This window comes from Pseudoalteromonas sp. PSi26, from assembly GCF_054960575.1.
On sequence record NZ_JBHNYT010000001.1, the window covers coordinates 230,685 to 346,027 of the forward strand.

General features: G+C 39.4%; 102 protein-coding genes and 1 pseudogene (2 of these 103 cut by a window edge). 37 read left to right on the top strand and 66 right to left on the bottom strand.

Features of this window, described 5'->3' with window-relative positions:
* A protein-coding gene (locus ACFI34_RS01075; protein WP_462672077.1) for a sugar porter family MFS transporter crosses the window boundary here: on the top strand, positions 1–300 show its end. 1,137 nt of this gene lie to the left of the window's left edge; 300 of the gene's 1,437 nt are visible here — the last part of the coding sequence; its start codon lies beyond the left edge, outside the window; it ends in the stop codon at positions 298–300.
* 166 nt (positions 301–466) lie between these two features.
* Here ACFI34_RS01075 and ACFI34_RS01080 read toward each other — a convergent pair whose 3' ends face one another.
* Positions 467–1,507, bottom strand: coding sequence for a LacI family DNA-binding transcriptional regulator (locus ACFI34_RS01080; protein WP_462672078.1), 1,041 nt, complete (start codon positions 1,505–1,507; stop codon positions 467–469).
* A 467-nt stretch (positions 1,508–1,974) separates the two neighbouring features.
* Here ACFI34_RS01080 and xylB point away from each other — a divergent pair, with 467 nt between their 5' ends.
* The gene (gene xylB / locus ACFI34_RS01085) at positions 1,975–3,432 is read left to right on the top strand and encodes a xylulokinase (RefSeq protein ID WP_462672079.1); all 1,458 of its coding nucleotides are present in this window, start codon (positions 1,975–1,977) and stop codon (positions 3,430–3,432) included.
* Between the two features lie 30 nt (positions 3,433–3,462).
* Positions 3,463–4,782: a xylose isomerase gene (gene xylA, locus ACFI34_RS01090; protein ID WP_462672080.1), complete on the top strand. Its 1,320-nt coding sequence runs from the start codon at positions 3,463–3,465 to the stop codon at positions 4,780–4,782.
* 425 nt (positions 4,783–5,207) lie between these two features.
* Here xylA and ACFI34_RS01095 read toward each other — a convergent pair whose 3' ends face one another.
* Together ACFI34_RS01095 and ACFI34_RS01100 are read right to left on the bottom strand one after the other, a co-directional pair.
* Positions 5,208–6,020, bottom strand: coding sequence for a ThuA domain-containing protein (locus ACFI34_RS01095; RefSeq protein WP_462672081.1), 813 nt, complete (start codon positions 6,018–6,020; stop codon positions 5,208–5,210).
* A 152-nt stretch (positions 6,021–6,172) separates the two neighbouring features.
* Positions 6,173–6,877 (bottom strand): response regulator, encoded by a 705-nt coding sequence (locus ACFI34_RS01100; protein ID WP_462672082.1) that lies wholly within the window; start codon positions 6,875–6,877, stop codon positions 6,173–6,175.
* Between ACFI34_RS01100 and ACFI34_RS01105 the strand changes: the two genes are divergently transcribed.
* Positions 6,872–7,426 carry a hypothetical protein gene (locus tag ACFI34_RS01105; RefSeq protein ID WP_462672083.1) on the top strand — a complete coding sequence of 185 codons (555 nt, stop codon included), beginning with the start codon at positions 6,872–6,874 and terminating at the stop codon, positions 7,424–7,426. The two genes, ACFI34_RS01100 and ACFI34_RS01105, sit on opposite strands and share 6 nt — an antisense overlap.
* Before the next feature lie 57 nt (positions 7,427–7,483).
* Here the strand turns inward: ACFI34_RS01105 and ACFI34_RS01110 are convergent, their stop codons facing one another.
* The 3 genes and pseudogenes from ACFI34_RS01110 to ACFI34_RS01120 all read right to left on the bottom strand — a co-directional run bounded on the left by ACFI34_RS01110 (position 7,484) and on the right by ACFI34_RS01120 (position 9,405).
* Positions 7,484–8,359 carry an endonuclease/exonuclease/phosphatase family protein gene (locus ACFI34_RS01110; protein WP_462672084.1) on the bottom strand — a complete coding sequence of 292 codons (876 nt, stop codon included), beginning with the start codon at positions 8,357–8,359 and terminating at the stop codon, positions 7,484–7,486.
* A 92-nt stretch (positions 8,360–8,451) separates the two neighbouring features.
* A complete protein-coding gene (locus ACFI34_RS01115) occupies positions 8,452–8,907 on the bottom strand; it encodes a hypothetical protein (protein WP_462672085.1) in 456 nt (151 codons plus the stop codon).
* A pseudogene (locus ACFI34_RS01120) lies at positions 8,907–9,405 on the bottom strand (DUF4842 domain-containing protein). Before ACFI34_RS01120 ends, ACFI34_RS01115 begins: the two are co-directional and overlap by 1 nt.
* 425 nt (positions 9,406–9,830) lie before the next feature.
* On the opposite strand from ACFI34_RS01120, the gene ACFI34_RS01125 reads away from it, so the two are divergent.
* Both ACFI34_RS01125 and ACFI34_RS01130 read left to right on the top strand, forming a co-directional pair.
* On the top strand, positions 9,831–10,067 hold the full coding sequence (locus ACFI34_RS01125; RefSeq protein WP_462672086.1) for a hypothetical protein: 237 nt from the start codon (positions 9,831–9,833) through the stop codon (positions 10,065–10,067).
* Between the two features lie 434 nt (positions 10,068–10,501).
* Positions 10,502–11,761: a nitrate- and nitrite sensing domain-containing protein gene (locus ACFI34_RS01130; RefSeq protein WP_462672087.1), complete on the top strand. Its 1,260-nt coding sequence runs from the start codon at positions 10,502–10,504 to the stop codon at positions 11,759–11,761.
* A gap of 74 nt (positions 11,762–11,835) precedes the next feature.
* Here the strand turns inward: ACFI34_RS01130 and ACFI34_RS01135 are convergent, their stop codons facing one another.
* From ACFI34_RS01135 to moaB, 5 genes are read right to left on the bottom strand one after another with little or no spacing between them, the layout of a single operon-like run.
* Positions 11,836–12,480 carry an MOSC domain-containing protein gene (locus ACFI34_RS01135; RefSeq protein ID WP_462672088.1) on the bottom strand — a complete coding sequence of 215 codons (645 nt, stop codon included), beginning with the start codon at positions 12,478–12,480 and terminating at the stop codon, positions 11,836–11,838.
* Entirely contained in the window at positions 12,481–12,960 is a 480-nt protein-coding gene (gene moaE / locus ACFI34_RS01140) for a molybdopterin synthase catalytic subunit MoaE (RefSeq protein ID WP_462672089.1), read from the bottom strand.
* Positions 12,960–13,259, bottom strand: coding sequence for a MoaD/ThiS family protein (locus ACFI34_RS01145; protein ID WP_462672090.1), 300 nt, complete (start codon positions 13,257–13,259; stop codon positions 12,960–12,962). The genes moaE and ACFI34_RS01145 overlap by 1 nt, the downstream gene beginning before the upstream one ends.
* A complete protein-coding gene (gene moaC, locus ACFI34_RS01150) occupies positions 13,237–13,707 on the bottom strand; it encodes a cyclic pyranopterin monophosphate synthase MoaC (RefSeq protein ID WP_462672091.1) in 471 nt (156 codons plus the stop codon). Before moaC ends, ACFI34_RS01145 begins: the two co-directional genes overlap by 23 nt.
* Before the next feature lies 1 nt (position 13,708).
* The gene (moaB, locus tag ACFI34_RS01155) at positions 13,709–14,248 is read right to left on the bottom strand and encodes a molybdenum cofactor biosynthesis protein B (RefSeq protein WP_004587753.1); all 540 of its coding nucleotides are present in this window, start codon (positions 14,246–14,248) and stop codon (positions 13,709–13,711) included.
* A 399-nt stretch (positions 14,249–14,647) separates the two neighbouring features.
* Between moaB and ACFI34_RS01160 the strand changes: the two genes are divergently transcribed.
* A complete protein-coding gene (locus ACFI34_RS01160; protein ID WP_462672092.1) occupies positions 14,648–15,403 on the top strand; it encodes a HesA/MoeB/ThiF family protein in 756 nt (251 codons plus the stop codon).
* A gap of 13 nt (positions 15,404–15,416) precedes the next feature.
* Here the strand turns inward: ACFI34_RS01160 and ACFI34_RS01165 are convergent, their stop codons facing one another.
* The 3 genes from ACFI34_RS01165 to modA are packed head-to-tail and all read right to left on the bottom strand — an operon-like array spanning position 15,417 to position 17,863.
* On the bottom strand, positions 15,417–16,445 hold the full coding sequence (locus ACFI34_RS01165) for an ATP-binding cassette domain-containing protein (protein WP_462672093.1): 1,029 nt from the start codon (positions 16,443–16,445) through the stop codon (positions 15,417–15,419).
* A gap of 1 nt (position 16,446) precedes the next feature.
* On the bottom strand, positions 16,447–17,124 hold the full coding sequence (gene modB, locus ACFI34_RS01170) for a molybdate ABC transporter permease subunit (protein WP_462672094.1): 678 nt from the start codon (positions 17,122–17,124) through the stop codon (positions 16,447–16,449).
* On the bottom strand, positions 17,111–17,863 hold the full coding sequence (gene modA, locus ACFI34_RS01175; protein ID WP_462672095.1) for a molybdate ABC transporter substrate-binding protein: 753 nt from the start codon (positions 17,861–17,863) through the stop codon (positions 17,111–17,113). The genes modB and modA overlap by 14 nt, the downstream gene beginning before the upstream one ends.
* A gap of 42 nt (positions 17,864–17,905) precedes the next feature.
* Between modA and moeA the strand changes: the two genes are divergently transcribed.
* Positions 17,906–19,120, top strand: a complete 1,215-nt coding sequence (moeA, locus tag ACFI34_RS01180) for a molybdopterin molybdotransferase MoeA (RefSeq protein WP_462672096.1) — start codon at positions 17,906–17,908, stop codon at positions 19,118–19,120.
* A gap of 85 nt (positions 19,121–19,205) precedes the next feature.
* Here moeA and ACFI34_RS01185 read toward each other — a convergent pair whose 3' ends face one another.
* From ACFI34_RS01185 to ACFI34_RS01220, 8 genes are all read right to left on the bottom strand, one after another.
* On the bottom strand, positions 19,206–21,089 hold the full coding sequence (locus ACFI34_RS01185; RefSeq protein ID WP_462672097.1) for a hypothetical protein: 1,884 nt from the start codon (positions 21,087–21,089) through the stop codon (positions 19,206–19,208).
* Between the two features lie 9 nt (positions 21,090–21,098).
* A complete protein-coding gene (locus tag ACFI34_RS01190; RefSeq protein ID WP_462672098.1) occupies positions 21,099–22,190 on the bottom strand; it encodes a hypothetical protein in 1,092 nt (363 codons plus the stop codon).
* A 64-nt stretch (positions 22,191–22,254) separates the two neighbouring features.
* On the bottom strand, positions 22,255–25,296 hold the full coding sequence (locus ACFI34_RS01195; RefSeq protein WP_462672099.1) for a hypothetical protein: 3,042 nt from the start codon (positions 25,294–25,296) through the stop codon (positions 22,255–22,257).
* A 567-nt stretch (positions 25,297–25,863) separates the two neighbouring features.
* Complete coding sequence (gene prpF, locus ACFI34_RS01200) at positions 25,864–27,030, bottom strand: 2-methylaconitate cis-trans isomerase PrpF (protein ID WP_462672100.1); 1,167 nt, start codon at positions 27,028–27,030, stop codon at positions 25,864–25,866.
* Positions 27,031–27,045: 15 nt separating this feature from the next.
* Entirely contained in the window at positions 27,046–29,652 is a 2,607-nt protein-coding gene (acnD, locus tag ACFI34_RS01205) for a Fe/S-dependent 2-methylisocitrate dehydratase AcnD (RefSeq protein WP_462672101.1), read from the bottom strand.
* Between the two features lie 76 nt (positions 29,653–29,728).
* Positions 29,729–30,856: a bifunctional 2-methylcitrate synthase/citrate synthase gene (gene prpC / locus ACFI34_RS01210; RefSeq protein WP_462672102.1), complete on the bottom strand. Its 1,128-nt coding sequence runs from the start codon at positions 30,854–30,856 to the stop codon at positions 29,729–29,731.
* Positions 30,857–30,904: 48 nt separating this feature from the next.
* Positions 30,905–31,783, bottom strand: a complete 879-nt coding sequence (gene prpB, locus ACFI34_RS01215; protein WP_058552061.1) for a methylisocitrate lyase — start codon at positions 31,781–31,783, stop codon at positions 30,905–30,907.
* 129 nt (positions 31,784–31,912) lie between these two features.
* Positions 31,913–32,599 carry a GntR family transcriptional regulator gene (locus ACFI34_RS01220; RefSeq protein WP_462672103.1) on the bottom strand — a complete coding sequence of 229 codons (687 nt, stop codon included), beginning with the start codon at positions 32,597–32,599 and terminating at the stop codon, positions 31,913–31,915.
* 265 nt (positions 32,600–32,864) lie between these two features.
* Here ACFI34_RS01220 and rsmF point away from each other — a divergent pair, with 265 nt between their 5' ends.
* Positions 32,865–34,304, top strand: a complete 1,440-nt coding sequence (rsmF, locus tag ACFI34_RS01225) for a 16S rRNA (cytosine(1407)-C(5))-methyltransferase RsmF (RefSeq protein WP_462672104.1) — start codon at positions 32,865–32,867, stop codon at positions 34,302–34,304.
* Positions 34,305–36,452: 2,148 nt separating this feature from the next.
* Here the strand turns inward: rsmF and ACFI34_RS01230 are convergent.
* The 20 genes from ACFI34_RS01230 to galU form a co-directional block, all read right to left on the bottom strand.
* Positions 36,453–37,160 carry a VpsP family polysaccharide biosynthesis protein gene (locus ACFI34_RS01230; protein WP_462672105.1) on the bottom strand — a complete coding sequence of 236 codons (708 nt, stop codon included), beginning with the start codon at positions 37,158–37,160 and terminating at the stop codon, positions 36,453–36,455.
* Entirely contained in the window at positions 37,153–37,881 is a 729-nt protein-coding gene (locus tag ACFI34_RS01235) for a tyrosine-protein phosphatase (protein ID WP_462672106.1), read from the bottom strand. Before ACFI34_RS01235 ends, ACFI34_RS01230 begins: the two co-directional genes overlap by 8 nt.
* A 12-nt stretch (positions 37,882–37,893) precedes the next feature.
* A complete protein-coding gene (locus ACFI34_RS01240; RefSeq protein WP_462672107.1) occupies positions 37,894–40,092 on the bottom strand; it encodes a GumC family protein in 2,199 nt (732 codons plus the stop codon).
* A 22-nt stretch (positions 40,093–40,114) separates the two neighbouring features.
* Positions 40,115–40,639: a polysaccharide biosynthesis/export family protein gene (locus ACFI34_RS01245; protein WP_462672108.1), complete on the bottom strand. Its 525-nt coding sequence runs from the start codon at positions 40,637–40,639 to the stop codon at positions 40,115–40,117.
* Positions 40,639–41,853 carry an outer membrane beta-barrel protein gene (locus ACFI34_RS01250; protein WP_462672109.1) on the bottom strand — a complete coding sequence of 405 codons (1,215 nt, stop codon included), beginning with the start codon at positions 41,851–41,853 and terminating at the stop codon, positions 40,639–40,641. Before ACFI34_RS01250 ends, ACFI34_RS01245 begins: the two co-directional genes overlap by 1 nt.
* Positions 41,837–43,240, bottom strand: a complete 1,404-nt coding sequence (locus ACFI34_RS01255) for an undecaprenyl-phosphate glucose phosphotransferase (protein ID WP_462672110.1) — start codon at positions 43,238–43,240, stop codon at positions 41,837–41,839. Before ACFI34_RS01255 ends, ACFI34_RS01250 begins: the two co-directional genes overlap by 17 nt.
* Before the next feature lie 317 nt (positions 43,241–43,557).
* Positions 43,558–44,514 (bottom strand): DHH family phosphoesterase, encoded by a 957-nt coding sequence (locus ACFI34_RS01260; protein WP_462672111.1) that lies wholly within the window; start codon positions 44,512–44,514, stop codon positions 43,558–43,560.
* Between the two features lie 21 nt (positions 44,515–44,535).
* On the bottom strand, positions 44,536–45,174 hold the full coding sequence (cysC, locus tag ACFI34_RS01265) for an adenylyl-sulfate kinase (RefSeq protein WP_462672112.1): 639 nt from the start codon (positions 45,172–45,174) through the stop codon (positions 44,536–44,538).
* Positions 45,175–45,212: 38 nt separating this feature from the next.
* Complete coding sequence (locus tag ACFI34_RS01270; protein ID WP_462672113.1) at positions 45,213–46,946, bottom strand: SLC13 family permease; 1,734 nt, start codon at positions 46,944–46,946, stop codon at positions 45,213–45,215.
* Between the two features lie 36 nt (positions 46,947–46,982).
* Positions 46,983–48,260 (bottom strand): MATE family efflux transporter, encoded by a 1,278-nt coding sequence (locus ACFI34_RS01275; protein ID WP_462672114.1) that lies wholly within the window; start codon positions 48,258–48,260, stop codon positions 46,983–46,985.
* On the bottom strand, positions 48,253–48,678 hold the full coding sequence (locus ACFI34_RS01280; RefSeq protein ID WP_462672115.1) for a hypothetical protein: 426 nt from the start codon (positions 48,676–48,678) through the stop codon (positions 48,253–48,255). The genes ACFI34_RS01275 and ACFI34_RS01280 overlap by 8 nt, the downstream gene beginning before the upstream one ends.
* Before the next feature lie 4 nt (positions 48,679–48,682).
* Positions 48,683–50,167: a hypothetical protein gene (locus tag ACFI34_RS01285; RefSeq protein ID WP_462672116.1), complete on the bottom strand. Its 1,485-nt coding sequence runs from the start codon at positions 50,165–50,167 to the stop codon at positions 48,683–48,685.
* Positions 50,167–51,363: a hypothetical protein gene (locus ACFI34_RS01290; protein ID WP_462672117.1), complete on the bottom strand. Its 1,197-nt coding sequence runs from the start codon at positions 51,361–51,363 to the stop codon at positions 50,167–50,169. The genes ACFI34_RS01285 and ACFI34_RS01290 overlap by 1 nt, the downstream gene beginning before the upstream one ends.
* On the bottom strand, positions 51,347–52,252 hold the full coding sequence (locus ACFI34_RS01295) for a sulfotransferase family protein (RefSeq protein WP_462672118.1): 906 nt from the start codon (positions 52,250–52,252) through the stop codon (positions 51,347–51,349). The genes ACFI34_RS01290 and ACFI34_RS01295 overlap by 17 nt, the downstream gene beginning before the upstream one ends.
* An 84-nt stretch (positions 52,253–52,336) precedes the next feature.
* The gene (locus ACFI34_RS01300) at positions 52,337–53,368 is read right to left on the bottom strand and encodes a glycosyltransferase family 4 protein (RefSeq protein WP_462672119.1); all 1,032 of its coding nucleotides are present in this window, start codon (positions 53,366–53,368) and stop codon (positions 52,337–52,339) included.
* 9 nt (positions 53,369–53,377) lie between these two features.
* Complete coding sequence (locus tag ACFI34_RS01305; RefSeq protein WP_462672120.1) at positions 53,378–53,857, bottom strand: glycosyltransferase; 480 nt, start codon at positions 53,855–53,857, stop codon at positions 53,378–53,380.
* 7 nt (positions 53,858–53,864) lie between these two features.
* Positions 53,865–54,314 (bottom strand): hypothetical protein, encoded by a 450-nt coding sequence (locus ACFI34_RS01310; RefSeq protein ID WP_462672121.1) that lies wholly within the window; start codon positions 54,312–54,314, stop codon positions 53,865–53,867.
* Positions 54,315–54,322: 8 nt separating this feature from the next.
* Positions 54,323–55,729 (bottom strand): sulfate adenylyltransferase subunit CysN, encoded by a 1,407-nt coding sequence (gene cysN / locus ACFI34_RS01315; RefSeq protein ID WP_462672122.1) that lies wholly within the window; start codon positions 55,727–55,729, stop codon positions 54,323–54,325.
* A 50-nt stretch (positions 55,730–55,779) separates the two neighbouring features.
* Complete coding sequence (gene cysD / locus ACFI34_RS01320; protein ID WP_462672123.1) at positions 55,780–56,694, bottom strand: sulfate adenylyltransferase subunit CysD; 915 nt, start codon at positions 56,692–56,694, stop codon at positions 55,780–55,782.
* 110 nt (positions 56,695–56,804) lie between these two features.
* Entirely contained in the window at positions 56,805–57,692 is an 888-nt protein-coding gene (galU, locus tag ACFI34_RS01325) for a UTP--glucose-1-phosphate uridylyltransferase GalU (RefSeq protein WP_462672124.1), read from the bottom strand.
* 305 nt (positions 57,693–57,997) lie between these two features.
* Between galU and ACFI34_RS01330 the strand changes: the two genes are divergently transcribed.
* The 4 genes from ACFI34_RS01330 to ACFI34_RS01345 all read left to right on the top strand — a co-directional run bounded on the left by ACFI34_RS01330 (position 57,998) and on the right by ACFI34_RS01345 (position 62,789).
* On the top strand, positions 57,998–58,696 hold the full coding sequence (locus ACFI34_RS01330) for a transglutaminase-like cysteine peptidase (protein WP_305399739.1): 699 nt from the start codon (positions 57,998–58,000) through the stop codon (positions 58,694–58,696).
* Positions 58,680–60,686 (top strand): bifunctional diguanylate cyclase/phosphodiesterase, encoded by a 2,007-nt coding sequence (locus ACFI34_RS01335; protein ID WP_462672125.1) that lies wholly within the window; start codon positions 58,680–58,682, stop codon positions 60,684–60,686. Before ACFI34_RS01330 ends, ACFI34_RS01335 begins: the two co-directional genes overlap by 17 nt.
* A 22-nt stretch (positions 60,687–60,708) precedes the next feature.
* Positions 60,709–61,257: a hypothetical protein gene (locus tag ACFI34_RS01340; RefSeq protein ID WP_039037195.1), complete on the top strand. Its 549-nt coding sequence runs from the start codon at positions 60,709–60,711 to the stop codon at positions 61,255–61,257.
* A 224-nt stretch (positions 61,258–61,481) separates the two neighbouring features.
* A complete protein-coding gene (locus ACFI34_RS01345; RefSeq protein WP_462672126.1) occupies positions 61,482–62,789 on the top strand; it encodes an O-antigen ligase family protein in 1,308 nt (435 codons plus the stop codon).
* 1,139 nt (positions 62,790–63,928) lie between these two features.
* Here the strand turns inward: ACFI34_RS01345 and ACFI34_RS01350 are convergent.
* The 14 genes from ACFI34_RS01350 to yceD all read right to left on the bottom strand — a co-directional run bounded on the left by ACFI34_RS01350 (position 63,929) and on the right by yceD (position 75,837).
* Positions 63,929–65,788, bottom strand: a complete 1,860-nt coding sequence (locus ACFI34_RS01350) for an alkaline phosphatase D family protein (RefSeq protein WP_462672127.1) — start codon at positions 65,786–65,788, stop codon at positions 63,929–63,931.
* A 4-nt stretch (positions 65,789–65,792) separates the two neighbouring features.
* The gene (locus ACFI34_RS01355) at positions 65,793–66,572 is read right to left on the bottom strand and encodes a TatD family hydrolase (RefSeq protein WP_410898721.1); all 780 of its coding nucleotides are present in this window, start codon (positions 66,570–66,572) and stop codon (positions 65,793–65,795) included.
* An 18-nt stretch (positions 66,573–66,590) separates the two neighbouring features.
* The gene (locus ACFI34_RS01360) at positions 66,591–66,917 is read right to left on the bottom strand and encodes a PilZ domain-containing protein (protein WP_006792298.1); all 327 of its coding nucleotides are present in this window, start codon (positions 66,915–66,917) and stop codon (positions 66,591–66,593) included.
* A gap of 11 nt (positions 66,918–66,928) precedes the next feature.
* Positions 66,929–67,843, bottom strand: coding sequence for a DNA polymerase III subunit (locus ACFI34_RS01365; protein ID WP_462672128.1), 915 nt, complete (start codon positions 67,841–67,843; stop codon positions 66,929–66,931).
* Position 67,844: 1 nt separating this feature from the next.
* Positions 67,845–68,471 carry a dTMP kinase gene (gene tmk / locus ACFI34_RS01370; RefSeq protein WP_039037938.1) on the bottom strand — a complete coding sequence of 209 codons (627 nt, stop codon included), beginning with the start codon at positions 68,469–68,471 and terminating at the stop codon, positions 67,845–67,847.
* A gap of 7 nt (positions 68,472–68,478) precedes the next feature.
* On the bottom strand, positions 68,479–69,465 hold the full coding sequence (gene mltG / locus ACFI34_RS01375) for an endolytic transglycosylase MltG (RefSeq protein ID WP_462672129.1): 987 nt from the start codon (positions 69,463–69,465) through the stop codon (positions 68,479–68,481).
* Positions 69,465–70,283: an aminodeoxychorismate lyase gene (pabC, locus tag ACFI34_RS01380; protein WP_462672130.1), complete on the bottom strand. Its 819-nt coding sequence runs from the start codon at positions 70,281–70,283 to the stop codon at positions 69,465–69,467. The genes mltG and pabC overlap by 1 nt, the downstream gene beginning before the upstream one ends.
* Before the next feature lie 59 nt (positions 70,284–70,342).
* Entirely contained in the window at positions 70,343–71,581 is a 1,239-nt protein-coding gene (fabF, locus tag ACFI34_RS01385; RefSeq protein ID WP_138741242.1) for a beta-ketoacyl-ACP synthase II, read from the bottom strand.
* A gap of 274 nt (positions 71,582–71,855) precedes the next feature.
* On the bottom strand, positions 71,856–72,092 hold the full coding sequence (acpP, locus tag ACFI34_RS01390; protein WP_006792304.1) for an acyl carrier protein: 237 nt from the start codon (positions 72,090–72,092) through the stop codon (positions 71,856–71,858).
* A 249-nt stretch (positions 72,093–72,341) separates the two neighbouring features.
* On the bottom strand, positions 72,342–73,088 hold the full coding sequence (gene fabG, locus ACFI34_RS01395) for a 3-oxoacyl-ACP reductase FabG (RefSeq protein ID WP_462672131.1): 747 nt from the start codon (positions 73,086–73,088) through the stop codon (positions 72,342–72,344).
* Between the two features lie 10 nt (positions 73,089–73,098).
* Complete coding sequence (gene fabD, locus ACFI34_RS01400) at positions 73,099–74,025, bottom strand: ACP S-malonyltransferase (protein WP_010557312.1); 927 nt, start codon at positions 74,023–74,025, stop codon at positions 73,099–73,101.
* 53 nt (positions 74,026–74,078) lie between these two features.
* Positions 74,079–75,119 carry a phosphate acyltransferase PlsX gene (gene plsX, locus ACFI34_RS01405; protein WP_462672132.1) on the bottom strand — a complete coding sequence of 347 codons (1,041 nt, stop codon included), beginning with the start codon at positions 75,117–75,119 and terminating at the stop codon, positions 74,079–74,081.
* A 12-nt stretch (positions 75,120–75,131) separates the two neighbouring features.
* Positions 75,132–75,302 carry a 50S ribosomal protein L32 gene (gene rpmF, locus ACFI34_RS01410; protein ID WP_004587686.1) on the bottom strand — a complete coding sequence of 57 codons (171 nt, stop codon included), beginning with the start codon at positions 75,300–75,302 and terminating at the stop codon, positions 75,132–75,134.
* A gap of 10 nt (positions 75,303–75,312) precedes the next feature.
* On the bottom strand, positions 75,313–75,837 hold the full coding sequence (gene yceD / locus ACFI34_RS01415; protein ID WP_006792308.1) for a 23S rRNA accumulation protein YceD: 525 nt from the start codon (positions 75,835–75,837) through the stop codon (positions 75,313–75,315).
* Between the two features lie 131 nt (positions 75,838–75,968).
* Between yceD and ACFI34_RS01420 the strand changes: the two genes are divergently transcribed.
* Positions 75,969–76,565 carry a Maf family protein gene (locus ACFI34_RS01420; RefSeq protein ID WP_462672133.1) on the top strand — a complete coding sequence of 199 codons (597 nt, stop codon included), beginning with the start codon at positions 75,969–75,971 and terminating at the stop codon, positions 76,563–76,565.
* Between the two features lie 15 nt (positions 76,566–76,580).
* On the opposite strand, the gene ACFI34_RS01425 is transcribed toward ACFI34_RS01420, so the two are convergent.
* Entirely contained in the window at positions 76,581–77,231 is a 651-nt protein-coding gene (locus ACFI34_RS01425; RefSeq protein WP_462672134.1) for an HAD-IA family hydrolase, read from the bottom strand.
* A gap of 3 nt (positions 77,232–77,234) precedes the next feature.
* Positions 77,235–78,197: a 23S rRNA pseudouridine(955/2504/2580) synthase RluC gene (gene rluC / locus ACFI34_RS01430; protein ID WP_462672135.1), complete on the bottom strand. Its 963-nt coding sequence runs from the start codon at positions 78,195–78,197 to the stop codon at positions 77,235–77,237.
* 778 nt (positions 78,198–78,975) lie between these two features.
* On the opposite strand from rluC, the gene rne reads away from it, so the two are divergent.
* Positions 78,976–82,116 carry a ribonuclease E gene (rne, locus tag ACFI34_RS01435; protein ID WP_462672136.1) on the top strand — a complete coding sequence of 1,047 codons (3,141 nt, stop codon included), beginning with the start codon at positions 78,976–78,978 and terminating at the stop codon, positions 82,114–82,116.
* Between the two features lie 591 nt (positions 82,117–82,707).
* Here rne and yejK read toward each other — a convergent pair.
* The gene (yejK, locus tag ACFI34_RS01440; RefSeq protein WP_375278083.1) at positions 82,708–83,721 is read right to left on the bottom strand and encodes a nucleoid-associated protein YejK; all 1,014 of its coding nucleotides are present in this window, start codon (positions 83,719–83,721) and stop codon (positions 82,708–82,710) included.
* 62 nt (positions 83,722–83,783) lie between these two features.
* Between yejK and ACFI34_RS01445 the strand changes: the two genes are divergently transcribed.
* From ACFI34_RS01445 to ACFI34_RS01475, 7 genes are all read left to right on the top strand, one after another.
* Positions 83,784–83,996, top strand: coding sequence for a YejL family protein (locus ACFI34_RS01445; protein WP_006794656.1), 213 nt, complete (start codon positions 83,784–83,786; stop codon positions 83,994–83,996).
* A 4-nt stretch (positions 83,997–84,000) separates the two neighbouring features.
* A complete protein-coding gene (locus ACFI34_RS01450; protein WP_462672137.1) occupies positions 84,001–85,494 on the top strand; it encodes a DUF3413 domain-containing protein in 1,494 nt (497 codons plus the stop codon).
* A 98-nt stretch (positions 85,495–85,592) separates the two neighbouring features.
* On the top strand, positions 85,593–86,078 hold the full coding sequence (locus ACFI34_RS01455) for a DUF4124 domain-containing protein (protein WP_243530886.1): 486 nt from the start codon (positions 85,593–85,595) through the stop codon (positions 86,076–86,078).
* A gap of 142 nt (positions 86,079–86,220) precedes the next feature.
* Complete coding sequence (aceK, locus tag ACFI34_RS01460; RefSeq protein WP_462672138.1) at positions 86,221–87,939, top strand: bifunctional isocitrate dehydrogenase kinase/phosphatase; 1,719 nt, start codon at positions 86,221–86,223, stop codon at positions 87,937–87,939.
* Between the two features lie 16 nt (positions 87,940–87,955).
* The gene (locus ACFI34_RS01465; RefSeq protein WP_006794660.1) at positions 87,956–88,894 is read left to right on the top strand and encodes a LysR family transcriptional regulator; all 939 of its coding nucleotides are present in this window, start codon (positions 87,956–87,958) and stop codon (positions 88,892–88,894) included.
* A gap of 174 nt (positions 88,895–89,068) precedes the next feature.
* A complete protein-coding gene (locus tag ACFI34_RS01470) occupies positions 89,069–89,512 on the top strand; it encodes a ferritin-like domain-containing protein (protein WP_462672139.1) in 444 nt (147 codons plus the stop codon).
* Between the two features lie 252 nt (positions 89,513–89,764).
* Positions 89,765–90,160 (top strand): ExbD/TolR family protein, encoded by a 396-nt coding sequence (locus ACFI34_RS01475; RefSeq protein ID WP_462672140.1) that lies wholly within the window; start codon positions 89,765–89,767, stop codon positions 90,158–90,160.
* A gap of 88 nt (positions 90,161–90,248) precedes the next feature.
* On the opposite strand, the gene ACFI34_RS01480 is transcribed toward ACFI34_RS01475, so the two are convergent.
* The 3 genes from ACFI34_RS01480 to ACFI34_RS01490 are packed head-to-tail and all read right to left on the bottom strand — an operon-like array spanning position 90,249 to position 94,939.
* Positions 90,249–93,284: a TonB-dependent receptor plug domain-containing protein gene (locus ACFI34_RS01480; protein ID WP_462672141.1), complete on the bottom strand. Its 3,036-nt coding sequence runs from the start codon at positions 93,282–93,284 to the stop codon at positions 90,249–90,251.
* Between the two features lie 9 nt (positions 93,285–93,293).
* Positions 93,294–94,370: a FecR family protein gene (locus tag ACFI34_RS01485; RefSeq protein ID WP_462672142.1), complete on the bottom strand. Its 1,077-nt coding sequence runs from the start codon at positions 94,368–94,370 to the stop codon at positions 93,294–93,296.
* Positions 94,367–94,939: an RNA polymerase sigma factor gene (locus tag ACFI34_RS01490; protein ID WP_462672143.1), complete on the bottom strand. Its 573-nt coding sequence runs from the start codon at positions 94,937–94,939 to the stop codon at positions 94,367–94,369. Before ACFI34_RS01490 ends, ACFI34_RS01485 begins: the two co-directional genes overlap by 4 nt.
* Positions 94,940–95,059: 120 nt before the next feature.
* On the opposite strand from ACFI34_RS01490, the gene ACFI34_RS01495 reads away from it, so the two are divergent.
* Positions 95,060–95,575, top strand: coding sequence for a DUF2937 family protein (locus tag ACFI34_RS01495; protein ID WP_462672144.1), 516 nt, complete (start codon positions 95,060–95,062; stop codon positions 95,573–95,575).
* On the opposite strand, the gene ACFI34_RS01500 is transcribed toward ACFI34_RS01495, so the two are convergent.
* A complete protein-coding gene (locus tag ACFI34_RS01500) occupies positions 95,555–96,442 on the bottom strand; it encodes a LysR family transcriptional regulator (RefSeq protein WP_462672145.1) in 888 nt (295 codons plus the stop codon). The two genes, ACFI34_RS01495 and ACFI34_RS01500, sit on opposite strands and share 21 nt — an antisense overlap.
* A 123-nt stretch (positions 96,443–96,565) precedes the next feature.
* Between ACFI34_RS01500 and ACFI34_RS01505 the strand changes: the two genes are divergently transcribed.
* The 8 genes from ACFI34_RS01505 (at position 96,566) to ACFI34_RS01540 (ending at position 105,432) form a co-directional block, all read left to right on the top strand.
* On the top strand, positions 96,566–97,216 hold the full coding sequence (locus tag ACFI34_RS01505; protein WP_462672146.1) for a peroxiredoxin-like family protein: 651 nt from the start codon (positions 96,566–96,568) through the stop codon (positions 97,214–97,216).
* Positions 97,216–97,977: a haloacid dehalogenase type II gene (locus tag ACFI34_RS01510; RefSeq protein WP_462672147.1), complete on the top strand. Its 762-nt coding sequence runs from the start codon at positions 97,216–97,218 to the stop codon at positions 97,975–97,977. The genes ACFI34_RS01505 and ACFI34_RS01510 overlap by 1 nt, the downstream gene beginning before the upstream one ends.
* 167 nt (positions 97,978–98,144) lie before the next feature.
* Entirely contained in the window at positions 98,145–98,750 is a 606-nt protein-coding gene (locus tag ACFI34_RS01515) for a PilZ domain-containing protein (protein WP_462672148.1), read from the top strand.
* Between the two features lie 106 nt (positions 98,751–98,856).
* A complete protein-coding gene (locus tag ACFI34_RS01520; protein ID WP_462672149.1) occupies positions 98,857–99,912 on the top strand; it encodes an agmatine deiminase family protein in 1,056 nt (351 codons plus the stop codon).
* Positions 99,909–100,802, top strand: a complete 894-nt coding sequence (locus ACFI34_RS01525) for a carbon-nitrogen hydrolase (protein WP_039037893.1) — start codon at positions 99,909–99,911, stop codon at positions 100,800–100,802. The genes ACFI34_RS01520 and ACFI34_RS01525 overlap by 4 nt, the downstream gene beginning before the upstream one ends.
* Before the next feature lie 49 nt (positions 100,803–100,851).
* The gene (gene mfd / locus ACFI34_RS01530; RefSeq protein ID WP_462672150.1) at positions 100,852–104,325 is read left to right on the top strand and encodes a transcription-repair coupling factor; all 3,474 of its coding nucleotides are present in this window, start codon (positions 100,852–100,854) and stop codon (positions 104,323–104,325) included.
* Positions 104,325–105,161 (top strand): peptidoglycan binding protein CsiV, encoded by an 837-nt coding sequence (locus ACFI34_RS01535; RefSeq protein ID WP_462672151.1) that lies wholly within the window; start codon positions 104,325–104,327, stop codon positions 105,159–105,161. Before mfd ends, ACFI34_RS01535 begins: the two co-directional genes overlap by 1 nt.
* Positions 105,162–105,180: 19 nt before the next feature.
* Complete coding sequence (locus tag ACFI34_RS01540; RefSeq protein ID WP_008126398.1) at positions 105,181–105,432, top strand: hypothetical protein; 252 nt, start codon at positions 105,181–105,183, stop codon at positions 105,430–105,432.
* A gap of 46 nt (positions 105,433–105,478) precedes the next feature.
* Here the strand turns inward: ACFI34_RS01540 and ACFI34_RS01545 are convergent, their stop codons facing one another.
* From ACFI34_RS01545 to ACFI34_RS01555, 3 genes are all read right to left on the bottom strand, one after another.
* Positions 105,479–106,831 carry a hypothetical protein gene (locus ACFI34_RS01545; RefSeq protein ID WP_462672152.1) on the bottom strand — a complete coding sequence of 451 codons (1,353 nt, stop codon included), beginning with the start codon at positions 106,829–106,831 and terminating at the stop codon, positions 105,479–105,481.
* Between the two features lie 133 nt (positions 106,832–106,964).
* Positions 106,965–109,409: a TonB-dependent receptor gene (locus ACFI34_RS01550; RefSeq protein ID WP_462672153.1), complete on the bottom strand. Its 2,445-nt coding sequence runs from the start codon at positions 109,407–109,409 to the stop codon at positions 106,965–106,967.
* 540 nt (positions 109,410–109,949) lie between these two features.
* Entirely contained in the window at positions 109,950–110,375 is a 426-nt protein-coding gene (locus ACFI34_RS01555; protein ID WP_462672154.1) for a hypothetical protein, read from the bottom strand.
* Positions 110,376–110,712: 337 nt separating this feature from the next.
* On the opposite strand from ACFI34_RS01555, the gene ccoN reads away from it, so the two are divergent.
* The 6 genes from ccoN to ACFI34_RS01585 form a co-directional block, all read left to right on the top strand.
* Entirely contained in the window at positions 110,713–112,146 is a 1,434-nt protein-coding gene (ccoN, locus tag ACFI34_RS01560; protein WP_006794295.1) for a cytochrome-c oxidase, cbb3-type subunit I, read from the top strand.
* A 12-nt stretch (positions 112,147–112,158) separates the two neighbouring features.
* Entirely contained in the window at positions 112,159–112,833 is a 675-nt protein-coding gene (gene ccoO, locus ACFI34_RS01565; RefSeq protein ID WP_462672155.1) for a cytochrome-c oxidase, cbb3-type subunit II, read from the top strand.
* Positions 112,834–112,838: 5 nt separating this feature from the next.
* Positions 112,839–113,024, top strand: a complete 186-nt coding sequence (locus ACFI34_RS01570; RefSeq protein WP_006794297.1) for a CcoQ/FixQ family Cbb3-type cytochrome c oxidase assembly chaperone — start codon at positions 112,839–112,841, stop codon at positions 113,022–113,024.
* The gene (locus tag ACFI34_RS01575; protein WP_462672156.1) at positions 113,021–114,055 is read left to right on the top strand and encodes a c-type cytochrome; all 1,035 of its coding nucleotides are present in this window, start codon (positions 113,021–113,023) and stop codon (positions 114,053–114,055) included. Before ACFI34_RS01570 ends, ACFI34_RS01575 begins: the two co-directional genes overlap by 4 nt.
* Positions 114,056–114,204: 149 nt before the next feature.
* On the top strand, positions 114,205–114,696 hold the full coding sequence (locus ACFI34_RS01580) for a FixH family protein (protein WP_462672157.1): 492 nt from the start codon (positions 114,205–114,207) through the stop codon (positions 114,694–114,696).
* An 8-nt stretch (positions 114,697–114,704) separates the two neighbouring features.
* On the top strand, positions 114,705–115,343 hold the 5' end (the start) of the coding sequence (locus tag ACFI34_RS01585) for a heavy metal translocating P-type ATPase (protein WP_462672158.1). The gene runs 1,737 nt beyond the window's last position; 639 of the gene's 2,376 nt are visible here — the first part of the coding sequence; the start codon lies at positions 114,705–114,707; its stop codon lies beyond the right edge, outside the window.

Consider the following 115,343-nt stretch of genomic DNA (forward strand, 5'->3'; position numbering starts at 1 on the left):
TTTACCGCACTTGTACAGGCCAACTTATATGTATTCTTTTTTAATCTTTCATGGGGTCCTGTAATGTGGGTAATGCTCGGCGAGATATTTCCAAATAACATGAGGGGATTAGGCTTAGGGTTTGCAGGGCTTGCTCAATGGCTCGCTAACTTTTTAGTCACCATGACCTTTCCGATACTACTAGCTGGTGGAGGACTTGCACTTGCGTATTCGCTCTATGCTTTTTTTGCATTTATGTCGGTACTTTTTGTTATTTATTTAGTAACTGAAACCAAAGGAACGAAACTAGAAAACGTATAATTATACCGTCATGAATTATTTAATTTAGGACTAAAACCCTTTGCGTCTATTCTGTTAATTGATTAGACGCATCGCCTTCTTTTTGGTTGAGCCTCATAAAAAAATATTAACACTAACTTTAAGCAACTTTTCTAAATCGCCAATATAACGCTGAATAGTCGCTTATTTAGTTGTTTTTATTGGCTGAACTTGACTCTCTTTCAATTAATTCAAAATCTAAAATATGCCTTAAGTCTACGCTTTTTACATTGCTTAAATCATTATACTGACCCGATGCAAGTAAAGTAATCGCAAGCTCAGCCATTTCATTAATGGGCTGTTTTACCGTAGAAATATTTGGCCACACTATAGTTGCAAGTTGCGTGTCATCAAAGCCAACAACCGACAGTTCGCTTGGAATATTAATACCTTGTTTTTGAGCTATTGAAATCACGGCGGCTGCCATATCATCGTTAGCAGCAAAAATAGCTGTAGGCTTATCATTAAGCGAAAGTAAATTCATTGCCGCTTCCATACCCGATTGATAAGTAAAGCTGCCCTGCTCTATATACTCAGGAGGCGCTATAATCTTATTAGAACGCAGTGCATCTAAATAACCTTGGTAACGCAAACGGCTAACACCTTGTTTAGTGTCGCCAATAATATGTGCAATTTTGCTATGCCCTTGATTTATTAAATGCTCTGTAACATCAAACGCTGCTTGGTAATCGTCCATGCAAATATAAGGAGATCGATTTAACTTTGTATCTGGCGTTATTCTTACAAATGGTACTTGTGCCTTAGTAAGCACATCTAAAACCTGTTCGTTGTCGCACATAGGAGGCAACAAAATCATGCCATCTACCTGTGTAACATTAATAAGTTGCTTTACTGATTCAATTGTTTTGTCAATATCGCTATGCGCTTCGTCAACAACAAGGTGGTAGCCCAATGCGCGGCATTTTTTAAGCGCTGCCAATAAAAACTGGCTTATATACGAGTCACTTGGGTTATCGTACAACAGTCCTAAAAAGAATGACTTTGTGCTAGCAAGGCGCCTAGCCGACACATTAGGCCTATAGTTTAATTGCTCGACAACCGCCATTACTTTTTCGCGAGTTTTGTCGCTTACCTTTTTGTCATGGTTGAGCACGCGCGAAACCGTCATCATTGATACGCCCGCCTTTTCGGCTACATCTTTTATTCTTGCTCTTTTAAGGTCGGCCATTTCTTATTACCTACTCACAATCAATCGGTTATTATAATTAACTTTGATTTTTTATTTTACATAACGGCGAAGTCTAATATTGTTTGCATTGTGTTTTAAATAATTACTATTAATACATAATCAAAATAAAAAACAGGTGTTAGCGCCAACAAAGGCAGTAAAAATACAACAAATACCTTTTCATTAACACACTTAAAAAAACCGAACAGCATATTACATGTAATTTTGAATAAATTAATGGCGTTTAGCTTTAGGTCCGTGAAAATATAATGAATTTAGATCGTCTTTAGCCAATAATTTAAAATTTATTCTCTTAATCTATTTTTTTGACCTCTAAAATGCATTACTAACTATGTAACAAATTTAAACGTTAATTATAAAGCATAGTTTAAAAACTAGCTTGACTTAACAATATCAAATCAATTATGTTAGCGCTAACACTAAAACAACATTTAAGTACATCATTTATGTTCCTTGGTATCGATTTAGGCACCTCAGGTGTAAAAGTAATTATTTTAGACGAGCAGGACCACTTGCTTGCTCAAGCAAGTGGATCTTTAAGCGTTTCACGCCCAGCACCACTTTTTTCTGAGCAAAACCCTACAGATTGGTGGCTTGCTACCTGTAGTGCAATCGAGGATCTTAAAAATACTCACCCTGCATTACTAAAGTCGGTAAAAGCGGTGGGCCTTTCTGGGCAAATGCATGGCGCTACGCTGCTTGATAAAAACAATAATATTATTCGCCCAGCCATTTTATGGAACGACGGGCGTAGTGCTGCACAATGTGTAGAGCTTGAAAAACGCGAACCAAATTCTCGTAATATTACCGGCAACATAGCCATGCCGGGTTTTACTGCACCTAAATTGGTGTGGTTAAAAGAGTTTGAACCAGAAAATTTTGCAAAAGTAGCCAAAGTATTATTACCAAAAGACTACCTACGCTTTTTAATGACCGGCGATTTTGCATCAGACATGTCTGACTCAGCAGGCACATTGTGGCTAGACGTAGAAAAAAGAGTATGGTCTGAAAAAATGCTTAGTGCTTGCGGCTTAACAGAGCAACACATGCCTACCCTTTTTGAAGGCACACAAATTACAGGCAAATTAACAGCCCAAGTTGCTGCTAAATGGGGAATGGAGCAAGTACCTGTTGTTGCAGGCGGTGGCGATAATGCCGCAGGCGCTGCCGGTGTTGGCGTAGTAAAGCCACAACAAGCGTTTTTATCATTAGGTACATCGGGCGTTTACTTTGTTGCCAACGAAAAATACCTGCCTAACCCAGAAGGTGCTGTACATACTTTTTGTCATTGCATTGAAAACACCTGGCACCAAATGTCAGTGGTGTTAAGCGCAGCAAGCTGTTTAACCTGGGTTACTCAATTAACTGGTTTTGAAAACGAAGGCGCACTCCTTGAACAAGTAAGTAAATGCGACTTTAGCAAGCCAAGCTCAGTGATATTTTTACCTTATTTAACTGGCGAACGTACGCCGCATAATAACCCCGATGCCAAAGGCGTGTTTTTTGGTTTAGACAGTGATACAGATGCAGCTGCCCTTGGCCGCGCAGTACTCGAAGGCGTTGCGTTTGCTTTTGCCGATGGCCAACAAGTACTGCTTGATGCCGGCGCACAAATTGACGATGTAACCGTTATTGGTGGTGGTGCTAAAAGTCCACTGTGGGGAAAAATCATCGCAAGCGTACTTAACCGCCCCCTAATTTACCGAGAAGGCTCAGAAGTTGGTCCCGCATTTGGCGCAGCAAGACTTGCCCGAATAGCAGTAACACAACTCTCTGCACAACAAGTGTGTGTTAACGGCAAAGTTACGCAAACCATTGAGCCAGATCCAATCATGCAAGACTTTTACGCACAGCAATACACAACATATAAAGCACTTTACCACAGTCTAAAAAAACACTTTTAATACACGATTATAAAATTAATGGAGCACAATATGAGCGAGCAATTTTTTACAAACGTTGAAAAAATTAAATTTGAGGGTGAAAACTCTAAAAACCCATTTGCATTTCGTTACTACGACGAAAATAAAGTCGTTCTTGGTAAAACAATGAAAGAGCACCTTCGTTTTGCAGCGTGTTATTGGCATAATTTTTGTTCTACAGGGTTTGATATTTTTGGCGAGGGTACGTTTGACCGTCCTTGGATCCAACCTGTCGGCAACCAATTAGAACTTGCGGAACAAAAAGTAAAAGTAGCTTTTGAGTTTTTCGAAAAGCTAGGCGTCCCCTACTTTTGTTTTCATGATGTTGATATTGCACCTGAAGGTAAAACACTACAAGAAAGTCACGATAACGTAACGCACATAGCAAACATTATAGAAAAAGAAATGCAGCGTACAGGTGTAAAATTACTTTGGGGTACTGCTAACTTATTCTCAAACAAACGTTTTTGTGCAGGTGGTGCAACAAACCCTAATCCTAATACGTATGCATATGCAGCAGCTCAAGTTAAGCATGCAATGGAAATTACACATCGTTTAGGCGGTGAAAACTACGTACTTTGGGGGGGCCGTGAAGGTTACGATACACTTCTAAATACAGACCTTGCACAAGAAAGCGAACAGTACGCACGCTTTTTAAAAATGGTGGTCGAGCACAAGAAAAAAATTGGCTTTAAAGGCACATTATTAATTGAGCCAAAACCACAAGAGCCCACTAAACATCAGTACGATTACGATACAGCAACAGTGGCAGGCTTTTTACACAAGCACGGCTTACAAGACGAAATTAAAGTAAACATTGAAGCGAACCACGCTACACTTGCAGGTCATAGCTTCCACCACGAAATTGCCGTTGCTTGCGCTGAAGGTATTATGGGTAGTATTGATGCTAACCGTGGTGATATGCAAAACGGATGGGATACAGACCAATTCCCTAACGATGTAGCTGAGTGCACACTCATCATGTATGAAATTTTAAAAAATGGTGGTTTTACAACCGGTGGCTTTAACTTTGATACTAAACTTCGTCGTCAATCGTGTGAACGCGATGATTTATTCATCGGTCACATTGGTGGTATGGATACAATGGCTAAAGCATTACTCAATGCCGTAGCCATGATTGAAGGCGGCGAACTTACTGACTTTGTTGAAAAACGTTACGCAGGTTGGAAAGAAGAGCTAGGTCAAAGCATCCTTAATGGTGAACAATCATTGGAAAGTCTAGCTACGTTCGTTCATGAAAATGATATTGACCCTAAGCAAGTTTCTGGTCGCCAAGAACTGCTTGAAAATATTGTTAACCGCTACGTGTAAAGACATCGCCTCGGTTTTCAAGCCGAGGCGAACATCACTATTAACAAACCAAAATTATTCACAATAGCTTCCAAAACTGGCAATTTAGGGCGGATAAAGCCCGTAACTGGCTTATTAGTTTATTATTAATACTCAATTGAAAACCAAAAAAAACAGATAATGACGTTGAAGCCGTTTGTAATAATCTTGCTGCAAATTTAAACAATGAGTTTGAGCTATAAAATACTAAAAATAGCCCCAAGACCTCTAAGCGCGTTATCATACATCGGCAAAACATTAGCTGAGAACGTAAACAATCGTTTCATGATAATACGCTAGTATTTCAAAAACCGTATACACATTAAACGCCCCAAAAGTGCAAAGGCAACACGCTGCAGTGATAATATAAGAGCAACAAGAATTTCACCCTTTTACATGCGAATTGACTACTTCTTTTCTAATCCATTCCCTGTTGCAGCCCAGTAAATACCGCCATATATATGCTCGGTCAAAAACTCACTGCTATAAACCGCGCTTGTATGTCCAAGAGCTGTATAGAATGAGCGGCCACCGTCATAGTTGTGGTACCACGAAATTGGATGAAACGCGCCCATGCCTTTGCCTATTTTATTATTACCCCAGTCAACATGTGGATTATAACTCTGCTCATCTACCGTTAGTAAATAGTTTAATTTACTCAGTTCTGGACCAAATTCGTACCATTCGTCAGTCCATAACATTCGCTGTGGCATATGATTTAAACCAATAAAGCTATTATTGGCCACTTTACTTAAAACTGCAGTTTGAATAACTGGGTGAATACTAAAAGAGCGCCCTACTAACTTTTGATACCAAGGCCAATCGTACTCAGTATCAGACGCACTATGAACTCCAACAAAACCTTTACCAGATTTTATAAATCGCTCAAATGCTTTTTGCTCTTGAGTGTTTAAAATATCTCCCGTGGTTAGTAAAAACATCACGACATCAACATGAGCTAAATACTCGTCATTAAAATAATGGCTTTCTTCGTGCCAAACTAAATTAAAAAAATGTTTGTTAGCTAAATCTTCGATTGCTTTAACAGCGTTAGTTTTAGACTTATGATGCCACCCTTCATTTTTTGTAAATAAAAGCACATTGAATTGCTTTTTAGGCAGCGTTTCAAACCCTGTCCCATAGCTTTTGGTTACAGTTAATATGAAAATACCTAATATAAAAAAACTTAAAGTCAAAACTCTATAAAAGACATAAAACATAATATTCCTTATACATTTAGGGCAAACAGCAAGTTAAGAATAGATTTTTTAGTGTGATACACTTTAGCTAACTATACAATTTATTTTTATTTGTAAAATTTAATTTATCCTATGTTTTATTTTTAAAAATCCTAAATGATTATTATATTATTTCAACGCGGGAATACCCCTTTCAAAGCAGTCTCAAGCTCTTTAAATTTAATCGGCTTTGTGAGAACTTTGTTCATACCCACCTTAAAGCACGACGCTTTATTATCTTTTTCTGCATTTGCGGTTAATGCGTAAATTGGGACATCGCTGACAAATTTATCTCTTATACATTCTGCTGCTGTTAAACCATCCATTTCAGGCATCATGATATCCATTAAAACTAAATCAAACTTTTTACGCGAAAATAAGTCAATCGCTTCACGCCCATGATTAGCCAAAGTCACTTTATGATTTAGCTTCTCTAAATACGCCTTGATCAGTACTTGATTTGTTTTGTTATCTTCAGCGACTAAAATAGTCAGTGCCGATTGTGTATATATTACATTATGACTAACATGGGCCTCTTCAAATGGTATTGAAATGGTAAACGTACTACCTAAACCCAGTTGGTTATCTACTCTTATGTCTCCTCCCATTATGCCTAATAAGTTTTTTGAAATACTTAATCCTAATCCAACCCCTTCACTTTTACGGTTTATACTGTCATTCACTTGGCTAAATGGCTTAAAGATTAAATCTAAATGCTTTTTAGCTATACCAATACCCGAATCTTTTACCTCAAAAACAAGCTGTTCATTTTGTATCACTACGTTTAAGTTAATTTGACCATTTACTGTGTACTTAAACGCGTTACTAATTACATGCATGTTAATGAACAGTACGAACCCATTGTTGACTGTTTTTCCTATTGGCCTGAGTTCGCAAAATTTATAAATTGGAATATTGAAGGCTATCAAAATCTTAAATCACCAATGGATTTACTGCTGTTTGCAAACGTTATAGGTACCTCCTCTGTTGTGGTGAAAAAATCAGCCATTTGTTATATAGGTAAGTTTGATCAATCACTCAAAAGTGCAAGCGATTGGGATTGTTGGCTTAAATTAGCGCGTATTGGCAATGTGGCGTTTTCGAATCAGGTATCGATGGGTTATTTAATGAGAGCAGGCTCTACCACTGCTAACAGACAAAACCGCTTAAATGCGATGCAAACAATTATAGATCGCTGTAAAAACGATATTGGCGTGGCATCTCGCTTTAAAGCAAAAGCCAGAATGCTCGAATGTTATAGCGAATACTACCGAGAAATAGGTTTCAAATTTAAAGCTTTTTGCTTAGCCAGTGCTGCCTTTTTATTGTTTCCTCATAGGCGAAATCTTCAACACTTAATGCACGATATTAAACAGACTATTAAGTAAATTTAAAATGCATCTAAAATACTATTGTTAAAAGGCGCCTATTTTACTAAACGCCTTTTATTTTAGACTTATTTTATAACTTAACATTTTATGATCGCTGCCTTTAAAATCGGTAACCGCAAGGCTTTGTAATAAAACTTGCTCGCTCATAACACAATGATCGATAGGTAAACCCATTAAAATAAAACGCCCTTTTTCAAAAGGCATAAAACTCGTATAACGGGAGTGCCCAAAGCATGTTTGTTTTTGATCCCACTCAAAATATGACGACCACAGAACTATATTTAAATCGCCAGCCACTATCCATAAACCTTGTTCTTGCTGTGTTGCTTTGCTTAACGCTGCGAGCAAAGCGTTTCTATTTTGCCAATTTAACTGTGTACGTGGTGAAGGTGGATGCGCAACAAATGTAGTTATTAGCCTATCGTCGTATATAAATTTTAATTTTAAATACCCTAACTTGTCTCCTTGTAATTTAACTTGTTGCTTATACACCATGGGTATGCGCGATAAAACAATCATACCGTAAGGTATTCCCTCCACATCTTCATACCCAAACATATCAGTTGAAGTTACAAACTGACTTAATAGGTCGCGATTTTTATCGCTAAATTCTTGTAAAATTAGCCCCCCCCACTTTTCGTCACGTAACCTTGATAAATGGGCAGTAAGGTACTTATTACTGTAATTTACGTTTATTTGCTTAATAGACAAAACGCGCGCTTGCACCGAATCGGTTATAGGTAAGGTAATTAAAACAGGACCCAATCCTAATGCGCATATAATAATCGTCGCGGCCCCTAGTTTATAGAGCTTCAGTAGTAAAAGAACACACCCGCACCCAACAGCAATACATAAAATTTGTATTCTCAAAGAGGCTAATACATCGGCATAAAAGTGAGTAAATGGGTTAAACGCAAGTGCAATGCACACGGTTGTTGCACATATAAAAATAACCCGCAAAAATGAATTTTGCGGGTTATTATTTGCATAGGCTTTTAATATATATTTTCCTAGAATACGCTTTATCGAATAACAAACTGCTGCTGTGCTTTATCAGATTCGTACTGCCAAGTGAATAAGAGCGGTTCAGTCGACTCATCGTAAAACCAAATTTCAGCAATTAATTCAATACCTTGATTGCTTAACACTAACTGCGTATCGAGTGCGGTATTACTAAGAGGACCTCTATAAATACAGTTATTGTAATCTGCCCGTTGAACTCCCTCCTTTTTTTGGCACACATTCAAGTAGGCTCTTATATCGCCCATGCCTAGGTTTACATCAACATCAAGTGAATACTTAGTAGATAAATTAAATTCGTCATCAACAGTGATTGCATTAATTCCTGTTGGATTACTTGCTGGTGTAGAGGTCGTAGATACCGTAGCGACTGCCGGTGCTTTTGTCTCTTCTGAACCAACACCGCCACAAGCTGTTAATCCTATTGAAAGTGATAAAATTAATAGTGACTTTTTCATTACTGTTCCCCTTTCACAACAACATTACTGATACTGTAATCATTAAACCACGTTGGCTTTTCTTTGCCCGAAGATTGAGCAAATTCAGCAAAGCTGCCGTATGCATCGGTTATATCTATACCTTCGAGTGGATGAAGCCATTGCCCAAGGTAAGCCATTTTCGTTAAGAAAATACAAACCATTGCCTTGCACACTGGCATCGTCTGCGTTTGTAACGTTGTAAAGTGAAGTATCAAACGCTTCTGTCGGTGCTTGGTTTTTAATATGCACTTCCCAGCCACGCGCGTTTTTACCGACTAAAAAATCACCGTGATAAAAACCATCTGTTGCAAAAATAAAAGGGGCAAGTAGCGTACCAGGTGAAACACTTTTGGCCTTTGGCTCTTTTAGAGGAATGCTCATACTAAAGGTAACTTTTACGTTTTCATCGGAATTATCTTCTGTTCTAAAATAGCTACAGCCCGACTCTTTTGAAACATGCGCCCAAGTGTCTTGCATAAAAATGCTTTGCTAGGACACGATTCGAATGGTTGACTAAGCACAGCGCACGGAAATGCAAGTAAGCACGCGGTTGCAAATTTGTTTAGTTTCATAATTTAGCCCCTAATGAGTTTAGTGTTTAAACCATTGCAGGGTCCGTTCCAAAACTTAAGCTATTGAAAATCAATATGTAAAGTATGAACAACTTAAGATTCATGCATCTTGCAATAGATTCAGTTGCATTTTGCAAAATACAGAAGCGTGCAGAAGAGAGGTTTTTATGTTTGCTTATACTTCATGCACTGGCTTTGTTTAATGAATATGCTTTAATAAAATGATTATATTGAAAGCAGTGACAACTATTTTTAAGACTAAAACAACTAATTGGGGTGTGTTGGTCTTTGCGATTTAATCTAAAACTCAAGGTGATATAAGGAATTAATATGAGCATTATGTTCGATATGTTTTTATGGCTACTAATTGATACGGCCTTTGGTTTTTTATTTTATTCAACCGGCTGCCTCGTGCTAAAAGGAGTCACTTTTGGTAGTTATAAAATGCAATTTAAGGATTTTGCGAGTTTTAAAAAAGGTAAGTCAAAAAAAGTTGTGCCGCTGATTGCGCTAGGTGTTGGTTTTTACGTATTTTTAATTTTGTTTTTTGTTTATATAAATAGCTAATATAAATTCCTCCTACAAAACATAAATTTAATATATTTATGTTAACTTTATTTTTAAATCCTTCAAGAACAAAGCAATTATAATCAAGTGCTTGATACTATAAGTATTACAGTACCGTAAAATATAAACCACTATTTTTTAAATAAGAAAACCGGACATCAATTTCATTCAAACAATTTAACACTCCTAAACTTATTCATCTCAAAATATTGGTTTTAGTTGTTTTCAAAAAAGTCTAGCAATGTGCAAGTATTCATTTTCATGCACCAAAACGGTGATTCTTAATTTCAAAAATCAGCTCGATAATAATCTCTACTTCGCTAAACAAACACAACCTACTGTTTTAGATTGATTTTAGTTTTCATTGAAAATAATTTTCTATAAATGGAACAAGGGTTGCAATCAAAAATAAAAATGAAAACGGAATTAATATAATGCACACAGTAAATCCTCTCACAAAACAATTTTTATTCGCAGCTAAACACCAAGAAATAAACTCACTTAAAGAATTACAAAATAGCTGTGCCGCTTTTACAAAGTTAGGCAACTTTATGCATCAACTGCAAAAAGAACGCGCCATGAGTAATGTTTTTTTAACGTCAAAAGATGCGCGCTTTAGCAGTGAACTAAAGCAGCAAATACCCATAACAGACATTGCACAAAATGAGTTTTACGACTCTATTACAGCGACCTTTCTATCTAATAATGCCGTATCAAGACAACCACAGTTGTACAATTTAATTACTTTTAGCCTACAAACACTAGACGTACTACCTGCTTTGCGCCATCAGATAAACAAGCAAAACGTAACACCTGAGCATTCAACGCAATCGTTCACTCAACTTATAACAAGTTTGTTAAATGTTATTTTAGAAGTCGCTGATGGCACTAACGAACCCTGTATAAGTCGCCTTTTAATTGCCTACTTTAACTTTATTAAACATAAAGAATACGCTGGCCAAGAGCGAGCTTGCGGCGCACAGGCGTTTTCTTCGAGTAAATTTACACAAGATCAGAAAGCAAAATTAGCTTTTTTTGTACAAGAACAGAGTCATAGCATTTCGATTTTTAATCAATACGCAGACGACCATTTACTAAAATGCTACACCACATTGAAAGAACATCCAGTAAACAAACAGGTAGAACAGCTAAGAAGTTTATTGCAAAAATTTGATGACGAAAACACACAGCCACTCTCACACCTAAGCGAAGTTTGGTACGAAGTAACTTCAACACGTTTTAATATCATGCACAAAATAGAGAAAAACATTAACGATCATTTAATCGACTGTGCAGCAATGAAAATTGCATGCGCTCAACGAAAATTAAATGCCAACAAAAAACTAATCAGTACCTTAGAGCAGCAATATATACCTGCAACTGTCGGACAGTTAGCGCTTAAAAATCATGAACCAACAAATAACTCAGCTACCACGCTCAGCTGTAATAAAGTCATGTACGATTTGATTTTGGAGCAAATCAAGCACATTAAAAAAATTGACCAAGCTTTGATGGATGTAAAGCAACCTATTAACGAACAAAAGGTCATTTATCAAGCTAAGACTATTTTAATTAAACAGCTTAAAATTAGTGAAGAACATGCCCACCAGCAACTTCAAAAACAGGCCATGGAGTCACTTAGTTCGCTGTATGCTGTCGCTAAAAAAATAATTGAACTGGATGATAACGATTAGCATAGTTAAAAGCACATACCATTAGTGTTAAAAAGGTATTTTCCATAACACTGAATGTAAGCTGGCTCTTTAAATTACAGAGACAGCTTTTTTTTAATTTTAGTTTGCCACTCAAGCGCAAGCTCGGGGAGTTCAAGTGCGGCGAGTAATACGCTTTCATAATCTGGGTAGTGTTTATCAAAAAACGCCTGAAACAACGATTTTACTGAAATGTTGTGTATGGCTTTATGTTCAATAATGACGGCATCCCCTGTTTTAGCCATACCTGCCTCAAGCACTCTAAAGTAAACACCCGTGTGGTAATACTGAGTAAACAATTTTAGGCTTTGTTTATTATTAAGTGCAATGGCAAGCTTAAAGCACGGCACACGGGGCTGGCTTACCTCAAGCAGTGCAGTACCTACACGAATACGATCCCCTATATGAATATTTTGTTCATCAAGGTCTGAAATTGTAAAGTTTTCGCCAAAGGCACCTGCTGCTAAATCATCATTATCAAGTGTGCGCCGCCAGTAATCATAATGATTATCCGAAAACGCATATACTGCTTTATCAATACCGCCGTGATTGACTAAATCGGCTTGTTCATCACCTATAATATTTAGCTTTTCAATAACAACCGGCTCATTGGTGGGCGTTTTAAAAATACCAGTTTTAATGGTTTTTCCGTTATGAGCAACCGTTTTTATTTTAGAGATATTGGTAGAGATTATATGCATTTACTTAATTGCATCCTGTTCGATATTTTGCCACTTACTCAGTGCTTGCTTGTCGCTTTGTTTAAACTCAACCCAGTTTGATGAGTCTTTAAAATGCTCTTTTTTCCAAAACGTAGCGTGGTTTTTTAAGTAATCCATTATAAATTGTGCACCTTCAAACGCGGCTTGGCGGTGGCGGCTGGTTACGCCAACAAATACAATTTGCTCACCAAGGGCTAAATAACCGACTCGATGAATAATGCTTATACGGGCAAGTTGCCAGCGTGTTTGCGCTTGCTCGGCTATCGATTGCAGTAGTTGCTCAGTCATACCTGGGTAGTGTTCAAGTTCAAGCGCGATTACGTTATCGCCGCTACTAAATTCTCGCACAAGCCCTGTAAACGTCACTACTGCACCATCACTTTTATTATTACTGCAAAGTGCGTTATGTTGCTCGCCTACTGAAAAATCCATCGTTTGTACTTTAATGCTTATACTCATTAGCCACCTGTCACGGGTGGGAAAAAAGCAAGTTCATCCCCTGCTTTTACAAGCGCATCGCTTGATGACATAGTTTGATTAAGTGCACACAATACATCACGCTCTTCAAGCCATGCCTGCCAATGCGGGTTTTGCTCAACCAACATATGTTTAAACGCTGTAATGCTAAGGGAGTGCGCTATATCTACGGTTAACTTATCGCACTTTAGGCGCTCTTTAAGTTGGCCAAAAAAGAGTACATTTACATGCCCTGCAGCTGCATTCGTATTATTTAAATTAACCTCGCTGCCAGCTGCCATGCTTGCCTCCTGCTTTTTGCGTTACGCGCATACCGTGGATTTCCATAAGCGGATCGGCAGCTTTACACATATCAAATAGGGTAAGGGTAGCCACAGATACAGCGGTGAGCGCTTCCATTTCAACGCCCGTTTTGCCCGCCAATTTACAGTAGCTGGTTACTTTAATTTGGCTGTTTGCTTCATCAAGTTCAAAATCAACGGCTACTTTACTCAGTGCAAGCGGGTGACAAAGCGGAATTAAATCGGCGCACTTTTTAGCGCCCTGAATACCCGCAATACGGGCAACGCCTAGGACGTCACCTTTTTTATTTTGATTAAGCAACACTTGCTCAAAGGCCTGTTTGCTCATTTTAATGTAGGCCTCGGCAGATGCATCGCGCAAAGTAACTTCTTTTAGCGATACATCAACCATGTTTGCTTGGCCATTTTCGTCTACGTGGCTCAGCATATTATTGCTCTCGTGATTCGCATTTTTTACCAATCGTAATATGCGGGGCAAAGTTACATGGCTTATGCATTGAGTCTAACTGATCTTTTATAATACCTGTCCAGGCTGTTTTACATGCACCCGTAGAGCCCGGCATACAAAAAATAACCGTGTTATTAGCAAGGCCTGCCAGTGCACGCGATTGAATAGTTGAGTTACCAATTTCGCCGTACGAAATATGCCTAAATAGCTCGCCAAATCCATCTACACTTTTATCAAACAGCGGTGCAAATGCCTCTGGTGTTGAGTCGCGCTCGGTAAAACCCGTACCACCGGTTACTAAAATAGCGTGAATGGTGTCATCGGCAATCCACTGCGATGCAACTGCACGCATTTGATAAACATCATCTTTAACGATGTCTTTATCCGCTAAGTGATGGCCTGCCTCAGTAAGGGCTTTAATTAAATAATGGCCTGAGGTATCCGTAATTTCATCGCGTGTATCGCTTACCGTCATTACGGCAATGTTTAATGCTATTTGTGATTCAGTTGTATGGCTCATAAGATCTTCTTGAAAAAGTTAGTTATTACAGTAATTAACTTGCTACTGTTCAGTATTACATTTTTATAAGTATTGGTGTTTATTATATAATTCACAATAACACCTGCGCTCATGTAATCCAAAAGACTAATTTGGTGGGTTTATTGTTACTTTACTGTTGTGAGTATCTGTTTTTAATAGTATTAGTAGCTGCTTCCTTACGAATATACAGGGCTAATAGTTCATTTTCAAAGTAAGACGCGCGTATTTATAAGCGTTATTGTTTAATAAAAATAACTTACCTTATTAAAAAAGTAACTTTAACTAACTGACCTGATAACTTAAAAACTATTTTCACCCTTTTATTGCCTATATATTTAACTACTTGGTATTGTGTGAAAAAATAATGAGATGCTTTATATGACTAAACCGCCATTAACCTACCAACAACAACTTCGCTACTCGCGTCATATAATGCTTCCTAAATTAGATATAGAGGGGCAAGAAAAAATATGGCAGTCGCATGTGCTAATTGTGGGGTTAGGTGGTTTGGGCTGCCCTGTTGCACAGTACTTAGTTGCCTCAGGTGTGGGAACATTAACGCTTGTAGATAACGACGTGGTTGATGCGACTAACTTGCAAAGGCAGGTGCTTTACAAACAAACAGATGTGGGAAGCTTAAAAACACACGCCGCTAAAGCGCAGCTAACTCGCTTAAATAATGAAATAGATATACACACAATCGATGCAATTTTAGATGAAAAGTCAACGCTTGACGAGTTATTAAGTAATATTGATATAGTCATTGATTGCTCTGATAACTTAACTACACGTAATGTATTAAACACAGCCTGTTATAAAACAAAAACCCCATTAGTATCGGGCGCTGCAATTAGAATGGAAGGCCAAGTTGCCTGTTTTACAATGCAAGAAAATAGCCACTGTTATGAGTGTTTATCGCAGTTCATGTCTGATCAAACACAAAGCTGCTCAGAATCAGGCGTGCTATCACCCATTGTAGGATTAATTGGCAGTATTCAAGCCACAGAGGCGTTAAAAATGCTTGCGGGTTTACCAAGCGGATTGAGCGAGCATTTACTGCTAGTTGATGGGTTAAGTATGGAGTTTAATCGCTTTAAAATTACAAAAAACAGTCACTGTGCTACGTGCAGCTAAAACCGACTTTACACTACTCTAGATTATGAATAGTCGCATAAAGTGTATCGCCTTCTTTATAGTTGTTTTGATCCCATACTCTTGCTGAAAGTAAGCAATACAGGCTTTGCCCGTCTACATCTAGCGTAAGTTGCCATGTTTTATCTATAAGTTCTGCACTGTGCAGCGAACATATCAAAACATTGCTGTTATTTGTATTTAATGGCATTTCTGCACTTACTGATATTTGCTCACACTCTAATATAAGTTTATTTCCTTGCTCTACAGCGCTAGGTAATGCAAATAGCTGCTGCTCGCTTTTGTGTAGTTTAAGCAAATACACACCGTATTTTTCATCAAATGTGATGATTTGAAAGTTAATTAAGCTTAGCGGTGCTTGTTTATCATTAGCGTAAATAGCTTTAGCGACCTGCGCACTTGGGCCGTGATTAATTACCTTACCACTATTAAGTTGCACAAGGGTATCGCAACAAAACAACAGCTCCTTTAAAGAGTGGCTCACTATTATAAATTTAATATTAAACGTTGCCGCCAATTCACTTAATGTTGAGAGTGTTTTAAAGCGCAGTGGCCAGTCAAGAGCGCTAAATGGTTCATCTAAAATAATAAATTTTTGCCCTGCTAATAATGTGCGGGCAAATACAACACGTTGGCGCTCTCCACCCGACAAACTATGTACATCGCGCTTTAATAACGGGTGTAATTCAAGCGCCTCTATTACTTTTTGCTCGGTTAAATCAGTTTGCCTATTAGTACAATGTTTTTGTGTAAACGCTAAATTACCTGCCACATCTAAATGCGGAAATAATGGGCAAGATTGAACTTGTAACGTAACACCGCGTTGTTCAGTTGGTAAATGATGTACCGATTTATTATTTATGTAAACACTCTGCTCACCTTCAAGGCCACTAATACAACGTAGCAAGGTGGACTTACCCGAGCCGGACGGGCCAAAAATTCCCGCAATAGTAAAAGATTCAAGATGAAGGTTTATGTCTAAATCAAAGCTATTTAGCGATTTATAAAGGGCTAACTTAATCATACTATTGCTTAACCCCCACTAGGCTTTTATTAAATTTAAATAACAGCACTAAACAGGCAAACGAAATAGCGAGTAAAATAAGCGAAAGCTGATGCGCAGCTGCATAATTTAACGATTCCACGTGGTCGTACAAAGCAATAGAAACCACTTGAGTCTCTCCTTGTATGTTGCCACCAATCATCAGCACTAAGCCAAACTCCCCGAGTGTATGCGCAAAACCCAATGCAAACGCACTCCCTATACTGGGTTTTAATAACGGTAAAATTAAATAAACAAAGCGTTTAAAGTGGCTCAAACCCAAGGCAATTGCAGCCTCGTTATAGGTTTGATTAATTTGCTTAAACCCTGCCACTAAAGGTTGCATTACAAAAGGCAAAGAATAAAAAAGTGAACCAATAGCCACCCCCTGAAAACTAAACGCCAGCTGGGTACCTGTTAACCAAAACCAAAACTGCCCAACAGCATGCGTGGGTGAAAATAAAACAAGTAAGTAAAAACCAAGTAAAGTAGGAGGAAGTACAAGCGGCATTGCAATGAGTGCCTCTAAAAACGGTTTAAATTTACCTCTATACCCTGCTAACTTATATGCAACAGGAATACAGAAAATAAGCAGCAGCACAGCGGTTATAAAAGCTAACTTGACCGTTAGCCACAGTGCCGTTAAATCACTTTGAAGCATTGCTATCCTTTATTCTATACCCTAATTCAACAAGCTTTTTTTGTATGTTGCTACTCATTAAAAAATCCAATAGCTTTTGAGCGCTCAATATTTTTTTACTCGTTTTAATAATCACCCCCTGTTGAATAATTTCGGGGTACTCATTCGGTGGTATTAACTTATACGACAAATACCGTGGGTCTTGACTATTATTAAACGCCATTTTTAATGTAGAAACAGCCACGACCCCTACAGATGCATTGCCACTTTGAACAAACTGAAAGGCTTGTGTAATGTTATTTCCATATACATAACTTATTGGCTTTTTAAAATTGGCATTAGCGTAAAACTCAGACGCTTGCCCATAAGGTGAAAAACGCGGGTTAGCTATAGCTACTTTTTCATTTATTTTATTAGCATTAGGCTGCCATATAGCAAGTTCACCGAGCGCATAAGTAACTAATGTACTTTCACTAGCAAATCCCTCTTTGATTAATGCTTGCGGGCGCACATCGTCAGCCGATAAAAACACATCAAACGGCGCACCATGCACAATTTGAGAATATAACACCCCACTCGATGCTGCAGATATTTTTACTCGCATACCCGGAATTGGGGAGTCTTGCAGCAAGGTTTGTAACACGGATTTAAAATTACTTGCCACCGCAACATGTATTGTTTCTTTTGCGTTTAACGAGCTTGAAAACACGCAAATACCAAACAAAAAATAACCCAGCCATGTATTGTAAAGCTTTGACATTGTAAGTATTGTTTTAAAAAATGAATTAAGTAAGCAATATATATGAACGATGTTTGCAATGCACCCGGTTTATTACCTATAGAAACCGCAATCAGTAATATGTTGGACGCAATTAGCTTCAATAAACTCACCGAAACAATACCTTTAATGACTAGCGTTGGCCGCATTTTAGCTACTGATGTTAAATCAACAATTAATGTACCCGCATATGATAACTCGGCGATGGACGGCTATGCACTGTGTATCAGCGACGGCCTTACTACCTACAAACAAATAGGCAGTGTATTTGCGGGTCAAACCTTCGACAAAACATTAACGCCTGGGCAATGTGTAAGAATTATGACTGGTGCAGCACTGCCACCAGGTGCTAACGCCGTTGTTATGCAAGAAAACGCCACAGTTAATAACGATGAAATTACTTTTTCAGGCACTATTGAGCTCAATAATAATGTCCGTTTTGCAGGCGGGGACATTGAAAAAAACAGTGTGGTATTAAAAGCAGGCAGAAAGCTTAAAGGCGTAGACGTTGGATTATTAGCCTCTATTGGTATTAACGAAGTAAACGTTTACGAAACACTCAAAGTAGCCGTGTTCTCAACTGGTGACGAACTAATAGAGCCGGGTAATGCACTTCCTGCTGGCGCTATTTATGAAAGTAATCGCGCTGTAATTATTAGCGAACTTAATGATCCCAATATAGAGGTTATTGATTTTGGTATTATTCCTGATGACAAAACCCTAATCAAAAATATATTTTTAAAAGCGAACGAGCAAGCCGATGCCGTTATTAGCTCTGGTGGTGTATCGGTTGGTGAAGCCGACTTCACAAAAGAAGTATTAAACGACATTGGCGATATTCACTTTTGGAAAATAGCCATGAAACCAGGCAAACCCTTTGCCTTTGGCAAATTGCCAAACAGCTACTTTTTTGGTTTACCTGGCAATCCAGTTTCTGCCGCCGTTACGCTTGAGCGACTTGTAAAGCCAGCATTGACTAAACTATCGGGCAATGAGCATAAAGCCACGCTGCGTTTAAAAGCAGTCACAACCCAGCAAATTAAAAAGCGCCCTGGCCGTACAGATTTTCAACGTGGTATTGCTAGTAACGATGAAAACAATAACCTTGTTGTTACACCTGTTGAAAAACAAGGCTCAGGTGTACTGTCGTCTCTTAGTAAAGCTAACTGTTTAATTGTAGTCCCTGCGCAAAGCGGAAACATTGCACAAGGCGAAACCGTTGAAGTAGAACTACTATAATACCAGCGAGCAATAATACAAAAAGCCCAACTAGGTCTTCACCTTGTTGGGCTTTTTAGTATTCGTTTATAAAACTAACGGTGGTTTAGAACAACGATTCAAAATCACCATTTGGAAATAAAACACCTGGAATACCACGAACAGCGGTAACCTCAGCAATTTTAGTATCCCCAAAATATAAACCGCCACTGTAATTACGCCCCGCTTGTTTTACATCTAACCAGCGACCGTTTTCACCTTTTGCAACTAGGCTAATATTACCATTAACATCGCGAATACGAAGATCCAACGCTTGTCCTTGAGTACTCACATATATATCCGTTGATGTTAGCTCTGTTAAATTATCTACAGCACCCACATAAGCAAATTTAAAATCGTTAGCGGCACTTAGTGGAAAATCTAATTCAAAGGTAAATGCTAAATCATCATTTTCTTCACCAATAAAAGGTGACGATTCAATTGCAGTAATGTGAAACGCGGTATTTTGAATATCACTCTCAAAATCACCTTGAAAATTAAAAGACGATAACGTATTAGACACCTCGCCAAATGAGTCTACAAAACGATTTAAATTTAACGACAAATCCCCTGCTAACTTACCATTAGCCTTATTAATAACAACATTAGTAGTGAGTTGTGCAATACCAGTATCAGCGTCTGGGTTTGTTTCGTTTACAACGTCAATACCATCAAACTGAATCAGTAACTCGCTAACATCAACACTCAGTACTGTTGCACCATTGGTTACCGTGGCACTCATTACCCCCTCAATTTTATTACCTAACACGCCACTTACTCTGAAAGTAGGAATAGATAAGTCTATACTAATGGGTAAGTCATCGTAGGTACCCGTAATAGCCCAAGTATAAGGCGATTTACTGTAATCAATGTCTAAATCTCTCAGCGAATATTGCCCAGCAGGCACTGAATCATCAGCCAGCGGAGAATAATTTGTTATCACCTCGTTGAGCGCATTAGTCAGTGCTGTACGCGTTGCTTGAGTATCCTCATCAAACGCGCCCTCAAGTTCAGCAAACTTAGCATCAAGTTCTTCTGAGTAGCTTTTTTCTTGAAGCCTTGCCACGCCAATAATGTTTCTAACATCAACAAGTAGCTCTCTTGACTCTAAGCTTTGTGCTTCGCTTACACGTGGCTCCCACTGCTGATAAGTAGTAACACTCGCAATGGTTTGGTTTACTTGGCCAGCAACGTTAGGTAGTAAGCCATTTCCCTGTTCATTAAACAGGTTATCAGGAATATATTGAGCAGCTAATTGGCTGTAATCTTGCCATGCTTGCTGCTCAGTATCATTACTAGAAAAGGCATTAAATGCAGCGTTAACATTAAATGTGCTGTCGGCTACGCCTGCTATAATTGCGGCATACGTAAATGCATTTGTAACCATTTCAGCTTCAACACTGGCAGTAAGGTTACTGTGCGTTAAATGATAAAATGGCGTGGCCGATAAACTGGCCTTTGCTGCACTTAAGCCGGCATCAGTAATCGCTGTACTTAAAGGAGAAAAATACACCGCGTTAACACCAGGGGCAATAAACGCATCGGCCTTATAATTTAATGTAACAGACGTTGGTTCTTGAAAATCAACTAAACGGTTACCGTTTAAATCATTAGGATCATCACGTACTGTTCTGCCACAACCGGTAAATCGTGGACAAGATAGCAAGGTATCATCAGGTATAAATTCAAAGCGACTGTATGTAAGCGGCGTTACACTTATGCTAAACGTATTAATGTTATCTACTTCAATCGACTCTTGAATAACACCTTCGTTATTTAAAATATTGAGTGTACCCTTCGGCGACTGCCAGTTGGCGACATAAAAACGTGCTGTAGAATTAGTTGTAATTTGAGTTACACTAACGCTTTCGTTGTTATCAGTACTCGAAGATGATCCACCACAACCCGCTAATGCTAGTGCAACCCCTAAAGGTATTATTTGTTTTAACATCTTCATTCCTTAAAACTTAATGTTCATGTACCAATTTATATTTGCATAATATGCTTTATCCAAATCTAAACTATCGGTTTGCAAATTAAGACCAAAATACTTGCTTTCAATCCCCACTAAGTAAGCCTTGCTTTTAGTTTCGTAGCCAGCCTGTACTTTCCAATGGTCCCAAAAGTGAACTCGCCCTTTTAACTGGCTAAATGTATCTTGATCATAGCGTTTAAGAGTTAATTGAGTCGAAAATCGATCATTAATTCTGTAATCAGCAAACGCTTGCATGCGCATTTTCATGTCAAAATCGTGAGATTGCGTATTACCAAATGACGACGTTTTTAATGATACCGTTGGCTGAGTTATTATGTCGCCATTGTCGTTTTGGCTAAAGGGGATCTCAGTGGTTTGGCCGTTAACAAAACCACTGTCTTCGTAATCTGTTTTGTAAATTAAGTCTTTAACGCTAAAACCTACATGTAACTCGTCATTTACTTGCCAATCAGCAAAAATATCTAGGCTGTAACCTAGCCCTTCTGGGTTTTCAGAGGGAGTAAACTTTTTAAATAAAATATCTTTTGAATAGTTATAATCTACGGAAATATCGCCTTCTACTTCATCGCTATAAATGCGCCCATCAACAATTCCGTCTTGAAAATGCGTACTCGCAAATACAGACAGTTTTGGGGTAATGGTTAATGCGTTTTTGTCTAAAAATTTAAAATCGTAAGACACAAAAACACCATTAGACGTTGCCTGTTTGGCGTCTAAATAGTAAGTGTAATATCTATCTTCAAAAGCAAGATCATTTTTTTCGGTGTGTGTGTATTTTGCCGTATCAGGGTCAAAGTTTAATACGTAGTCAAAGCGACTTTGCAGTCCAACTTTAAAGTTACCGTATCCGACACCTACTTCAAAAATATTGTACGTAAATGCACTGTCACCCGATGTCAGCGGCGCATCAAAGTCATCAACAAATGCCTGAACTGGTTGCGCTTCGGTATAGATTTCTGCGTCAAAATGAGTAAAAACTTGAAACTGATTATTGGCGGATGCAAGTGGAGAAAGTAGAGCTGATGAAAATCCTAGCAAAAGAATTTTTTTTTTCATAATTTAATCGCTTTCAATAAAAAAAGGGAAAAGCGCAATGCTTTTCCCTTTAATAGTTTAAAAATTACTTGCTTGAGTCAATTAAATCAACATCAATGTAATCCATCGTTACACCATCAATGTAAGTGATTGAAAGCCCATTAGTAACTTTAGTAGCAGTACCAAACGACATCATCATGCCTTCGTACATAGCTTTAACGTCGCCAGTGTAACCTGTAGACTCAGCACCCATAAGAGATAATGTGTAACCCATTGCTGCGTCACCTTTAACCATTACATCTAACATGCTTTGATCTTCATCGCCGCTTGCGTCAACAGTACCCATAACTTTAAAGTCTAGGTCGCCCGACATACCTTCAAGAGTAACAGTACCCATGTCAGTCACGTCATCAGCAGTTACATTTAACATACCAGTAAACCCAGAATCACCGTCCATAATTGTAACGTGGTTCCAAGCTTCAGTATTAACGATTTCAGCATCATCTACTGTGTCAGCATCTACTTCGCCGTCAAATGTAAATATTAAACAAGAATCAATTTGAGTCTCGTCAATAGTGCCCGCTGCAAAGTCAACACAATCTGTAAGTGCGTTTGCTTGCGAATCTGCGGTCATTAGCTCAACCGTAGCATCACCGCCAACTAGCGTAGCGCCCCAAGCAACAACTAACTGGTCACCTTGGTAAGATGCAAATGCGTTAATCATTTCACCTGTGGTTTCATTGTTAAGTATCAGTATTAAATCGTCTAAGCTGTAAGCATAAGTCCAGTTAGGTTGACGAGTAGATGTACCTTCACCCACGTTCCCCATATCAGCAAGTTCGTTAATTACGTCAGCTAATACATCAGCTGCATCAAGAACTGCTTCACCACCAGTGCTTGTAAGTACAGTCATTGTGCTTAGTGACTCTGATGTTGCTTTAACAGATACAAGTACTTCAAACTTAGCAATTGCATCTTGCGCTGTTAATTGTAAAGCGTAAGCTGTAGCAAACTGCTCTGATGCAAGTTCAGCTTTAGCAGCAGCCGTAACAGCCATTGCCTCTGCAGCGTCAATTAAATCTTGCGCATCTGTACTGTCAGCATCTAAAGCTAAGTAAGCTTCTGCTGCAGCTAGTGCTTGTGCAATAGCAACTTCTAATGCGTCAACACTTGCAGCAAAGTCAGAAGCCGCAAGAATTGCAGCGTCTGCAAGTGCTAGCGCTTCAGCTGCATTTTCAGCGTTGTCTACCATTGCATCTTCAGCAGCAGATAGTGCTGTTGTAGACGCTGTTTCAGCAGTCATTGCAGCCGTTTCAGCTGCTAGCGCTAGTTCGTTAGTTTCTGTAGCAAGGGCAGCTGCTGCTGCAACTGCTGCATCAAACTCAGCAAGCGCCGCTTCAGCTTCAGTAACAAGTAATGCAAGTTCTGTGTTAAACGCTGCAACTTTTTCAATTTCAGCTGAAGAACCGGCTACTAGCGCGTCTGCATCATCTAAAATTTGTTGGTAATCAGAACTATTAGCCACAAGTAAAGTAGCAACAGACACTAAACCTTGAGACTGTACAAACAATGCATTCGACTCACCGGCTAAATCAGCAACTGCAGCTTCATTTACAAGTAACTCAACCGCATTTGAAAATGCTACTGCTGTGTCTGCGTCAACTACAGTGTCACCACCTAGTGCTTGTACTGCAACTAAATCATCTTGCGCAGCAGTAACTGAAGCCTGAATTGATACTAGCTCAGCTTCTGCAACCGTTACCGCAGCAGTTGTTTTAGCTGCAAGTTGCATGTAAAAACCATCGCCTACTGTACAATCGTCAGTACAACCAATTTTCTCAAGCGCTTTTTTAGATTTTTCAGCAGCCTTAGCTAAACCAGCATCACTTGCTGCGCCATTTTTAACAGCTTTATTTTTAGCCGCTTTTGCTTTTTTAGCAATACCTGTTGATTGTGCAGCAAATGCCGCCTTTTCAGCGTCAGTTGCATCTGGGTTGTTTACAGCAAATGCAGCAGCAAGCGCAGCTTCAATATCGCTTTCTTCACCAGTAGCAATTGCAAAGAAAATATTAGCCGTATTTGTAGCAGCTTGTTGCAGTGCAGTAGCTAGTGCAGCGATGTCTGCATCGTCACTACCTGTTACTTTACCTGCTTTAATACCAGCAATAAGTTTTGTCATGTTGCCGTTAATATCCGCAAGGCCTTGAATAGACGAAGCAAGTTGAGCTAACGATAATTTACCATCGTCTAGCATTTCTTCGCCGTCAACGTCAGTTAAATCGACTGCACCGCCGTTAGAAACATCACCTAGTAAAGAAGCTAGTAAAAGTGCTGTATCTGGGCCTAAAACTTGAACAAGCACATCTACGCTAGAATTAGCAATACCAGCAGCATCAACACCCTCACCCGCATCAATTAAAAGTTGTGAAACAAGCGTTGTTAAGAAAGTCGCGTTTGCTCTTAGTGAACGCGCTACGTTTGCATCGCCTAAAGCACCACTTGCGCCAGATGCATCTGCTTCTACCGCTGGAATAAATTTAACAACAGAAAGCTCTAAGTCTGTTTTGTACCATTCGCCAAACTCAATTGCTAAATCGCCATCGTTAACATCATCTTCTGCTGGTGCTTCGTCGTAAGTACCACAACCTAGGTATGCATCACAACGTAGGTAGCTGTCGTCGCCTTCAGCTGATGTTTTAACAGTAATGTATACTGGACCTGTAAAGTCGTCTTCTAGGAATACACTGTAACGACCGCTTTCATCTGTTAAAACAGCGTCTGGGTTTGCTGCTAAAATACTTGCCGCTACTGCTTCATCAGCAGCTTCTTGAGATAAACCTTCAGCAGAGAAAGTTTCAGCTTCCGCAGATGCCGCTAAACGAAATGGTACTGCTACCATTTGGCCTGTTGAATCCAATGTTGAAACGCTAACCACCGCGTTCATCATTGCACCTTTAACTGCTTTACCTGTTACTTCAACGTTAAACTGGACGCTATCTGATGAATCAAAAGACTCAACAGGTGGAACATAAACATTTCTGTCATTATCAGTACCACACGCAGTTAAGCCGAGTGTAAGTGCAACTGATGCCGCTATTGGTGTAAATTTGATCATACGCTTCGCCATTTATTTCTCCTTGATAGCCATGAAATAAGTATCTGAAAAAGTTTGGTTAAACTTGGGTAAGTTTATTCGCTGTTTACAAAAAATGTAAACAAGCACAATAATCTAACCTTTGTTAATAGAACTTTAAAAGTACCATTAAGCTATGAGTTGTTGCTACATATTTATACAAAAAAAATGATGTAATTTTAGTTTAACGCCATGTTTTAATTTTTATAGGCCTTAATTAAATTCAATAACCTAAGTTAGAGCCACAAAAAACCAACATGTTGATTTATAATATATCGTGTTTGTTGATTGATTATTACATTAAATTTAGTTTGTTAAATTTTTTCTTCAAGTATTTGCGACAGAACATTAAAAATAAATGTAGAATGGAGGTAAATTAACCCTAAAGAATTTAGTTTCTATCAAAAATAAAACTTTAGAATTAGGCAAGCCAATCCCTTGTTTATTATTTATTTTAAAATCCTGCTTAATTGTTACTGCATTATTAATACTGTTAAATTAACCCTAACTGACTATAAGGGTCTGTTGATCCTTAAAAGTTAATAATGCAGCAAAAAATGATTAAAAGGGAACCCTTACAAGCCCTTCCATCAATACTCTGGCGCTTCGACTCATACTCGCTTTGGTAACTTGCCAGTCGCCATTACTATTTTTAGCCTCAGCGCCTACTTTTAACGTGCCCGATGGATGACCAAAGTTCACCTCACTCAAAGCGCCGCCACCTGCAGCTAAATTAACTAACGTACCTTCTATAGCCGCTGCAGTGCCAATAGCAACTGCGGCTGTTCCCATCATGGCATGGTGTAACTTACCCATCGACATAGCACGTACTAATAAATTAATACTGCCCGCATCTATGTGTTTACCGCTAGATGAATTATAAGCCACAGGCTTAGCAACAAACGCGACTTTAGGTGTATGTTGGCGTGCTTGTGCTTCATTTACATTAGTAATTAAGCCCATTTTAACAGCGCCATAAGCACGTATTGTTTCAAGCTTTTTAAGCGCAGCGTCATCGTTATTAATGTCGTCTTGCAGCTCAGTGCCGGTATAACCAATAGCTTCAGCATTAATAAAAATAGTTGGAATACCCGCATTAATCATCGTCGCCTTTAGTGTGCCAACATCTGGCACCTCTAAGTCGTCAACAACATTACCTGTTGGAAATAAAGCCCCATCCCCATCAGCAGGGTCTACAAACTCAAGCTTTACCTCAGCCGCTGGGAACGTCACGCCGTCAAGCTCAAAGTCACCGGTTTCTTGTACTTCGCCATTAGTCATTGGTACATGCACTAAAATGCTTTTTTTAATGTTAGCCTGCCAAACACGTACAATAGCAATACCATTATCGGGCACTCGGTTTTTATCAACTAAGCCATTACTAATAGCAAACGCACCCACGGCAGAGGTTAAATTACCGCAGTTACCGCTCCAATCAACAAACGCTTTATCAATAGCAACTTGCCCAAACAAGTAATCTACATCGTGATTAGCTTGCTCACTTTTACTTAAAATAACCGTTTTGCTGGTGCTTGATGTTGCACCGCCCATGCCGTCGGTTTGTTTACCATAAGGATCGGGGCTGCCAATAACACGAAGCAACAAATTATCGCGCGCCTCACCTGCCACTTGGGCAGGCTTTGGCAAATCGGTTAAATTAAAAAACACACCTTTACTCGTGCCGCCGCGCATGTAGGTCGCGGGCACTTTTATTTGTGGTTTAAACATTTTAAAAAATCCTTATTAGGCGTTTGTCGCTTCTAAAAAGTCTTGAGCAAAACGCTGCAATACACCACCAGCAGCATAAATAGAAAGCTCTTCTTGCGTATCTAATCGGCATTTCATTGCTGTAGTAACTACCTCGCCATTTTTGCGGGTGATCACAAGCTCCAATGTTGCGCCCGGTGCCGGTACGCCTTTTACATCGTAACTTTCACTACCATCAAGGTTTAGTGTTTTACGTGTAGTGCCTGGTGCAAACTCAAGCGGTAAAACGCCCATGCCAATTAAATTAGTACGATGAATTCGCTCAAAGCCTTCAGCGGCTATAACTTCAACACCTGCAAGCCTAACCCCTTTTGCCGCCCAATCGCGTGACGATCCTTGCCCGTAGTCAGCACCGGCCACAATAATAAGCGGTTGTTTACGTTGCATGTAAGTTTCGATTGCTTCCCACATGCGCGTGTTTTCACCCTCAGGCTCTATACGCGCGTAAGACCCCTGCTTAACGTCACCGTTTTCATCAAGTACCATTTCGTTAAGTAATTTAGGGTTTGCAAACGTGGCACGCTGCGCAGTTAAATGATCGCCGCGGTGCGTTGCATAAGAGTTAAAATCTTCCTCTGGCACATTCATTTTAGTGAGGTACTCGCCCGCAGCACTGCTTGCCATAATTGCGTTAGAAGGCGATAAATGATCGGTCGTAATATTGTCACCCAATACCGCTAATGCACGCATACCACTCATGGTGCGCTCACCGGCAAGTGCCCCTTCCCAATAAGGCGGGCGGCGAATATAGGTACTTTGCGCTCGCCAATCATAAAGTGGATCGTTGTCTTCACCGTAATCTACGGTTAAGTCAAACATAGGCTCGTACACTTTTTTAAATTGCTCAGGCTTAACGCTTTGCTGAATAACCGCATCTATTTCTTCATCGGACGGCCATAAATCTTTAAGGGTTACATCATTACCGTGTTGATCTTGCCCTAAAATATCTTTTTCAATATCAAAACGGATCGTGCCCGCAATAGCATAAGCAACAACCAAAGGCGGTGATGCTAAAAAGGCTTGTTTTGCATACGGATGAATACGCCCGTCAAAGTTACGGTTACCCGAAAGCACAGCCGTTGTGTATAAATCGCGATCTATCACTTCTTTCTGAATAACAGGGTCAAGTGCCCCACTCATACCATTACAAGTCGTACACGCAAAGCCAACAATACCAAAGCCAAGTTGTTCAAGCTCTGACAATAGGTTTGCGTCTTCAAGGTACGATTGCACAGCTTTAGAGCCCGGCGCTAACGACGTTTTAACCCACGGTTTGCGCATTAAGCCTTTTGCATTGGCATTGCGTGCTAACAAACCTGCCGCAATCACATTACGTGGGTTACTGGTATTGGTACAGCTGGTAATTGCCGCAATAATACACGCGCCGTCTGGCATTAAACCGTCTTCGTTTTCAACAATACCCGAAATACCTTCTTTCGCTAAATCGCTAGTTGAAACACGACGATGTGGGTTAGAAGGCCCCGCAATATTGCGGCCAACGCTCGATAAATCAAAAGTCAAAACACGCTCGTATTTTGCCGTTTTTAAGCTATCGCTCCAAAGGCCAGCCGTTTTAGCGTAGTTTTCTACAAGGGCTATTTGCTCTTCATCGCGCCCAGTTAAACGTAAATAGTCTATTGTTTTATCGTCGATATAAAACATAGCCGCAGTCGCACCAAATTCTGGCGTCATGTTTGAAATGGTTGCTCTGTCACCAAGCGTTAGCGCATCAGCGCCTTCGCCGTAAAATTCTAAATAGGTCGATACAACACGCTGCTCGCGTAAAAACTCAGTAATCGCCAACACAATATCGGTAGCGGTAATACCCGGCTGGCGAGTACCCGTAAGCTCTACGCCTACAATATCGGGTAAACGAATGTAAGATGCGCGGCCAAGCATAACGCTTTCAGCTTCAAGCCCGCCTACACCCACAGCAATAACACCTAATGCATCAACATGCGGGGTGTGGCTGTCGGTGCCTACAAGCGTATCGGGGAATGCAATGCCATCTCGGTTTTGAATAACAGGCGACATTTTTTCAAGGTTAATTTGATGCATAATGCCGTTACCAGGCGGGATCACATCAATATTTTTAAACGCGGTTTTAGTCCAGTTTATAAAATGAAAACGGTCATCGTTGCGGCGGTCTTCAATGGCACGGTTTTTTTCAAATGCCTCAGGATCAAAACCCGCATGTTCAACCGCCAACGAATGGTCAACAATTAACTGCGTTGGTACCACAGGATTAACTTTAGACGGATCGCCACCTTTAGCCGCAATTGCATCGCGCAAGCCTGCTAAATCAACAAGGGCTGTTTGGCCTAAAATATCGTGGCATACCACACGTGCCGGATACCACGGAAAATCTAAATCTTGTTTACGCTCAATTATTTGGCTAAGTGCATCGGTTAGCATAGCAGGGTCGCAGCGGCGCACTAAGTTTTCGGCAAATACTCGCGAGCTGTAAGGAAGTGTGGCATAAGCGCCTGGTTTAATAGCATCAACTGCGGCTTGAGTATCGTAGTAATCTACATTTGAGCCCGCAAGCGGTTTGCGGTACTGAGTATTGTTAATTATGGTCATAATAAAAATTCGCTAATAAGTGACGGGAAATAAAAAGGCAAAAAGGTGAGCTAGGCTCACCTTAAATGCTAACTAATTAGCCTCTTGATTCAATTGGCGTATAGCTGCGTGCATCTGGCCCAGTGTAATCTGCACTTGGGCGAATAATACGGTTATTAGCACGTTGTTCTTTTACGTGAGCTGTCCACCCTGTAACGCGGCTCATTACAAATATTGGCGTAAACAACTTAGTGGGAATATCCATAAAGTGATAAGCCGATGCATGGAAAAAATCCGCATTACAAAATAACTTTTTCTCGCGCCACATAACTTCTTCACAACGAACAGACACCGGGTAAAGCACATCATCGCCCACCTCTGCCGCTAATTTTTCAGACCACTTTTTAATAATTACATTACGTGGGTCTGACTCACGGTAAATAGCATGGCCAAAGCCCATAATTTTATCTTTACGCTCAAGCATACCCATTATTTCTTGCTCGGCATGGTCTGCACTAGTAAAGCCTTCAATCATATCCATTGCAGCTTCGTTTGCACCACCATGTAAAGGCCCGCGTAACGTACCAATAGCACCCGTTACACACGAATGAATATCAGACAAAGTAGAGGCACACACACGCCCTGTAAACGTAGAGGCATTAAACTCGTGCTCTGCGTATAAAATAAGCGACACATTCATTACCTGTGCAAACAACTCGCTAGGCGCTTTGTCGTGTAATAACGTTAAAAAGTGTGCACCTACTGAATCATCGTCTGTTTGTGTTTCAATACGAACGCCATCGTGTGAAAAACGGTACCAGTAACAAATAATACTTGGGAACACGGCAACCATGCGGTCAATCGCATCGTTTGCTTGGCTAAAATCAAGTTCCATTTCAAGGTTACCCAACATAGAGCACCCCGTGCGCATTACATCCATTGGGTGCGCGTCTTTAGGAATATTTTCAAGCACGGTTTTAAGTGCATCTGGCAAGCCACGTAAGCTTTTTAATTTTGCTTTGTACTCAGCCAACTCGCTAGTTGTTGGTAACTCGCCGCGTGAAAGTAAAAACGACACTTCTTCAAACTGCGCTTTTTCAGCCAGTTCGCTAATATCGTAACCACAATACGTTAAGCCCGATCCACTTTGGCCCACTGTACATAATGCTGTTTGACCTGCTACTTGTCCGCGTAAACCTGCGCCGCCTAATGCTTTATCTACCATGATCTTCTCCTATCTTAAATTTGTGTGTGTTATCTAATTTAATAGTTATTATTTGTCAGATTTTGATGAAAAAAGGTTATCGAGTGTGTTTTCGTACGTGTGGTAATCTAAAAAGTCGTAAAGCTCAGCGCGGGTTTGCATGTTTTCAATTTCGCTTTGTTGTGAGCCTTCATTTAAAATAGCCGAATACACGTTAAGAGCCGCTTTGTTCATTGCTCTAAACGCACTCAATGGGTAAAGCACCATTTCAACACCTACATCACTTAATTGCTCTTTGGTGTAAATTGGCGTTTGGCCAAACTCAGTAATGTTAGCCAAAATAGGCACGTTTAACGCATTGGCAAATGCTTGGTAATCGGCAAGGTCGTGCACGGCTTCAGCAAAAATAGCATCAGCGCCGGCCTCAACACAGGCTGCTGCGCGGTCAATAGCCGCATTTAAGCCTTCTTTTTGAAACGCATCGGTACGCGCCATAATGTAAAAATCGCTATCGGTTTTTGCATCTACCGCCGCTTTAATACGGTCAACCATTTCGCCTTGGCTAACAATTTCTTTGTTAGGGCGATGGCCACAACGTTTTTGCGCCACTTGGTCTTCTATATGAAAACCCGCCGCACCCGCTTTAGTCATTTCTTTAACGGTACGTGCAATATTAAACGCCCCGCCCCAGCCTGTATCAGCATCAACAAGTAAAGGTAAATCGCTGGCGCCCGTAATACGGCGAATATCTTCAAGTACGTTGTCTAGGCTGGTCATGCCTAAATCAGGCATACCGTAAGAGGCATTAGCAACACCCGCACCCGAAAGGTAAATTGCTTGGTGGCCCATTTTTTCAGCCATCATGGCTGTGTAGGCATTAATAGTGCCCACTACTTGTAATGGGCGATTATTAGCAATAGCTTGTTTAAATTTATATCCTGCTGACATGTCATTTCCTCTCTTTGAACGGTGGCTACATGGAGTAACTTATATTTTTAATCTTTGTATATGACGCTTTAACTATTTTGCTTAACATTTAGCTTTTAGCGGCTTTTACCAATCTGTATGAGTAAACAGTTATTCAGATTGGTATAAATCAAATTTGGTTTGAATATTCGCTTGCGACGCACTTATATGGCGCTTCATTAGCATTTCGGCCAGCTCGCCGTCGTGGTTTTCAATCGCGTTAATAATAGCTAGGTGTTCGTCAAACGCTTTTGATACACGCGGCCCCACCATACCCATTTGCACGCGGTACATGCGTATTAATTGATACAGGTCGTTACAAAGCAAATGAATCAAATGCGCGTTTTTACTACCTTTAATAATGCGATAATGAAAATCTAAATCGCCCGCTTCTTGGTAGTACGACTCGCCTTCTTTAACGCGTTGCGTTTGTAAATGTTGATTAAGCAATTGCTTTAAGCCTTTAATTTCATCAGGCTCCATATTGTCGGCAGCTAAGCGGCACGCCAAGCCCTCAAGCGAGCTACGCACTTGGTAAACCTCAATTAAACGCTCAGCGGTAAGGGCGACAACACGGCAACCTACATTGGCTTTACGCTCAACTAAATAACAGCTTTCTAGGCGGTTTAGCGCCTCACGCAATGTTGCGCGGCTTACACCGTAACGCTTTGCAAGCTCTGGCTCCGAAATTTTACTACCTTGGGCAATAGTGCCTTCAACAATCTCACGGCGCATATTTACAAATACCTGATCGGATGCGGTGGTAACGGGCGCTTCGTTTAAAAATGAGTCTGTCATAAGTTATTTTTTAGATTGTCGACAATTTGTATCGCCATAATGGGCGCATTAAAAAAACATGTCAACCCTAAAACCCAATATACAGGCTAAAAAACAGCCTTATTGTCGACACTATTAGTCTAAAGTATGAGCATAATAGTGTATAAATACCTAAAAACCACAAAGTGTCGACAGCGAAATTTAATTAAGTGGCGCGTTTTTATCACTGAAATTTAGTTATTTAAATGCTAAAATCGCGCTTTATTTTTAATGTACGAGCTAGCGCGTGAACGCCAATACTTTTATTCCTGAGCACTTTATAGACGACGTAAAAACCTACCTGCCAAATCATTTAAAGTTAGATGACTTTATAAATGCGTGTCGTCGCCCGCTCAGAAAATCTATCCGCGTTAATACATTAAAAATTACCGTTGAAGACTTTATTAACAAAGCAGAACAAAAAAATTGGCAACTTACGCCAATTCCTTGGTGTAGCGAAGGCTTTTGGCTAGAGCGCCCAAGTAATGAAGAGCAAAATCTAGCCCTGGGTAATACCGATTTACACCTAAGCGGCGCAATGTACGTGCAAGAGGCAAGCTCAATGCTACCGCCAATAGCGCTCAAACAAAGTATACAAACAAGCAACACCGTGCTTGATATGGCGTCGGCGCCGGGGTCTAAAACATCGCAACTAGCAGCACTAATGAACAACCAAGGTGTGTTGGTAGCTAATGAGCTTTCGTCGTCGCGTTTAAAAGTACTCAGTGCCACCTTAAAACGCATGGGCGTGGGTAACTGTGCGCTTTCACACTTTGATGGCGTTATATTTGGTAACTACATGTTTGAATGTTTCGATAGCATATTGCTAGACGCTCCCTGCTCTGGCGAAGGCACCGTGCGTAAAGACGCAGACGCATTAAAAAATTGGTCAATAGAATCAAACATTCAAATAGCCCAAGTACAAAAAGACTTAATAAAAAGCGCATTTTACGCGTTAAAACCCGGCGGCACGCTCGTGTATTCTACCTGTACACTCACCCCGCTCGAAAACCAACAAGTATGTGAATTTTTACTTGAAGAATTTGGCGAGTATATAGCGCCCGAGTCGCTTAGCGATTTATTTCCGGGGGCCGACAAAGCAACAACGACCGAGGGCTATTTGCATGTATGGCCGCAAACCTACGACAGCGAAGGCTTTTTTATTGCTAAGTTTAAAAAGCATGCAAGTTGTAACAACCCTAACCAAACAGTTAAAAAAGGCGCGTTTCCGTTTGTTGAGTTTGATAAAAAACCAACCACGGCATTTATGAGCGAGCTTAAAAAACACTTTGGTTTAAAACATTTACCCGGCACATTAATGCAGCGCGACAAAGAACTGTGGTTATTCCCGCAGGGGTTTGATGCAATTCAAAACAAAATTAAATACGCCCGCTTAGGCATTCAAATAGGCATTATTCATAAAAACGGCGTAAGGCTAACTCACGAATTTGCTACAGTTTTAGGCAATGCGTGTAAAACCAATACGTACGCGCTTAATAGTGAACAAGCAAACGATTACTTTAATGGTAAAGATGTACGACTAGCTGAGCCTACAAAAGAGCTAGGCGAAGTAGTATTAACTTTATGTGGCTGCCCTATTGGTCTGGGGAAATGGCAAAAAAATAAGATCAAAAACTCACTACCGCGCGATCTTGTGCAAAATACCCAGTTAATAAACTGGGAGTAAATACACGTAAATTACGTATAAAATGTGTACAACATAGTTAAGTGTTTGTATTAACTGCAGTATAAAAAACAACCTAAAAATGTGTAATTTTAAGAGCTTTGGCTATACTTAAAATACTTTCAACTTCTCCCTATGAATTAGAAAGTTTTTAGTTAGCGCAAGGCTCAAAAGAGCCCGTTATAGCCCAGAGTTTCCCTAAATCACTCTGGGCATTTTTTTGTCTACTTTAATTCACCAGTGAAATGAAATAAAAATTCACAAAGGGTAGCTCTGTGATTGATTAGTAATCAAGTAATTTAATCACCACCGAGAAGTAAAGCAGAAGACAAGGAGAAGTGACTAAACAAACTGCTATTTTCTCTGTGTAGCGCCAGCGACTCGGTGTGCTCTGTGGTCATATTATTTATAAATAAAAAGAAGCTTGCTCACGCAAGTTATTAATAATTGGTTAAATATTCACAAAGAGGTTAAGAGGCGCTGCGCTTTAGAGAAGTGTTCGAGTGATAAAGTAAGGAAACCATTATTAGTATTTTAATGTCTTCTCATTTACTCCTCATTTTGTTCTCTTTGTGCAAATGATCTTTTAAAAAAAAGCTACGCTCCTAACGTGAGCAAGCTCTACGTCTACAAAATAAAGTCAAACCTTACACCGTAGACGCGCAGCTTGCTGGCGTATAAAAGCAACGCTTTTACATTTAATTGATTAAAAAAATGATTATGTCACCACCGAGAAGTGAAGGAGAAGTAATATAAGGGCTGGTAAATGATTTGGGTTTAACTTTGTTTATCTCTGTGTAGCGCGCAGCGCCTCGGTGTTCTCTGTGGTCATATTATTTATAAATAACAAGAAGCTACGCTCCTAACGTGAGCAAGCTCTACGTCTACAAAATAAAGTCAAACTTTACACCGTACATTGCTAAGTGATTTTGTCACCACCGAGAAGCAAAGGAGAACACAAGGAGAAGTTACTAACCATTACTTATGTCTTCTCTGTGTAGCGCCAGCGACTCGGTGTGCTCTGTGGTTATATTATTTATAAATAACAAGAAGCTTGCTCACGCAAGTTATTAATAATTGGTTAAATATTCACAAAAAGGTTAAGAGACGCTGCGCTTTAGAGAAGTGATCTAGGGATAAAGTAAGGAAACCATTATTAGTGTTTTAATGTCTCCTCATTTACTTCTCTTTGTGCAATTGGTTTTAGTTATTTTTCACAAAGAGGTTAAGAGACGTTCCGCTTTAGAGAAGTGATTAAAACAATTAACTTATAAAATACAGTATTGGTTTTGTCTTCTCATTTGCTACTCATTCGCTTCTCTTTGTGCAATTGGTTTTAGTTAATTTTTCACAAAGAGGTTAAGAGACGCTGCGCTTTAGAGAAGTGATTAAAACAATTAACTTATAAAATACAGTATTGGTTTTGTCTTCTCATTTACTCCTCATTTACTTCTCTTTGTGCAATTAGATTTGGTTAATTTTTCACAAAGAGGTTAAGAGACGCTCCGCTTTAGAGAAATGATTAAAACAATTAACTTATAAAATACAGTATTGGTTTTGTCTTCTCATTTACTCCTCATTTACTTCTCTTTGTGCAATTAGATTTTGTTAATTTTTCACAAAGAGGTTAAGAGACGCTGCGCTTTAGAGAAGTGATTAAAACAATTAACTTATAAAATACAGTATTGGTTTTGTCTTCTCATTTACTCCTCATTTGCTTCTCTTTGTGCAATTAGATTTAGTAAATTTTTCACAAAGAGGTTAAGAGACGCTGCGCTTTAGAAAAGTGATCTAGTAATTAAGTAAATAGACCTAATTACTATTTTATTGTCTCCTCATTTACTCCTCATTTACTTCTCTTTGTGCAATTAGATTTGGTTAATTTTTCACAAAGAGGTTAAGAGACGCTCCGCTTTAGAGAAGTGATTAAAACAATTAACTTATAAAATACAGTATTGGTTTTGTCTTCTCATTTACTCCTCATTTTGTTCTCTTTGTGCAAATGATCTTTTAAAAAAAGCTGCGCTTCTAACGTGAGCAAGCTCAATGTTTACAAGTAAATGCAAGCAAACTTCATTGAGTCTTACTAAAGGCCTCGGTGGTGGGGTTTAAGATCTAATAACTGACATCTAAAATCTTTCCCTAAAAAACCTATTTACACTGTTTTTTAAACATCCAACTGTTTCTGACCGGCTCAAAATGAGCGCCAAATTTAAGCGACAAACATAAAATAGGTAAAGCATCTACCTGCTTAGCAATATCGAACGCACGTGAAAACTTATGGCCGTGCTTAGCCGCTAGTTTTAGCTCGTTAACATACAACGCTTTATATTTTGGAGGAAGTTGTTGCCAGTTCATTAGCGCTATTTCTATAGCGCCTAAATGCACCTCAATTTTATACGGGCCAACAAGCTTAGCTTGCTGAATATAATCGTACACCCGATCGTTAGGGCCATTTTGGTAACTCACCACCTTTGCCAACGCAATCCACGTTTCGGACCAGGTTTCACGTAGGGCTACCGACCTTAATAATAATTGCTCTATTTGTTGGTAACTTGTAGCTATATCATCTGACTGGTTTGTACTAACCGCTAACTTAAGCAATTTTACATGCGCCATTAACTGCAAATAATGAGGATGGGTTGGGTCAAGCGAGCTTGCCAAACTTATAGCGTCGTCTGCTAAGTTAAGCTGCTGTAAATCAATATTATTGCCCGTAATTTCCTGCAGAGTATTTTTTGCATTAAAGTACCACGCATTAGCGCGCATACTTTGTAAACTGGTATAACAAATAGCCAGTGTAATAAGTGTCAACACTAACACATTAACGTATTTAAACACCTTGTTTGAACTACTCATTAAATAACGACGCCGTTAAATTAAGTGGGTTAGTTACAAACAATGCATGAGCGCTATCCGCCCCCACTAACTCGGTAACAATACGTTTTGCTTTACTTAAAATAGGCGGCCTGCGCTTAACCGAATGCGCATCGCTTGCAACATAAGTCACTAAACCATTTTTAAGCATATCAACGCTAATGGTTTGCGCGTGTTCGCCCCACTCGCCTTCAATGCTAGATGCCGTTAACTGAAATTCACAACCCAATTGCTTTAAGCGCTCAATATAAAACGGCTTAGCTTGAATATCGCGGTTACGCTCTGGGTGCGGAATAATGGTTTTAATGTTTTGCTTAGCCAGCCAATTAATAAACTTGTCAAACCCTTGCGGCACATGGGAATGCGGTAACTCAAGTAACACATAATTAGCGCCATTTACATTGCCAATAAACGGCAGCTTTTTGCTCATTACCAAGGTCATTAGCTCTACATCAAGCCTAACCTCTGCCGCTACTGCAAGCTGTACATTAATATTTGCATCCTGCGCGGCGTGTTTTAATTTAGCTAGGTCGTCGTAAATATGCGAAGCCGCGTTATTAAAGCGGCCTAAATGAATGTGCGGGGTAGCTACCATATGGGTTATACCATCGGCTTGCGCCATGGTTAAAAGCGCTAAAGACTCTGTTAAGTCTTTAGCGCCATCGTCAAGCCCAGGTAATATGTGGGAATGTATATCTATCATAATAACCGTTATTTACGACTGTTCAGATTTTTGAGTGTAATCGTAATAGTCGTAGTAGCCATAATTATGTTCTTCTTTCGACTTAGTTATATCTACTTGGTTAACAACAACCCCAGCAATATGCGCTTTAGATTCAAACAAACGCTCAATACCTGCTTTAATAGGTTTAATGCGAGTTAAATCGGCTTTAACAACATAAATAACCGAGTCAGCATTTTGCGCAATAACCAATGCGTCACTCACCGCTTGGGTAGGTGGCGTATCTATAATTATATGGTCGTAAGTGTCTTTTAAGCTTACCAATAACTCATTAAAACGATTGCTCGAAAGCAGCTCTAACGGGTTACCCGGTATTTGCCCACTTGGCATAATAGTCACGCCCGACTGCTCGTCAATATGCGTACATTCACTTAATTGCTCAGTACCCACAATTAGGTTACTTAACCCTGGGTGAAATACCGGTATATCAAAGCGTTTTGCAATACTTGGTTTACGTAAGTCAGCGTCAATAAGTAATACTTTACCCATTTGCGCAAGCGACATAGCTAAATTGGTAGAGGTAGTTGTTTTACCCTCACCCGGCGAGCTAGAGGTAACCGCAATTACTTTGTGCTCGCGGTCTAGCTGGGTTAACAACAAACTGGTGCGGAACGTACGTACCGACTCTGCAAAACGCCTGTAATGTTCGTCAAAATAGGCATGTATACCAAAGGTGCTATTTTTAGGCACTTTAACAAACGGCAGTATACCTAACATGCGCTGCGCTAGTTTGTTTTCAACGTCGTTTTTATTTTTAATCGTGTCGTTAAGTGCGTCAAAAACAAAACTCATTACAACAGCAAAACCAAAGCTTGCTACAAACGCTAAAACCACAATGAGTTTTTTGTTAGGTTTACTTGGGTCTTTTGGTGCATATGCGCGGTCGGTAAAACGTGCAGCAGCCGAGCTAAAGTCGCTTGTTACTTCGGTTTCGCGCGAGCGAGATAAAAATGTATTAAATATATTACGGTTAGTTTCTACTTCGCGTTTAAGCTGGTTGTAAGCGGTTTCCTTACGGGTGATCTCTTGGTATTCGGCACGTATTTTAATTAAATCGGCCTCAAGGGCGCTAACGGTGCGGGTAATACGGTTAAGCTCTTTTTCAATACCAGTAATCAGGCCTTTAATTTGCTTATTTAAGTTACTTTTAACGGTAGCCAGTTCAGCTTTAGCTGATATTATTTTAGGGTGCTTAGGGCCGTAAACTTCGCTAAGCTCACTTACTTTACGCTCAACTAAAATAACCTCACGTTTTACATCTTGCACCACTTTGTGCGATGTAATTTCAGGCATGCTGCCTAATAGCTCTAAATTATTATTACCGTATTCGCTAATTACACGGTTAATACTTTGTAGGTTGTTTTTTTCGGTGCGGGCGGTTACTAATTGTTCAGACGTTTGCTCTAGCTCTTGGGTTACAAGCCCTGCAATACCTTCAATATCTACTAGTTTTTGCGCTTCACGGTAGGCTTGTAGTTTTTCTTCAGAGTCGTCAAGTTGCACACGCAACTGAAATAAACGCGTATTTAACCAGCTAGACGCTTGCTGAGTAATGCCCATTTTGGCGCGCATTTGGCTTTCTATGTAAACCTCACCAACAGTATTTGCCACTAAAGCAGCAAGCTTTGGGTCGCTCGACTCAAAACTAACTTTAACTAATTGCGTTTTACGAATTGGCGAAACCGAAAGCCTTTCTTTAAAGGCCTCAAGCAAGCCAAGCATTTCTAAATCTTGTTGCTCTTGCTCAGTAAGTTGTAGCTGTTCGGCTTTGTTTAAAAAAGGAAATAACCCTTTTACAAAACCAGTGGCCTCACCAATAAACGAAGGCTTAGGGATAAAATCGGCATGGGCTTTTAAATCAAGCTTAGTAATTACCTCTCGGGCAATACTGTCAGACTTAATAACTTCAAACTGGGTGAGGTAGTATTCTTTTTTAGATGAGTCGAGCCCGTAAACTTCGTCAAAGCTTACTGCTTTGCTTTGTTCGGCCTCAATTAACAATGTAGCGGTTGCAGTATAACGCGGTATTAGCGTTAACGTTATTAATGTAATTAATAGTGTAACAACTAGTGCAAAACTTAAAATTCGCCATTTATTACGTTTAATAACAGTTAAATAAGCGCTTAAATCTATTACTTCTTCGCTTTGTGGGTTTTCGTTTATTTGGTTCATTTATTACTGCCCTAACAATTGCTTAAAACAAGCGCTGTTCTATTTTTATTGTATCGCCCGCTGCAATTTGGCTATTTAAATCACCTTTTTGTTGCTGCTGCTTAGTTTGCTCTTTAAATATGTATATTTTATCAAGTGATGCGCGCTCGGTTAAACCACCGGCCAGTGCCACGGCTTGGTTTACTGTCATTGCGGGTTGGTACGGGTATGCGCCAGGGCTTTTTACCTCACCATGTATGTAAAATGGGCGGTACTCAATAACTTGTGCATACACGTTAGGGTTTACTAAGTAGTCGGGCTTTAAACCTTGGGTAATTAAGTTTTCAACTTGCGTTGTACTTAAACCAGCTAATTTAATTTTACCTAAAAACGGGTAACTTACCTCACCGCTGTTACCTAACAGTGCAGTAACCTCTAGGTCGGGCTGGCCAAATACTTTTATTTCAACCTTATCGCCCGCGCCTAAAACGTAATCTTGCGCAGCATGCGCAAGATCACCCATTACTAAATTTATAAATAAACCAGTAATAAAAATACCAAATTTCATTAATTAGCCTTTAGTGCAAATGTAAAGTTAATACCTACAACCATGCGGTCAAACTTTAGCGCGTCTTGCGTTGAGTCTTTATCAATAAAGTCAACATAGGTCGAAACCATACCAAAACTGTTTGTGGTGTAGCTTACTGCAAAGTTAGCATTGCTTGTTTTGTCTTTACGGCCAATTTCACCTACGTATTTTTCGTCGGTGTACGACAAGCCAGCACTCGTGCTTAGTTGGTCGTTCCAATCGTGAGTCCAGGTTGCACGGTATACACTTTCACGAATGTAATCGCCTTCAACTAGTGGGTCTTTTGCGGCACGGCTAGTACTAAAGTCAACAAACGAGTAACTAAGTGGTTGCCAAGTAACGCCCGCTTCCCAGCTAAGTCCGCTAAAGTTTTCACGCTGCTCTGCGGCAAAATCCTTTTTTTGGTAACCTAATTTAACCGATCCTGATGTAAGCGCAGTTGCATCCCACTCCATACCAAACAACACTCTTACGTCGTCTGAGTCACGGCTAATGCCGCCGGCGTCAACCACATCGTAACGGTAGTCTTCTTGTTTTAGCTCTAAAAAGGTACGCGTAGCGGCTTGGGTATTGTAGTAACCAACAATACCTAGGGTTGTTTTATCAAAATCACGAAATTGCGAAATAGCCCTAAAGTTTTGGTATTTTTTATTAAAAAAGCCACCCATTAATGCAACTTGTGCTCTTGAGCTTTCGGCGCCAAATTCGTAACGGCCATTTAAGCTTTGTTGTTGGTATTCAACTAATTCGTTTACGGCATCGCCTAGGCCTTCGGTTAAACCGCTACCGCGTGGTTCAAACAACCAATCGGCGGTGGCGTTAAAGTCAAGCCTGTGCTTACTTGTAAATTCGTTATGGGTGGCAGCGCTTAAATTAACTTGGGTAAAGTTATCGGCGCTGTCTTTATTATGTATGCTTGTACTGGTTGCAACATTAACGTTGTAGTAGTTAACCCCGTCTTCTATTAGTGCGTCAACATTTGGCGCTATAGTCCAAATTAAACGCGACTCTTCGTCGGTTGGGGTACTAAAAAAGTTATCGTTACTGCTAATACCTGTTGTTAATGTAGGCGTAATTTGTGCGCCATCTTTAGTCATAACACTGCCTGGGTCTAGCGCTGCCATTGCGGGAGTTGCTACCCCCATACCTGCAACTAATAGTAAACCTTTAACGGGGCTAGTAAGCGTTTGCATTTTTAAATCCCTTAAATATTGTTAAAAAAATAATTTTTATGTCAAACCATAACGACCAGTGCTTAATGTAATGTAAATCGTACTCTACACGTTTGGCCATTTTGTTTAGGGTGTCGGTTTCGCCCCGCCACCCATTAATTTGTGCCCAGCCAGTAATACCTGGTTTTGCTTTATGCCTAACCATATAAAAGTCGACCTTTTTACGGTACTCCTCGTTATGGGCTACCGCATGTGGCCGCGGCCCCACTATCGACATATCGCCTTTTAATACATTTATAAATTGGGGTAGCTCGTCTAAGCTAGTGCGGCGTAAAAAACCACCTAATGGCGTTACACGCGCATCGTTTTTAGTGGCTTGTGTAACAATATGGCTATTTTCGGTCACACTCATAGAGCGGAATTTCCATACCTTAATTTTTTTACCATCAAGCCCGTAGCGGTCTTGCTTAAATATAACAGGCCCTTTTGACGTTATTTTTACAGCCGCAGCAATAACCACTAACAATGGTGAAATAAGTAATAAAATAAGGCTGGCTACTATTATGTCTTCGGTGCGTTTAATAAATTCGTGCGCACCTATAAAGGGCGATTCAAACACACTTAATGTATCTACCTCACCTACATGTTCTATGCGCGCATGTATAAGGTTCGAGAGCAAAAAGTCAGGTATTATATGTACATCTACCGTGGTGTCGCCCAATTGTTTTAAAATATCAGCAATGCGTTTTTCGGCCTTTAACGGTAATGCAATGTAAAGTATGTCTATTTCACCCGCTTTAGCTGCATCTACAGCCGTTTGTATGCTGCCTTCAACACTATCAATAGCCAGTTTATCGCTTAAGCGCTCTGGCTTACGGTCGTCGTAAAAGCCTTTAAACTTAAAACCTAGCTCGTCGTTGTTGTCTATTTCGGTAAATAAATACGCACCGCTTTCGGTAGCCCCTACAATAGCCACATTACGCAAGTTCATGCCTAATTTACGGCGGTTACGCTTGTATAAAAACACCGTTAAACGCCACGTATATAAAAACAGCATGCTACAAAAAAACCAAATACTTAAACCAATGCGCGAGTAGGTTTCGGTAAACTTAAACATAAACGAAATTACAAACAGGCATAAAAATGCAATAGTTAACGACCCCCACGCACACAACACCATGCTCCTAAACTTACCTGCTCGCCACGAGCGGTACGCCGAAAACAATTCGGCGCAATACATATAAGCCACAGCAACAAAAAGTACTGCAACTAAGTAGGCAGTATTAAAGGTAAATGAATAAATAAGGGAAGAAAGCTGAAACGCTAAAAAAAGGCATAGTAAATCGAACAAACGATAAAAGTTTGCATCAGAAGAGCCCGAAGGCTTAAACGTCCTTGAAGTAACCACACTAAAGTCCCTCTAGTTTTGTATTTTTATGTAACTATTAAGCTACCGTTAATATAGAACATTAAGCAGTTATATTCAATAAATATAACCCTAAACACCTAGTTAATTAGCATTAAAATAGCTTACCCTTTTAACTTGTTAAATTAATTAACAAAAGTGAGGATAAACTTTTATTTACAATAACCGAATTTTTATTCTTATTTATCATAAAAATAACATTTAACCTTTTGTTTTATTATGCTGTTGTGGCGCTAAAAACTTTAAAGTGCATTGCAATGGATAGAAATATGCCGTTTTTAAAGCTCAGTACTAAAGCTTTATCCATAAAAATAGCTAAGCACATCTATAAATATATCTACATCAGATTTAGCTAGCTTATTAATCCCTGCAGCGGCTTTACGCCCGCCGCCAGTAGCAAATTTACAACAAACTTCATCGGCGCCAGTTCTATTATTAAGAGGTGCACGCACACTAACCAAATAACTACCGTCTTCGTTTAAAGTTAAAACAGCATGTGCTTTGGTTGGATTTCTGTTAGCAAGCTCATTGCCGTAAACACCACTGATTCGCCTAGCCCATGGCATACACGGTAAAATATATACTTCACAAATATCATTACAAATATATGGTGAAATGGCAGTAATATTTGCATAATCTGCTTGGTATGCAGATTGTAACTTATAAAAAACCGAGTTTTTGTTTAGCTGTAAACTAAAAGGATCGCTTATATCACGCAACAAACAAAATAAATCAGCTGGATTAATATGCAAATCATCAAGTGACGCCCCATACCCATTGTAATTAATTAAGGTACCGAGTTCGTTTAAAAACGATTTTTGCTGTTCATCAAGGTTATATTTGTCAGCAAGCTTATTGGCTGTCGCTATTAAGTTATCACCATAAGCAGCAGTAATAGCCCAGTTTATGTATGTGTTGCCAATCATTTCACTAATTAACAAACTAGTACATACCTCAGAAGATGTATCAACTAACGTGGTTAAATAATCAGATTTAGGAACAACCCCCGCTCTGTGATGATCGCAATAAAAAACAGTAATACCTTTGTTTAAAATGCTTGTTAAGGCCTGAGTATTTTTTTCCATTGAAAGATCAAGTGCGTTTACATGAGTCGCATCTGTTAAATCAACGTGTTTCAGTAAACTATTATCACGCTTAACGCCTGTTATTAATTTACTTTCTACGGGGTTACTTAAACGCAATTGAATCAAAGCAATAATGCCATCGGCATCGCCATTAAATACATCGTAAATCATTTATTAAATCCTAATTTATAATTATTGAAAATATCCGTTTTGCTTTAAATAATTCACAATTTGCAACGCACAATCTTCAACAGAAGATTCAGCCGTTTTAATAACTATGTCTGCATTTTGCGGAGCTTCATAGGTAGAGTCTACGCCTGTAAAATTTTTTATTTCACCCGTTTTAACTTTTGCATAAAGCCCTTTAGGGTCACGCTGCGCACATATAGCAAGCGGTGTATCTATAAAAATCTCTATAAACTCACCTTGGTTGAGCTTTTTAGCAATCATTTCTCTGTCAGATTTAAACGGGGAAATAAAAGCAGAGCAAACCAATAAACCTGCATCAACAAAAAGCTTTGCTACCTCACCAATTCTTCTTATATTTTCTACTCTATCAACATCAGAAAACGTTAAATCACCATTTAAGCCATGGCGAATATTATCACCATCTAGCACGTAGGTTTTGCAACCACTGTCATGCAACATTTTATCAACAGCATTAGCAATTGTTGATTTACCCGAGCCACTTAAACCTGTAAACCAAAGTACGGCAGGTCTATGCTTGTTACTTTTAACTCTATCATCATGGCTAACGGTAGCTTGGTGCCAAACAACATCTGACGATTTTTCAGTTTCTGACTCTACCGTTTTATATGGATTTTGTGTCATCTAACGTCTCTTATTTATAATTAAATTATTAAACACTATTAAAACCCGTACACACTGGGTATTACATAAATAGCAGTAGTGCAGTAAACGAGTGAAACAGGCAATCCAAATTTAAAATAGTCTTTTATTTTGTATTGCCCAGCTGAATACACCATTAAATTTGTTTGGTAACCAAATGGCGATAAAAAACTAGCGCTTGCTCCAAATGCAACCGCCATAATAAAAGGCATGGGATCGGCATTAAAATGGTTGGCCAAAGTTAGGCCAATAGGAAATACCAAAGCAGCTGCTGCATTATTGGTAATTAGTTCTGTTAATATTACTGTGGTAATAAACAGCAAAACAAAAGCACCAAAAGCATCATACCCACTACTTACACTCAGTATTATTTGGCTAATATAATCAGCTAAACCAGAACTTTGCATTGCATACGCAACTGTTATTGCGCTGCCAACAATAATGACAATTTCGAAGGGTAAACGACGCCTAATTTCTGCAATTGATAGTGCGCCAACCGCTAAATAAAACCCCAATAAAACCAATAAAGACTTTAATAAGCTTATTACACCAACAGCAGCCATTCCTAAAGAAAATATAAACCCAGCAATCACCAATTTGGATAAACTAGATGAAAATTGTCCATTACCCAATTCATCATTTAAAACAATAAAATTCTTTTTTAAGTTGTTTCTATTTTTAAAGTCTTTACCTACGGCCAATAACAACGCATCACCCGGTTTTAATTTTACTTTACCAAGCCCACCCGTTACTTTTTGCCCCCCCCTTCTTACGCCAATAACCGTAGCATTAAATAAAGATCTAAAATTACTTTGCTTAATAGTTTTACCACTAATGCGAGCGTCAGCCGTAATAACAACCTGTACAAGGTTGTTATTTATACTTGCAAGGTCATCATTTAATACTTTTAAACCATTAAATTTATTAAGGGTTGTTAAGTCGTTAACGTCACCCGCAAACAGTAACTTATCGTTTGCTTGAATTTGAAAGTTTGGGTCAACGGGGCTTATTAACTTATCGTTTCGTATAACTTCCGCCAAAAACAACGCGTCTAGGTTTCTAAACCCATTTTCTAAAACTGTTTTATTAATTAAAGAAGAGTTTAATCCAACTTTAGCCTCTATAAAGTACTCGTTATTTTCAAAATTATCAGGCTTGTTTGTAGGTAATAAAAAATATGCAGCGGGTACCATTACAGCTAACGATGCAACAAGCACAATTACCGCAACGGGTGTCGTAGAGAACATACTAAGTGTATTTAACCCAGCACTTTCAACAAAACCTGCCACTATTAAGTTTGTAGAAGTCCCTACCAAAGTAAGCGTGCCACCAGCAATACACGCATACGATAAAGGCAATAATAAATGGCTAGGTACTAAATTTTTATTTTGGTTAATACTTGCCATAACAGTAGATACAACTGCTGTATTATTAGTAAACCCAGAGGCAAAACTGCAGCTAATACATAACTTAATTAAATTTACTAATTTGTTTTTGCCAAAAAACTGTTGGCCAAAGCTTTTTATATATGTGGTTTTTTCAATTGCGTAACTGCAAAGTATCAAAAGTAATAAAGTAACCAGCGCATTATTAACAAACCCATTAAAAAAAACGTCTTGTGATACTGTGCCCGTTAAAAATAACATCGCACTAGTAAGCGCAAACACAAGCATTGGCCTAATTTTAAATATAATTAAGCCTACGAGTAACGCAGCCAAAATAAATCCAACCCATAAAGGGCTATTAAAAAACACAAATGTATCCTTACAAATAATTAATTAAAATGGTTTTTACGCTATTTTTCTAAATATATTAAGCGTATTAAACCCTAGTCGCTTTTTCACCATAAAAACAGCTAGTAGGTTTTGCGTAGCAATTGAGATTGCTGTTGCGTACGCTGCACCTATTAACCCAAACTCCTTTGTTAAAACAAAGGCTAATACTATTGCTAGAGGTCCTGAAAACAAAACAACGTTTCTCATATCCTTTTCATGATTTGTCATATTTAACAAGTAACCAACCGAACCAGTAATCGCATTAATAAACTGGCCAGCGGCCATTATTTGAAGAAGCGGGGCAGCTGATTTGTAATCTTCACCAAAAAAGCTCATTATGAAATTGGGGTACATAAGCATAAAAAATAAAATGGGTGTTGAAATTAATATCATTAACCGGCTCGTTACCAAAGAAATATAATTAACTTGTTTTATACTCCCGTTTTTGAATGCATTTGCATATTTTGGTGCAACTATTAAGTTTATCGAAATTAAGACAAAACTAGCTAATAAAGCTGTCCTTTGTGCTGTAGCGAAATAAGCCACATCAGAGTTCGTTAAATATATTGCTGTTGTGAACTGTGCAGACCAAATCGCTAGTAAACTCATAATCATGGTCATGAACAATGATTTCAAAGCTGAAAACTCAGCCATATTCAGTTTTGAATGATAAATAAATTTAGCTTTTTTGTCTGAAAACCAAATATAACTCCCTAATAATGTGGCACAAATTAAGCAAGCTAAGTAATAATAGGAAAGCTGACCGCTAGTTTCTAAACTGAAAAAAGTCAATGTATATATTACTACAACAAATATTATGGGCGCGACAGCCTGTTGGATTAAGCTACCAACAACAGTATTGCCTTTGCCTTGTAGCATCGCCGCAAAAACTTGAGTTAAAGCATAAAAAAACATTAAAAATGGTATCAATAGTAAAGAGTCATAAAGCAGGGTACTTTTTAGAAAAAATAAAGACATAAAAACAATCGATACCATAAGAATAGTAAGATAAGCTATTTTTTTCAGTATTACAGAACTCACCCTATTTATGTCCTCCCAAGTATCAGTATTTCTTGAGCCAATAATTTTAATTAACAAATTAGCAGTCGCAAGAGTTAAAATGCCTCCGCCTGCTTGAGTAATAGCAATAATTAAAAAAAATGCACCCGCAATTTCAACTGACACTAGATTTGCTATAAAGTAGGTCAACAGGAACCCTGAAAATGCACCTAGGATTCTTGCCGTAATTACTAAAAGTGATTTTTTATAAATACCCTCAATCAGCTTAATCATTTCGTAGTCCTGTTTTTCTTGCAGGATTCCCTACCCAAATTTCTCTGTCACCAATATTCTTAGCCACTACAGCGTTTGCCCCTATAACTGCATTTATACCTATACTAAGCTTTGTAACGGTAATTATCTTAGCATCAGCTCCTAAAATAGCCCCATCCTGTATGATAAAACCGTGAAAGTGACTCCCCTCACCTCTCCACACATCGCCCCGTCCAATAGTAACCTTCTGGTATATTTTTACGTTATCTCCAATTAAAGTTTTTGGATGAATAACTACGCCGTTACCCCCATGTGGAAATTTTACATTACGTCCTATTACAACACCTTTAGGTATGTCGAGGCCTGCCACTTTAAAGATAAAAGCTGACAACCTCTTAAAACCTAAAAGCCTCACTTTTAAAGCTAGTAAAATAATCATTTAACTACTTAGTATTTGTATAATTAGAAAATTTACTTACATAATTAGTCAAAGCACGCCCAGTTAACTCTCTGATTGGTATGAAGTATTTTTTAGTGAAAGGATTATATAGACCCTCAGTATTATGATGAGCAGAATCCTTATTGCGCAAACGAGACCACATTTTTGTCATTACACTATTCTTAGAACTTGATTCCCACTCAGAGGATTTTATTATTGATCCAAATACTCCATTTAACATGAATAATGGCACCACTGTGAACCAATATGAATTAACCAAAATACCACCAGCTGATATTCTCCTTGCACCTCTACCTAGTAGTATTTCAAAAATAGCAACTGTATTAATATCATTTCTTAAATGAAAGACTTTAATGAAATCTCGGTATTCTTTTAATAGTAAGATCCCCAGCCTATCAGTTTCATTTAGGTTATATTTTTCTAATAAGACTTTTTCAGGATTTAGCTTTTTAACAAAAAATGGAAAAAATTTAAAAGCCTCATACTTTGCACCTTTATTAAAATGGTAAGTTTTTCTTTTTAGTGTATCACCTAAATAACCATCAAATGTCACTCTACTACTACACTTGCTACCTATGAATTTTATACTAGGGATTATACCCTTCGTTTGAACAGATGAATTAGATATGTAATAGTCATGCAGTAGAGTATCCTGACTATCATAATTTTTTATAAACGAAAACTCAGAGTGCCTACTTCCAATTGAATCAGAAATTAACTTTGCAACTTTTCTATCCTTCGCAGTTTTAGGTCCCCAAGTATAAGTTTCAGAAGCTTCGACAGTTAAAGCCGCCAATCGTGAATCTAACCCGGAAGATAGACCAACTATTTTCTCCTCGGGGCTCCAATTTGAAGCTATTGATTTCATGTACTCAGGTAAGTCTTCAAGCGCTATTATACTCTTACACACCTGTTTATAAGCCTTAAAAAATTTTTTATTTTTTAAGTCAAACACCTTCATAGGTTTAAATCTATATATTGATTTGTATATTGTATACTTACCGAACAGGTTTTTTCCGCGAGTAAGCAATGAATTAAACTCCTCATCTATTTCTTTATCTTCGAATTCAGACAAAGAAGGCGATATTAATACTGTATCATCTTTAATAGTATAATATGAGGATTGAAGAGCTAACTTATCATGAAAATAGTAAAACTCATTATTTAACTCAAGATAGACGTGAAATACCCCCTCATCTATCTTATTTATAGCGTCTAAACCCTCTGATTTAAATGCATCAGCCAATTCATAAATGTTGTTCTTTTCACCACCCATAATAAACCAGCCACTTATCACTAATATAAAATCATCTTCAATAATATAGGGTGCTGTCATCCACTCGCGCGAATCATAAAAACAAGAAAGCTGACCTTGCCCGGTCATAATAGTTTTGCATGTGGTATTATTATTTAAGCTTCTAAGCTTCTGTCCATTGACAGGCGTTACATTTAAGTAAAGTGAATACATTATCTACTCCCTTTGAATTTATGCTCTACTAATATTAGCGAAGTTGTAAATAAAACAAGAAAAAATGGGGACTGAAAATTAGAACTAAAAATTGACGTTGCAAAAAAGCAAAAAAACAGGCTCTGCCCTTGAAGGGTTTTAAGTATATTCGATATTTTGATGATATAGGTGGCTAACAAAAAAAATCCTACAAAGCCAACTTCAGCAAAAATGTGTGGCCAATATGTGTCAGTCAAATAAATACCCTCTTCATACCACCAAGTATCAGAGATACTTGAATATATGTATGAGTTCTCTGTAATTATAGCGCTATGACTCCCCATACTTCCCCAGCCAGCCCCCAAGTAACTGCTCTGTTTTAACCAATATACTGAATCATAGAAAAAATGTGCTCGCGGAGAGTAATCAAAATTGTAAAAAAAGTATTCTGCAAAATATACAAGAGAAAATATCAAAGCGATAAGTAAATAATTACCTATTTTTACAAAATATAATGAAATATTTTTTAAATTTAAGATAATAAAAACAATAGATATTATTAAAATTTCTAGCCTTTGAAATGTGAATATTAATTGGGGAAGTAAAATAACAACATCAATCCAGTTAACCTTACGTTCACTGCGGATTAGATAATAAACAAGTATCACACATGCTAATCTTGACGGATGAAAAAACAATCCAGAAAAGCGAATGTATGTTTCACCAAAAAAATCTACTGTATCATTAACAAAGTACATAGCATAGCTTTGGGGTTCAATAAAATAACATATGAATATTAAAAAATTTAACAACAAAGCCCACTTAAAAAACTTCAATACAGTTACTATTAAATCATCAAATAATATTTTTTTATTGATAAAGTATATAACTATAAAGGTAAATATAAAAAATTTTAACTCATGCAATGATTGATATAAAACTATATAAAGATCTACTTTATTATAGAAACTTACAACAGCTCCATATAATAAATAGCATAATATAATAATACTAAAAACTCTATTTTCATATTTTTTAAAAAAATTAAAATATAAATATAAAAAAAATAAAGCATAGAAGATCAAGTATAACTTTTGTAAAAACTGATATGTACCGAAGCCAATTATTTCAATCGATAAAACAGCTGTAATAAAAAATTCGAATACTAATGAAAAGACTAAGAACTTTGCTAATTTAGAGTTAATAGCTGAGTACATTTCTATCTTCTTGTGTGAGCTCAGTTTCTAATATTTGTTTTTGATAATCTTTTTCAATCATTTTTTTGTCGAATTCGTTTACTTCGAAATTAAATTTTTGAATGTTCTTCTCTAAAATTTTAGATTTTATTTTCTTACTGACGAAACGGGGAGTCAAAATTACAAATAATTTTTTCAAAAACGATTTTCTCATAATGATTTTCTGTAATAATGGGCTTTTAGGTACACCTGAACGGTTTGAATGATTATTTGGCCAAGAAACTTCTGTAACATCTATGTGCTTAGTGATAGCTCTCATTACAGCTTTGTGATCTTTCAAGTAGTCTTCATATTTAACGACTAGCAATCTATCACCAAATAAAGCTCTGGCCTCACTAACTTTCTTTGGGTACATACTGCACTCTTTATAATGCCAAATAGGCAGCCAGTTTTCGTTTATGATTTCCTGCTCTCTTTTTAAGGCATTCGAAAATGTTAAGTTTTCACGTACATCCCTATTCATATGTTTAAAAGCAGAAATAGACCTCTCTATTGGATTTCTTACTACTAAAATAAATTTTGATTTATCTAATGTGGCTAGCTCTTGTAGAGCCTCTGAACACTCTATAGTCATTGCAGAGCCATCTAATATAGTTTTTTTATGATCATAAAGAGCTATATACTCTTTGTAATCTGTTATGAACATCTGATCAACTATATCTTGGTCAGCAGGCCCATTAAACTTTACTCCCTGATATTTAGAAAAATAATAATGAGGTTCTTTGTTATGAGATGTGCTTATGTCAGGATGTATTGCTAAATTATCATAAATGCTAGTTGTAGCGCATTTAGTGAACCCTAGTATAAATACTTTATGAGCTTTTTTATATTCTTCTATATTGTTTGGCATCTAAAACCTTTATATTCATTTATATACATATACTGTTGAGTGTTATTACTTATATTTAACTTTTTCATATTCAACAGTGTAAAGCTAAAAAGCGTCTAAATCAGAGTATGTAGCTATCCAAATAGGAAGTATTATTTTTGAATTAAATTTATCCAAATATAAATCTTTGGCGTTTTTACAAATAAACTCGTTCTCTTCACTTGCAGTCAATACTTCACGGAGCTTATTAACAATTTTATCTACATCACCAGCAGGTGTAAGATAACCTGTTTTACCATCTATGATGACCTCAGGGATCCCCCCAACTGGCGTTGTAATAATTGGTATTTCGCAAGCCATGGCCTCAATTAGCACCATAGGTAAACCTTCGTTATAGGATGGTAAGATCAACACTGTACATTCACTTAATAGACTATTTTTTGTTTGAAAATCGACCCAGCCGTGGAATGTAATTCGGTCAACAATTTCTAAACTTGTGGCTAATTGATTTACTTTCTCATTTTCGCCAGAGCCACATAAATGAAGTTCGTAGTCATCGTCTAATCGTGAAAAAGCTTTTAGAAGGTCATAAATACCTTTTCTCTGAATAAAAGCCCCTAAAAATAAAATTTTATTTTTTGAACGAACTACTGGTTGAGGAGTAATATCAACATAGTTATTTATAACTTTACTCGTTCTACCAGATATTGAAGCAATGTATCCTGCCCAGCTATCAGATAAAACAACAAACTCATCACAAGATTGAATTAACTTTATAATTATAGACTTAGTAAAAGTGTTCCTAGATTCAAAAAAAACTTTAAACTCCGAGCCATGTAAGTGAATAATCGTTTTGTTTTTAAATAATTTATTAACTCTGAAAAAAGTATATTTTCTCCAAAAACTGCCTTTATAAGACATGTGAGAGTGGACAATAATATTATTTAACTTAAAACACAGATAAACAAAATAAATAACCGACTTAAAGAATATCCACAAATCATTTATTTTACTTTTACCTGCATGTGTTGCCAACCTGTAATGATTACAATTATTATAAAGCCCATCATCTATATATCCCTGGATTACTGAATCAATACCACCTTTTTGATTTGTCCCTAATGTAACAATATTCATTTTTACTCTTTATAAATTTTCAATTTCATTTTGAATGAAAGTAGTTAAACTTTTACGTTGCTCTGAATCATCTAAGCTGAATGGTAGTAATGAATCTATTTCCGATAAAACTTTCAGGATATCTTCTTTTGAATCAACAACATAAACACCATTCATATTTCTAAATTTTTCTATAGTAGACAATTGATGATCATTCCTATGCTCACCATATTCAAATTTTCTTGCCATTATCACTATTGGAATTTTATGCTCATTAGCAGTAATTATTGTTCCCATTCCAGCATGACTAATAATTAACTTGGTATTTTTTATTATTTCTAAGTATGCCTCAGGAGCAATAAATTCGCGCATTTCTACTACTGATGAAGAAAGCTCTGATAAACAAGTTTGTGCAATGACTTTTTCATTTAAATTTTCTTCAGCCCAACTTAATATTGGACGAAGTAATCGATCAAAAGGTAATTGAGTTCCAGTTGTAACAAATATCATAAACACCTCAAAATACAGAACCCTTATATATTACTTTTTTTCCATCAGCCAAGTGTTCCCACTGTGTTAAAACAACAGTTGCAATTTTTAAAGATAACCTTCCGCCCATGGATAATTTTTCAGCATTAGCAATGCTATCTACCCATATTGTTTTTGCACCGGAAAGACGACCTAAGAGGATAGATAAAACCCCAGGAGCCGCGCCAGTAGAAATAACAATTTTAGGTCTTACTAGTATAAAGATTTTTAATAGCTGAAAGAAAGAAAATATAACTGCCAATTTTTCATCAAAGTTTGAATCTTTAACAATATAAAAATCTTTAATATTATTACTTTGCGGCAAACCGTCAATTGTTGTAATAAATGTTATATCGTTTTTATTTAAATTTTCGGTTAGTAGCATTAATTGTTTCCAATGCCCACCGCCTGAAGCAACTGCTATAGTTTTATTTTTCATATATCACCTTAAATTTCAGAGCAATTCCACTCTGGAAAATGGGTTCTAACATAAACATTTAAATCTATTTCTGCTTGGGTATATACACGCTTATTATTAGGTATAAAATTACTTACGTTTGTTTTAGTAATCATACCCGCCCCCACTGTTACGTTAGTGAGCCTGTCAATTACAATAAATGAACCTGTGCCATGCACGGTGTTGTATTCGTCAATAACTACTGGACTTGATGTACTTATATTGCACGAACCAATTTCGTTAAGTTGTAGCTCGTTTACGTCCACGTTTTTTAGGGTATTTACATCGATTTTATGATTGATTTTTTCTATTCGGCCGTAGGTGTTTTTTGTGCCTACTTTAAACTCATACTCTTTGCCAGGTTGTAATGCTGTTTCGTCCATCCAAACAAGTGTTGCTTCAAATTGTTCTGACGAGGTGGCTAAGTTATTTGATTTAACAATGACATCCCCACGCGAAATATCAATTTCGTCATTGGTTGTTAATGTAACTGCTTGGCCTGCAAATGCGCTTGGTAAGTCACCGTCGGCTGTTACTATGCTTTTTACTGTTGATGACTTACCTGAGGGCATAACGGTAATTAAGTCGCCAACATTAATTACACCACTGGCTACTGTGCCGCAAAACCCCCTAAAGTTTAGGTTAGGGCGCGTTACAAATTGAACTGGAAAACGAAAGTCTTGCAGGTTTTTGTCTTCGTTAACTGTTACTGAGTTTAGTAACTCCATTAGGGTTGCACCTGGGTACCAACTCATTGACTCAGATTTATTAACTACATTATCACCACGCAATGCTGATATTGGTACAAAGCGAATATCGGGTATGTTTAGGTCGGTAGCAAATGCTTTATAGTCGTCTTTAATTTTACGATATTGCTCTTGGCTAAAGTCAATTAAATCCATTTTATTAACTGCAACAATAACGTGCTTTAAGCCAAGTAAAGAAGCAATATATGAATGGCGTTTAGTTTGCGTTTGCACGCCGTAACGTGCGTCTACCATTACAATAGCTAGGTCGCAATTTGAAGCGCCTGTTGCCATGTTACGGGTGTATTGCTCGTGCCCTGGGCAGTCGGCAATAATAAATTTTCGGCTTTCGGTTGCAAAGTAACGATACGCTACATCAATAGTAATACCTTGTTCACGCTCTGACTGAAGGCCGTCGACCAGTAGCGCTAGATCAAACTCACCATCGGTTGTGTTAAACTTTTTAGAGTCGTTTTTAATAGCTGACATGTGATCTTCAAAAATTAATTTTGAATCGTGCAGTAGTCGGCCTATTAATGTTGATTTGCCGTCGTCTACATTGCCACACGTTAAAAAACGAAGCATGTCTTTGTCTTCATGCTTTTGAAGGTAGGTTTCTATATCTGTTTCTAGTAGTGTTTGTTCGTTCACGGGTATTCCTTTAACAATATTCTTTAAAATTAATGGTGCTTAAAATTGGCTTAAAAGTAGCCTTCCATTTTTTTCTTTTCCATTGAGCCTGATGAGTCGTGATCTATTACTCGTCCTTGGCGTTCTGATGTTTTAGTAAGCAGCATTTCTTGAATAATTTCAGGTAAAGTAGTGGCTTCAGACTCTACCGCTCCTGTTAGTGGATAACACCCTAATGTACGAAAACGTACTTTTTTCATCATTGGAACTTCGCCTTCTTTTAATGGTAAGCGTTCGTCGTCTACCATTATTAACGAGCCATCTCGTTCAACTACAGGGCGAGTATCTGCCAGGTACAGTGGTACAATTTCAATGTTTTCTAGGTAAATATATTGCCAAATATCAAGCTCGGTCCAGTTTGATAATGGAAAAACACGAATGCTCTCTCCTTTATTAACTTTGCCGTTGTAGGTATTCCATAGTTCTGGTCGTTGGCTTTTTGGATCCCAACGATGATTTTTATCGCGAAATGAATAAACTCGCTCTTTGGCTCTTGATTTTTCCTCATCGCGGCGTGCACCACCAAATGCGGCGTCAAACTTATGCTTATTTAAGGCTTGTTTTAAGCCTTGTGTTTTCATTATGTCGGTGTATTTAGCACTACCATGATCAAATGGGTTTATATTTGCGGCAATGGCTTCTTCGTTTTTGTGAACTATTAGGTTCATGTCGTATTTTTTAGCCATACGGTCACGAAACGCAATCATTTCTTTAAATTTAAAGGTGGTATCTACATGCATTAATGGGAATGGTGGCTTTGCAGGGTAAAAAGCCTTCATGCATAAGTGCAGCATTACTGCTGAGTCTTTACCTACAGAGTACATCATTACTGGGTTATCAAACTCTGCTGCTACTTCTCTCATTATATGAATCGACTCAGCCTCAAGCTGCTTTAAATGAGTCATTCTTGCTTGTGATATTTCCATTTTATCTCTCGTTATGCTTTAACGTATTTGAGCAGGCGTTATGCAAATATACCCTGCTATAGTTTCTAGCTATATTTAATCTACTTATGTTTAGAGTTTAAATTCTTATACTAAAGTAGTTTTTTTATTTGCTTTGTAAACTCTTCACCCATATGGCTAGACTGCATTGCGTATTCAACATTAGCCAGCATATAACCAAGCTTTGAGCCACAGTCGTGCGATTTACCTGTTAGGTGGTAGGCTTCAAGCGTTTCTAGGTGGCGTAGTTGTAGTAATGCATCGGTAAGTTGTATTTCGCCGCCGGCACCCGGTGGGGTGTACTCAAGTAAATCCCAAATGGTGGGCGATACAACATAACGGCCGGTTATGGCTAGGTTGCTTGGTGCTTCATCGTTATTTGGTTTTTCGACCATATTTTTAATTATTGCGTTTTCACCTGCGTTTATGTTTTTACCTGCTAGGTCTACCACACCGTATTGGTGTACTTGCGCTTGGGGTACGGGCTCTACCATTACTTGGTTGTGGCCTGTTTGGTCAAACCGGTTAATCATTTGGCTTAAATTGTCGGTTTTTGGGTTTGACTTGTATTTGTCGATTATTACGTCGGGTAGCATTACGGCAAACGGGTTATTGCCAACTATGGGCTTAGCAGCAAGTACTGCGTGGCCAAGGCCTAATGGAGCCGATTGGCGAACCGAAATAACCGTTACATCTTTTGGTACTATTGAGCGAACCTCGTCTAGTAGGCTGCGTTTTACGCGTGCCTCTAGTGTGGCTTCTAGCTCAAAGCTGGTGTCAAAATGGTTTTCGATAGAATTTTTAGAGGCGTGAGTAACCAATACTATTTCTTTTATGCCTGCGGCTACGGCTTCGTTAACTACGTATTGAATTAAAGGTTTGTCTACCAGGGGGAGCATTTCTTTTGGTATTGCTTTGGTGGCTGGCAACATACGCGTGCCTAAACCTGCAACTGGGAGTACGGCTTTTAATACTTTCACTTTAATTCCCTTTTTATTTTTTGATTATTTATAAAAACACAAAAAAGGCCAAGCAAAAGCTTAAATCCTTTTAACGAACATCACATACCGTGTGAGGTTATTATTATACACAACACAATAATGTACTCAACTATAAAAGCATCCTTTTATATTGTTTTTTTGTTAAATTTATGTTGCACCAAAATAACTAGTAAGCGCCCTATTTTAGTGCTGTGTAGCACTTTTTACTTATCTACCTTTTTGGTTGCAATAATACTATACTTGGCCATGCTGTTTATTAGGGATTTTTAACTAAAGGAACGTATGTGCGCTTAAGTGTTTGCATTTTAATTGTTATGTCGTTTTTTGTGTACGCGCAAGATGCACTTATGCATTTGCGTAACAGCGATATACTGAACCGTGCACAACAACATTACGGCGACGAGGGCTACACCCGTATTAAAAATTGGCTTAGCTTTATAGATAGCAGCCAAGGTAAAAGCGAGTGGCAGCAAATACACTTAGTAAACGACTTTTTTAATAAACACATACAATACCAAACCGACGACGACCTATGGCAAAAAAAAGATTACTGGGCCACCCCGCTCGAAAGCTTAGGCGTTGGCATGGGCGACTGTGAAGACTACGTAATAGCCAAATACTTTACGCTAATTGCACTAGGCATACCGGAGCATAAAATACGGTTAATGTATGTAAGGCAAAAAACAGTAAACCAGCCGCACATGGTATTAATTTATTTTGAAGAGCCTAACCAAATACCGCTTGTATTAGGTAATTTTAATACTAAACTTTTACCCGCTAATAAACGGCCCGATTTAAAACCTATATACAGCTTTAATGGCCAAGGTTTATGGCTAGCTAAAGCAAAAGGGCTGGGTAATAAAGTAAAAAATAGCCGTGGTGTGTCGGCCTGGAACACCATGCTACAACGTATAGAACACGGCGAGCTTGCGCCCACCAACAGTAACATTAAAGGAACTAGTAGTTATGTATCGACTTTTTAAAAATGGACTTAGTTTAAAAACCCAAGTGTACGGGTTAATTATTTTAATTTCGGTTATTTCGTTTTTTGTACGTGTAGTTACCGACGTACAAACCACCCGCCACTATTTGCAAACCCAAATGGGCAGCCACGCGCAAGACACCGCCACAAGTTTGGGGCTTTCTATTTCGCCCTACCTTGACGACGAAAGCTTAATGATTGCCCAAACCATGGCCACGGCTATTTTTGATAGTGGCTATTACACGCAAATTAAATTTACCGACATGCAAAGCAATGTGGTGTTTGAGCTTACTAACCCTAAACGGGTTGAATCGGTACCTGGCTGGTTTATTAATGCGGTAGAGCTTAATGCCCCGACTATGAGCAGCGAGCTTAATAATGGCTGGGTTATGGCTGGCACGCTTGAAGTAACTAGCCATGCTGGGCAGTCGTACCTAACGCTTTGGGAGCACACAAAACGCAGCTTTTACGGATCGTTTTTATTACTTGCGGGATCGCTTGCGGTTGCGTTTTTAATTTTAGGCACGGTGTTTAGGCCGCTAAAAGCCGTAGAACACCAAGCGCAATTAGTTACGCGTAAACGTTTTACCTTAAACCAGCAAATACCGGTTGCACGCGAGCTACGTACAGTTACTAAAGCCATAAACAATATGGTTATTAATTTACAAAGCACGTTTGACTCGTTAACTAAACAAACCCAAACTCTAACCGAAGAAGTTTACATAGACCCACTTACTGGGCTTGGGAACCGTCGGTCGTTTGAAAACCATTTTAGCTCGGTGGTTGATACAATAACCGAAGACGCGCCAATAACCGCAATGATGATCACCCTGCCTTCGCTAACTAACATTAACCAAACCGTTAGCTACCAAGACGGTGACGAACACGTTTACGATGTAAGCACAACTTTGCAATCTATATTAAGTGAGTTAACCAACACTAAACTGTTTAAGCTTAATGGCAGTACGTTTATAGCGCTGGCCCCGTTTGACGTGCCATTTTTAAATAAAACCAAGCTAGACATTATCGATGCTTTTAGCCAAAAGAAAAACAGCCTACATATAAACGGGTTTGCAAACTTGTCGCTTGTAAGTGTTGAAAAAGGCTCGAGCTTGGGGAGTGTGCTTTCGGCGCTTGATACCGGTTGTACCATTGGCGAAACCGCAGCTACCAATAAAGTAGATAAAGACACCCTATTTAGTGTTAAACAATGGCGTACGCTTATTAAGTCGATTATTGACTCTGGCGAGGTGAGCTTTTCGGTGCAGGCTGTAAAGCAGGCTCGCTCTGAAAATACGCAGTGCTATTTTGAGGTGTTTGCACACTTTATACACGAAGGTGAAAAAGTTAATAATGGCCATTTATTTGCTATGGCCGAAAAACTTAATTTAACCGAAGAGCTCGACAAAAAAATAATACGCAATTTTGTGTATGTAAAAGAGCAATACCCAAAAGATGTGTTTGCCCTTAATTTAAGTAAAGCCGCGTTATACTCTACCGATTTTATAGAGTGGCTTACGCTTTACGCGATTACTAAACCTATTTTAAAAACTAACTTATTGTTTGAGCTGCACGAAATAAGCTTACTTTATAATGTGCATGTGGCCAGTTTACATATAGATGCCATAAAAGATATTGGTATTAATGTTTGTGTAGAGCATTTTGGTACTAGCTTAACGTCGTTTAGGTACTTACAAGGCCTAGACATTGAATTTGTAAAAATTGATGGCAGCTACATACAAGATCTGCTAGATAACACGCAAAGCCAATTTTTTATTCAAACCGTTAATAATATTTGCCACGGTTTTGGTATTAAAGTTTTAGCCTGTTTAATTGAAAAACCTGAGACTTTAAAGGCACTTGAAAAACTGGGCTGCGACGGCGTACAAGGCAATTTAATAATGCCGCCTTCGAAAATAGTAAAAACTAATAATAATGGCGTAAATAAAGAGTTTACTTTTTGCTCTAATACGCTAAAATTTTGTAATTAGACACTCAACCATGGGACGAGACATGAAAAAATTAATTTTAGCTGGCTTAATTGCTGGTGCCACTGCGGTGGTTACATTACCTGTATATGCACAAGCAGACAGCGCCGGACTTGTTAGCGTATTAAATAATGCGACTGCAGACACTTCGCCAGAGCAACTTCAAGCAGACTTACTTGCTGCTATTGAAGCTGCTTGTAGTGATTGTTCTGCTGAAGACGTTGAAGCGTTAATTAACGATGCTGTTGCTGCTGTAGGCGCAGATAGCCCGTTAGTTGCTGATGTACTAGGCGCAATGAGCGCTGCTGGTATTGATAGCGATACGCTTACATTAGCGGCTGTAACTGCTGGTGTTGATGCAACGACTGCTTCTGAAGCAACGGCTGCTGGCCCTAATGGTAATAATGCAAATCCAAATGCACCAGGCCAAACTCCTGGTGATAATGCTGCACCAAATAATAATGCTAACCCAAATGCACGTTCACGCGTGCCTGGTTTTGTTAGCTTACCAACACCTCCGGGTGCTGGCGGTAATGGTGGCGACGACGGCATTTCTGAAGAAACTGGTAACTAAAACTAGTTTGTAATTTAAAAACGCAGCCAATTGGCTGCGTTTTTTTGTGACTGTATTTTGCCGCTGTGTAATAATGTTTAAAATACAGTGATTAGATTTTAGTTTTCAGAAGTCAGTTTAAAGAAATAGAAGTTAGAAGTTGAAAGTTAGAAGTTAGTTTAGAAACAGATTTAAAAGTTAGTTTTTAGGTTAAGTATTAGTAACAAGCGTTTATAGGGAAATTAGTGAACCGTTTAATTTTTGTATTGTTGTGTGGCATTTTATTTTTACTCCCTTTACCTTTAGGCAGTTACCGACCTTGGGCCATACTTGCTATGGGCCTTTTAATTAGCGCTACGTTTATAACGCACTTAATTTACGGTGCTATAAATAACAACCAATCTTTGTACCCTCCTTTGTATTCGTGGCCTGTGTTTGCGGCACTTGGTGTTGTTGTTGCGGTGTGCGCCGCGCAAATGTTTACGGTAAGCGTTGATCCTTTTCAAACCAAACAAATGTTATTAAAAACCAGCTTTATGATTTTGTTTTGCTGGCTTATTTTTATTTACTGTAACAGTGCTGCGCGTATTAAAAAGCTAATTTATGCGGTTATATGTGCTGGGGTTTTTCAGGCTTTGTATGCCAGTTACTTAAATTTATCGCCCGATGTAGTTAGCCCTATTTTTGGCTATAAACATACCGACCGGGCCATTGGTACATTTACGTATCCTAACTTTTTAGCTAACTATTTAGCGCTGTGTTTATGTTTGGGTATAGGTGTATTGGTAAGCGAGTTAAAACGCAATAATGGTAAAGGTAAAAACTCGTTAAAACAAACTCTTAGAGCTTGGGCCGAAATACTTTTAAGCTCTAAAATTGTGTTACGTATTTCGTTAATAATTATTATTGTGGCGCTTATTTTAACGCGCAGCCGTATGGGTAACTCGGCCTTTTTTATTGCGTTAATGGTGGTAAGCTTTTTGGCGCTGTTTGTTTATAACAATAAACCCAAGGCGTTTAAGTTATTAATAGTGAGCTTTTTTATTATTGATTTGATTATTATTGGCGCTATTTTTGATGTTGAAAAAGTAAAGCAGCGTATTAGCGAAACAAGTATTGCGTCTGAAACCCGCGATGAGGTGGTACGCGATTCTATTCCGCTTATTTTAGATAAGCCTTTATTGGGTTCGGGCGGCGGTACGTTTTATACGGCGTTTCCTGCGTATCAGTCGGAGCCGTATTCGGGCTATTACGATAACGCCCATAACGATTATATTCAATTTGCTGTTGAGCTGGGTATACCTGCTACAGCTGCGCTTGGTTTGTTGGTTTTGTATTGTTTGTGGTTGTGTGTGGCAACTATGCGTAAGCGCAAAACGGCGTTGTTTCAGGGTGTGGCTTTTGGTTGTGCTATTGCGATTATTGATATGTTATTGCATTCGTCGGTAGATTATTCGCTCCAAGCTGGTGCAAACTCTATGCTGTTTATGGTTATTTTATGTTTGGCGATTTTGAGTAATAAAATAGTTGTTAAACGTGTACGCAAGTTTTAAATAGGTAGTTTTTAGTTTTTAAAAATATTTTATTCAGGTAAGTAGCCATATATTTTAATAATTAAACCAACACCGTACATTGCTAAGTGATTTTATCACCACCGAGAAGCAAAGGAGAAGACAAGGAGAAGTGACTAACCATTACTTATGTCTTCTCTGTGTAGCGCCAGTGACTCTGTGTGCTCTGTGGTGATATTTTTTTATAAGTAACAAGAAGCTGCGCTTCTAACGTGAGCAAGCTCTACGTCTACAAAATAAAGTCAAACTTTACACCGTAGATGCGCAGCTTGCTGGCGTATAAAAGCAACGCTTTTACATATTTATAATTAAAGCGCCAGCAAGCAAGGCGCCTACAGTAAAATCAACACCGTATATTGCTAAGTAATTTATTCACCACCGAGAAGTGAAGGAGAAGTGATCACCAAATTACTTGTGTTTTCTCTGTGTAGCGCCAGCGACTCTGTTTTCTCGGTGGTCATATTTTTTATAAGTAACAAGAAGCTGCGCTTCTAACGTGAGCAAGCTCTACGTCTACAAGTAAATGCCAAACCTTACCCGTAGACACGCAGCTTGCTGGCGTTTAAAAGCAACGCTTTTACATATCTATAAATAACGCGCCAGCAAGCAAGGCGCCTACAGTAAAATCAACACCGTATATTGCTAAGTAATTTATTCACCACCGAGAAGTGAAGGAGAAGTAATTTAAGGCTGGTAAATATTTTTTGGGTTTAACTTTGTTTATCTCTGTGTAGCGCCAGCGACTCTATGTCCTCGGTGGTCATATTTTTTATAAGTAACAAGAAGCTACGCTTCTAACGTGAGCAAGCTCTACGTCTACAAAATAAAGTCAAACTTTACACCGTAGACGCGCAGCTTGCTGGCGTTTAAAAGCAACGCTTTTACATATTTATAATTAAAGCGCCAGCAAGCAAGGCGCCTACAGTAAAATCAACACCCGGTATTACTAAGTGATTATGTCACCACCGAGAAGTGAAGGAGAAGTGATCACCAAATTACTTGTGTTTTCTCTGTGTAGCGCCAGCGACTCGGTGTTCTCGGTGGTCATATTTTTTATAAATAACAAGAAGCTGCGCTTTTAACGTGAGCAGGCAAGGCATCTACATTTAAAATACTGTGCTTTATTTATGTTCTAGGTCGAATTCGGTGGTGTGGCCGTCGCCGTGGATGAGTTGATAGCGGGACAAGTCGCCGTTGTCTAACGTTATTAGGCTTATTGCAGAGTCGCTTACTAAATACTTTTGGCCTTCGCCTAGGGTTTGGTGTTTGTCTACTTCCATGTGCCAGCGTTTGGTGAAAAAGTTAAGCGGGCTTTTGGGGCCGTATAAAATAGAGTCGAGTTTGTCTAGTACGTTTATTAACTTACGCGGGAATTCGTTTTTTATCCCGCTTGCGGTGAGCTGCCATATTCTGTTTGGATGATCGCCAAAGCGCTTTTGCACCGAAAAACAAAACGAATAATGTACATCACCCGACAAAATAAGGGTTTCGTTTGGGGTGTCGGTGCGCCTAAAGGTGTCGAGTAGTTTTTTAGCCGAGCCTTCGTGTGCCATCCAGTTTTCTACATCAACCATAAGCGGCTGACCGCATATATTAAAAGCCGCTTGAATGGCTTCTATTGATTTAACACCAAATACAGGCGCGGGCGATACTATAATTACTTTATCGTGACTGAGTAGGCTTTCTTCAAGCTCTGTAAGGCGCTCCCAATCAAGCAGGCCTGATGGCTCGTTAAAATTGCTTTCGTTACGCCAGCGGTGTGTGCGGGTGTCGAGCACCACAACTTTGGGTGTTGTAGTTAGCTCGTAATGCCAATGGTTAAATTCGTTTAGGGGTTTATCAAACGCTTTAAATTGCCATTGGTTATTAGCACTTAAGCTTTGTTTAAATGGCGATATTAGCGCGCCTGTTTTTGCCAGCGCGTCGTTACCCATACCTTGAAACAGCCAGTAACTAATAAGCCCATTGTTAATTATGCGTTTACTGCTTGGGTTTTGGTTTATGGCTTGCTCCCACCCTGCGGTGAGGTTCCAATCGTCGGTTACGTCGTGATCGTCAAACATCATTAACGTCGACACATTAGCAAATAATTTTTCTACTTCATTCAGCCCTTTAGCATAGCCGAGTAACGCTGACTTTTCGGCATTAAAAATACGTTGATGTTCTGGGTTTTGCCCGGTGTATTGCGTGTTTTGTAAGTCAACAGACTGCCAGGCAGCGACGCTTAAATTAAGTAAATAAAGCGCTATAAATTCTTCAAAGTGGATAAGGTGGTTAAATGCTTTTACGCTTGAAAAATGCGGTTCGTCTTTTTTTAGCCAGTAACCCACCCCCAGCTTTGAGCGCTTTTGCCACGGTGTTTTGGGTAAAAAATGCTGCCTGTTGTAAAGTTGCTCATTTAACTGCTCTGGCAACGGCAACGCCATAGGTTGTTCTTTATAAATACCTAGTTTTTCAATAAGCTGATGAATAACCAATAACATAGGCCCTGCTACATCGTCGGCGTAAACTTGGTCGCCGCTTAATAGCAATAATTGTGCGCCGGGTGTATTTTGGCTGCGTTGAGTATTTTGCCATTGGCTTGCGGTGACTAGGCTGTCTTTTGCGGGGTGATGCGCATTTCGGCACGAGCCATGTAATATGCTATTTAGTTTATTGGGTATAACAAATGCTGGGGTTGCTTGGTTGCTGTACGCCCAAGCTGATAGGTCAACCTCATTGCCATCTATTATTAATTGATACGCTAGTAAGGTGTCGAGCGCAAAAGGTGTACTTGCCGGTTTTACAACTACAAAATGTAAATAAAGGCGTTCGCCTAGTGTAATGGTTTGCTGCTCGCTCACACTTTGCGTATTGAGTATATTAATTTGGCACTGTGCAGGGGTTGAAGTTGCAAATACTATGCACACGCCTGTTTGCTCAGCGCGGCGCACCATTGGCCCCATAAGTAACATAGGAAGTTGCGCCGCGTGAGTCGTCATATTATTAGCCTTTAGCTGCTAATTTAAATAGCGAGTAAAAGTTATCGGTGGTGGCTTTAGCTAGTTCGTTAAAGCTAATGCCTTTTAACTCACTAATGTAATACGCTACATCTTGCACGTAAGCAGGCTGATTAGTTTGCCCACGGTGTGGCACCGGTGCTAAATACGGCGAATCGGTTTCTATTAGTAGTCGGTCAAGTGGAATTTGCTTTACCACGTCTTTAAGCTCTACTGCATTTTTAAACGTTACAATGCCTGAAATAGAAATATAAAAGCCCATATCGATGGCTTTTTTAGCCATGTCCCAGTCTTCTGTAAAACAATGCAGTACGCCGCCACAGTTTTCGGCTTTGTGCTCGCGCATTAGGTTTATGGTGTCGGCGCGGGCGTCGCGTGTATGTATAATTAGTGGCTTTTGTAGTTCGTTAGCCACGTCAATATGGCCTACAAAACTTGCTTGCTGAACGGCATGGGTGTCTTTTGCGTAGTAGTAATCTAGGCCTGTTTCGCCTATGGCCACTACTTTATTGTGTGATGCTAAATCAATTAATTGCTGTTTGTTAAGCGCGTCTTTTTGATCGAGCGGATGTACGCCACACGAGGCCGATACATCGTCGTAGTGCTTAATTTTATCAAGCATACTTGGGAATTGGTCAAGCGTTACGCTTACACATAAAAAGTGTTCAACCTGTTTGGCGCGTGCTTTGTCTAGCACTTGGTCTAGGTTTAAATCGAGTTTATCAAAATCAAGACGGTCTAAATGGCAATGCGAATCTACAATCAAAATTGGGCCTGTTTTTTACTACATGGTGTAAGTTGGATTACCGGAGTTTAACATAGTCCCCAGTAGTTTTTCGATCTTGGCGTTTAGGTTTGTTTTGTCGTCTAAAAAGCTAATACCAATACCTGGCGGATTAGAGCTTTGCGCACCTTGTGGGGTGATCCACGCAACTTTGCCGGTTACAATGTCGTCTTCGAGTGCGTCGGGAAGGGTTACACGTAACGCCAGCGAGTGTCCTACTTCGTAACGCATGTTAGTGCGTACAAATAAGCCGCCTTTTTTTAAGTAAGGCATGTAACAGCGATATAATTCGTCTAGGTCGTCTATATCTACTAATAGCTCTTGCATGGTTAATCCTTTTATTTATTACGTAAAATGTGCGCTAATCGTGATACGGCGAGCGGTAAATTAAGGCCGAGAATTTTTGTGTTATTTTGCAAAAATTCGCTGAGTGCTTGTTGCGCTTCTTGATACGCTTCAAAGCTCATACCTTGTAATAATTGCTGTTTTAATTGCTCGCTTAAAAATAAGGTAAATATACGAACCAGCTCCGGTTGTTTATTTATTATATCGACTAACGCTTTGAAATTATGGCTTTGTTTAAACTCAGTTGCAAACTTATAAAGGGTGTCTATATTTTGTAACTGGTTTTGCTCTTGCCACTGCTTTACTTGTAATGGCTGGCTATAAAAAAGCGTTAGCCAAGGGTAATTTTGTATTTGTAACGACTCAAGCCATTGCTGCGCTAGTTGTGTACTGGTTACCTTTACGTCGGTTTTAGCGCAACGGCTTAAAATAGTGGCTGGCAATTGCGCAGGTTGGCTTGTGGTTAATATTAAAAACCGGCTATTGCTTGGCTCTTCCAGCGTTTTTAACAAGGCGTTGGCGGCTGCCATGGTCATTTTTTCGCAGTTTTCTATTACCACTACTTTGTTGCCATTTTGCGCCGCTGAGTGGTTCATAAAATCGCTTATGGCGCGTATATCGTCTACGCCAATGCTTTGGCCATCTACCTGGGTTATGCGCTTGTCGGGGTGTGTACCCGCAAGATTAAGTGAGCAACTTTTACATTGCCCACATGGCGCTAAAATACTGTTTGCTACGGCTGTTTGCTGGGTAATATTTTGGCATAACAAGGCATTGGCTAGCTCGTCACTTAAGGCAAACTTACCTACCCCCACAGGCCCACAAAACAATTGGGCATGATGAAAACGCTGACCACGAAAGCTTTGTGCTAAGTGTTGCTGTGTTTCATATAGCCAAGGTAGAGACATGTTATTTTAGCTCTTCAAAAAAAGTACGTAATACGTTTGTGATATCCCTATGTACCTTATCAATTTCTTGATTGGCATCTACGGTTTTAATTGAGTTGTCGTCGCTTGCAAGTTCTAGGTAGCGCATGCGTGTGCGCTGAAAAAACTCAATGGCTTCTTGTTCTATTCTATCTAACTCGCCACGCCCTTTAGCGCGCTCTAGGCCAATTACTGGATCTATGTCGAGGTAAATGGTTAAGTCGGGCTTTAGGCCTTTTAATACCATAGACGATAACGACGCTAGTGTATTTGAACTAATGCCACGCCCGCCGCCTTGATACGCCTGCGACGATAAGTCGTGACGGTCGGCTAATATCCATTTACCTTGCTCAAGCGCAGGGTTTATTACGTTATGCATTAGCTGCGAACGTGCGGCGTACATAATAAGCAGCTCGGTTTCGAAGGCTATTTCTTCTTCGTGCTCGGCTTTTACCAATGTGCGTAACGACTCGGCCAATGGCGTGCCGCCGGGTTCGCGTACGTTGATGTATTCTATTTGTTTTTTGTTTAAAAAGTCTTGGCAAAGTGAAATTGCGGTTGATTTACCCGCGCCTTCTAAGCCTTCTACTACTATAAATTTTGGTTTCATAAACACGTTAATTCTTTTTATTTAAAATATAGGTTTTTACTGCCGCGTTATGTTGTTTTAACGTGGTAGAAAATTGGTGGCTGCCATCGCCTTTTGCTACAAAGTAAACATAGTCGCTTTGTGGCGGGTTTACCGCAGCTAAAATAGCTTCTTTTGATGGCATCGCTATTGGCGTTGGCGGTAATCCATCAATACGGTAGGTATTGTATGGCGTGTGATTGCGTAAATCTTTGTATTTAATATCGCCGTCAAAGTTTTCACCCAGGCCATATATTACGGTTGGATCGGTTTGTAGGCGCATTTTTGTGTTTAACCGATTAACAAAAACCGAGGCAATTAACGGACGTTCGCTGGCTAATGCGGTTTCTTTTTCAATAATTGAGGCCATTATGAGTGCCTCGTACGCGGTGTTATAAGGTAAATTGTTAGCGCGTTTTTGCCATGCATCGCTTAGTGTTTGTTGCATGGTTTGCGCGGCGCGTTTTAATACACTGCTTGCGGTATCGTTATGCTGATAGTGGTAGGTATCTGGAAATAACCAGCCTTCTAACAATGTATCTTCATTTATAATTTGCTTACCTAACTCGTCTAACTTTAGATCGTTATTTAAATTAGGTGCATTTTTAATATTTGCTAATACATCGCGCAGCGCTTGGCCTTCAATAATGGTAAAGCTAAAGCTGATTTGTTGACCTTGGTTTATTTTTTTTATGTTATTAATAACACTGGTATTTGAAAGCGCGTAAAGCCCGGCTTTTAAATCGGTTAGTGTGGGGTCTAGCTTTGCAATAACTTGGTAACGCCAACAGCTTTCAACCCAGTTTTTTGCTTGCCACTGTTGGCATAGTTTATTAAAGCCCGTGCCTTTTTTAACCTCAAATTGGGTGTTTTCGCTTACTTTTAGTGGGCTTTGCAAAGTCGCCTGCAACTGCTGATAGCCAATAGCTGTGCTAATAATCGCTAAAAAAGCGACTGATAAAATAACTTTTAACACTAAGCCTCCTTGGCTAATAATTTAGTTAGCAATGCGTTGCTGTGCGCTACATTAAAGCACTGCTGCTCTATGCGTTTAACAGGCACTGCATGCATTAAGCTATTGCATACGAATACAGCATCGGCCTTGGTTAAGTCGTTTACCGTAATGTGTTTAAACTCAACCGCTAATTTATCACATAACGCTTGCAGATAAACGCCCTTTATACCGCATTCATTTAGCTTTGGTGTAAATACTTTACCGTGTTTAATGGCAAATATATTAGCAGCTGAGGCTTCAATTACATGGTTGTTGTAGTCGAGCACAAGTACGTCGTCGCAGTTTTGGGTTTGCATGGCTTTTTTAATGAGTACTTGTTCTAACCTGTTTAGGGTTTTTAGCCCCGCAAGTAAAGGTTGTGCCGCTAATTTAATTGGGCTTATTTCAAGGCTAACACCCTGCTCTGCAAGCGTATTGTAATTTGCAGGGTATTCAAGCACGCTTACTATAATTGTTAAATTGCACTCACTTGGTAAGCCATACCCTCGCCCGCCTTCACCGCGCGTTATAAGTATTTTTAACACGCCCGTTTGCTTTTGGTTTACTTGGTTATGTATGTGTTGCTCTAAAGGGCTAAAATCGAGTTCAGGAAAGGCTAATCGCTCAGCACATTCAGCTAAGCGGGCTTTGTGGTGGTGCCAATATTCAACTTGCCCATTTACAATTTTTGCTGTTGTAAAAAAACCATCGCCATAGTTTAAGCCTCTGTCGCTTATGCTAACGGCGTTTGATTGGCTGGCATTGATGATTGTTTGCGTATTATTTATTATTTTTTGCATATAAAAAAAGCCCAGTTAAACAACTGAGCTCTTATAAAGTGGTTCGTTGTTAAAAAAGATTATACCTTTTTAAATAGCAACGAGCCATTAGTACCACCAAAGCCAAATGAGTTACACAGTGAGTAATCTAGTTTTGCATCGCGTGCTGTATGCGCAATGTAATCTAGGTCACAGCCTTCATCTGGGTTATCAAGGTTAATAGTAGGCGACACTTTTTGATCTTTTAACGACAATATCGACACGATTGATTCAACCGAGCCCGCTGCACCCAGTAAGTGACCCATCATCGATTTAGACGAGCCAACCATTACATCTTTTGCTGCATTGCCAAAAATAGATTTAACTGCAGCAGTTTCTGCTTTATCGCCTGCGCTGGTCGATGTACCGTGAGCGTTTATATAACCTACTTGATCTGCATTTACTTGCGCATCTTTTAATGCGTTTTCCATTGCAAGAGCTGCACCGGCACCGTCTTCTGGAGGAGATGTCATGTGGAATGCATCGCCACTCATACCAAAACCAACTAGCTCGGCATAAATGTTTGCGCCACGTGCTTTTGCGTGTTCGTATTCTTCAACAACTACAACACCCGCACCGTCAGAAAGTACAAAACCGTCACGGTCTTTATCCCACGGGCGCGACGCTGCTTGTGGGTCGTCGTTACGTGTTGATAATGCGCGTGCTGCGTTAAAGCCACCCATACCTATAGGTGTACAGGCTTTTTCGGCCCCGCCAGCAACCATTGCGTCGGCATCGCCGTAGGCAATCATACGTGCTGCATGGCCAATGTTATGTAAACCTGTCGTACACGCAGTTACAATTGAAATGTTAGGGCCACGCAGTCCGTACATTATTGATAAATGACCCGAGATCATATTAATAATGGTAGAAGGCACATAAAATGGTGATAACTTACGTGGGCCGCTGTTAAGTAACTTAACGTGGTTTTCTTCAATTAGCGTTAGGCCGCCAATACCAGAACCAACAGCAACACCAATGCGCGTTGCGTTTTCTTCTGTGATTTCTAGGCCTGAATCTTTAAAGGCTTGAACACCCGCTGCTAAACCATATTGGATAAATAAATCCATTTTTTTTGCATCTTTTGGTGGCATATAAGCCGATGCGTCAAAGTCGTTGATTAAACCAGCGAACTTTGTTCCAAATTTTGATGTGTCAAAGTGTGTTATTGTTTGTATACCACTTTTAGCATCTAATAAGCCTTGCCAGGTTGATTGAACATCATTGCCTAGCGGCGTCAACATTCCTAAGCCAGTTACGACGACACGACGTTTAGCCACGGTTTGCCTCCAATAAGGGATATTTATAATTTTATTAAAATTTATACCATTTTAGTTTTTAAATGGTTTTTTTAATCCAATTAGATTCACAAGGGGATTAATACCCAAGCAACCTCAAAGTGCGAGTCTCAAACTTGTTTGACAACACATAACGCAAACAAAATTAATGTTAGTTAAATTTGGGGAGTTAAGGTTTGCTATTTGAATCATGAACTTTGAGGTGGTTTGGATACATAGATTAAAGGCAGCGAATGCTGCCTTTAATATACAATGATTACTCAGCGTGAGCTGTTACGTAATCGATTGCGCTTTGAACTGTAGTGATCTTTTCAGCTTCTTCGTCTGGGATCTCAGTGTCAAACTCTTCTTCTAGAGCCATTACTAGTTCTACAGTATCAAGAGAATCTGCACCTAGGTCATCTACGAAAGAAGACTCGTTTTTAACTTCTTCTTCTTTAACACCTAGTTGTTCAATGATAATTTTTTTTACGCGTTCTTGGATATCGCTCATTCTTCTTTCCTTTATTAAAACGCCAATGCGTTATTTTCAGATTGCGGGGTAGTTTACGCCGCATAATTCTCTGATTCAATGATTTGACCGTAAATAATTCTCTGGTCAAACCTCTGAGTGTGTGTTTTCCATGTTATCGCTTATTTTAATAGCAATTTCAAGTATGTTTAAAGCAAGTTCACAAATAATTCAATGTTTTTTAGTGAATTAAGCCAACTTAATTTTAATCTTTTAAAGGCTATATGGTTATTAAACCATATACATCGCGCCATTTACATGCAAAGTTTCGCCTGATACATACGCAGCCGCGTCAGATGCTAAATAACACACTGCCGCTGCAATTTCGTCAGGTTGGCCTAAACGACCCGCCGGTACATTAGCGAGTGTGGCTGCTTTTTGATCATCGGTTAGCTCGTTGGTCATATCTGTTTGAATAAAACCCGGTGCAATTACGTTTACTGTAATACCACGCGAGGCCACTTCACGTGCGAGCGACTTAGAAAAACCAATTACACCCGCTTTAGCCGCAGCGTAGTTGGCTTGACCTGCGTTACCCATAGTGCCCACAACCGAGCCAATATTAATAATACGGCCGTTCTTTTTCTTCATCATTGGGCGTAAAACAGCCTTTGATAAACGGAAAATAGAGCTTAGGTTGGTGTCGATAATATCGTCCCACTCGGCTTCTTTCATTCGCATAAGTAAATTGTCGCGCGTGATACCTGCGTTATTTACAAGTACGTCAATATCGCCTAAGTCGGCTTTTATTGCCGCCAAAGTTGCCTCAATTGAAGCAGGATCGGTGACGTTTAATGCATAACCTTTACCGTTATCACCTAAATAGTCACTAATTTTAGCCGCACCCGACTCGCTTGTTGCTGTACCCGCTACTTTTGCGCCTTGTGCAACCAGCATAGTTGCAATTGCTTTACCAATACCACGGCTTGCGCCTGTAATTAGGACAACTTTGCCCTCTAAAGAAAATAAGTTAGACATTTTTTTACTCTTATTTAGCTGTATCAATTGAAGCGGCGTCGTTTACTGAGCCACATACCATTGCTTTATCAATTCGTTTTGCCAGGCCTGTTAATACTTTACCTGGGCCAAATTCGTAGCTCTGCGTTACACCTTGCGCCACTAAAGCTTGCACTGTTTCTGTCCAGCGTACTGGACTGTATAATTGGCGTACAAGTGCATCTTTAATCGCGTCAGCTGAACTTTCTGCTTTTACATCTACATTATTGATTACATCACACTTAGGTGTATTAAATGTTAAAGCGGCTAAATCATTCGCCAGTTTTTCTGCTGCAGGTTTCATTAGTTCGCAGTGCGAAGGCACACTAACCGATAACGGTAATGCGCGTTTTGCGCCCGCTTCTTTACAGGCTACTGATGCTCTATCTACCGCCGCTTTATGCCCGGCTATTACAACTTGACCTGGTGAGTTGTAGTTAACAGGCGATACAACCTCGCCTTGCGCCGATGCTGCACACGCCGCTTTAATTTCGTCGTCGCCTAAACCAATAATAGCCGCCATAGATCCCACACCAGCCGGTACGGCTTCTTGCATGTACAAGCCACGATTTTCTACTAATTTAACCGCTTCGCTTAAGCTAATTACATTACTACATACCAGTGCTGAATATTCACCTAAACTGTGTCCTGCCATTACAACATCGGCGTCTGGGTTTTTAGCTAACCAGTCGCGATAAATCGCAACACTTGCGGTTAATAATGCAGGTTGAGTTCGGTGGGTTTCGTTTAGTTTTTCTTCTGGACCGTTAAGAACTAACGCTGCTAAGTCGTATCCCAATGCGGTTGATGCTTCTGCAAACGTTGATTTTACAATGTCAGAGGTTTCTAAAAGCGCTTGTAACATACCTACGCTTTGCGAACCTTGACCTGGGAATAGAAGTGCAATTTTTTGTGCCATACTTTGCTCTTTTTAATTAAACAAATAAATAATGAAATACACGGCACATCAATTTACTGATTGGCCACCGTGTCTTTAGAATGTGTTTTTTCGAAAATAGCGGCTATTTTAGTGGGAAGTTGGCGTTCAACTTCTTTTACCGCTTCATCGATTGCTGCTTGAAATGCTTTAGCTGAGGCATTTCCATGGCTTTTAACGACAATACCGCGCAATCCTACCAGAGAAGCACCGTTATACTGGTCGGGGTTCACCCTTTTATAGAGTTTTTTTATGATTGGGCTTAGCATAAACGCCATACATTTATATAAAAGGTGTTTTTCGAGGGCTTTTGAGAACTTATTCATGATAAGTTTGGCTATGCCTTCACAGGTTTTAAGGGCAACGTTGCCAACGAACCCTTCACATACGATAACGTCGGCCTTGCCTGTAAAAATATCGCTGCCTTCACTGTAGCCAATATAATTTATATGCGGACTTTGCTGCATTAATTGTGCTGCATGTTTTATGTCGTCGTGGCCTTTTATGTCTTCGGCACCAATGTTTAGCAAACTTACCCGTGGGTTATCGCAGCCAAGCGCTTGGCCAGCAACCACTGAGCCCATTAAGCCAAATTGGTAGAGTATTTCGCTATCGCAATGTACGTTGGCGCCTAGGTCGAGCAAATAAACTGGATTTTTACGCTCTGTAGGTACCGATGAAATAAGTGCGGGACGTTTTACACCGGGTAACATTTTTAATACGTAATGCGCCATAAAAAATAATGCGCCAGTATTACCTGAACTTACACAGGCTTGAGCCTCGCCTGATTTAACTAAATCAAGGGCAACGCGCATTGAGGAATCTTTTTTAGAACGAACAGCAACAGCAGGTTCGCAGGCATTGGTGACTATTTCACTACAGTGACGAATTATGAGTCTTGGGTGAGATAAAGAATCGAGGGATTCGAGTTCTTTAGATATAACTTGCTCGTTACCACACAAGAAAAGTGTAAGGTTGGCGTGAGCGTTTACTGCACTAACAGCAGCAGGAATAGATGAACGGGGGCCGTAATCGCCCCCCATCATATCTAACGCTATGGTTAGATTATTCAGCATCAAAGCAATCTCTTAGTTAGAAATTACTTGAACGCCTTTGTAGTAACCGTCAGCAGTTACATGGTGACGACGATGAGTCTCACCTGAAGTTTGGTCAACTGTTAAAGTTGGACCGTTGATCGCATCGTGTGAACGGCGCATGCCGCGTCTTGCACGAGACTTTTTGCTTTTTTGTACAGCCATTAGTCTTCTCCTAAGAATCTTTCTTAAGTTGTTTCAAAATATCAAATGGATTTGGTTTATCATCTTCCGCTTTTAATACACCAAAGCTGGCAGGCTTTGACGAGTAATTGCACGAAGCTTCGTTGTGTGTAGGCACTAATGGCACCGCTAAAATTAGTTCGTCTTCGATTAACTCAAACACGTTAATTTCACCGTTTTCATCAAGCGCTACTTCATCGTAGTCTTCTGGAAGATCATCCGACTCAGCATCCAAACCAACAGGCGAATACATAAAGTCTTGATCCAAATCCAACCCTAAATCATCATTACAACGTTGACAAGTTACAGTAACGTGTGTGGACAAATTGCCGCTAATCACAACTAAACCTTGCTCATCGTTTTTGCACTGAATTTTTACCGCTATTTCACCTACTTCTTCCTGTACAACACCTCGTAAACGAGTCAGTTTTTCAAGCGGTACAATACCATCGTATGATAAACGGTGTTGCGCTGCTTTCCCAGGATGAAGAGTGAAGGGAATTTTTACCTTTTGCATAGGGGCTGCATCATATAGATAGTTAGTTTGTTAGTCAAAGTAAAAAACCATTTTTACTAGGTTTTTCACGTGTTTTACTCACGGATCTGATTTATCCTAACTCAATCTGATTTATCTTAGGAAAACCATTTATGAAGCACCCGCTTATTTTAGCCTCAAGCTCGCCTTTTAGGCAGTCTTTATTACAAAAATTTAATTTACCGTTTGAAACCTTTTCGCCAGACGTTGACGAATCAGCCCTTGATAACGAAAAACCCAATGACCTAGTTAAGCGCTTAAGTGAACTTAAAGCTGCTGAAGCAATTAAACACTTTAACAATGGTTTAGTTATTGGCTCTGATCAAGTGGCTGTGTTTAATAATCAAATATTAGGTAAACCGCATAATAAAGAAAACGCTGTAAAACAATTAAGCTTATTTAGTGGACAAACCGTAACTTTTTTAACGGGATTATGTGTTTTTGATATTCAAAGTGGGCAAAGCGAAAGTGTTGTTGAGCCATTTAATGTGACTTTTAAAACACTAACAACAGCACAAATTAGCGCATACTGCGATGCAGAACAGCCTTATAACTGTGCGGGTAGCTTTAAAAGTGAAGGACTCGGCATTTGTTTATTTGAAAAACTAAGCGGTGACGATCCTAATAGTTTAATTGGTTTACCACTCATTAAACTCAGCCAATTATTAGCTGAGTTTAATGTTGATGTATTGAGCCTACAAACCAACTAACGCTTGCTTTAAGTGTTAGCCTATTAAAACCTGTTGCAACTGTTGATAGCTATCGACTGTTGTAATTGGGTCATACTCACTTAATTGCTGTGCATTGTGTACACCCATAGTAACGCCTATTCGATCCATGTTTGCTGCCCTACCCATTGCCATATCAATTTGTGTATCACCTATCATTACAGCTTCATTGGCATTTACGCCAAGCTCCGCTAATAATTGATAAAGCATATCGGGTGAGGGTTTAGACTGTGCGTCGTCACTTGTGCGGGTTGCACTAAAAAAATGCCTCAGCTGGCTTTGATCTAATAAGCGTTCTAAACCGTCTCTTCCTTTACCAGTTGCAATAGCAAGTACTGACCCGTTTTGTTTAAGGGCATTGAGAACGTTTGCTACATCATCAAATACAGGTGTAGGTGTTGGGTCAACTTTATAATGTGCCTTGTATGCATTAATTAGTGCGGTTTGCTTTGTTGGGTAACTGGGGAATAGCACCTCCATTGCCTTTTCAAGCGACAGCCCAATAATATTTTTTATTGCGGTGTCGCTTGGCGGTGCAATATTTAAAGATTGTGCACTGCATTTAATACAGTTAACTATTTTGCCAATTGAGTCCATGATGGTGCCGTCCCAATCAAAAATAACTAATTTGTATTGATTATTAGCCATACATTAAGACTCTTTAGCTGCGCGTAACTTTAATAAGCAATTGCTAAGAGCTTTATCAAGGGGGGCTTCTACACGCATAGTGGTTTCGTTTTTAGGGTGATAAAAACTTAAATCGTGGGCGTGTAAAAATAAGCGATTTAAACCTACTTTGCGCATTCCTGCATCAAACGCTTGGTCACCGTATTTATCGTCGCATGCAATTGGGTGCCCTTTGCACTGAGTGTGTACACGAATTTGATGTGTTCGCCCTGTTACTGGCGACGCTTGTACAAGTGAACATTCGTTAAAACGCTCTAGTACTTTAAAACGAGTATGCGACGGTTTGCCTTCAACGTTGTCAACACGTACAACGCGCTCGCCCGATTTAAGTGTATTTTTGCGCAGGCCTTCGGTCACGTTTTTAGTTTTACCATCCCACTGCCCGTCAACTAACGCCCAGTAGTTTTTTTCCATGGTTTTTTCACGAAGTTGCTCGTGTAACGATGTTAAAACAGAGCGACGCTTTGAAATAAGTAAACACCCCGATGTATCGCGGTCAAGCCTGTGCACTAGCTCAAGGTTACGCTCTTGTGGGCGAAGTACGCGTAGCGCTTCTATTAGGCCATAACTTAAACCACTGCCGCCATGAACTGCCATGCCCGACGGTTTATTTATAACAATAAGGTATTTGTCTTCAAATAAAATATCGTCTTCAAGGCGCGTTACTTTATCTAGTTTTGAAGGCACAAACTCTTCGCGCTCTGCCACTTTTATAGGTGGGATACGAATAACGTCGTCTAACTGTAATTTATACACTGGCTTAATGCGTTTTTTATTTACACGCACCTCGCCTTTTCTAAGAATTTTGTAGATTGCGCTTTTAGGCACCCCTTTTAAATGGGTAATAAGAAAGTTATCAATTCGCTGACCTAAATGGTCTTCGTTGATTGTGACAAAAGATACTTGTAAGCCGGTTTTTTCTGACATTGCCTAATCACTGATTTAAGTAAAATAATTTAGTTGCTAACACTGTTATAATAGTGGGATAATCAGCAGCGCAAATATTTAGTATTTGCAAATAACAACGGTGCTTTTTAACTTAACACATTAAAACATTCGTGATGCACATTCTGGGTAGCCGATCATACAGATCCGAGTTAAGTTTTCCAAAGCTTTTATACATACCTAGTAAACACGTGCGGTCAACTAACAGCAATGCGCGTAATATATTGCAGGTTAAGTTTGAACATGAAGTGGTTTTTAATGCGATTGAAAAAGCAATGAACAGATAATTTGTCTGATAGTGACGGCGTAAAAAGCGCCGTTCAGCAATTGCTCAATTATTGTAGTACCGTAAAGCAGCTTATTTAGAACTAAAAAAATCTAATAAATAAGTATTCATTAACATCGGCAGCGAATTTTGCTCTTAAACCAGGATTTAGCGATACATCACACTGTATTGCTCACCCACTTAATGAGCCCTACGCGCCTAATATGAATGACATTTAGTAAGATTGATATGACAGGCCGACTTCTGGGTAAAACTTGTAGACGTAGCTGAAAAGCCGACAGTTTTAACACCATTAAGAATTTAATAGCGTTTAGTACGCTATTGTTTGCCAGCATTTAAAAAATACTGCTTACGAAAATACAGAGCCGTTCCGTTAAAGACCCAGTCGTGAGGCTGCACATTCTAAAAATAGGAACAACTGAACAGGCGAGAAAACATCGTCATGTCAGCGACATAATTTAATAGAGTAACAATATGAAACGTATGCTAATCAATGCAACGCAGCAAGAAGAAATGCGCGTAGCACTGGTTGATGGCCAGCGCCTATATGATTTAGATATAGAAAGCCCAGGTCACGAACAGAAAAAAGCCAATATTTATAAAGGCAAAATCACACGTATTGAACCATCTTTAGAAGCAGCATTTGTTGATTACGGTGCTGATCGTCATGGTTTCCTTCCTTTAAAAGAAATTGCCCGCACTTACTTCCCTGCTGGTTACACCTTTAATGGTCGTCCGAATATTCGTGACGTGATCAAAGAAGGCCAAGAAGTAATAATTCAGGTTGATAAAGAAGAACGTGGCCAAAAAGGCGCAGCGTTAACTACTTTTATTAGTGTTGCTGGTAGTTACTTGGTACTTATGCCTAACAACCCTCGTGCTGGCGGTATTTCTCGCCGTATTGAAGGTGATGAGCGTACCGAACTTAAAGAAGCACTCAGCCGTTTAGAACTCCCTAAAGGTATGGGCTTAATTGTGCGTACTGCGGGTGTTGGTAAATCGTTTGAAGAACTAAATTACGATTTAAAAGCGTTATTAGTTCACTGGGAAGCTATTAGACAAGCTGCCGACAGTGCTAAAGCGCCATTTTTGATTCACCAAGAAAGCAACGTAATTTTCCGTGCGATTCGTGATTATTTACGTCGTGATATTGGCGAAATTTTAATTGATAAGCCACGTGTTTTTGAAGAAGCTAAAGCGCACATTGAGCGTTTTCGTCCTGACTTTATGAGCCGCGTTAAGCTTTATCAAGGTGACACACCGTTATTTACGCATTACCAAATTGAAAGCCAAATTGAGTCTGCGTTCCAACGTGAAGTACGTTTACCATCAGGCGGCTCAATTGTTATTGACCCTACTGAAGCACTTACGTCTATCGATATCAACTCGTCTAAAGCAACAAAAGGCGGCGATATTGAAGAAACAGCACTGAATACTAACCTTGAAGCAGCTGACGAAATTGCACGCCAATTACGTTTACGCGATTTAGGTGGTTTGATTGTTATAGATTTCATCGATATGACACCGCCACGCCATCAACGTGAAGTAGAAAACCGCTTAAAAGACGCTGCGCGCCCAGATCGTGCTCGTGTACAAATTGGTAAAATTTCTCGCTTTGGTTTACTTGAAATGTCGCGTCAGCGTCTTCGCCCTTCACTAGGTGAAGCTAGCCAAGGTGTATGTCCCCGTTGTAGTGGCCAAGGTACAGTTCGCTCTAATGAGTCGATTGCGCTGTCTATCCTTCGTTTAATTGAAGAAGAAGCAATTAAAGACAACACTTCTCAAGTAAATGCACAAGTACCTGTCGCCGTGGCTGCTTACTTGTTAAATGAACAACGTCGAAGTGTTCATCGTATTGAAAAGCATCATAACTGTGATGTAGTGATTATTCCTAATCAACACATGGAAACACCACACTACGAAGTAATGCGCTTGCGTAAAGACGAAACACTTGAAACCGTAAGTTACGAGCAAGTTGTTGCACCTGAGCCAGAAGCCTTTGAAATGTCGAAGTCGCCTTCTGCACCTGTTCGTGAAGAGCCTATGCTTAAGGGTGTTGTTATGCCTTCAAGCCCTGCTCCACAAGCAGCGCCGACTCCAGCAGCTATGCCTGCAGCGGTAGCCGCTAAAGAAGAAGCGGGTTTATTTACTGCAATTGCTAACTGGTTTAAATCTATTTTTGCTAGCGAAACACCAGAGCAGAAAAAAGAAGCCGCTGAAAAGCAGCAAGAAAAAGATCGCAATAATAAGCGCCGTGGAAACGATAATCGCCGTCGTAATAACAATCAACGTCGTCGTAATAACCCACGCTCTAAACAGCGCACAGACCGCAATACTGATGAAGTAGAAACAAAAACTAATTCACCGGTAGCAAACGAGAACCAAGAGAAGAACGAAAACCGCAACAAGCGTCGTCGTAATTCTAACTCTCGTAAGCGCCCTGAGCACAAAGCTGATAAAGATCAAACTAAAGCGGCAGATGCGCCTGCAAAAGCAAATGATGATACCAATGTAGCGGAAGCACCTAAAGAGCAAAAGCCTAAGGTTCGTCGTCAACGTCGTAACGTTCGTAAGAAAGTACGTATTCAGGACGAAAACGCTGAGCAACTACAAGCAACTGAACAAACTCCTGTTGAAACAGCTGCAGTAGAAGAAAAGCCGCAAGTTCAAGCAAAGCCTGAAGTTCAAGAAAAGCCAGTAGCCGCTGAAAAGCCTGCACCGGTAAAAGAAGAAAAAGTTGAGACTGTTGAGTCGAAAGATAAAACTGTAGAAACTGAAGAAGAACAAACACGTACACGTTCACGTCGTTCTCCTCGCCATCTTCGTGCATCGGGTCAGCGTCGTCGTCGCCCTGAAGGCGAAAATGCTGAAAGTAAATCAGATGAAGCGCCTGCTTTTGTGCCAGTTGCTGACCAAGCTGCTGCAGAGTACGAAGCAGAACTTAAGGCAAAATCGGAAGAAACGGCTGTTGACGCTTCTGAACAGGTTGAACAAGCCGTTGCTGTTGAAGATTTAGCTAAGGTTGAAGTGGCTCAAGAGCAAGTAAAAACTGAAGACCCAGTGCAAGCTGAAGAACCAGTTAAAACTGAAGAGCCAGTTAAAGCTGAAGAACCAGTTAAAGCTGAAGAGCCAGTGCAAACTGAAGAACCAGTTAAAGCTGAAGAACCAGTGCAAGCTGAAGAACCAGTTAAAGCTGAAGAGCCAGTGCAAGCTGAAGAACCAGTGCAAGCTGAAGAACCAGTTAAAGCTGAAGAGCCAGTGCAAGCTGAAGAGCCAGTGCAAGCTGAAGAACCAGTTAAAACTGAAGAACCAGCTTTAGAAGCTGAAGTGGTTCCGGTTGAGACTACAGAGACGCCTGTAGAAGCTAAAGCAGCGCCAGTAGTTGAAGAAGCGACTGAAACAACTTTAAATTTTAAAACAGTGATCACTAAAGGACACGCAAGTGCGCCAATGGCACAACCTGCTCCTGCAGCAGATAGTGAAGTAAAACATGTACCAGTGGCTATGGCTCACGATAAACGTGAACTTATCCCTGATAGTGGTTTACGCCCAGGCTCAATTAAACCTGCTGGTCGTGCAAGTTCTGCAATGACAAAAACATTAAGCGCTGATTAGTAAATAACGCTTAATTTAAAAGCCCCGCTATTTTAAATAGCGGGGCTTTTTTGTTTTAAATGGGTGATGCTTTTACTTAGCACAAAATACAGTAACAAGAAGCTGCGCTTCTAACGTGAGCAAGCTCTACGTCTACAAGTAAATATTAAACAGTGGCATAGCACGTTTAAACGGAGTACTCACTGACTTTTGAACACCGGGTTTTTATCCTGAAAACAAATATTCACAAAGAGGTTAAGAAACGCTCCGCTTTAGAGAAGTGATTAAAACAATTAACTTATAAAATACAGTATTGGTTTTGTCTTCTCATTTACTCCTCATTCGCTTCTCCTTGTGCAATCACGTTTAGTAAATTTTTCACAAAGAGGTTATGAGACGCTGCGCTTTTAGAGAAGTGAAAATGCGGCTAAATTTGTTTGTCTGCTCATTTGCTCCTCTTTCTCTTCTCTTTGTGCCATTTGAATCTTTAATTTAATAAAGGTGCGAAAAATTAGCAGCTAGCTTTAAATTAACTAGTGGCGTAAAAGGCAAAAAAAAGCGCGATATAAATATCACGCTTTTAATCGGTTTGTTAACTCAGTACAGGGCTTATTAGCCTTCACTTTCCATAAAGCGTTGCAGTTGGTCTTTAAGGTTTGGCGGAATACCTTTAATCACCAACGTGTCTGTTGCTTCGTTGTATGTAACACGCTCACCTAAATGCTTGCGCTCAAAGCTTACACTCACACCGCCGCCTAAGCCTGAAAATTTAACCATACTGGTCACGGTTTTTTTATCGACTGGGAACGTTTCTTCTAAATCGTAACTTTGGTCCTTGCAAAAGCTGTCAAACGGACTGTCATCGCCTTTTGAAATAGCCGCTGATAGTTCGGTTACGCTTGCTTCTTCACCGGTCGTTACACAATCGTTACAGTAATCAAAAACCTGCTTACGCAAATCGTCTTTTTCTGATTTATCAAACTGCTGCTCAGATAGATAATCTTCTACTGCATTTAGCATAACTTGGCTTTGTTGTTTAGGATCAACACCTTCTTCACAGCCTAAAAAGTCTAAGAAAAAGTCAGCAACTTTTCGCCCTGCTCTGCCTTTAATAAACGAAATATAACGATTGTCCTCAGGTTGTGTATCCCAAGCGGTTAAATCTATACGTGCTGCTAATTGCATACGAGAAATATCAAGATGACGCGATGCTGCTAAATCAAGCTCAGAGGTCATTGAGTAATGCTCTTTAATATTAATCATTGCAATTAACATGTAGTCCGTAGCCACGTACTGGTAATGACAAAATACCAAATAGCCTGTTTCGTTAAATGCGTATTTATCTAGCTCTTCTTTTAATACGGTAGATGCTTGCTCAGTTAAATGCCAAAAGCCCAGCTCGTTATTGCGGTAACTTTGCATAGATGACGCAACAATACTGTTTTTCTCACCACTGAAGGCACAGTAACCTTTACCTGGCTTACCCGTGAATGCATGGTGTAATTGTTCGATAAAAACAGCGACTTTATCATTAATGATCATTTCGTCGTTGCGAAGGTGAATTTGCGTATCGTCATCTTTTTTGTCTACATAATGAACGACTAATTTTTTAACGTCTGTTGTCATCTTTGTTTTTCACGCCTCAAGTGTTAAAATACGGGAATATAACTATTTTATTGAACCAACTGATGCCAATCTTATCAAAATACTCTAATGAAGAAGTAGAACAAATCGTCGACCAGCTTATTGATGTGCTAACTCAACACAAAGCACCGGTTGATTTAAGTCTTATGTGTTTAGGAAATTCTATCACGCATATCCTAAAAGAGCATGTACCAACAGGGAAAAGACAAGCTGTAACTGAGAACTTTGCAAAAGCACTTTCACAGTCGGTTAAATAAACGCATGAATTTATCGCAGCACAATCAGTTTTCATCAAAAGCAAGTCAGTTGCTAAGTTGGGGGCATTGGTTTACCTTCGCCAACATAGGTTTAGCGCTACTAATTAGCTTAAGCTATTTATTTGCTGACTCGCCACCAACAAGCTTCATGGGCATTACATACATGCTAGTGACATGGCTTAGCCATACTAGCTTTATTGCCTTTTTGGCGTTTGTGCTGACGGTGTTTCCTTTAAGTTTAGTGTTTCCTTACCCACGCCATATTCGTGGCATGGCCGCTATTATTGCAACCTGTGGCGCGTCTTTATTAACTTTAGACGCCTATGTATATGTTAACTTAGGTTATCATTTAAACCCATCAGCCCTGCCTGAAATTATTTCCTTACTTTGGAACCGCCTAACCACCTCTCCAGCGCTTACCACATTTCTTGCGGGCGGTATTGTGCTATTGATTTTAGGTTTTCAATTAGTGGTAAGCAATTATACTTGGCACCATTTGGCACGCTTAAAGCAGTTTAAATTTGCTCGCTATGCAATTTCATTTTTAGTGGTCTGTTTTGCTCTTAGCCACAGCATTCATATTTGGGCAGACGCTAACTTAAAATTTGATATTACCAAGCAAGACAATGTGTTGCCGCTTTCGTACCCAACCACGGCTAAAAGCTTACTGGCTAAAAACGATTTACTAGATATAGAAACTTATAACCAAGCTCATAGCGTAAAAATTAATAACCAAAATATTAATTACCAGCCACCGGCTCCACTGGCAAAGTGTGATGACTTTACTCAGGCTAATGTAGATATATTTGTATTTGAAACTGATGCACAACTAGTAGAGTTTGCTAGTAACCACAAAGAGCTTCATAAAACTGAATTGTTTTTACAGCCTACTAACCATGACGATACGCTGTTTGGTTTAGTATATGGTTTACCTTCATTTTACAAAGCCGCTATTTTACAAGAACAAATACTGCCTGCATGGCAAAGCCAGCGCCGTAGTATTAAAGTTATGGGTATTGATAGCCTGAGCTTTATTAATGATCAAGCTCATACCAATAATGCCATTAGAGTTATTAATGGTGCTGCCGAGCAAGCGCCACGTAACAACTCGCATATTTTTGCCTTTAGTTTAGCAAGCGAAAACGCTGAAGTAGTCACTACATCAACCTTATATACTTCTGATAAAAACATTGCAGAAGTAAATGGGCTTATCCAACCTAGCGATTTAATTACAACAAGCGTTGGCAAATACTTAAACTGCAGTGTCATTGCTAAGCAAACAATGCTCGGTGTAAATTTGTACAAGAAAAAAGATGACATGGGTGTTAACTACAGCCAAGGTGTTGTAATTGCATATAAAAAAGATCGAATAACTTTAATAGACTCAGATGGTAACTTTAAAAATATTTCTGCCGCTGAGGGGTTTTCTATTGAACAACGCTTAGATATCCCATTTTTAGTACAAAGCATTAAAAAGCTAAAAACCTTCTCTGAATAGTCATGATGTTAACCTAGCTTGCGATAATGCCAAGCTAGGTTATAGTTTTATAACACGTTAAATGCTTAGCAAAAAAAATACGTTCATGGATGGCTATTATGACTAAACCTACTTACCTTTTTATTGTGCTTGGTACTCTTTTATTGAGTACACACAGCAACGCAACAACCTACTACAAATGCGTGACCGAAAAAGGCACAACCTTTTCTCAGTTCCCCTGTGATAACCAAGCGACAGCTTATAAGGTGACTACAGCTAATGTCACAGAATCAGGGCCTGATGTTGATTATTCAAAACAATTAAATGCACTTGAACGAGAACAGCTTTTAAAAGGCTTAGAGGCCGAGCTACGAAGTAATAACCATAAGCTTGCTATTCTCGACAGAAACAAACAACGTAATGAATACAAGCAAAAGGAACGCCTAAATCATATTCTGGCTGACGAAGATAAAAAGCGAATTGCAAAAGACATTACTAAAAAACTGAAGCTAATAAATAAAGAATATAAAAAAGAAGTATCTACAGTCACCAAACGAATTAAAAAACTTGAGAAAAAAATTGAACGTTACAAAAAAAGTAATTAGCAAACATATTACTTAACTTACAATTTGCACTTTTAGTTTATCGATTAATTTAGCCCTAATTAATTTAGCTTGGTTTTAAACTTAAAATAACATACCCTTAACAAAATAGAGTATAAACTCTAGTGTCAATTAAGGAGTGCTAATGCAGCCACGTAGTATTGCTGAATTAATTTTAACTGGCTTTAAAAAGCACTATCAGCTTTTTCAAAAAATAACCGCTCAAGCGCCCCTTGCATTTGCCAAACAAGACTGGCAAGCAATTAATGATATTAGCCGTTTACGTATTAGTTATTACGATGAGCGTGTTAACGAAACAATACATACCTTAAAACAAGACCATCCTTCGCACGAACTTGACGAAACCCTTTGGCTTGAAGTTAAAAAGCTATACCAAGAGTTCTTGTGCTTTCACCCTCAGGCTGAACTTGCTGAAACATTTTATAATTCGGTGTTTTGCAGGCTTTACCATAGACGCTATTTTCATAACGATTTTATATTTGTACAAGCCACCCTAAAAGATGCGCCATCGGTTCCTGTTGAATCAGAATACCGAAGTTACTTTCCGGTTGTTGATGGTCTTAAACCCACAATTAAACGCATTATTAACCACTTTGACTTTAAAGCACCTTTTGTTGATTTAGAACGCGATATTCGTCTGCTAGTAAAAGCATTTTATAAGCAAGCTCCCGACACTCATCATCAAGCCTGGAAAATGCGCTTTGATATTTTGCATACCGCGTTTTATCGCAATAAAGCTGCTTACATAGTGGGACGGGTTGTGTCTGAAAGTGGTGTTCAACCGTTTATAATTGCTGTTCTTCATCACGAAGATAAAGGCTTATACTTAGATGCCCTACTCACTAAGTCATCACAGATGCGTGTTATTTTTGGTTTTGCCCGCGCTTACTTTATGGTTGAAACGCATGCGCCTTCTGCACTTGTACGCTTTTTAAATGAGTTAATGCCCAACAAAACTATGGCAGAACTCTATAACGCTATTGGCTTTCATAAGCAGGGTAAAACTGAGTTTTATCGAGAATTTTTAAATCATTTAACGCATTCGAATGACGAATTTACCATTGCACCAGGTACTCCAGGTATGGTGATGATGGTGTTTACCCTGCCTTCTTTTGGTTATGTATTTAAAGTCATTAAAGACAAGTTTGGTGAGAGTAAACCGTTTGGTCGCGACACAGTTTTAAAACGTTATCAACTCGTTAAAAGCCATGACCGGGTTGGTAGAATGGCCGACACAATAGAGTATTCAAACGTCGTATTTCCTTTAGCACGCTTTGATAGTAATTTACTTGAGCAGCTGCACAAAACAATTGGCTCATCGATGGTCATTGAAGGTGATTGGCTGATCATAAAGCATTTGTATATTGAGCGCCGTATGACGCCACTGAACTTATTTTTAGAAAATGCTGACGACGAAAGCGCTGCAGATGCAATAGAGGAATACGGCCAAGCATTAAAAGAAATGATAGCGGTTAATATTTTTCCTGGCGATATGCTATTAAAAAACTTTGGCGTAAGTAAACATAAGCGCATTATTTTTTATGATTACGACGAAGTACAATATTTAACAGACATGAATTTTAGAGCGTTGCCCAAGGCCAAGAGCTATGATGACTACTTAATGGATGAGCAAACCTACTCTGTTGCCCCGCAGGACGTTTTTCCTGAGCAACTTTGCACATTTGTAACACCAAACCCGACATACAAACAGTTTTTAATCAGCACACACCCTGAACTGATTGATGTTAACTTTTGGAAGCAGGCACAACAAAATATAAAAAATGGCCTAATAAATCATATTTACCCGTACCCGACAGCACAGCGTTTTATCCATCACTGGTAGGCGCAAGGACACACACATGAATATAAGCAAAATAGATTTAAACTTACTTGTATACCTCGATACACTACTTCGAGAGTGCAATGTTACACGCGCTGCAAATCAGCTTAGCATTACACAACCAGCTATGAGTAACGGCCTTAAGCGTCTTCGTAACCTTTTTAACGATCCTATTTTAGTTCGTACTAGCGATGGCATGGTGCCAACAGAGCGTGCCATAGAGTTACAGCCCGTTATTCGTGGCATACTTATGACACTTGAAGAAACTCTCGCACCAAATAGAGAGTTTGAAGCCAGCCAAAGTAAACGTGTATTTAGGATAATGGCCAGCGACTATGCAGCCAGCACACTTGCACCAAAACTACTGAGCAAACTGCACGAAGAAGCCCCAGATACAACGCTAGATATACTCACACCAAGCGATGTAACCTTTCATGATGTTGAAAACGGTAAAGTAGATATGGCAATTAACCGCTTTGAAAATTTGCCGCAATCGTTTCACCATAAGCGTATTTGGAAAGACAGCTTTTGCTGCCTAGTAAAAGCCGATAATCCAATAATCGAAAACTTCAGTCTTGATAGCTACCTAAAAGCGCGCCATATATGGGTAAGTAAAACAGGCTTTGGTGTTGGCGTTGGTATGGATCCTAAAGATGTGCAAAAGCTAGGTTGGGTTGATGAAGCACTTGCTCATTTTGGTAAACATAGAAACATTGCCACATTTACACGTAACTACCATGTAGCCATTCACTTGGCAAAAGAGCAAAACTTAGTGGCTACTTTGCCATCCAAAGCGGCCAATATTTATTTAGACGATGCCGGTCTTAAAATTTTAGAGCCCCCCTTTCCTATTCCTCCTTTTGAGTTAGACATGATCTGGAGCCCACTGCTACACAGAGATGCTAGCCATATTTGGCTTCGTCAAAAAGTAGCTGAAGTGGCCGATGAACTAAAATAAATTTATTACACGATTATTTGTAAGATTTGCTAGGCGTCATAGTGTTTTTTCGCCTAGTTATTTTCATAAACTCTATATACATATAAATATCAGTTACTTAAATCACCTTTTTAAAATGGAATGGCCCTTGCTTTAGTTATGATAAGTTTCATTCATAACATTAAAGAGGTCATTATGAACACCCTTCAAGGAACAGACGCTAATCATATTTCAGACATCATTCAAGTAATGAACAGCGGTATCGATTTTTACCAAAAAGCACAAGAGAATATTAAAGACCCTGCCATTGGGGCACTATTTCAGCGCATGATTGATGCGCGCAGAGTAAGTATTGAACGCCTGCAACCCTATGCTATTAACGAGCAAGGCGAGCGAGAAGAAGGCTCTTCATTTGCTGTTGAAGTACGCAGAGCATACACCGCGCTTCTTACCACGTTTAGTTCAAACAACGACAGCACCTATGTAAGCGAGCTTGAAGAGGTAGAGGACAAAACCTTAGCGGAAATTAAAGAAGCGATGGATAAACCACAACCAGCCGATTGTGAAGCCGCGCTTGCCGCAACACTTCTTACAATGCAAAGCTGTCATGCTGAAATGAGCCGTATGCAAAAAAGCTAAATAACCTGAATCATACTTTAAATACTCAATAGGTTATTACTTATACAAACCCAGCGATAGGCTGGGTTTTTTATTGCTTTAAAATCATTCAACCTGTTTTAGCAACATATCAAAACATAATTTATACAAACATTTAATGTTATTAGAATATTTATTTAACTGTATTATTTTTCAGCTGTGCTAGCTTTGTTAATAGGATCCTAAAAACCTCGCTGTGGCGCCGCAGCTTTAATTAAAATAGTAAGGTCCAATATGAAAAATAAAACAGCTAAACTGCAAAGTAACGCCGACGTAGACATGACCCCAATGCTTGATATTGTGTTCATACTGCTCATATTTTTTATCGTTACTACCTCATTTGTTAAACCCGTCGCCATTGAATTAAATCGCCCATTAGACAAACCAAGTATCGAAAAACAAAGTAAAAATGCAGTTTTCAGTATTGATGCAAATAATGGCGTTTACTTTTCAGGGAGGTTAATTGACTTGGAGCAAGTGTCGAACAACTTAGCCATGTTTGCAGCTAAATATGAAATAAGTTCTGTGCTCATAAAAGCAGATGAAAACAGTAAACACAATACGCTGATGACTGTGATGAATAACATTAAAGAGTATGATAACTACGCGATTAGCTTGGTATCTGATTAAAGCCTGTTAGCTAATCAGTGTTAAATATAAAACCAAAAAAAGGGCCTTGCGGCCCTTTGAGTTAAATAACGAAAGGGAGAGTTATTTATTAAAAGCGGTACTCTGCACCTACATAGTAGTATGCGCCGTTAAAGCCAAAAGGTGCTGAACGACGAGAGTATTCAAACACACCATTACTACTTACAACAGTATTACCGTTAGCATCTACAATTGTGCCTGTTCGGGAGTTGCCAATTTCATTTTTGTCTGGGTATACATCAAACAAGTTATTAGCGCCCACATTCACAGATAGGTTTTCGTTAATGAAGTAATTAACTTTTACGTCTGTTAGTATTTCGGCACCGTATGTTTGACGGCCACCGTCTTCAACTGTGTATTCACCAAAACGATTAAGCGACAGGTTAATTGTCCAGTCTTCGTTTTGATAAAGCGCACTTAAGTTAATACGATCTTCTGGTTGCCATTCTTCAATAATCGAAATTTCTTGATCTGAAAACACGCTTTCAACTGGCACAGTTTCAAGACCAGAACCTGATGGTGTAAATAACGAAACAACTTCAGTTTCTGTAAAGTTTGCAGCAAGGGTAAAATCAAGTGTGCCACCAAATCCTTCAGTGTTGTAGGTTGCAACAAAATCTATACCGCTGGTTTCTGTGTCTGCACCGTTTAAGAAAAACTGGCCTGCACCCGCACCAGAGCTAACAAGCGCTGCGTCTAAACTAGTAGAAAGCCCTTTACCTAAACGGTTACTAATAACAATTCGGTCATCAATATCGATTGAGTAGTAATCTACCGTTACGTTAATGCTGTCTGTAACGTTATACACAATACCTAAGCTACGGTTTTGAGACTTTTCTTCTTTAAGTTTTGGAATACCTAAACTTTGCGCCAGTGTTGAGTCGTTTCTAAACGTGCCCACTTCTTCGGCTACTAATGTGCCATTTGGACCTACAACAAACTGTGTACTAATGTTGTTAAAGTAAAGCTGTTGCATAGATGGTGCTCTAAAGCCTGAGCTTAATGCGCCACGTAATGAAATATCGTCTGTAATTGCCCAGTTACCTGCTAACTTAAAGTTAACCGTATCACCAAAGCCTTTGTAGTTATCGTAACGAAGTGCGCCCGATAAAATAACGTCTTCAATAACATATGCTTCAGCGTCTAAGTAAAACGAAATTACATCGCGTGACTCATCTACTGAAGATGCAGGTGACGAACCACCAAAGCCTTGCGTGCCACCAGAAGCATTTTCGCTGCCAACACCGCCGCTTAAACCGCTGTAAATACTTACGCCGTTATTTGTATCGTAGTCACGATAAGCATACTCATTACCTGCTAAAATACGGTACTCGTCGGTACGCATTTCTGCGCCCATTGCTAGCGAGTAATCGTCAAAGTTTTGAGTGAAATCTAAATTAATTGTTTGCAGAGACAATTCCATGCCATAAGCATACGCTTCACGCGGGATAGTCGCACGAATGTCAGCCGCGCTTAGGCCCTGTTCGTAACGTAAAAAGTTAGCGTATGACGCGTTAATTGTATCGCTCGTTGTGTAGTCGATACTGTTTTCACCGTACGTGTACGATAAATCAAGGCTTGAGTCGTTATCAAACTCTGTTTTGTAACCAAAGTTGTAAGAAATATCATCAATGGTGGTATTTATTTTTGGTAAAAAGCCAAGTGGAATTGTTGCGTCGCCATCTTGTAATACCGGGTTGCCACCCGCATTAGCATTGTGACGGAAAAACGCGGCCGATTCGTTATCGCGCGTTGAGTATGTGATAAACCCATATAATTCGCCATCGCCTAGTTCATAACCCGTATTTACTGTTAAACCAAACTGTTGCGAATCAGCATCACCAATTCTAAATGTATTACGATCGGCTGTTAATTCACGCGGATCACCTGCCAGTAAAGTCCCATCGCTGAGTTCTTCACAGCCGTAAAACTGACACGAACCATGCAAACCCGCACGATTAGTTGGTGCACGGTCACGGTAGTTAATCGTTGTATTTAAATAACCATTGTCACCCAGTGCAAACCCTTTATTGAAGTCAACGTTAACTGTTTCGCCGTCACCTTCAGAGTATTCACCGTAGTTAATGGCTGCTTTGCCACCTTCACTACCATCTTTTAATACAATGTTGATAACACCAGCAATTGCATCAGACCCATATTGAGCAGCCGCACCATCGCGAAGTACTTCAATGCGCTTAATAGCAGATGCCGGTATAGCATTCATATCGGTACCGGCAGTACCACGACCAACCGATGTATTAATATGGATAATACTAGCTTGATGACGACGTTTACCGTTGATCAACACCAATGTTTGATCGGGACCTAAACCACGTAACGTTGCAGGTCTTAATGCATCGGTACCGTCGCTAATAGATGAACTTGAAAAATTAAATGAAGGCGCAATTGCTTGTAGCATACGACCCACTTCAGTCTGGCCTGTATTTTCAAGTGCTTCAGCACTTAAAATATCGACCGGAACGGGTAAATCTTCAACCGAACGTCCTGCTACCCGGCTACCAACAATTGCAATTTTTTCGATTTTTTCTTGAGCAACGTCTTCTGCTGCATTTACACCTTGAGAATTTACCGCCAGTAATGCCGGTAATACTGCTGCACTGACTGCTGAAAGCTTCATCATGTTGTTATCATTCCTGTTGATTTGTTTGAGTTTTATACTCAGTAATCCATTTTGATCAACAACCGCATCGAGCTCAGTCCCCACTAGCAATGCCTCCAGCGCATCTAGTTGGGTATAAAATCCATAGACAGAATTCGCTTCATATTCTTTAGCTAACTCGTATGAAAACACCACGGTTTGCTTGGTTTGTTTAGCAAATTCAATTAAGGCTTTGTCTGCTCGCTGCGCTTTTATATCAAATTGCACCATTTGCCCGGTAGTTTGACTTGCGGCTTGCACACTTAGGCTAAACATAGCGGGTGCAAACACACATAAACCACTCAATAAATGCAATTGGCTACTGCGCACTGTATATAAACAGCTGGCAAACAAAAATCCTCTATGGTTTTGTTTCTTTTTTTTAATCTTTTTTTTACGTGCAGGATTTAAAGATGCAACTTTATCTAACATATGTCTGATTTGCATAGCTGCTTCTTATGATTTTGTATTTTGCGTAAGCGTTACTGTGTGTTTACCTTGGCGTTCATGGTTAATAGAAAAGTTAGTGTGTAAACTTTCTAGCAAACCAGTCACATCACCAGCTTTAAACACACCGGCTACTTTTATAGACGCAAGTTTTTCAGACGATAATTTAAAACGTGTTGAAGTATAACGGCTCACTTCATTTAAAGCGTCGCTAAGCGATTCACCGTTAAAAACAAGCATGCCATTTTGCCAAGCTAAATCACGTTCAACATCATCAATAGAAAGTTGGGTTATTGGCTTAGTGATGCTTTTTTCTATAACGGCCTTTTCGCCAGATGTAACAATACTGGCATTAATTTGGCGTATTTTTTCTGCGTTTTTATCAGCTAATTGATAGGCTTTAAAGTCACTGGCATCCACCGCCACACTCGGATCGGTGATCATTACTTTGCCCTCAGTTACCACCAGCTCTAAGTCTGAAGATGTATTGCGCTGAACATTAAACACAGTACCCAATGCTGTAAAACTTTTATTGCCAGCCATTACACTAAATGGGCGAGATGCATCTTTAGCAACGTTAAAACGACCTTCACCTCTATTGAGCAATAGTTGTCTACGGCCTTTGCTGTAAGCGACTTCTAATAAACTATTTGTATTTAATTGCACAATAGTGCCGTCGGGTAATGCGTAAGTTGCTTGCTCGCCAACTTTAGTTTTATAAATTTTAGTGTAATTAACTTTTGCTAACTGTTGGCTGTAACCGTTTTCTAAATTAATTAATAAATAACTACACACCATAAGTGCTGCAAATAAACTGGCTGCGATAGACGTTGTAACCAGCCATTTTTTTTTCGGTTGCTTACTATTACGATGAGGAAATAAATGACTAAGCTCGTTTAAAACAGATAGTTCATCCCATAAATGGGCCAGCTCGTAAACCGCATCTTGGTGGGCGTTACTTTGCATCATCCACAGTGTAAACTGCTCTTTTTCATCTTTTGATAAGCCGCGGTCAATGGCACTGATCCAGTTACATGCTGTTTCTAATATTAAATCTTTTGAAGTAAATTGATGAACATTACTCATTTTGCAACCCTCTTTACTGTTAACGGATGAAGAGAATTGTCGTTATTAGTTTTCGCCACGTGGCTTTGATCGTGTTCGCGCATATAAAGCATGGTTTTTAATAACCCTTTAGCAATGTGTTTTTCAACAGTACTCTGACTAAGCTGCATCTCGCTTGCGATCTCTTTTTGGCTCATGCCATATACTTTTTTTAGTATAAAACATTTACGGGTTGATGGACTTAATTGCTCTGTTGCTTTACAAAACAGTAAAAAACGTTCTTTCGACGTGTATTCGTCTTCGAGCTGCATTGACTTTAGCAACACAGGTAATTCACTATCGTCGTCTAGCGAATCATTAAATTTGTTGTCCCACTTAGCAACATGGTTTAATGCTAAATGTTTAGCGGTTTTTAACATGTAACTACGGGTATATTGAATATCTTGTTTTAAATCAGCCTCGTAGCTTTTAATAAATGTTTCTTGCACAATGTCGTCTACATCATCGGGCTGTACAATTCGAGAAACAAAGCGTTTAAGTTGGCTTGAAATATCAACAAATGTTGACGCAAATTTATTCTTTTTGGTCATGCTTGGTAAACACCTGTTGTTATTATTGTTAGCGTAAGATTACGAGTTTTGAATATAAAAAACTAGTTAAATGTAAATTTTTAGTTGTATAAATGTCATATTTTTTTATTAGGAGAATTAATGGGTAAAATTTTAGACTACATCCGACTGAGTTTTTTTGCTTGCGGGCTGCTTTTAGGCGTGCAAATACCTGCATTTGTAAGTGATTTTGGCCAAGCATTAAACGCGCAATTAGTTGAGGCAAATAGTGCAATTGCGCCTTTTCAAAATGACGCCAAAAAATACTTTAATAACGATTTAAATAAACTAATAAAGCACTATGAAAATTTAGGCGATGAAATTGTCGGTAAAGGCGCCAGTCATATTCAAACTATTAGTCAGCGCCAGCAAACTTTGGCAAGGGCTGTGGATGAGTTTTCAAGCTCGCCTTATCTGTTCACACTTAGCAGCGATCTACACACTATAAAACAGCAAGTATGGCAACGTTTTGAAGGGCAAATAATTTTAAAAACAGACTCAATTACAGCAGCAATTATTGCCGCAATAATCATTGCGTTTATTGCAGAGCTTACAGGTTTTTTGCTAATGGCTTTGATTAAGCGCACTTACCATCGATTAGTTGGTGCGTGCGAATAACGATTTCATAAAATCAAAAAACACCTCTGTTTTTCGGGTTGTTAAACTATTTTGTGGCCTTAGAAACCATACAGGGGCATCGCTTTGTGCCAATACGTTAGGCATTACCTCTACTAATGCGCCATTTTTAAGTTCATCATTTATTGCAAGCCTAGACTTTATAGCAATGCCATGACCCGCAATGGCAGCTTGTGTCATATTGTCGGAGTTTGAAATAGTAAAACGTGTTTGTGCATTAAAGGTGTGAATTTTTTGTTGGGCATCATAAAGCTTTAATTGGCGTTGCCATGGCAGACAGACCCAAAAATGTTTTTCCAACTCAGTAATGGTGGTTGGCATTGAATGCTTTTTTATGTAACTGGGTGCGGCACACAATACACGACTGTTATTAACTATTTTACGCGAAAGCAATCCTGAATCATTTAACTGCCCTACACGAATAGCCACATCTTGTGCATCATCAACCACGTTTACAAACTGATCGGTTATTAAAAAGTCTAGTTTTAAATCTGGAAAAGCGTGCTCAAATTCATTAAGCCTAGGCATTACATATTTAGAAAAAACCCAAGGTGGCATGGTGACTCTTAATAATCCACTTACCGATGAACTACGTGCGCCAATACTGTGCTCTGCATCGCGTAATGCTTCAATAATGGCACCTATACGGGTATAGAATATTTCTCCCGCTGGGGATAAACGCACGCTTCTGCTGTCTCTAAACACAAGCACAGTAGCGAGCTCCCGCTCTAATTTACTTAAGCGGTGACTCACCGTTGCAGGTGATAAACGCTGTTCACGAGCAGCTGCCAACACCCCTTTATTTTCAACCACGGCAATAAACGTTTCTAGGTCACTTAAACTGTACATAAAAAACCACAGTGTCTTTTCAATGTTTGATATTTTCGAATTAAGCTTTCAGTTTTGCAATGTTTATTTAAGTATTTAAAACCATATACTTTTATTCAATTTAATAATTGATGAGACTAAAACATGAGTTTAAAAGCACAAATAGATGCGTTTAATGTTCAAAAAGAAGCTAATTTACCCGCAGACGTCTTAGCATTAATGAATACAACGAACGAAGAATTAATTGCTCAGCACATAAAAAATAATGCCCTACAGGTAGGCGATAAGGTAGAAAATTTTATCTTGGCAAACCAGCTAGGCAAAAATGTAGAATTGGTAGATTTATTAAAAAAAGGCCCGGTAATTATTAGTTTTTACCGTGGCGTATGGTGCCCTTATTGTAATTTAGAGTTAAAAGCACTAAACAATTATTTACCACAGTTTAAAACCAAAAGTGCTCAGTTAGTCGCCATATCTCCCCAGCTGCCAGACCACACTTTAACAACCTCACAAAAAAATGAGCTAGAGTTTGATGTGCTCTCAGATGTTGGTAATAAGGTTGCACAGCAATTTGGCTTGTTGTTCACACTCGATAAACGTATTCAAGAGTTATATACCGGCTTTGGGATTGATTTTGAACAAACCTACGGCGACAAAACTTACCAGCTACCACTTCCTGCAACCTATGTAATTAACCAAAATGGCGTCATTACATACGCGTTCTTAAACGAAGATTACACATTGCGTGCAGAGCCAAGCGATGTGATGGCGGTATTAGATGGAGAAAATAAATAATGCCTTTACTAAGATCATTAAAATTACTCACACTAACCTTTACTTTAGCTGCTAGCTTATTAACAAGCTCAGTGAATGCAGAAGAAAGTAAAGACAAGCCAAAAGTACTTATTTTTGATGTAAACGAAACCTTGCTCGACCTAACCAGTATGCGCACCTCAATAGGTAAAGCGTTGGGTGGCAGAGAAGATTTACTGCCTTTGTGGTTTTCAACCATGTTACACAACTCGCTGGTAGATACAGTAGCCGGTGATTACCATGACTTTGGCCAAATTGGTGTAGCGTCACTTGCTATGGTCGCAAAAAATAACAATATTAATATTACCAACGAGCAAGCTAAAACAGCCATTGTTACGCCGCTTTTATCATTACCTCCACATAGCGATGTGAAAGATGGACTGGCAAAACTGAAAGCGCAGGGCTATAAGTTAGTAAGCTTAACTAATTCATCAAATAAAGGGGTTAAAACTCAATTTGAAAATGCAGGTTTGTTGTCATATTTTGACGCGCGTTACAGCATTGAAGATATAAAAATATATAAACCTGATTTACGTGCCTACGAATGGGTACTTAAAAAGTTAAACGTCGCACCGAACGAGGCTATGATGATTGCTGCACATGGTTGGGATGTAGCGGGTGCTAAACAAGCGGGCTTACAAACAACCTTTATTGCACGCCCAGGGAAAGCGTTATATCCGCTTGCAAAAAAACCGGATAATGTTGTGAAAGATTTACATGAATTAGCCGCCCTACTTAAATAACGAGCGCACATTATAAAATCAATACCCAAGCGGCCATTCTCAGGAAGAGTTTGACCGCTTTTTTATTACTAAAAACCACGTATAAACAAAGTATTTAGCGATTTTAACTGCTAGCAATTTACCCCTCACAACGCTACTATTTAAAATAACACGTCGTGGAGATAATTATGAATAGTCAAAGATTAAGCGAATTTGAAGAGTATTTTCAAATAAACGAGAGCATTAGGGTTAATTTGTTTGCTGTACCCAATGAGCAAGTACCTAAATCTCAGCTAGCACTTGATGATGATATTCCGCCTCTTTTTAGATTAGCTAACGAAGTCAGTGAACTTGAACAAAGCTCATTACGCCCACTTCGAAACTTAGGCGATGTAGCGCAAGAGCTTGCCGCGTTTTTACAAGCGCAATCGCGAAAAATAGATTTAATTATGAGCCACATTTTAGCCTCTGAGCAAGCGCAGGAGAATGCAATTCACTGCGATAGCTATGGCGGCGGCGGTATAAAATTTACATCGTCTGATGTGTATTCTATTGGCCAATCGTTTAGGACAAAACTTTTTTTGCATCATGAGGCATCGGCTGTTTACTGCTACACAGAAGTGGTTGCCATAGAAAAACAAGATAACGACCACTACCAATATACTGTGCTTTTTACATCTATCAGAAACACTGATCAAGAATTAATAGTCAGAGCAAGTTTACACGCGCAAACGCGCCAACTAAAAAAACGCCAAGAACTAGAACAAACATCTGACGATTCAGCCACTGAATGATTGTATTTGCAGCCAATTTAACTTAATAAAGCAAACTGATTTTTCAAGTGACTTGGAAGTGGCACAACTGCTAAACTAGCAGTATATCTATTTGTATAAAAATGCCATGAACTTTAGACTTTTACCTGAATGGGCCGAGCAAGACGCTGTTATGCTTACTTGGCCACATAAACATACCGATTGGGCTGATAATTTAGCCCGTGTTGAGCCTGTCTATGTTGAGCTTGCAAAGCATATAACACACTACCAATCGTTAGTTGTTGTTGCTCATGACCAAGCCTTAAAAACACATATTACTGCACTACTAACCCATGCCTGTATTAATTTAGAACGGGTTCATTTTGTTGTAACACCCACTAATGACACCTGGGCGCGCGATCATGGCCCACTAACGTGTGCAAATATCAATGATGAAACCAAATTAAAGGTCTATGACTTTACGTTTAACGGCTGGGGCAACAAATTTGAAAGCACACTCGACAACCAAATTAATAAAGCAGTTGTTGAACAGTTAAGCCATGCAAACAATGATTACCAAGCCCTAGATATGGTGCTTGAGGGTGGCGGTATTGAAATAAACGAGCACGGCGTATTGCTAACAACAAGCGAATGTTTGCTTAACAAAAACCGTAACCCTGATTTATCGAGCCAAGACATAGAAACCTTATTAAAGACGCATTTAGGGGCCACCGATTTTTTATGGGTTGATCATGGTTATTTAGCCGGCGACGATACCGACAGCCACATAGACACGCTAGTACGATTTGCACCAAACAATACGCTTGTATACGTACAATGTGATGATGAAAATGACGAGCATTTCGCCGCACTAAAAGCAATGGAAAACCAATTAAAAAGCTTTAAAACGGCAGGTAACACCCCATATACTTTAGTTGAACTACCGTGGCCTAAGGCAGCGTATGACGATGAAAATTCACGCTTACCTGCAACCTATGCCAATTATTTAATTATTAACAATGCAGTGCTTGTGCCTACATACAACGATGTAAACGACGACCGTGCATTAGCACAGGTTCAAATTGCGTATCCGCAGCACACTATTATTGGCGTGAATTGTCAGCCTATAATTGAGCAATTTGGTAGCCTTCACTGTATTACAATGCAATTACCGCGTGGATTTTTAGCTGGAGCAGCACAATGACAAGCCCTGCAAAATTAACTGTTGCCTTAGTGCAACAAAGCAACAACGATAACGCTGATGAAAATATGGCTAAATCAATAAAAGCCATTCGTGAAGCCGCTCAAAAAGGGGCTCAGCTTGTTGTTTTACAAGAGCTTCATCGCAGCCTTTATTTTTGCCAAACCGAAGACGTTGATGTATTTGACCTGGCAGAAACCATACCTGGGCCAAGCAGTAATACTTTAGGTGAACTCGCTAAAGAGCTCAATATTGTTATTGTGGCGTCACTGTTTGAGAAGCGCGCAACAGGCTTGTACCATAATACTGCAGTGGTGCTTGAAAAAGACGGTAGTATTGCAGGTAAATATCGCAAAATGCACATACCTGATGACCCTGGTTTTTACGAAAAGTTTTACTTCACCCCAGGCGACTTAGGCTTTGAGCCTATTCAAACATCGGTAGGTAAATTAGGTGTGTTGGTATGCTGGGATCAGTGGTTTCCAGAAGCCGCGCGTTTAATGGCTATGGCTGGTGCTGAGCTATTAATTTACCCAACCGCTATTGGCTGGGATCCCAATGACGACCAAAATGAGCAAACACGTCAAAAAGATGCATGGGTTATTAGTCAACGAGCCCATGCGGTCGCAAATGGAGTACCGGTGATTAGCTGTAATCGTGTTGGCCACGAGAGCGACCCAAGCGGACATAGCAGCGGTATTCAATTTTGGGGTAACTCTTTTATTGCCGGCCCTCAGGGTGAGTTTTTAGCGCAAGCTAACAACATCGATGAACAAATATTAGTGGTAGAAGTTGATCAAAAACGCTCAGAAAACGTAAGACGTATCTGGCCGTTTTTGCGTGATCGCCGAATTGATCATTACAGCGACCTTACAAAAATATACCGCGACTAACTAAAAGAATGGCTCTTAGCTTATAAGAGCCAATCAAATGGAGTAATAAATGGCGTTTGAGCAATGGGCAGCCTTGCCTTGGGTAAAATCTCAAAAAGATAAAATTCAGTGGGGGCAGCTAAGCGGAAGTGGTTTAAGTATTGCCATTGCCGAAGGTGTTAAACAGCAAGAGAACTTAGTATTAATTGTTACACCCGACACACCCAGCGCGCTGCGCCTTGAAACAGAGCTAGACTATTTATTACCTAATAATCCGGTAATGGTATTTCCTGATTGGGAAACCTTGCCGTACGATCATTTTTCTCCTCATCAAGATATTATTTCTGCGCGCTTAGCCACATTAAATACCCTAAAAAAAGAACAACAAAGCGTATTAATCGTGCCTGTGTCTACGCTGATGCTGCGCACCGCGCCTGCCTCGTTTATTTATGGTTCGACAATAAACTTTAAAGTAGGCGATAAGCTCGACACTCATAATTTTAGACAAAATCTAGAGCAAGCAGGTTACCTAAACGTACAACAAGTGATGGAACATGGTGAGTACGCAATTCGTGGCTCAATCGTCGATTTATACCCTATGGGTAGCCCGCATCCATTTAGGCTCGACTTTTTTGATGACGAACTTGATACGATTCGCTTGTTTGATGTGGAAACGCAGCGCTCTGATGAAAAAGTAGATAAAATTGAATTACTGCCCGCACACGAATTTCCAACTAATGAGGCAGATATTGAGCGTTTCAGAATTGGTTACCGTGAAAAGTTTGGTGCAAGTTCAGAGCAAGACTCTGTTTACATGCAAGTTAGTAAAGGAAATTGGCCTGCTGGTATTGAATACTACATGCCGTTATTTTTTGAAAGCCTAGCCACTATTTTTGACTACCTGCCTGATAACACAACCGTTATGCAGTTAGGCGATTTAGAACACGCCGCGGATAATTTTTGGCACGATGTTAATGTCCGCTATGAAAACCGTAAAGTGGACCCTTTGCGCCCACTACTTGAACCCAATGCGTTATATCAGCCAATTGACGAGCTGTTTTCTAACTTGGGGCAATTTGCACGTATTCGCCTATCGCTTGCGAAACTGGGCACGAAAGCAGGAAATAAAAATTTATCGGTTAGTGAATTACCAGCAATAAGAATAGATCATAAACAACACGAGCCCTATGCGGCGTTTTTAGATTACGTTACAGCACAAAAGAAGAAAAAAAGCCGCATATTACTGAGCGTTGAGTCTGATGGTCGACGTGAATCTTTACTCAATATATTAAAACCCAGCGGTTTAAAGTTTAAAGAGTTTGATACCTTTGAACAATTTACCCAAAGCGATAGTGATGTAGGCTTAATTGTTAGCCCGCTTGAACAAAGTGTTGTACTTGGCTCTAAACCTACTTTATCGATTATTACCGAACAAGAGCTGCTAGGCATTAAAGTATCGCAGCGCAGACGCCGTAAACATAAATACGAAGCAAGCCAAGACGCCCTTATTCGTAATTTAGCTGAGCTCAAAGAAGGTCAGCCTGTTGTGCATCTTGACCACGGTGTTGGCCGCTATCAAGGTTTACAAACTATTGATGCGGCAGGTGTAATTACAGAGTTTGTGACCATAATTTACGCGGGTGAATCTAAGTTATACGTGCCTGTATCAGCCCTGCATATGCTCAGCCGTTACTCAGGCGGTGAAGAAAGCAGTGCACCGCTGCATAAGCTCGGCTCTGATGCATGGGAAAAAGCAAAAAAACGTGCTGCAGAAAAAGTTCGTGATGTAGCCGCTGAGTTACTTGATATATACGCACAGCGCCAAGCTAAACCAGGCAATAAATTTACCTTAGACGGACAAGCCTATCGCCAGTTTAGTGAAAGCTTTCCGTTTGAAGAAACCGACGACCAGCGTAATGCAATTGAAGCTGTATTAGGCGACATGCAATCAAAACAAGCGATGGATCGTTTAGTGTGTGGTGATGTAGGTTTTGGTAAAACCGAGGTCGCTATGCGTGCAGCTTTTGTTGCTGTTAACGATGGTAAACAAGTTGCTATTTTAGTGCCCACTACCCTGCTTGCGCAGCAACACTATGAAAACTTTAAAGACCGTTTTGCTGACTTTCCTATCGAAGTGGGTGTGCTTTCTCGTTTTAACTCAACCAAAGAGCAAAAAGACACGCTAGAAAATATGGCGAATGGCAAACTAGACATTGTCATTGGTACCCACAAACTTATTCAGCAAGACATTAAATTTAACGATTTAGGGCTACTAATCGTAGATGAAGAGCATCGATTTGGGGTACGCCAAAAAGAAAAAATTAAAGCGCTACGTGCAGATGTCGATATTTTAACGCTTACCGCAACACCTATTCCTCGAACGCTTAATATGGCAATGAGTGGCATGCGAGACTTATCTATTATTGCTACACCACCGGCCAAACGCTTGGCGGTTAAAACATTTGTTCGCCAACGTGATGAAGAACTTATTCGCGAAGCTATTTTGCGTGAAATTAAACGTGGTGGCCAAGTGTACTTTTTGCACAATAACGTTGAAACAATTGAACGCGTGGCGCAAGAATTAAGTGAATGGGTACCTGAAGCAAATGTAATTACCGCTCATGGGCAAATGCGCGAGCAAGAGCTTGAGCAAATAATGACCCAGTTTTATCACCAAAAATACAATGTAATTGTGTGTACAACCATTATCGAAACCGGTATTGACGTACCCACAGCAAATACCATTATTATGGATAGAGCCGACAAACTAGGCTTAGCACAATTACACCAATTGCGTGGTCGTGTAGGTCGAAGCCACCATCAGGCATATGCCTATTTGCTCACAGGCGACCCTAAAGCATTATCAAAAGATGCCATCAAACGTCTACAAGCAATTGAATCATTGGAAGATTTAGGTGCTGGTTTTGCACTTGCTACACACGATTTAGAAATTCGTGGTGCAGGTGAATTATTGGGTGACGATCAATCTGGGCAAATGCAAACTATTGGCTTTAGCTTGTATATGGAGATGCTTGAGCAAGCAGTAAACGCACTACGTGAAGGTAAAGAACCCACTCTTGAAAACCTATTACAAAAACAAACCGAAGTTGACTTAAAACTGCCTGCATTACTGCCTGATGATTATATACATGATGTAAATGCACGATTAGGTATGTACAAGCGTGTAGCTAGTTGTGCTAACCTAGGCGACATTGATGAGTTACAGGTGGAACTAATAGACCGATTTGGTTTATTACCTGATGCAGCTAAAAACTTATTTAGTTTGCAACAACTTAAAATGCAAGCCAGTAATTTAGGGATAACAAAAATAGAGGCAAACCCTAAAGGCGGCTACTTTGAATTTAGCCAAAATACCAAGGTTAATCCTAGCTTCATTATTGGGCTGATACAAAGTGCACCGCATATTTATAAAATGGAAGGCGCAAATAAATTGCGCTTCGCGATTAGTGAGGCAAATGCCCGCGAACGCTTAAAAATGGTCACTGCTATGATTGCAGATTTCGAAAAAAAGGTTAGCCATTAATGTTGCTAAAAAAATCGCTGGTAGTTTTATGTTGCTTATTTAGCAGCACTGCAGTTGCAGAGCGTTGGTTTGAAGCTGAGGTGCTGATATTTAAACAGCGCCCAGCCCCCTATTTACAAGAAGACTTTAGTTTAAAACACGAGGCTATTGAAGATAAAAACACGCTTGATTTATTAACGCCACTTTATACCGAGCAAGCCATGCAAGCCTGTATTGATGGCGATACACGTTTTCAAAAGCGCTCATTTACTGATTCGCTCGTTAACGACAATCCACGCTCGGGTGTTTGCGATGCAAGCACCGACTATGTTCAAAGTTACGATACATTGCCTGTTACACCTGTGGCACCGGCACTTGATACCATGGAGCAACCCTACTTACTTGCCCCAGAGCAGTTACAATTTAAAACGCAGTTTGATCAACTAGACCGTAAAGGCCTAACGCCTATTTTACATACTGGATGGCGCTTTGAAGCAAAAAGTAAATCACGTGCGCCAAGCATGCACTTATTTGCCGGTGAGCTTATCAAAACACGCGTTTTTGATGTGCCGCGCTATTCAAATCCAGACTTTGTTAGTTTATTAGAGCCGCAGCCTAGCTTATTTAACGACCCCGATGAATCAACTAGTAAATGGGAATTAGAAGGATTATTTAAAATTCATTTGCGTCATTATTTATTTATCACTGCAGATTTTGATATTAGCCAAAAACTTCAAAATGGTGATGTAGAGTCGTCACGGTTTTCACAATTTAAACGTGTAATAAGTGGTGAAATTCATTACTTTGATCACCCTCGTATGGGCATGATTGTCCAAATTAGAAAATTTAAACATTAATACTAAGTAGGATACAACAATGAAAAAACTCCTAATTATTGCAGCTACACTAAGCCTTGCAGCATGCTCTAAAGTAACAGTAGAAAACTACGAAAAAATTAAGATTGGTATGGATAAAGCTGAAGTAGAGGCAGTATTAGGGAGCGCTGACAACTGCGTAGAAAAAACACTTCATACTAACTGTGTGTGGGGCGACGAGTCTAAAAATATAGAGATTACACTCGTTTCAGACAAAGTGACTTTATACAGTAAGCACGGCTTAACTCAATAAAGTCGTGTATAAAAAAGGGGGATAGACTGTGGTCTATCCCCCCTTTTTATTTTTTAGAATAAATGAGCTCAATGTTAACTATTTTGCTGCGATTTAAGGTGATTTTATAACGCTGATAAAGTGTTTTATCACCTTCTGTGTGTACCAGTACCATATTTAATTGATAACGTCGCTCAACGGCTTGTTTTGATATTTTATTGCTATCTAAATGGTAAAGCTTACCTTCACCACGTTTTAAATAACGGGCAAATGGCGCTAGGTTAAATTGCAGTGTTTGCTGCAACGTATCGTATCCAGGTAAAAACTCTTTTGCCGACACGCGCGTTTCACTCGCAAAGTGCAGCCATTGCGCAGCCTGTTTGTTTTGCTGGCGACGTTTTGAAAAAATGGTCTGAACTTCTTTGGGGATTTTTTTAAAACGCGTGTATTCTAGCCAAATAAATTGGCTCGCTATTTTGTCTTTAGTGATACTATTTTTAAAGGTAAATCGCCATTTGGGCCGCCCTTGAACTATTGCGCGCCAAATTACACGGGTGATATCTTCTTTAAAAATTTCACGCAAACCATAAATTACACCCAGTATCAAAATAAGAGTCGCTGTGACCTCTGTAAAACTTGAACGTGCGTTAAGGATAACTAACATAACAAACGCCATTATAACTGCAGTCACCGTGCCTTTTACTAAGCGCTTTAGGTAACTATTTAAAAAGCGAGTATTGCGCTGAAGTATTACTCCATGCTCAATTAAACGTTGTAACAAACGCATTTTATTTGTGATGCGGTTGGCATCTTGTAGTGTGGTTTCAGAGTTGTAATTTTTATCTGCTCTGTACACGTTTTCGCTTTTACAAAACTGTAAAAGGTCGTTCCGCTCTTTAGCAAAATCGCTACTGCGCGGGCCTTCATCTAGTAATTTTAAAAATGATTGCTCAACGTGCCAACTCAGGTAGTTATCTGCGTTTGTATAAAACGGCAGTAACTTTTCATCATCGGGCGTATAACGGCGTAACTTTTTTAATAGGCCTTCACTTTGCTCATGTAATTCATTTGCACGATTATAAAACTCTTCTGCCTCACTTAACTTAAGCGCATCCTTAATATCAGCATCGAGCGCTAAACGCACTTGGTAACAAAATAAGTTTAGATTTTGCCTGTAGTCTTGCTGTTCGCCTTTGTTTTTACTTACAAAACGGCTTCGTACTAATGGCAAGTGAATATTGTTAGCGTTGTAAGCTAAGTGAGATTTAAACTGATTGTTGAAGTAAGATTCTTCGCTCAGCGTTTTGGGGTTTATTCCCATTTCGTTAGGAATAGAAAAGTACAGATCAATACGCTGCTCTGAACGCGCATTTAACTCGGGCTCAATGACAAAAGATAAATTTTCGTCTTGTTTTAACAATCAACTCTCCTTTTTCTATTCGTTTTAGTTTACTTGCCTCCAGTAATTTGTTCAATAAAAAAGGCCCCGTAAACACGGAGCCTTACTCGTTTAAATATTTAATTTAAACACTGGTTAAAGTATTTTTTTGCAATTAAAACTTATAGTTAATACTTGCGAATACTCGTGAACCAATTACGTCGTAAATCTCAGGTACGGTGCCCATGTCATTTCCGCCAAGGACTTCTTCTGGCTCTTTATCAAAAACATTATTCATACCACCTGTCACTTTCAGTGACTCATTTAGGTTGTACGTCATTGAAATATCGTGATAAACAACATTATCTGTGCTGAACGACTCGCCGTAGTAGTCGCCACTCATGCCACGAATAAAGCGTGCGTTATAAAGCACACTAAACGCATCAGACAAATCGTAGTTTACAGATAAGTTAGATTTGATTTTAGAATAGCCACCAATGTTACCGTCAATAGTCCCCGTGTAATCAATATCATCTTGCTCAAATTCAACCAAGTAGGTTGTATCTAAGTTAATACGGTAGTTATCGGCGGTATAACCAATGTTCCAGTCAATACCTGACGTTTTTTGAGAGCCAACATTGGTTAATGCTGAGCTTAAGTTTGATAAATCACCCGCTGGGGTAATATTTACCGAATCACACGATTGCGTGTCGCCCGCAAAACAGTTGTTCATTTCGTTTTGTACATCTAAACGCGTGATGGCGTTTGTAATGTCAAACTTCCAGTAATCAAGTGTTGTAGATAAACCATCAACCACTTCCCACACCATGCCAAATGTAAACGAACGGCTTTCTTCTGCTTGTAAGTCAGCATCACTTGTGTAGTTAACTAAAATTTGCGCATCTTGCTCGTTACCCCACGGATCGGCTAGGTAATCGTAAGAGCCCGAGTTGCCACCAAATAGTTCAGCAACATTTGGCGCTCTAAAGCCGGTAGCTAGTACAGAACGAACCATAAATGAATCTGTTACATCCCATGTAGCACCCAGTTTCCACGTTGTTTCACCACCAAACGTAGAGTAATTATCGTAGCGTGCAGCCCCTTCAAGTGTCACGACTTCTAATACCGGCATGGATGTTTCAAAGTAGATAGACTGTACCGAATAGTCACCTTCAGTAGGATCTTGCTGTGCTGCTGTACTTTGGCCCAATTGTGTAATTAAATCAGGTGTGTAAAAACCACTTTCAAAACGGTTCTCAATACCTATAGCGTAACCAATATCGCTATCGGTTAGTGCGCTGTAACCTGCAGATAAGATAAACTGCTCATTTCCACCTTCATTGCTTTCAGTGTAAATAGAATCGTTAGCAGTTAAAAAGTCACGGCTAAGTGCATCACCACTAAACCAAATTGCTTGGTTTGCGTAAATACTTTGCTCTACTTGGCTTGCATTAATCGAGTTTTGTACTTTATCTTTAGAATCGTTTCTGCCGTATGTAGCACTCACATCCCAGCTTGCATCATTATCTAAGACACCTTGTAATGCCACTGATGCACGGTATGTGTCTGTTGTTTGCTCGTATATTCGCGGCCCAGCATCAACCATTCTTCTGCGATACTCTAGCGAATCGGCAAGCTCACCGTCGACAATAAACGCATTGGTGTATTCGTTATCAAGGTTTGCTGTAAGTAAATCTACACTGGCTGGTTGAGGTGCCAATTGCTGTGATGAATCACGGCGTGTATACATAAGGTCAACATTGAATGTGGTATCAGCGTCTAGCTCTTTATCAAAGCTTGTAAATAAACTGTACAGATCGTTTGGTGTTTGTGCATAACTCGATGTAGTAAAGTCGTACGATGTTGTTCTATCGGCAAATACACCATTACCTTCGTATGTTTTACCGCCTAAAGTACCTTGTGGAATAAACGACGACTGTCCTGCAGGCACAAAGCTACGATCTGATTGAATCACTTCGCCACGGCTTGAAAACTGGGCACCAACGACTAAGTTACCATCAGCAATCTGCATGCCATGTAATAAGCTAGTACCGTAGTTGTTACCATCACCTTTCGTTGTGCGGCTTCCTTCAACATTAAGCTCAGTACCTTCAAAATCTTTTTTGGTAATAATGTTAACAACACCGGCGATTGCATCAGATCCATACACCGCTGATGCACCATCTTTTAAGATTTCAATTGATTTGATCATTGCAACAGGAATGGTATTTAAATCAACTGAAGAGTCTGCACCGGTTCCAGAAGAAACCATACGACGACCATTTAATAACACGAGGGTACGTTGTGATCCCATGCCACGTAAGTTAACAGTTGCAGAACCACCTGAACCATTATTACTTGAAGCACCAAGGCTTATACCCGCAGCAGATGGCTGAGTTGAGAGAATATCGGCAACAGACGTGAAACCACTTTTTGCAATAAAGTCATCGCCAATAACGGTAATTGGACTGGCTGTTTCCATATCAGTACGGTTGATACGTGAACCCGTAACTTGAATTTTTTCGATTGAATTTGCAGCTTCGTCTGCTGCTAGTACATGTACACTTGAAAACATTGGGATGGCTGCTACAACAGCTAGACCAAGAGTCGATTTAGTCATGAAAGAATCCTACTTGTTGGAATTTACCAAGATTGGTAATGCTCATTTGTTATGAGAAGAATGAGTCGGCAGGCAACTTAAGCGCACTTAACTGAACGAAAACTTAACGCTTGAGCGCTTTTTATTAAAGGTAAAAAAGGCCACCCCACAAAAGGTACAAAGGTTACTCTTTGTTTCATTGTTAATATAAAAATACAATTTAAAATTAATAACTTAAAAAAAATCATAAACAATTAAAGTACAGATGAAATCAAACACCGCAACTTTGTAATCAAGTGTAATTACACCTGTTGTTTAGCAATAATTCAGGTATTAACAACTTAATCACACGGCATTATTAAAAAGGTAAAACCACCTGATAGTTGCTAACCCATGACAAAAGCCTATTGCTCATAGTCAATAACAAGCACTCTTGCTTTGTCAGGTATGATTTTTAAATGTGGACTACACTGTATGGAGTATGTGTGCTTGTAGAAATCAACGATTTTGGGATAAAACGTGATCGGTTGGTTGGCTACTTCGTACTAAAATGAGAGTTTATCAGTAGGTAACGTAGAAGTTATAGTTAAGGGTATCTTCTTTTGAAGTAGTGGTATTTATAACGGTTAATTCTAAGGTCCAAAGCATATTATTTTCTGAGCAAATGCCAACCATGGTTTCGCTTTTCCATAAGTCGCCTTGCTTTACAAACTGCTGCGGAATAAACCCCATATACATAGTGATGCCCTTCAACTTTGCTTGTTTTATTTTTATATCATCAGGCAGTTTACTGAAAATTGTAAAAGGTGTTTCAGGTGAAAGAGATTGATGACTAAGCCACACTTTCACATTATTCGGGTAAATACATTCTAAGTTAGGTTCGCAGTTTGAGTTTTTAAGGACCGTTGCGTTTTTATGCTCACCAGAATCACAGGCGGTTAATAGTAAAAGTAACAAAAACACATAACATAATTGGGTTGCTTTCATAAAAATTCGCTCCGAATAAAAGCAGATACTAATAATCAAGCTTATAAATGACAAGCATGGCCCACTAAATAATCAAATTTAGGCACTCAGCTAATCAAAAAATAGACAACAAAGCCACAAAGTTTGATTGATGTCATAATATTACGTAATTGACCTATCTTTTTTAGGCCAAAAAATTTATTATTTCCCTCGCAAAAATTAGGGTTTCTCGAGTTTGTTTTCTGAAGCATTCATGCTTTGAACGTTTTAGGTAACATGCTTGTGAAGTAATAGTAGGCCCCACTTTTCAAGTGGGTAATTCATTTCTAAACGCATTTATTGCAGCGGAAGCCAGAAAATGAGCCAAACAGTAGCATCACAAACTGAGTATAACTATAAAGTTGTACGCCAATTCGCTATTATGACAGTGATTTGGGGCATCGTTGGCATGAGTATTGGGGTTCTGATTGCTGCCCAATTAGCTTGGCCAGCACTTAACTTTGATACACCATGGTTAACTTACTCTCGACTACGTCCGTTACACACGAACGCAGTAATTTTCGCATTTGGTACAAGTGCACTTTTTGCGACGTCTTATTACGTCGTTCAACGTACTTGTCAAACGCGCCTTTTCTCAGACAAACTTGCCGCAATTTCATTTTGGGGCTGGCAGCTAGTTATCGTATTAGCAGTAATTACTTTACCACTTGGTATTACAAGCTCTAAAGAATACGCAGAACTAGAATGGCCAATCGATATTCTAATCGCAGTTGTTTGGATTATTTATGCAGTTGTATTTTTTGGTACTTTAATTAAACGTAAAGTGTCGCATATTTATGTTGCTAACTGGTTCTACGCTGGCTTTATCATTACTGTTGCGGTGTTGCACATTGTAAACAGCATGGCAGTGCCTGTCTCGTTAACTAAATCGTACTCTATTTACGCAGGTGCAGTAGATGCAATGGTGCAATGGTGGTACGGACATAACGCTGTAGGTTTCTTATTAACCGCTGGTTTCTTAGGCATGATGTACTACTTTGTACCTAAACAAGCGGGTCGCCCTGTTTACTCTTACCGTTTATCGGTCGTTCACTTTTGGGCACTTGTATCTTTATATATTTGGGCTGGTCCTCATCACCTTCACTACACTGCACTTCCAGATTGGACGCAAAGTTTAGGTATGGTTATGTCAATTATCTTATTCGTTCCATCTTGGGGCGGTATGATAAACGGTATAATGACCTTATCGGGTGCGTGGCATAAACTGCGTACTGACCCAGTACTTCGTTTCTTAGTTGTATCATTATCTTTCTACGGTATGTCTACGTTTGAAGGCCCGATGATGGCAATTAAATCTGTGAACGCATTATCTCATTACACAGATTGGACTGTAGGCCATGTTCACTCAGGTGCACTTGGTTGGGTAGCTATGATTTCGATTGGTGCTATTTATCACCTTATCCCTGCACTATTCGCACAAGGTCGTATGTACAGCATCAAGCTTGTTAACACCCACTTCTGGTTACACACTGTTGGTGTTGTTTTATACATTGTTGCAATGTGGATTTCTGGTGTAATGCAAGGTCTAATGTGGCGTGCAGTTAATGCCGACGGTACATTAATGTATAGCTTTGTTCAGTCTTTAGAAGCATCGCATCCCTTCTACATAATGCGTTTTGTTGGCGGTGTATTCATCGTAACAGGTATGTTAGTTATGGCTTATAACGTTTTCCGTACAATTTCAGCTGAAAAAGAATCACTGAAGTTAGACGCGCAAGCACAATTAGCATAACGGAGTGAGATGATGAGCAATAAAAATTCACAAAACAAACACGAAATAGTAGAAAAAAACGTTGGTCTTATGGCCATACTGACTGTTTTTGCTATCAGCTTTGGTGCATTAGTTGAAATTACTCCACTTATGTTCCAAGACGACACAACAAAACCAGTAGATGGCTTACGTCCTCTAAATGCGTTAGAAATGGAAGGTCGCGATATTTACGTGCGTGAAGGTTGTTATAACTGTCACTCGCAAATGATTCGCCCTTTTCGTGACGAAGTTGAACGTTACGGCCACTACTCTGTAGCAGGCGAGTCAGTATGGGATCACCCTTTCCAATGGGGTTCTAAACGTACTGGACCTGACCTTGCTCGTGTTGGTAAACGTTACTCGGACGATTGGCATTATGCTCACTTAGTGAACCCGCGTGATGTGGTTCCTGAGTCTAATATGCCAGGCTTCCCTTGGTTAGCAGAGAACACAGTTGATACCAGCTTAACTCTGAAAAAACTACAAATTTTCCGTGATACATTCGCTATCAACCCAAAAAACCCTAAACACTTGGGTTTAGGTTACGGTAGCGATGAAGAACTAATAGCTGACGTTGCCAAAGTTGATGCAATGAATGACGGTAAAGGCGCAACAGAAATGCAAGCCCTTATCGCTTATTTGCAACAGCTTGGCACGCACTTGAAGTAATTATTATGGATTACGGAACATACAGAGGCATTTTAACTCTGGTAATTTTAGTATTGTTTATTGTGATTGTTGTATGGGCATACAGCAAGCGTACCAAAAATCGTTTTGACGACGCTGCTAATGCCATTTTTGAAGATGAAAAAAAACATAACAACACACTCTCTAACGAGGAAAAGGAGTCTGAAAAATGACTAGCTTTTGGAGTATTTGGGTTATTGTTTTAACCCTAGCATGCTTACTTATTATCTTTGGCCTATTAGTGTGGAACTTAAAAAACTACGCTGGTGTTGAAGAAGGTGAAGATTGTGGGCATGAGTATGACGGTATTACCGAACTTAACAATCCACTACCTAAGTGGTGGACTTACATGTTCTTCGCAACATTTATATGGGCGGTTTACTACTTAGCGGCTTATCCAGGTTTAGGTAACTGGGAAGGGTTAGGTAAATGGACAAGCTCTAATCAGGGGATTACCTCTTTAGCGGAATCTAAAAAAGCAGTTGCAGATGCTAAAGCAGAAGGCCGTTTTGTAAAGCTTGATAAAGAGTACGAAGCAGCAGAAGAGCGTTTTGGTCCTATTTTTAACCGACTTGCAAAAGTACCTGTTTTAGATTTGGTTCAATCTAAAATCGATGGTGATGCAGCACAGCAGCTAGCCCTTGAAAATGGTACTGAGCATGAACAAACAGATGGTCAATTAGCACTAGAAATTGGTCAACGTTTATTCTCTCAAAACTGTGCGCAGTGTCATGGCTCTGATGCACGTGGCGGCATTGGCTTCCCTAACCTAACTGATAAAGATTGGTTATACGGTGGCACACCAGACAAAATTAGAGAAACTCTTCTAATTGGTCGTGTTGCAGCTATGCCTCCTTGGGGTGCAGCATTAGGTGAACAAGGTATAAAAGAAATGACAGCACACGTGCTTAGCCTTTCTGGTCGTACAGTTAACCAAAAAGATGCAGCTGCTGGTGCAGCTAAGTTTGCAATGTGTGCAGCATGTCACGGTGCAGACGGTAAAGGGTCGGTTGCTCACAACCTACCGTTTGGCGCGCCTAACCTGACGGATAACATTTGGTTATACGGTGGTTCTCAACGTGCCGTTGAAGAAACTCTGCTTAACGGTCGTGCTGGTGTAATGCCAGCGTGGAAAGACATTTTAGGTGAAGATAAAATCCACCTTTTAACAGCGTACGTTTACAATTTATCGCAAGATAAATAAGCAGGCTGTTAATAGAATGTTTATAAATTAATTTATTAAATTCAATAGATTAATCCAGATCAAAAAAGCCTCCACTTGGAGGCTTTTTTTTAGTCTTTTACGTACAATTACTATAAAATAACCTCTTCGAAACTAACATTAGAGTCACTATGCAACCTACTCCGTGGTATAAAAACTTTTGGCCTTGGTTTTTAATTTTTTTCCCGCTAGCAGCCATTGTTGGCTGTATTACTTTACTGATAACGGCAATTGGCAACGGCCCAGATATGGTTGTTGATGATTACTATAAAAAAGGTAAAGCAATTAATTTAGAGCTCAGTAAGTTCGAGAAAGCAAAAGCACTTTATTTACATGGTGAATTAGCCGTAACTAACGACCGAGTGAGTTTTAAATTTACCAAAGGCGATAGCAGTAATGTATCGGCTTTAAAAGTATCGTTTTATCACCGCACAATTAAAGCTCACGATTTTGAAGCGACACTTACAGCTAATGCAAACAAAGAATTCACCGCACTACTTGAAAATTACACTGAGGGTGCCTACTCCATTTTTATTGAACCTATCGATAAAACATGGAAATTAAAAGAAAACATTACCCTACCCACGGTTGAAACCGTTTTAGTTACGCCAAACTATAAGTAGTTATTACTATGTCTACCTCTTGCTTTCATTGCCTTGAGAGTGTGCCAAAAGGATTTAGCGCCACAGTTACAATAGACGATACCCCCCAGCCAATGTGTTGCATTGGCTGCCAGGCCGTAGCGCAAAATATTGTTGAGCAAGGAATGACTGATTACTACAAGTACCGCACAGTCAGTGCAGGTAAAGTAGAGCAACTTGTTCCTGAGCAATTGGCATTTATTAAAAGTTATGACAACGAAGATATTCAAGATGAATTTATAGCCACAAGTAACAATATTTCAGAAGTATTATTGAGTGTTGAAGGCATTACGTGCGCTGCATGTGCGTGGCTTATAGAAAAGCAATTATTGAGTTTAAACACCATAAAGCGAGTGGATGTAAATACCTCAACTAACCGTGCAATGATCCAGTGGGACAAAACAGCGACACCACTTAGCGAAGTGATTACTTCTTTGGCCAAAATTGGTTACAAGGCGTACCCATTTCAGGCCGATACCGAAGCACAACAAAAGCAACAAACTGCCAAAGCATATATTCGCCGCTTAGGCGTGGCAGGCTTAATGACAATGCAAGTAATGATGTTTGCATTTGCCATGTATTTTGGCATGTTTTCAGGCATGGATAGTAATTTTGAACAGTACTTTAGA

Bases quoted from the DNA above. Each gene is read 5' to 3' on its own strand.
- ACFI34_RS01080 (WP_462672078.1), bottom strand. From the start codon at position 1,507: ATGGCCGACCTTAAAAGAGCAAGAATAAAAGATGTAGCCGAAAAGGCG.
- xylB (WP_462672079.1), top strand. From the start codon at position 1,975: ATGTTCCTTGGTATCGATTTAGGCACCTCAGGTGTAAAAGTAATTATT.
- xylA (WP_462672080.1), top strand. From the start codon at position 3,463: ATGAGCGAGCAATTTTTTACAAACGTTGAAAAAATTAAATTTGAGGGT.
- ACFI34_RS01095 (WP_462672081.1), bottom strand. From the start codon at position 6,020: ATGTTTTATGTCTTTTATAGAGTTTTGACTTTAAGTTTTTTTATATTA.
- ACFI34_RS01105 (WP_462672083.1), top strand. From the start codon at position 6,872: ATGCATGTTAATGAACAGTACGAACCCATTGTTGACTGTTTTTCCTAT.
- ACFI34_RS01100 (WP_462672082.1), bottom strand. From the start codon at position 6,877: ATGCATGTAATTAGTAACGCGTTTAAGTACACAGTAAATGGTCAAATT.
- ACFI34_RS01115 (WP_462672085.1), bottom strand. From the start codon at position 8,907: ATGAAAAAGTCACTATTAATTTTATCACTTTCAATAGGATTAACAGCT.
- ACFI34_RS01125 (WP_462672086.1), top strand. From the start codon at position 9,831: ATGAGCATTATGTTCGATATGTTTTTATGGCTACTAATTGATACGGCC.
- ACFI34_RS01130 (WP_462672087.1), top strand. From the start codon at position 10,502: ATGCACACAGTAAATCCTCTCACAAAACAATTTTTATTCGCAGCTAAA.
- ACFI34_RS01135 (WP_462672088.1), bottom strand. From the start codon at position 12,480: ATGCATATAATCTCTACCAATATCTCTAAAATAAAAACGGTTGCTCAT.
- moaE (WP_462672089.1), bottom strand. From the start codon at position 12,960: ATGAGTATAAGCATTAAAGTACAAACGATGGATTTTTCAGTAGGCGAG.
- ACFI34_RS01145 (WP_462672090.1), bottom strand. From the start codon at position 13,259: ATGGCAGCTGGCAGCGAGGTTAATTTAAATAATACGAATGCAGCTGCA.
- moaC (WP_462672091.1), bottom strand. From the start codon at position 13,707: ATGCTGAGCCACGTAGACGAAAATGGCCAAGCAAACATGGTTGATGTA.
- moaB (WP_004587753.1), bottom strand. From the start codon at position 14,248: ATGAGCCATACAACTGAATCACAAATAGCATTAAACATTGCCGTAATG.
- ACFI34_RS01160 (WP_462672092.1), top strand. From the start codon at position 14,648: ATGACTAAACCGCCATTAACCTACCAACAACAACTTCGCTACTCGCGT.
- ACFI34_RS01165 (WP_462672093.1), bottom strand. From the start codon at position 16,445: ATGATTAAGTTAGCCCTTTATAAATCGCTAAATAGCTTTGATTTAGAC.
- modB (WP_462672094.1), bottom strand. From the start codon at position 17,124: ATGCTTCAAAGTGATTTAACGGCACTGTGGCTAACGGTCAAGTTAGCT.
- modA (WP_462672095.1), bottom strand. From the start codon at position 17,863: ATGTCAAAGCTTTACAATACATGGCTGGGTTATTTTTTGTTTGGTATT.
- moeA (WP_462672096.1), top strand. From the start codon at position 17,906: ATGAACGATGTTTGCAATGCACCCGGTTTATTACCTATAGAAACCGCA.
- ACFI34_RS01185 (WP_462672097.1), bottom strand. From the start codon at position 21,089: ATGTTAAAACAAATAATACCTTTAGGGGTTGCACTAGCATTAGCGGGT.
- ACFI34_RS01190 (WP_462672098.1), bottom strand. From the start codon at position 22,190: ATGAAAAAAAAAATTCTTTTGCTAGGATTTTCATCAGCTCTACTTTCT.
- ACFI34_RS01195 (WP_462672099.1), bottom strand. From the start codon at position 25,296: ATGGCGAAGCGTATGATCAAATTTACACCAATAGCGGCATCAGTTGCA.
- prpF (WP_462672100.1), bottom strand. From the start codon at position 27,030: ATGTTTAAACCACAAATAAAAGTGCCCGCGACCTACATGCGCGGCGGC.
- acnD (WP_462672101.1), bottom strand. From the start codon at position 29,652: ATGACCATAATTAACAATACTCAGTACCGCAAACCGCTTGCGGGCTCA.
- prpC (WP_462672102.1), bottom strand. From the start codon at position 30,856: ATGGTAGATAAAGCATTAGGCGGCGCAGGTTTACGCGGACAAGTAGCA.
- prpB (WP_058552061.1), bottom strand. From the start codon at position 31,783: ATGTCAGCAGGATATAAATTTAAACAAGCTATTGCTAATAATCGCCCA.
- ACFI34_RS01220 (WP_462672103.1), bottom strand. From the start codon at position 32,599: ATGACAGACTCATTTTTAAACGAAGCGCCCGTTACCACCGCATCCGAT.
- ACFI34_RS01230 (WP_462672105.1), bottom strand. From the start codon at position 37,160: ATGAGTAGTTCAAACAAGGTGTTTAAATACGTTAATGTGTTAGTGTTG.
- ACFI34_RS01235 (WP_462672106.1), bottom strand. From the start codon at position 37,881: ATGATAGATATACATTCCCACATATTACCTGGGCTTGACGATGGCGCT.
- ACFI34_RS01240 (WP_462672107.1), bottom strand. From the start codon at position 40,092: ATGAACCAAATAAACGAAAACCCACAAAGCGAAGAAGTAATAGATTTA.
- ACFI34_RS01245 (WP_462672108.1), bottom strand. From the start codon at position 40,639: ATGAAATTTGGTATTTTTATTACTGGTTTATTTATAAATTTAGTAATG.
- ACFI34_RS01250 (WP_462672109.1), bottom strand. From the start codon at position 41,853: ATGCAAACGCTTACTAGCCCCGTTAAAGGTTTACTATTAGTTGCAGGT.
- ACFI34_RS01260 (WP_462672111.1), bottom strand. From the start codon at position 44,514: ATGATTTACGATGTATTTAATGGCGATGCCGATGGCATTATTGCTTTG.
- cysC (WP_462672112.1), bottom strand. From the start codon at position 45,174: ATGACACAAAATCCATATAAAACGGTAGAGTCAGAAACTGAAAAATCG.
- ACFI34_RS01275 (WP_462672114.1), bottom strand. From the start codon at position 48,260: ATGATTAAGCTGATTGAGGGTATTTATAAAAAATCACTTTTAGTAATT.
- ACFI34_RS01280 (WP_462672115.1), bottom strand. From the start codon at position 48,678: ATGATTATTTTACTAGCTTTAAAAGTGAGGCTTTTAGGTTTTAAGAGG.
- ACFI34_RS01285 (WP_462672116.1), bottom strand. From the start codon at position 50,167: ATGTATTCACTTTACTTAAATGTAACGCCTGTCAATGGACAGAAGCTT.
- ACFI34_RS01290 (WP_462672117.1), bottom strand. From the start codon at position 51,363: ATGTACTCAGCTATTAACTCTAAATTAGCAAAGTTCTTAGTCTTTTCA.
- ACFI34_RS01295 (WP_462672118.1), bottom strand. From the start codon at position 52,252: ATGCCAAACAATATAGAAGAATATAAAAAAGCTCATAAAGTATTTATA.
- ACFI34_RS01300 (WP_462672119.1), bottom strand. From the start codon at position 53,368: ATGAATATTGTTACATTAGGGACAAATCAAAAAGGTGGTATTGATTCA.
- ACFI34_RS01305 (WP_462672120.1), bottom strand. From the start codon at position 53,857: ATGATATTTGTTACAACTGGAACTCAATTACCTTTTGATCGATTACTT.
- ACFI34_RS01310 (WP_462672121.1), bottom strand. From the start codon at position 54,314: ATGAAAAATAAAACTATAGCAGTTGCTTCAGGCGGTGGGCATTGGAAA.
- cysD (WP_462672123.1), bottom strand. From the start codon at position 56,694: ATGGAAATATCACAAGCAAGAATGACTCATTTAAAGCAGCTTGAGGCT.
- ACFI34_RS01335 (WP_462672125.1), top strand. From the start codon at position 58,680: ATGTATCGACTTTTTAAAAATGGACTTAGTTTAAAAACCCAAGTGTAC.
- ACFI34_RS01340 (WP_039037195.1), top strand. From the start codon at position 60,709: ATGAAAAAATTAATTTTAGCTGGCTTAATTGCTGGTGCCACTGCGGTG.
- ACFI34_RS01350 (WP_462672127.1), bottom strand. From the start codon at position 65,788: ATGACGACTCACGCGGCGCAACTTCCTATGTTACTTATGGGGCCAATG.
- ACFI34_RS01360 (WP_006792298.1), bottom strand. From the start codon at position 66,917: ATGCAAGAGCTATTAGTAGATATAGACGACCTAGACGAATTATATCGC.
- ACFI34_RS01365 (WP_462672128.1), bottom strand. From the start codon at position 67,843: ATGTCTCTACCTTGGCTATATGAAACACAGCAACACTTAGCACAAAGC.
- tmk (WP_039037938.1), bottom strand. From the start codon at position 68,471: ATGAAACCAAAATTTATAGTAGTAGAAGGCTTAGAAGGCGCGGGTAAA.
- pabC (WP_462672130.1), bottom strand. From the start codon at position 70,283: ATGCAAAAAATAATAAATAATACGCAAACAATCATCAATGCCAGCCAA.
- acpP (WP_006792304.1), bottom strand. From the start codon at position 72,092: ATGAGCGATATCCAAGAACGCGTAAAAAAAATTATCATTGAACAACTA.
- fabG (WP_462672131.1), bottom strand. From the start codon at position 73,088: ATGTCTAACTTATTTTCTTTAGAGGGCAAAGTTGTCCTAATTACAGGC.
- fabD (WP_010557312.1), bottom strand. From the start codon at position 74,025: ATGGCACAAAAAATTGCACTTCTATTCCCAGGTCAAGGTTCGCAAAGC.
- plsX (WP_462672132.1), bottom strand. From the start codon at position 75,119: ATGCTGAATAATCTAACCATAGCGTTAGATATGATGGGGGGCGATTAC.
- rpmF (WP_004587686.1), bottom strand. From the start codon at position 75,302: ATGGCTGTACAAAAAAGCAAAAAGTCTCGTGCAAGACGCGGCATGCGC.
- yceD (WP_006792308.1), bottom strand. From the start codon at position 75,837: ATGCAAAAGGTAAAAATTCCCTTCACTCTTCATCCTGGGAAAGCAGCG.
- ACFI34_RS01420 (WP_462672133.1), top strand. From the start codon at position 75,969: ATGAAGCACCCGCTTATTTTAGCCTCAAGCTCGCCTTTTAGGCAGTCT.
- ACFI34_RS01425 (WP_462672134.1), bottom strand. From the start codon at position 77,231: ATGGCTAATAATCAATACAAATTAGTTATTTTTGATTGGGACGGCACC.
- rluC (WP_462672135.1), bottom strand. From the start codon at position 78,197: ATGTCAGAAAAAACCGGCTTACAAGTATCTTTTGTCACAATCAACGAA.
- rne (WP_462672136.1), top strand. From the start codon at position 78,976: ATGAAACGTATGCTAATCAATGCAACGCAGCAAGAAGAAATGCGCGTA.
- yejK (WP_375278083.1), bottom strand. From the start codon at position 83,721: ATGACAACAGACGTTAAAAAATTAGTCGTTCATTATGTAGACAAAAAA.
- ACFI34_RS01445 (WP_006794656.1), top strand. From the start codon at position 83,784: ATGCCAATCTTATCAAAATACTCTAATGAAGAAGTAGAACAAATCGTC.
- ACFI34_RS01450 (WP_462672137.1), top strand. From the start codon at position 84,001: ATGAATTTATCGCAGCACAATCAGTTTTCATCAAAAGCAAGTCAGTTG.
- ACFI34_RS01455 (WP_243530886.1), top strand. From the start codon at position 85,593: ATGACTAAACCTACTTACCTTTTTATTGTGCTTGGTACTCTTTTATTG.
- aceK (WP_462672138.1), top strand. From the start codon at position 86,221: ATGCAGCCACGTAGTATTGCTGAATTAATTTTAACTGGCTTTAAAAAG.
- ACFI34_RS01465 (WP_006794660.1), top strand. From the start codon at position 87,956: ATGAATATAAGCAAAATAGATTTAAACTTACTTGTATACCTCGATACA.
- ACFI34_RS01470 (WP_462672139.1), top strand. From the start codon at position 89,069: ATGAACACCCTTCAAGGAACAGACGCTAATCATATTTCAGACATCATT.
- ACFI34_RS01475 (WP_462672140.1), top strand. From the start codon at position 89,765: ATGAAAAATAAAACAGCTAAACTGCAAAGTAACGCCGACGTAGACATG.
- ACFI34_RS01480 (WP_462672141.1), bottom strand. From the start codon at position 93,284: ATGCAAATCAGACATATGTTAGATAAAGTTGCATCTTTAAATCCTGCA.
- ACFI34_RS01485 (WP_462672142.1), bottom strand. From the start codon at position 94,370: ATGAGTAATGTTCATCAATTTACTTCAAAAGATTTAATATTAGAAACA.
- ACFI34_RS01490 (WP_462672143.1), bottom strand. From the start codon at position 94,939: ATGACCAAAAAGAATAAATTTGCGTCAACATTTGTTGATATTTCAAGC.
- ACFI34_RS01495 (WP_462672144.1), top strand. From the start codon at position 95,060: ATGGGTAAAATTTTAGACTACATCCGACTGAGTTTTTTTGCTTGCGGG.
- ACFI34_RS01500 (WP_462672145.1), bottom strand. From the start codon at position 96,442: ATGTACAGTTTAAGTGACCTAGAAACGTTTATTGCCGTGGTTGAAAAT.
- ACFI34_RS01505 (WP_462672146.1), top strand. From the start codon at position 96,566: ATGAGTTTAAAAGCACAAATAGATGCGTTTAATGTTCAAAAAGAAGCT.
- ACFI34_RS01510 (WP_462672147.1), top strand. From the start codon at position 97,216: ATGCCTTTACTAAGATCATTAAAATTACTCACACTAACCTTTACTTTA.
- ACFI34_RS01515 (WP_462672148.1), top strand. From the start codon at position 98,145: ATGAATAGTCAAAGATTAAGCGAATTTGAAGAGTATTTTCAAATAAAC.
- ACFI34_RS01520 (WP_462672149.1), top strand. From the start codon at position 98,857: ATGAACTTTAGACTTTTACCTGAATGGGCCGAGCAAGACGCTGTTATG.
- ACFI34_RS01525 (WP_039037893.1), top strand. From the start codon at position 99,909: ATGACAAGCCCTGCAAAATTAACTGTTGCCTTAGTGCAACAAAGCAAC.
- mfd (WP_462672150.1), top strand. From the start codon at position 100,852: ATGGCGTTTGAGCAATGGGCAGCCTTGCCTTGGGTAAAATCTCAAAAA.
- ACFI34_RS01535 (WP_462672151.1), top strand. From the start codon at position 104,325: ATGTTGCTAAAAAAATCGCTGGTAGTTTTATGTTGCTTATTTAGCAGC.
- ACFI34_RS01540 (WP_008126398.1), top strand. From the start codon at position 105,181: ATGAAAAAACTCCTAATTATTGCAGCTACACTAAGCCTTGCAGCATGC.
- ACFI34_RS01550 (WP_462672153.1), bottom strand. From the start codon at position 109,409: ATGACTAAATCGACTCTTGGTCTAGCTGTTGTAGCAGCCATCCCAATG.
- ACFI34_RS01555 (WP_462672154.1), bottom strand. From the start codon at position 110,375: ATGAAAGCAACCCAATTATGTTATGTGTTTTTGTTACTTTTACTATTA.
- ccoN (WP_006794295.1), top strand. From the start codon at position 110,713: ATGAGCCAAACAGTAGCATCACAAACTGAGTATAACTATAAAGTTGTA.
- ccoO (WP_462672155.1), top strand. From the start codon at position 112,159: ATGAGCAATAAAAATTCACAAAACAAACACGAAATAGTAGAAAAAAAC.
- ACFI34_RS01570 (WP_006794297.1), top strand. From the start codon at position 112,839: ATGGATTACGGAACATACAGAGGCATTTTAACTCTGGTAATTTTAGTA.
- ACFI34_RS01575 (WP_462672156.1), top strand. From the start codon at position 113,021: ATGACTAGCTTTTGGAGTATTTGGGTTATTGTTTTAACCCTAGCATGC.
- ACFI34_RS01580 (WP_462672157.1), top strand. From the start codon at position 114,205: ATGCAACCTACTCCGTGGTATAAAAACTTTTGGCCTTGGTTTTTAATT.